Source organism: Rhodococcus sp. NPDC057135 (genome assembly GCF_042670865.1).
Taxonomy (GTDB): domain Bacteria; phylum Actinomycetota; class Actinomycetes; order Mycobacteriales; family Mycobacteriaceae; genus Rhodococcus_F.
Genome location: NZ_JBHUUU010000021.1, coordinates 1 through 93,295 on the forward strand (window position 1 = coordinate 1; position 93,295 = coordinate 93,295).

Annotated in this window: 74 protein-coding genes, 1 tRNA gene and 1 pseudogene; 24 read left to right on the plus strand and 52 right to left on the minus strand. The window is 62.5% G+C overall.

Annotated features, from left to right (window positions below):
• The first annotated feature begins 20 nt into the window (after positions 1–20).
• The 3 genes from ACFT1A_RS28575 to ACFT1A_RS28585 all read left to right on the plus strand — a co-directional run bounded on the left by ACFT1A_RS28575 (position 21) and on the right by ACFT1A_RS28585 (position 3,914).
• On the plus strand, positions 21–953 hold the full coding sequence (locus ACFT1A_RS28575) for a DoxX family membrane protein (RefSeq protein WP_378449754.1): 933 nt from the start codon (positions 21–23) through the stop codon (positions 951–953).
• 132 nt (positions 954–1,085) lie between these two features.
• Positions 1,086–3,368: a HelD family protein gene (locus ACFT1A_RS28580; protein ID WP_378449755.1), complete on the plus strand. Its 2,283-nt coding sequence runs from the start codon at positions 1,086–1,088 to the stop codon at positions 3,366–3,368.
• Between the two features lie 138 nt (positions 3,369–3,506).
• Positions 3,507–3,914 carry a hypothetical protein gene (locus ACFT1A_RS28585; RefSeq protein WP_378449804.1) on the plus strand — a complete coding sequence of 136 codons (408 nt, stop codon included), beginning with the start codon at positions 3,507–3,509 and terminating at the stop codon, positions 3,912–3,914.
• A 1-nt stretch (position 3,915) separates the two neighbouring features.
• Here ACFT1A_RS28585 and ACFT1A_RS28590 read toward each other — a convergent pair whose 3' ends face one another.
• The 3 genes from ACFT1A_RS28590 to uvrB form a co-directional block, all read right to left on the minus strand.
• Positions 3,916–4,368: a universal stress protein gene (locus ACFT1A_RS28590; RefSeq protein WP_019748627.1), complete on the minus strand. Its 453-nt coding sequence runs from the start codon at positions 4,366–4,368 to the stop codon at positions 3,916–3,918.
• 188 nt (positions 4,369–4,556) lie between these two features.
• Complete coding sequence (locus tag ACFT1A_RS28595) at positions 4,557–5,432, minus strand: hypothetical protein (RefSeq protein ID WP_378449756.1); 876 nt, start codon at positions 5,430–5,432, stop codon at positions 4,557–4,559.
• Positions 5,433–5,477: 45 nt separating this feature from the next.
• Positions 5,478–7,640, minus strand: coding sequence for an excinuclease ABC subunit UvrB (gene uvrB, locus ACFT1A_RS28600; protein ID WP_019748629.1), 2,163 nt, complete (start codon positions 7,638–7,640; stop codon positions 5,478–5,480).
• 86 nt (positions 7,641–7,726) lie between these two features.
• Here uvrB and ACFT1A_RS28605 point away from each other — a divergent pair, with 86 nt between their 5' ends.
• Positions 7,727–8,245: a DUF402 domain-containing protein gene (locus tag ACFT1A_RS28605; protein WP_378449757.1), complete on the plus strand. Its 519-nt coding sequence runs from the start codon at positions 7,727–7,729 to the stop codon at positions 8,243–8,245.
• Positions 8,246–8,249: 4 nt separating this feature from the next.
• Here ACFT1A_RS28605 and coaE read toward each other — a convergent pair whose 3' ends face one another.
• Positions 8,250–9,464 carry a dephospho-CoA kinase gene (gene coaE / locus ACFT1A_RS28610; protein WP_378449758.1) on the minus strand — a complete coding sequence of 405 codons (1,215 nt, stop codon included), beginning with the start codon at positions 9,462–9,464 and terminating at the stop codon, positions 8,250–8,252.
• A 159-nt stretch (positions 9,465–9,623) separates the two neighbouring features.
• On the opposite strand from coaE, the gene ACFT1A_RS28615 reads away from it, so the two are divergent.
• Positions 9,624–9,839, plus strand: a complete 216-nt coding sequence (locus ACFT1A_RS28615; protein WP_003944056.1) for a hypothetical protein — start codon at positions 9,624–9,626, stop codon at positions 9,837–9,839.
• A 174-nt stretch (positions 9,840–10,013) separates the two neighbouring features.
• Here the strand turns inward: ACFT1A_RS28615 and rpsA are convergent, their stop codons facing one another.
• Positions 10,014–11,501, minus strand: a complete 1,488-nt coding sequence (rpsA, locus tag ACFT1A_RS28620) for a 30S ribosomal protein S1 (RefSeq protein WP_230813265.1) — start codon at positions 11,499–11,501, stop codon at positions 10,014–10,016.
• Positions 11,502–11,855: 354 nt separating this feature from the next.
• Between rpsA and ACFT1A_RS28625 the strand changes: the two genes are divergently transcribed.
• Positions 11,856–12,701 (plus strand): class I SAM-dependent methyltransferase, encoded by an 846-nt coding sequence (locus ACFT1A_RS28625; protein WP_378449759.1) that lies wholly within the window; start codon positions 11,856–11,858, stop codon positions 12,699–12,701.
• A gap of 3 nt (positions 12,702–12,704) precedes the next feature.
• Here the strand turns inward: ACFT1A_RS28625 and ACFT1A_RS28630 are convergent, their stop codons facing one another.
• The 4 genes from ACFT1A_RS28630 to ACFT1A_RS28645 all read right to left on the minus strand — a co-directional run bounded on the left by ACFT1A_RS28630 (position 12,705) and on the right by ACFT1A_RS28645 (position 16,595).
• The gene (locus tag ACFT1A_RS28630; RefSeq protein ID WP_003944053.1) at positions 12,705–13,466 is read right to left on the minus strand and encodes an amino acid ABC transporter ATP-binding protein; all 762 of its coding nucleotides are present in this window, start codon (positions 13,464–13,466) and stop codon (positions 12,705–12,707) included.
• The gene (locus ACFT1A_RS28635; RefSeq protein ID WP_378449760.1) at positions 13,463–14,419 is read right to left on the minus strand and encodes an amino acid ABC transporter permease; all 957 of its coding nucleotides are present in this window, start codon (positions 14,417–14,419) and stop codon (positions 13,463–13,465) included. The genes ACFT1A_RS28630 and ACFT1A_RS28635 overlap by 4 nt, the downstream gene beginning before the upstream one ends.
• Positions 14,419–15,303: an ABC transporter substrate-binding protein gene (locus ACFT1A_RS28640; protein WP_378449761.1), complete on the minus strand. Its 885-nt coding sequence runs from the start codon at positions 15,301–15,303 to the stop codon at positions 14,419–14,421. The genes ACFT1A_RS28635 and ACFT1A_RS28640 overlap by 1 nt, the downstream gene beginning before the upstream one ends.
• 194 nt (positions 15,304–15,497) lie before the next feature.
• A complete protein-coding gene (locus ACFT1A_RS28645; RefSeq protein WP_378449762.1) occupies positions 15,498–16,595 on the minus strand; it encodes an isocitrate/isopropylmalate dehydrogenase family protein in 1,098 nt (365 codons plus the stop codon).
• Between ACFT1A_RS28645 and ACFT1A_RS28650 the strand changes: the two genes are divergently transcribed.
• Positions 16,561–17,136: a 2'-5' RNA ligase family protein gene (locus ACFT1A_RS28650; RefSeq protein WP_378449763.1), complete on the plus strand. Its 576-nt coding sequence runs from the start codon at positions 16,561–16,563 to the stop codon at positions 17,134–17,136. The two genes, ACFT1A_RS28645 and ACFT1A_RS28650, sit on opposite strands and share 35 nt — an antisense overlap.
• On the opposite strand, the gene ACFT1A_RS28655 is transcribed toward ACFT1A_RS28650, so the two are convergent.
• Positions 17,081–18,010, minus strand: coding sequence for a DMT family transporter (locus tag ACFT1A_RS28655; RefSeq protein ID WP_378449764.1), 930 nt, complete (start codon positions 18,008–18,010; stop codon positions 17,081–17,083). The genes ACFT1A_RS28650 and ACFT1A_RS28655 overlap by 56 nt on opposite strands.
• A 213-nt stretch (positions 18,011–18,223) precedes the next feature.
• Here ACFT1A_RS28655 and ACFT1A_RS28660 point away from each other — a divergent pair, with 213 nt between their 5' ends.
• Entirely contained in the window at positions 18,224–19,219 is a 996-nt protein-coding gene (locus ACFT1A_RS28660; protein ID WP_378449765.1) for a helix-turn-helix domain-containing protein, read from the plus strand.
• A 74-nt stretch (positions 19,220–19,293) separates the two neighbouring features.
• Entirely contained in the window at positions 19,294–19,665 is a 372-nt protein-coding gene (gene trxA, locus ACFT1A_RS28665; RefSeq protein ID WP_214890358.1) for a thioredoxin, read from the plus strand.
• 89 nt (positions 19,666–19,754) lie between these two features.
• On the opposite strand, the gene polA is transcribed toward trxA, so the two are convergent.
• The gene (polA, locus tag ACFT1A_RS28670; protein WP_378449766.1) at positions 19,755–22,502 is read right to left on the minus strand and encodes a DNA polymerase I; all 2,748 of its coding nucleotides are present in this window, start codon (positions 22,500–22,502) and stop codon (positions 19,755–19,757) included.
• A 303-nt stretch (positions 22,503–22,805) separates the two neighbouring features.
• On the opposite strand from polA, the gene ACFT1A_RS28675 reads away from it, so the two are divergent.
• From ACFT1A_RS28675 to ACFT1A_RS28690, 4 genes are read left to right on the plus strand one after another with little or no spacing between them, the layout of a single operon-like run.
• A complete protein-coding gene (locus ACFT1A_RS28675; RefSeq protein WP_378449805.1) occupies positions 22,806–24,107 on the plus strand; it encodes a branched-chain amino acid ABC transporter permease in 1,302 nt (433 codons plus the stop codon).
• A gap of 5 nt (positions 24,108–24,112) precedes the next feature.
• A complete protein-coding gene (locus ACFT1A_RS28680; RefSeq protein WP_003944088.1) occupies positions 24,113–25,102 on the plus strand; it encodes a branched-chain amino acid ABC transporter permease in 990 nt (329 codons plus the stop codon).
• Positions 25,095–26,123, plus strand: a complete 1,029-nt coding sequence (locus ACFT1A_RS28685; RefSeq protein ID WP_378449767.1) for an ABC transporter ATP-binding protein — start codon at positions 25,095–25,097, stop codon at positions 26,121–26,123. Before ACFT1A_RS28680 ends, ACFT1A_RS28685 begins: the two co-directional genes overlap by 8 nt.
• Positions 26,120–26,926 carry an ABC transporter ATP-binding protein gene (locus tag ACFT1A_RS28690; RefSeq protein WP_378449768.1) on the plus strand — a complete coding sequence of 269 codons (807 nt, stop codon included), beginning with the start codon at positions 26,120–26,122 and terminating at the stop codon, positions 26,924–26,926. The genes ACFT1A_RS28685 and ACFT1A_RS28690 overlap by 4 nt, the downstream gene beginning before the upstream one ends.
• Before the next feature lie 73 nt (positions 26,927–26,999).
• Here ACFT1A_RS28690 and ACFT1A_RS28695 read toward each other — a convergent pair whose 3' ends face one another.
• Positions 27,000–28,331, minus strand: a complete 1,332-nt coding sequence (locus ACFT1A_RS28695; protein WP_317828956.1) for an ABC transporter substrate-binding protein — start codon at positions 28,329–28,331, stop codon at positions 27,000–27,002.
• Between the two features lie 208 nt (positions 28,332–28,539).
• Positions 28,540–29,166 (minus strand): ANTAR domain-containing response regulator, encoded by a 627-nt coding sequence (locus ACFT1A_RS28700; RefSeq protein ID WP_095973349.1) that lies wholly within the window; start codon positions 29,164–29,166, stop codon positions 28,540–28,542.
• 98 nt (positions 29,167–29,264) lie between these two features.
• Here ACFT1A_RS28700 and ACFT1A_RS28705 point away from each other — a divergent pair.
• Both ACFT1A_RS28705 and ACFT1A_RS28710 read left to right on the plus strand, forming a co-directional pair.
• Positions 29,265–29,341: transfer RNA gene (locus tag ACFT1A_RS28705), tRNA-Leu, on the plus strand.
• Positions 29,342–29,415: 74 nt separating this feature from the next.
• Entirely contained in the window at positions 29,416–30,048 is a 633-nt protein-coding gene (locus ACFT1A_RS28710; protein WP_378449769.1) for a hypothetical protein, read from the plus strand.
• 22 nt (positions 30,049–30,070) lie between these two features.
• Here ACFT1A_RS28710 and ACFT1A_RS28715 read toward each other — a convergent pair whose 3' ends face one another.
• On the minus strand, positions 30,071–31,333 hold the full coding sequence (locus tag ACFT1A_RS28715) for an amidohydrolase (RefSeq protein ID WP_378449770.1): 1,263 nt from the start codon (positions 31,331–31,333) through the stop codon (positions 30,071–30,073).
• Positions 31,305–32,225 (minus strand): bifunctional 5,10-methylenetetrahydrofolate dehydrogenase/5,10-methenyltetrahydrofolate cyclohydrolase, encoded by a 921-nt coding sequence (locus tag ACFT1A_RS28720; RefSeq protein WP_378449771.1) that lies wholly within the window; start codon positions 32,223–32,225, stop codon positions 31,305–31,307. Before ACFT1A_RS28720 ends, ACFT1A_RS28715 begins: the two co-directional genes overlap by 29 nt.
• A gap of 279 nt (positions 32,226–32,504) precedes the next feature.
• Between ACFT1A_RS28720 and ACFT1A_RS28725 the strand changes: the two genes are divergently transcribed.
• Positions 32,505–33,008: an SRPBCC domain-containing protein gene (locus ACFT1A_RS28725; RefSeq protein ID WP_042923025.1), complete on the plus strand. Its 504-nt coding sequence runs from the start codon at positions 32,505–32,507 to the stop codon at positions 33,006–33,008.
• 33 nt (positions 33,009–33,041) lie between these two features.
• Here ACFT1A_RS28725 and ACFT1A_RS28730 read toward each other — a convergent pair whose 3' ends face one another.
• The 12 genes and pseudogenes from ACFT1A_RS28730 to ACFT1A_RS28785 form a co-directional block, all read right to left on the minus strand.
• Positions 33,042–33,923, minus strand: coding sequence for an acyl-CoA thioesterase II (locus ACFT1A_RS28730; protein WP_230813279.1), 882 nt, complete (start codon positions 33,921–33,923; stop codon positions 33,042–33,044).
• Positions 33,924–35,342 (minus strand): pyruvate kinase, encoded by a 1,419-nt coding sequence (gene pyk / locus ACFT1A_RS28735; protein WP_214890328.1) that lies wholly within the window; start codon positions 35,340–35,342, stop codon positions 33,924–33,926.
• A gap of 82 nt (positions 35,343–35,424) precedes the next feature.
• Positions 35,425–36,927 (minus strand): glutamate synthase subunit beta, encoded by a 1,503-nt coding sequence (locus ACFT1A_RS28740; protein ID WP_378449772.1) that lies wholly within the window; start codon positions 36,925–36,927, stop codon positions 35,425–35,427.
• Positions 36,920–41,404, minus strand: a complete 4,485-nt coding sequence (gltB, locus tag ACFT1A_RS28745; RefSeq protein ID WP_378449773.1) for a glutamate synthase large subunit — start codon at positions 41,402–41,404, stop codon at positions 36,920–36,922. Before gltB ends, ACFT1A_RS28740 begins: the two co-directional genes overlap by 8 nt.
• Before the next feature lie 132 nt (positions 41,405–41,536).
• Entirely contained in the window at positions 41,537–42,388 is an 852-nt protein-coding gene (locus tag ACFT1A_RS28750) for a hypothetical protein (protein ID WP_378449806.1), read from the minus strand.
• Between the two features lie 127 nt (positions 42,389–42,515).
• Positions 42,516–42,941 (minus strand): TM2 domain-containing protein, encoded by a 426-nt coding sequence (locus ACFT1A_RS28755; protein ID WP_378449774.1) that lies wholly within the window; start codon positions 42,939–42,941, stop codon positions 42,516–42,518.
• A 332-nt stretch (positions 42,942–43,273) separates the two neighbouring features.
• A pseudogene (gene lgt / locus ACFT1A_RS28760) lies at positions 43,274–44,032 on the minus strand (prolipoprotein diacylglyceryl transferase); the annotation flags it as partial.
• On the minus strand, positions 44,029–44,832 hold the full coding sequence (gene trpA, locus ACFT1A_RS28765; RefSeq protein WP_283306781.1) for a tryptophan synthase subunit alpha: 804 nt from the start codon (positions 44,830–44,832) through the stop codon (positions 44,029–44,031). The pseudogene lgt and the gene trpA, both read right to left, overlap by 4 nt.
• Positions 44,829–46,190, minus strand: a complete 1,362-nt coding sequence (gene trpB, locus ACFT1A_RS28770) for a tryptophan synthase subunit beta (protein WP_065454984.1) — start codon at positions 46,188–46,190, stop codon at positions 44,829–44,831. The genes trpA and trpB overlap by 4 nt, the downstream gene beginning before the upstream one ends.
• A gap of 74 nt (positions 46,191–46,264) precedes the next feature.
• Positions 46,265–47,074: an indole-3-glycerol phosphate synthase TrpC gene (gene trpC / locus ACFT1A_RS28775; protein ID WP_003944016.1), complete on the minus strand. Its 810-nt coding sequence runs from the start codon at positions 47,072–47,074 to the stop codon at positions 46,265–46,267.
• A 125-nt stretch (positions 47,075–47,199) separates the two neighbouring features.
• Entirely contained in the window at positions 47,200–47,907 is a 708-nt protein-coding gene (locus ACFT1A_RS28780; protein WP_378449775.1) for a TIGR02234 family membrane protein, read from the minus strand.
• Positions 47,904–49,490 carry an anthranilate synthase component I gene (locus ACFT1A_RS28785; RefSeq protein WP_378449776.1) on the minus strand — a complete coding sequence of 529 codons (1,587 nt, stop codon included), beginning with the start codon at positions 49,488–49,490 and terminating at the stop codon, positions 47,904–47,906. The genes ACFT1A_RS28780 and ACFT1A_RS28785 overlap by 4 nt, the downstream gene beginning before the upstream one ends.
• Positions 49,491–49,547: 57 nt before the next feature.
• On the opposite strand from ACFT1A_RS28785, the gene ACFT1A_RS28790 reads away from it, so the two are divergent.
• Complete coding sequence (locus ACFT1A_RS28790; protein ID WP_378449777.1) at positions 49,548–50,006, plus strand: peroxiredoxin; 459 nt, start codon at positions 49,548–49,550, stop codon at positions 50,004–50,006.
• A 39-nt stretch (positions 50,007–50,045) separates the two neighbouring features.
• Here the strand turns inward: ACFT1A_RS28790 and ACFT1A_RS28795 are convergent, their stop codons facing one another.
• Positions 50,046–50,828 (minus strand): dioxygenase, encoded by a 783-nt coding sequence (locus ACFT1A_RS28795; RefSeq protein WP_283306787.1) that lies wholly within the window; start codon positions 50,826–50,828, stop codon positions 50,046–50,048.
• 175 nt (positions 50,829–51,003) lie between these two features.
• On the opposite strand from ACFT1A_RS28795, the gene ACFT1A_RS28800 reads away from it, so the two are divergent.
• Positions 51,004–51,513 (plus strand): MarR family transcriptional regulator, encoded by a 510-nt coding sequence (locus tag ACFT1A_RS28800; RefSeq protein WP_347872870.1) that lies wholly within the window; start codon positions 51,004–51,006, stop codon positions 51,511–51,513.
• A 30-nt stretch (positions 51,514–51,543) separates the two neighbouring features.
• On the opposite strand, the gene ACFT1A_RS28805 is transcribed toward ACFT1A_RS28800, so the two are convergent.
• Positions 51,544–53,082 (minus strand): FAD-binding protein, encoded by a 1,539-nt coding sequence (locus ACFT1A_RS28805; protein WP_378449778.1) that lies wholly within the window; start codon positions 53,080–53,082, stop codon positions 51,544–51,546.
• 266 nt (positions 53,083–53,348) lie between these two features.
• Between ACFT1A_RS28805 and ACFT1A_RS28810 the strand changes: the two genes are divergently transcribed.
• On the plus strand, positions 53,349–53,939 hold the full coding sequence (locus ACFT1A_RS28810; protein WP_003943994.1) for a TetR/AcrR family transcriptional regulator: 591 nt from the start codon (positions 53,349–53,351) through the stop codon (positions 53,937–53,939).
• On the opposite strand, the gene ACFT1A_RS28815 is transcribed toward ACFT1A_RS28810, so the two are convergent.
• The 20 genes from ACFT1A_RS28815 to ACFT1A_RS28910 all read right to left on the minus strand — a co-directional run bounded on the left by ACFT1A_RS28815 (position 53,936) and on the right by ACFT1A_RS28910 (position 73,475).
• Positions 53,936–54,394, minus strand: coding sequence for a hypothetical protein (locus ACFT1A_RS28815; protein WP_378449807.1), 459 nt, complete (start codon positions 54,392–54,394; stop codon positions 53,936–53,938). The two genes, ACFT1A_RS28810 and ACFT1A_RS28815, sit on opposite strands and share 4 nt — an antisense overlap.
• Positions 54,395–54,399: 5 nt before the next feature.
• The gene (locus ACFT1A_RS28820; RefSeq protein ID WP_378449779.1) at positions 54,400–54,936 is read right to left on the minus strand and encodes a hypothetical protein; all 537 of its coding nucleotides are present in this window, start codon (positions 54,934–54,936) and stop codon (positions 54,400–54,402) included.
• Positions 54,903–56,222 (minus strand): MCE family protein, encoded by a 1,320-nt coding sequence (locus tag ACFT1A_RS28825; RefSeq protein WP_378449780.1) that lies wholly within the window; start codon positions 56,220–56,222, stop codon positions 54,903–54,905. Before ACFT1A_RS28825 ends, ACFT1A_RS28820 begins: the two co-directional genes overlap by 34 nt.
• Entirely contained in the window at positions 56,219–57,376 is a 1,158-nt protein-coding gene (locus ACFT1A_RS28830) for an MCE family protein (RefSeq protein ID WP_378449781.1), read from the minus strand. Before ACFT1A_RS28830 ends, ACFT1A_RS28825 begins: the two co-directional genes overlap by 4 nt.
• Complete coding sequence (locus tag ACFT1A_RS28835) at positions 57,373–58,635, minus strand: MCE family protein (protein WP_378449782.1); 1,263 nt, start codon at positions 58,633–58,635, stop codon at positions 57,373–57,375. The genes ACFT1A_RS28830 and ACFT1A_RS28835 overlap by 4 nt, the downstream gene beginning before the upstream one ends.
• Entirely contained in the window at positions 58,635–59,657 is a 1,023-nt protein-coding gene (locus ACFT1A_RS28840) for an MCE family protein (RefSeq protein ID WP_378449783.1), read from the minus strand. The genes ACFT1A_RS28835 and ACFT1A_RS28840 overlap by 1 nt, the downstream gene beginning before the upstream one ends.
• Positions 59,654–60,676: an MCE family protein gene (locus tag ACFT1A_RS28845; protein WP_378449784.1), complete on the minus strand. Its 1,023-nt coding sequence runs from the start codon at positions 60,674–60,676 to the stop codon at positions 59,654–59,656. The genes ACFT1A_RS28840 and ACFT1A_RS28845 overlap by 4 nt, the downstream gene beginning before the upstream one ends.
• A complete protein-coding gene (locus ACFT1A_RS28850) occupies positions 60,673–61,842 on the minus strand; it encodes an MCE family protein (RefSeq protein ID WP_378449785.1) in 1,170 nt (389 codons plus the stop codon). Before ACFT1A_RS28850 ends, ACFT1A_RS28845 begins: the two co-directional genes overlap by 4 nt.
• Positions 61,843–61,851: 9 nt before the next feature.
• Positions 61,852–62,724 (minus strand): MlaE family ABC transporter permease, encoded by an 873-nt coding sequence (locus ACFT1A_RS28855; RefSeq protein WP_378449786.1) that lies wholly within the window; start codon positions 62,722–62,724, stop codon positions 61,852–61,854.
• A complete protein-coding gene (locus tag ACFT1A_RS28860; RefSeq protein WP_283306798.1) occupies positions 62,721–63,494 on the minus strand; it encodes an ABC transporter permease in 774 nt (257 codons plus the stop codon). The genes ACFT1A_RS28855 and ACFT1A_RS28860 overlap by 4 nt, the downstream gene beginning before the upstream one ends.
• Before the next feature lies 1 nt (position 63,495).
• Positions 63,496–64,749 (minus strand): cytochrome P450, encoded by a 1,254-nt coding sequence (locus tag ACFT1A_RS28865; protein ID WP_378449787.1) that lies wholly within the window; start codon positions 64,747–64,749, stop codon positions 63,496–63,498.
• A gap of 45 nt (positions 64,750–64,794) precedes the next feature.
• The gene (locus tag ACFT1A_RS28870) at positions 64,795–66,432 is read right to left on the minus strand and encodes an acyl-CoA synthetase (protein ID WP_378449788.1); all 1,638 of its coding nucleotides are present in this window, start codon (positions 66,430–66,432) and stop codon (positions 64,795–64,797) included.
• A gap of 26 nt (positions 66,433–66,458) precedes the next feature.
• A complete protein-coding gene (locus tag ACFT1A_RS28875; protein ID WP_378449789.1) occupies positions 66,459–67,706 on the minus strand; it encodes a hypothetical protein in 1,248 nt (415 codons plus the stop codon).
• 5 nt (positions 67,707–67,711) lie between these two features.
• Positions 67,712–68,263: a nuclear transport factor 2 family protein gene (locus ACFT1A_RS28880; protein WP_378449790.1), complete on the minus strand. Its 552-nt coding sequence runs from the start codon at positions 68,261–68,263 to the stop codon at positions 67,712–67,714.
• A 58-nt stretch (positions 68,264–68,321) separates the two neighbouring features.
• Positions 68,322–68,513 (minus strand): ferredoxin, encoded by a 192-nt coding sequence (locus tag ACFT1A_RS28885; protein ID WP_378449791.1) that lies wholly within the window; start codon positions 68,511–68,513, stop codon positions 68,322–68,324.
• Between the two features lie 2 nt (positions 68,514–68,515).
• Positions 68,516–69,910, minus strand: a complete 1,395-nt coding sequence (locus ACFT1A_RS28890) for a cytochrome P450 (protein ID WP_378449792.1) — start codon at positions 69,908–69,910, stop codon at positions 68,516–68,518.
• Positions 69,907–70,713 (minus strand): SDR family oxidoreductase, encoded by an 807-nt coding sequence (locus tag ACFT1A_RS28895; protein ID WP_378449793.1) that lies wholly within the window; start codon positions 70,711–70,713, stop codon positions 69,907–69,909. The genes ACFT1A_RS28890 and ACFT1A_RS28895 overlap by 4 nt, the downstream gene beginning before the upstream one ends.
• Positions 70,713–71,918 (minus strand): cytochrome P450, encoded by a 1,206-nt coding sequence (locus ACFT1A_RS28900; protein ID WP_378449794.1) that lies wholly within the window; start codon positions 71,916–71,918, stop codon positions 70,713–70,715. The genes ACFT1A_RS28895 and ACFT1A_RS28900 overlap by 1 nt, the downstream gene beginning before the upstream one ends.
• A complete protein-coding gene (locus ACFT1A_RS28905) occupies positions 71,915–72,520 on the minus strand; it encodes a TetR/AcrR family transcriptional regulator (protein WP_283306808.1) in 606 nt (201 codons plus the stop codon). Before ACFT1A_RS28905 ends, ACFT1A_RS28900 begins: the two co-directional genes overlap by 4 nt.
• A 97-nt stretch (positions 72,521–72,617) precedes the next feature.
• Positions 72,618–73,475 (minus strand): mycofactocin-coupled SDR family oxidoreductase, encoded by an 858-nt coding sequence (locus ACFT1A_RS28910; RefSeq protein ID WP_378449795.1) that lies wholly within the window; start codon positions 73,473–73,475, stop codon positions 72,618–72,620.
• A 199-nt stretch (positions 73,476–73,674) separates the two neighbouring features.
• Here ACFT1A_RS28910 and ACFT1A_RS28915 point away from each other — a divergent pair, with 199 nt between their 5' ends.
• From ACFT1A_RS28915 to ACFT1A_RS28935, 5 genes are read left to right on the plus strand one after another with little or no spacing between them, the layout of a single operon-like run.
• Positions 73,675–75,141, plus strand: a complete 1,467-nt coding sequence (locus tag ACFT1A_RS28915; RefSeq protein WP_378449796.1) for an aldehyde dehydrogenase — start codon at positions 73,675–73,677, stop codon at positions 75,139–75,141.
• A gap of 50 nt (positions 75,142–75,191) precedes the next feature.
• Positions 75,192–75,941, plus strand: a complete 750-nt coding sequence (locus ACFT1A_RS28920) for an SDR family oxidoreductase (protein WP_378449797.1) — start codon at positions 75,192–75,194, stop codon at positions 75,939–75,941.
• Positions 75,938–76,888 carry an NAD(P)-dependent oxidoreductase gene (locus ACFT1A_RS28925; RefSeq protein WP_378449798.1) on the plus strand — a complete coding sequence of 317 codons (951 nt, stop codon included), beginning with the start codon at positions 75,938–75,940 and terminating at the stop codon, positions 76,886–76,888. The genes ACFT1A_RS28920 and ACFT1A_RS28925 overlap by 4 nt, the downstream gene beginning before the upstream one ends.
• On the plus strand, positions 76,885–77,346 hold the full coding sequence (locus ACFT1A_RS28930; protein ID WP_378449799.1) for a carboxymuconolactone decarboxylase family protein: 462 nt from the start codon (positions 76,885–76,887) through the stop codon (positions 77,344–77,346). The genes ACFT1A_RS28925 and ACFT1A_RS28930 overlap by 4 nt, the downstream gene beginning before the upstream one ends.
• Before the next feature lie 54 nt (positions 77,347–77,400).
• On the plus strand, positions 77,401–78,867 hold the full coding sequence (locus ACFT1A_RS28935) for an FAD-dependent oxidoreductase (RefSeq protein ID WP_378449800.1): 1,467 nt from the start codon (positions 77,401–77,403) through the stop codon (positions 78,865–78,867).
• A gap of 10 nt (positions 78,868–78,877) precedes the next feature.
• On the opposite strand, the gene ACFT1A_RS28940 is transcribed toward ACFT1A_RS28935, so the two are convergent.
• The 3 genes from ACFT1A_RS28940 to ACFT1A_RS28950 form a co-directional block, all read right to left on the minus strand.
• Positions 78,878–79,705 carry a helix-turn-helix domain-containing GNAT family N-acetyltransferase gene (locus ACFT1A_RS28940; protein ID WP_378449801.1) on the minus strand — a complete coding sequence of 276 codons (828 nt, stop codon included), beginning with the start codon at positions 79,703–79,705 and terminating at the stop codon, positions 78,878–78,880.
• A 101-nt stretch (positions 79,706–79,806) separates the two neighbouring features.
• On the minus strand, positions 79,807–80,829 hold the full coding sequence (locus ACFT1A_RS28945; protein WP_378449802.1) for an alpha/beta hydrolase: 1,023 nt from the start codon (positions 80,827–80,829) through the stop codon (positions 79,807–79,809).
• Positions 80,830–80,915: 86 nt separating this feature from the next.
• A complete protein-coding gene (locus ACFT1A_RS28950; RefSeq protein ID WP_378449803.1) occupies positions 80,916–93,248 on the minus strand; it encodes an amino acid adenylation domain-containing protein in 12,333 nt (4,110 codons plus the stop codon).
• Positions 93,249–93,295 lie beyond the last annotated feature (47 nt).

Sequence of the window (93,295 nt, forward strand, 5' to 3'; positions counted from 1 at the left end):
TACATCGGGAGGCTTGAAACATGCTGGTACGTCGAATTGCTCGTCCACTGCTTTCCACGATCTTCATCGCCGGGGGAATCGATGCTTTGCGCAACTCCGCTCAGCGAGCAGCCAAAGCGTCACCCCTGATCGACAAATCCGTCGAGACGCTGCCAGGAGCAGTGACGCAGAAGGTGCCTGCTGATCCGGAAACACTCGTCAAGATCAACGCCGCGGTCCAGATCGGTGGCGGTGCCCTGCTCGCCACGGGCAAGGCTCCGCGGCTCGCGTCGTTGGTCCTCGCCGGAAGCCTGGTGCCCACCACACTGGCCGGCCACGACTTCTGGAACGAAACCGATCCGTCACTGCGAGCGATGCAGCGCACCAACTTCATCAAGAACGTCAGCTTGCTCGGCGGACTGATGATCGCGTCCGTCGACACCGAGGGCAAGCCGTCGCTCGGTTGGCGTGGCCGCCGCGCCGCGAGGAAGGCACAGGCGTCTATCGCCGCGGCGCTTCCGTTGGTCGCATCGCAGACCGATCACACGAGCGATCGCGTCGAACATGCTTTGTCGGTGGCATCCGAGCGCGGTTCCGAACTGGCCGAAACCGCGAAGGCACACGGAACGGATTGGCTCGAACTCGCCAAGGGGCGTGGTTCCGAGTTCGCGGAGATCGCGAGCAAGCGTGCCGCTGAATTCAGCGAGGTCGCCAAGGAGCGCGGCCCAGACATCCTCGAAGTCGCGCAGAAGCGCGGCTCCGAACTGGCCGAGACCGCACGCGAGCGCAGCGCCGAACTGGCCGAGCTGGCGAGCAAGCGCAGCTCCGAGTTCGCCGAACTCGCGCTCGAGAAGAGCAACGAGTGGGCAGAAACGGCGTCGGAACAGACCGAGGTGCTGGGTAAGCGGGCCCGCAAGCGCGCCGAGAAGGCACTCGAAAAGGCTCGCGCCAAGAAGGACGAATTGACGCACTGAGTGCACCGAAAATCACGGTCAGGCCACCTTCGGGTGGCCTGACCTGTATCTATGCGGCAGTTCATCTGGGGGAACTAGACTGTCTTGGCGCTTTTGCAGCGCATGAATTTCTCATCAAGCCTAGGAGATCCTTTGCCCGACGCGGACCCGTCACTGAACGAGCAAGAGCTCGAGCAGCAGTACGTGACGATGCTGTACTCCCGTCTCGACGATCTTCGAAAGTATGCCCAAACACGCTTGAGCACGGTCCTCCTCGAGACCGGCGGCACCCCGCAGGCACGCAGTGAACGCGAATCCTTCAATGCCATGTACACCGAGGATCTCGCCAAGTACGACGCAGCCGAGAACGGAATGTGTTTCGGACGCATCGACTTCGACGACGAGCGACGCTACGTCGGCCGACTCGGAATTCTGGACACCGACAACGACTACGAAACGCTGCTCCTCGACTGGCGTGCCCCGATGGCACGGCCGTTCTATCTGGCGACGCCGGCGGCACCTGAAGGTGTGAAGCGGCGCCGCCATATTCGCAGCCGTAGCCGCACGGTCACGGGCATCAACGACGAATACCTGGACCTCGATGCAGCCCGCGCCGCCGGAGTAGTCACCGAAGCCGGCGGCGTCGCCGGTGAGAGCGCACTCCTGGATGCTCTGAACGCAGCACGTACGGGCCAGATGAACGACATCGTCGAGACCATCCAGAGCGAGCAGGATGCCATCATCCGCTCCGAACACAAGAGCGTTCTGGTGGTCCAGGGCGGTCCGGGTACCGGCAAAACAGCTGTCGCACTTCACCGTGCCGCCTTCTTGCTCTACACGTACCGTCAGCAATTGGCCAAGGCCGGCGTTCTCATCATCGGGCCGAACGCGACCTTCCTCGACTACATCAGCCAGGTCCTCCCTTCACTCGGTGAGACCGGCGTCCTGCTCTCGACGATTGGTGACCTGTACCCCGGAGTGCGCGCAACACGTACCGATTCCCTCGCCGCCGGTGAGATCAAGGGTTCGCTCGCAATTCTCGACGTGCTCAAGAACGCCGTCAGGGATCGACAGGAAGTTCCGTCCAAGCCGATCACCCTGCGATTCGACACGTACGACTTGAAGCTGGATCGCAAAACCGTCACGAAGGCGCGCGGTCGGGCTCGATCGTCGCGTCGCCCACACAACCTGGCGCGCCCGATCTTCGTAGCAGCGGTCATCGAGGCGTTGGCGCTGCAGATGGCCGAACTCATCGGCGGAAACCTCGTCGACGGCGGCTCACTCCTCAGCCGGGACGACATCGCCGACATTCGCGACGAGATGCGCGAGGACTCCGACATCATGTCCGCTATCGGAAAGCTCTGGCCAGAATTGTCGCCACAGCAAATCCTCGCGGAACTGTGGACGTCTCCGGCGAGGTTGGCCAAGGCAGCGCCGCAACTCGACGACGGACAACGCGACGAGCTTCTGCAGAGCGTCGGGCCAGGATTCAGTGCGGCCGACGCTCCCCTTCTCGACGAACTCGCCGAGATCCTCGGCGTCGACGATGCCGCCGAACGCGAACGCGCACAACGCGAATGGCGTGCACAGATCGCCGACGCCCAGGGTGCTCTCGACATCCTTACCGGCTCCGCACCACAGGACCTCGAGGACGAGATGGATCCGGAGATCCTGATGGCGTACGACTTGATCGACGCCAGCCAACTCGCCCAGCGCCACGATCAAGGCCAGCGCCAGACCACGGCGGAGCGCGCTGCCGGCGACCGAACCTGGACCTACGGTCACGTGATCGTCGACGAAGCCCAAGAGCTCTCCGAGATGGCGTGGCGAATGCTGATGCGGCGCATACCGAATCGGTGGATGACGTTGGTCGGCGATACGGCACAGACCGGTGATCCTGCGGGAACCTCGTCCTGGCAGACGATCCTCGAGCCTTACGTCGCCAAGCGCTGGAAGCTCACCGAACTGACCGTGAACTACCGAACTCCGTCGGAGATCATGGATGTCGCTCACCGCGTGCTCGAAGAGATCGACCCGGAGCAGTCGGTGCCCCGGTCGGTGCGCGACAGCGGATTCGCGCCGTGGGCACTCAAGACCACGGTCGAAGAATTGGAATCGACCGTGCGCCGCTGCATCGAGTCCGAGTCACATCCCGGGATCACCGCCGTGATCGCCGGCGCCGGGATTGTTGCCGATCTGGCAGGCCTTGCGAGCGAGACCGTGAGCGTCCTGTCGGTCAAGGACGTCAAGGGGCTCGAGTTCGACACCGTGTTGATAGTCGAACCCGCCGACATTCTCGACGAGTCACCCCGTGGAATGAACGACCTCTACGTCGCGTTGACCCGAGCCACCCAGAGGCTCGGCATCATTCACATCGAGTCGCTCCCCGCGGTTCTCGACGGCATCGAGGCCGCAGAGCTGACCTTCGATTCGTGAGCCCTACGGAGTAGGTTCGTGCGTGACACCTCGAATCGTGGATGTCACCCCAATTTGTGTCGACGACTGAAGGAATGACCTCTCGTGCTTGGCCTGCCCGCAAGTTCCGCCCCACCCATCCGCAAAATCTGTCGCGTGATGATCGGTGTCGGGATGCTGGCAGCGGTGACCGCAGGTTGTTCAGAAGATGATTCGAGTTCGACAGCAGCTGCGGGCAGCGACGACATCGCTGCTGTTGCTGCCGCACCCACAGAAACCCCGGTGGACGACGCCGAACGTCTGCGAGCGGCGATCGCGTCGTCCGGGGTGAACCCCGCGTTTTCCGACGACATGTTGCAGGCGCTCGGTGACGGCGTCTGCCAGCAGCTCGCGGCCGGCACGGATCGAGAGACGATCATCGCGAATCTGCGGCAGGTATCACTCAATGGAGCGAGCGAACAGGTGATCACGAGCGGAAACGGCTCGGCCGCATCGACGCCACTTCCCAGCGCCGATCAGCTGGCTGAAGTGTTCGTCGATGCGGCCGAGGCCGACTACTGCCGGTAAATCAGCGAACGGTGTGCACGATCAGAACGTCGGACGTCGCCTTGCGCGCGGCATCGGAAGGCACCGAACCGAGCAGACGCCCGGTCAGAGTGTTCAATCCGCGATTTCCGACGACAAGCAAATCGCCCTTGACCTCGTCGAGCAAAGCAAGAAGCGATTCGACGGGAGCGCCGACGATGGCGCGTTCGACAACGTCCTTGGCGCCCTGGGCGTGTGCACGCTCTCGCGCCGTACGAAGGATCTCGTAGGTCGGAGCGGAACCGGTGACCTGGTAGGCCTCGTTACCCAATGCGTCAGCGGCAGCGCTCACGTCCTTGGGATCAGCCGGGTAGTACGCACACGCGATGACAAGCTGAGCGTCCGAGCCACTGGCGATGGCGGCAGCTCTGTCGACTGCCTTCAGTGACGACTCGGAGCCATCGGTTCCTACGACAACGGTCCGGTAGGCACTCATTCATTCCTCCATGGTTACGGGACGGACGGTACGGCCGGCACCGGGCGCAACGCTGTTGCGCCCGCTCGACAACCGCTGCGCTGACATTAGCGGGATTGTGCCGCGGATAGTGTTATTTGCAGTACACGCCACAAGCTCACAGTGAATGTGCTCATCAGTCACAGACACAATTGTCCTACAGTGACCGATCAGCGAAGTTTGCCGAAGCGAGGCCCGAACAGCGCCGCCGGGAAAACTTCCTGCTCGACCAGGGCAGCACGCCATGGCGACGCCAATTCCAGCAATCGCTTGGCACCTTCTTCTCCGAGCGCATCCCACGGGGCCAGGGCAAGATCGTCCGTCAGGTCTTCGACGACGTCGCGCAGTTCCTGCCCGTCCTCGGTCAGCGCACCGGACGAACGGTCGAGCAGTTCACTATCCTTCAGGCTCTCCACTGCCTCGTCCCACTGTTCCTGCGACCACCCGCGGCGAGTCTGTGCGAACTTACGCTGAAAACCGATTCCCGTGGCTGTGTGCGTGATCAACGCGTCCAGTCCGTTCAATCCCGCGGTCTGAAGGGCCGCAATGTGGCCGTCGCCGCGATACTCACGGAGCAGTGTCAGCGCATGCCAGAAACGCAGGTGTGGTTCGGTCGGCCAGTCGAGCGACGCCCAACCCGCGTACAGCGGGCGGCCGTCCACTCCGGGAATGTTCTGAGCCGCGATCGAGACGAGTTCGGCGGCCTCGGCCATGTCCGCCGACCCCGTCACATCTGCACCGAACAGGCGGACGTACGCCGCGTCGATTGCTCGATACCGCGCCGCGACAACCTCTGTGGCCCTTGCCAATTCCCAGGCACGCGGAATGACACTGGCGATCAATTCAGGATTGAAGTTGAAGAAGGTGGCCGTGACGACAGTCGCGGGTGGAGCGCCGAGCGGCGCTGACCGCCCCGCGAAGTACACCATTCGGCCAGGCTCCAACCCGACGCCGACAAGTTCCTTCTCCGTCTCAGGCACGAAGTACGCCAGCGAGTGAAGAAGTTCGAGAGTCCGCGCGGTCTTGCCTGCAGTCTGTGCATCCATACCTGAAACCGTAGCGGGCGCGAGCACGAACGTGCGCGAGGCAACCTACTTGAGGCCTGCGGCGTCCATCCCTCGAAGTTCCTTCTTCAAATCCGAGATTTCGTCTCGCAATCGCCCAGCCAACTCGAACTGAAGGTCACGTGCAGCATTCATCATCTGATCGGTGAGTTCCTTGACCAGATCCGCCAATTCGGCGCGAGGCATCGACTTGGTGTCGCGCCCCTCGTACACACCGGCACTGACCGCGCGACCGGCCTCACCCTGCGCGCGCCGACCACGCGTCGCGTTGCGACCCGAACCACCGACGTCCACGGACGCCGCAGTGTCCTCTGCCTCCTCGTACACCTGATCGAGAATGTCCGCGATCTTCTTGCGTAGCGGTTGTGGGTCGACGCCCATCTTCTCGTTGTAGGCGACTTGCTTCTCGCGCCGTCGCTCGGTTTCCTCGATCGCCTGCGCCATGGATGCGGTGATCTTGTCCGCATACATGTGCACTTGGCCGGACACATTTCGAGCCGCTCGACCAATCGTCTGAATGAGGCTGGTGGAGCTACGGAGGAAGCCTTCCTTGTCGGCATCGAGGATCGCGACCAACGACACCTCGGGAAGGTCGAGTCCCTCACGCAGGAGGTTGATGCCGACCAGCACGTCGTACTCCCCCAGGCGGAGCTGCCGGAGCAGCTCGACTCGCCGGAGCGTATCGATATCCGAGTGCAGATACCGGACGCGAATACCGAGTTCGAGAAGGTAGTCGGTCAGGTCTTCCGACATCTTCTTGGTCAGAGTCGTCACCAGCACGCGCTCGTCGCGTTCGGCGCGCTCACGGATCTCGTGAACGAGATCGTCGATCTGCCCCTTGGTGGGTTTGACGATGACCTCGGGGTCGATCAATCCGGTCGGGCGAATCACCTGCTCGACGAACTCACCGCCGGACTGACCCAACTCGTACTTGCCGGGGGTTGCCGACAGGTAGACGGTCTGACCGATCCGCTTACTGAATTCTTCCCACGTCAGAGGGCGGTTGTCGGTGGCCGACGGTAGCCGGAATCCGAATTCGACCAGGTTGCGCTTGCGCGACATATCGCCTTCGTACATGGCGCCGATCTGCGGGACGGTCACGTGCGACTCGTCGATGACCAGAAGGAAATCTTCGGGGAAATAGTCGATCAGGGTTGCGGGGGCAGTTCCAGGACCACGGCCGTCGATGTGGCGCGAGTAGTTCTCGATGCCGGAGCAGAACCCGACCTGCTTGATCATCTCGAGGTCGTACTGCGTTCGCATGCGCAGACGCTGAGCTTCGAGAAGCTTGCCCTTGCCCTCCAGTTCGGCGAGCCGCTCTTCGAGTTCTGCCTCGATGTCCTTGGCCGCACGCTCCATGCGTTCAGGGCCGGCGACGTAGTGCGTCGCCGGAAAGATACGGACCGTGTCGACCTGACGAACGATGTCACCGGTCAGTGGATGCAGGTAGTACAGCGCTTCGATCTCGTCACCGAAGAATTCGATGCGTACCGCCAACTCTTCGTAGGACGGAATGATCTCGACCGTGTCGCCGCGCACGCGGAACGAACCTCGCGTGAACGCCATGTCGTTGCGGTTGTACTGGACATCGACGAGTAGACGCAGGAACGCATCGCGCGGTACCTCGACACCGACGTCGAGCTGAATCGAGCGATCGAGGTACGACTGCGGCGTACCGAGGCCGTAGATGCACGACACCGAGGCCACCACGACCACGTCCCGTCGTGAGAGAAGGCTGGACGTCGCCGAGTGGCGCAGCCGCTCCACGTCGTCGTTGACCGATGAATCCTTCTCGATGTAGGTGTCGGTCTGGGCGATGTACGCCTCGGGTTGGTAGTAGTCGTAGTACGAGACGAAGTACTCGACCGCATTGTTGGGAAGCATTTCCCGAAGCTCGTTCGCGAGCTGAGCAGCCAAAGTCTTGTTCGGAGCCATCACCAGAGCGGGGCGTTGCAACTTTTCGATCAACCACGCTGTGGTCGCGGACTTACCGGTACCGGTCGCACCGAGGAGGACAACGTCCTTCTCCCCCTCGTTGATCCGTTTTTCCAGCTCGGCGATAGCCGCCGGCTGATCGCCTGCCGGTTCGTACGGACTGACGACCTCGAAGCGCGCATCTGAGCGCTCGATGTCACCAACCGGACGAAACTCGGAATGCGCGACCACGGGATGTTCGGAAGCAAACGCCATGAAACCAGGGTAAGCGCACCCACCGACACAATGCCTGCTCGTCCGCATTCAGCTGAAAATGCACTTCGGCGGTAGGTTCTTCGACCATGAGCGAGGAACGTCCCCACATTCACCAGCCGAAGGTCGAAACCTTCGACATCGCAGCTCGTATCAACGTCGATCCCAAGGGTTTCGTTCGCCCGGTCGAGCACTACCGCGAGGAACCGTGGGGGCTGTACATGGCGCGCCACGCCGACCATCCCCAGTTTCACTATCTCGAGTCCTGGATCATTCCCGAACTCGGAATTCGGGCATCGATTTTCCACTTCACCCCCGAGCACGCCCGAGACTGGGATTTCTACGTCGACATCGGTGACTTCACTCGCAGCGACCAGGTCTGGACATCCGAGGACCACTACCTCGACCTGATCGTGCAGACCGGACACAGCATCGAATTGCTCGACGTCGACGAGTTACTCGAGGCAAACACCGCCGGCATCCTGGACCCGAAGACGTCCGAGCGCGCAATGCTGAACGCTGCCCGAGCCATCGACGGTATCGCCGCCCACGATCACAACCTCGACGCCTGGCTGGACTCGTTGGGCATGCCGGTCACGTGGCGCTGAGCCGTTAGAGGGACCAGCCCGATTTCTCGGCCCATTCCCACGCCCGGTGGAATGCGGCGTCGAACCACGGGGTCTTGACCCCCAAATAGGCGTCGATCGCCGAGGCGTAGTCGTCGATGCCGGCAGCGCTCGCAGCCGCCTTGACCTTGAGTTCGGCGTACTCGGCACGCGCCGATGCGTCGGCGCGAAGCCAGTCACGGAAGAGGATCGCGAACTGCTGACCCGGCCAACCGTCCACCCGAATGTGGATGTTCGCGCGGCGGCCTGGATCGGCGCTGCCGTGAATTCGCTTCGCCCACACCGCCGGATCGGTCTCGCCACCGAGGTACGACGGTTTCGGGTCGTCAGCGACGATGTGCTCGATCCGGGGGAACCCGGCAGCGGCCAGATCCTGCGCGAGGTCGTCGGCAACGCCGAGGTGCTCGACAGTGATCTGAATATCGATCACGTCCTTGGCATCGAGACCAGGCACTGCGGTCGATCCGATGTGATCGATACGGCGCGCGCGGTCACCGGCCGCCAGTGACAACCGGCCGATGATTCGTTCCGCCTGCGCCGGCCACGACGGGTCAGCTGGAGTCAGCTCGGGAAGCGCGCGCACCACCGTGCCCTCGCGGAGGTTCTTCTCGAAGGGAACAAGTCGATTCGCCCACAGGTCGCGGACCACGTCGTCAAGAGAACCCGGCTCGCCGCTGTTGTCGAGCCACACGTCGGCAACAGCACGACGCTGATCGTCACTTGCCTGCGCCGCGATGCGCGCACGCGCGTCGGATTCCGGCATACCGCGTGAGCCCACGAGGCGTCGAACTCGCTCCTCCTCGTCGACGTAGACGATGACGACCAGGTTGAATGCCGGCGCCATGGAACCCTCGACCAAGAGCGGAATGTCTTGAACGAGCACTGCATCCGACGGCGCGGACGAGATCTGCTCCATCGTCCGCGCACCGATCAGTGGGTGAAGGATGCCGTTCAGAGTTCCGCGTGACGTGTCGTCGGCAAACGCCAACGACGCCAACGCGGGGCGGTTGAGGCTGCCGTCCTCGGACAGAATCCCGTCGCCGAATGCATCGACCAGAGCGGCAAGTCCAGGAGTACCGGGCTCGACCACTTCTCGGGCGATCAAGTCGGCATCGACGATGACGGCTCCCAGTTCGCTGAGGATTTTCGACACTGTCGACTTACCGGCTCCGATGCCTCCAGTGAGGCCTACTCTCAACACACTCGACAGTCTCTCATCTCCGCGCCCGAGAGATTCAGACACGCCTACGGATCGAACACGCCGAGGCCTTCGAGGCTCAAATACCACAATTTCGGTGACCGTGCGGTTATGTTCTAGCGAACGCACCTGTACCTGCAACTTCTCGAGAAAGTGGACGCCATGCGAGCAGATCGCGACCATCACGGTCAGCACCGCCTCGGAATGCCGAACGGCGTGCACTGCATAGAGTTTCCCGAAGTTGCTTTTGCCCTGGCAGAGCACCGTCGTACGTGGTTCACGATGCTCGTGAGCCAAGGCCGACACAGCTTCGCATCGATGCGTAAGCGCACAGCCGAAGCCACCGCCACCTATTGGGTGCCTGCTCCCGCAAACTGAGTTCTCTTCACGATATACAAAATGACCGGCAACCATTCGGTGCCGGTCATTTTTGTGTTCACTCACGCAATCTTGCGCCGGCAAGTGATACCTGACAGAGAAAGAACCCCGCCCCTGCAAATGCAGGGGCGGGGTTCTTCACAGATCTCGCTTGATCAGATCAAGCGGTAATCCTTATGCGTTGCCCGACAGCTTCTCGCGAAGTGCGGCGAGCTGTGCATCGCTGGCAAGCGATCCGCCAGCAGACTCGGCCGGAGCGGAGCCGGCAGCAGCCGGAGCCTCGGTGTCGTCTGCAGCAGCCGTCTCCGAGGAGTAGCCGGCAGCAGCGGTGGCAGCCTCAGCGGCCTCGTCTGCAGCAGTCTTCTCCATCTGAGTGGTGTGCATCTTGTGGCGACGCTCAGCCTCGGCGTAGCGGTTCTCCCACTCTTCACGCTGCTTGTCGAAGCCCTCGAGCCATTCGTTGGTCTCGGGATCGAAGCCCTCGGGGAAGATGTAGTTGCCCTGATCGTCGTACGAGTCGGCCATGCCGTACTTGGACGGATCGAACTCGGCGTTGTAATCCTCGTTGGCCTGCTTCAGCGACAGCGAGATACGACGACGCTCGAGGTCGATGTCGATGACCTTGACGAGTGCATCGTCGCCGACGCCGACAACCTGGTCCGGAACCTCGACGTGGCGCTCAGCGAGCTCCGAGATGTGAACGAGGCCTTCGATTCCCTCTTCGACGCGCACGAATGCACCGAACGGAACCAGCTTCGTGACCTTGCCGGGCACGATCTGACCGATGGCGTGCGTGCGGGCGAACTGACGCCACGGATCTTCCTGCGTTGCCTTGAGCGACAGGGAGACGCGCTCGCGGTCCAGGTCGACGTCGAGAACCTCGACGGTGACCTCGGTGCCGACCTCGACAACCTCGGACGGGTGATCGATGTGCTTCCAAGACAGCTCGGAAACGTGAACCAGACCGTCTACGCCGCCCAGGTCCACGAATGCACCGAAGTTGACGATGGAGGACACGACGCCCTTGCGGACCTGGCCCTTCTGGAGCTGGTGCAGGAATTCGCTGCGAACCTCGGACTGAGTCTGCTCGAGCCATGCGCGGCGCGACAGGACCACGTTGTTGCGGTTCTTGTCGAGCTCGATGATCTTGGCCTCGATCTCCTTGCCGACGTACGGCTGGAGGTCGCGGACGCGACGCATTTCGACGAGCGAAGCGGGGAGGAAGCCACGAAGACCGATGTCAAGGATGAGGCCGCCCTTGACGACCTCGATGACGGTGCCCTTGACGGCCTCGTCCTTCTCCTTGAGCTCCTCGATGGTGCCCCAGGCACGCTCGTACTGAGCGCGCTTCTTCGACAGGATCAGTCGACCTTCTTTGTCCTCCTTGGTGAGGACGAGAGCCTCGACCGCATCTCCCACGGAGACGACCTCGTTGGGGTCGACGTCGTGCTTGATGGAGAGCTCACGAGAAGGGATGACGCCTTCGGTCTTGTAACCGATGTCGAGCAGAACCTCGTCGCGGTCGACCTTGACGATGGTTCCTTCGACGATGTCACCATCGTTGAAGTACTTGATCGTGGCATCGATGGCGGCGAGGAAGTCCTCGGCGGAGCCAATGTCGTTAATGGCAACCTGCGGCGAGGTGACGGTTGTGGAGGGCATATGTTGAATTGCTCCGGACGAGTTGTGGTCGGTTGATGGATTTTGTCGGACGAGATGCGCAACTGTGGCGTACAAATGTTGGAAGTACTTTTTTGGAAGTACTAGATCTATGTACCCAGCTGCATCAATAACGAACAACCGAATACCGGATCACATTCCACACCGCAGAACCGCACCGCGAGCTCTCTCGTTCCGACTGACTCCGAGATCCTGGCCAAGATGATCTTGGTAAAGACCTCGTATAGACAATCGGTCGGATGACAGACACTCGCGTGGGTAAGACTACGCGTCGGCTATCTTGCCGGGCAAACCCGGGTACCCTGCGGCCGAGTCACCCGTTCTACTGTGTTGTTCATGTCTGACGAGCGCCATGCCGCCGCCAATTCCATTCTCGGTACCAGCGGTGTCGGCCGGGTCCGTGTCGATTCGAGTGCAAGCGACCGCGCCAGCCGCGCGTGGTGGGACGCCGACGCCGACGATTACCACAGAACCCACGGCGAGTTTCTGGGCGTGAACAGCGCAGAAGGTGAATTCGTCTGGTGCCCCGAAGGACTGCACGAGGGCGATCATCACTTGCTGGGCGACATAGTCGACAAAGACATCTTGGAGGTCGGTTGCGGCTCGGCTCCCTGTGCCCGATGGCTCGCCGGACACGGCGCTCGGGCCGTCGGCCTCGACATCTCGATGGGGATGCTGGCGCGCGGACAGGACGCAATGAAGGCCGGCGGACCGGCAGTCCCGTTGATTCAGGCGAGTGCCGAACTCCTGCCGTTTGCCGACGAGAGTTTCGACATCGTCTGTTCGGCCTTCGGAGCCGTGCCGTTCGTGGCCGATTCACAACGGGTCATGAACGAGGTCGCCCGAGTTCTGCGTCCCGGCGGATCGTGGGTCTTCGCGGTCAACCATCCGATCCGATGGATCTTCCCCGACGATCCCGGGCCCAAGGGATTGACGGCAACGCTCCCCTACTTCGACCGCACCCCGTACGTCGAGGTCGACGACAACGGAGTCCCCACCTACGTCGAGCATCACCGAACCATCGGTGACCGGGTCCGTGAGATCGTCGCGGCCGGACTTCAGATCCGCGACATCATCGAGCCCGAATGGCCGGAGTGGTTGGACCGCGAATGGGGACAGTGGAGTCCCCTCCGCGGCCAACTCTTTCCGGGCACTGCAATTTTCAGCGCCGTCAAACCCTGACGGCTACAGCAGTTTCGACAGGAACGCCTTGGTCCGATCGTGCTGCGGATTGGCCAGGAGTTCGCGGGGCTCGCCTGCCTCGACCACAACTCCGCCGTCCATGAACACCAACTGATCTGCGACCTCGCGGGCGAAACCCATCTCGTGGGTGACGACCACCATCGTCATGCCCTCTTTGGCCAACTGCTTCATCACCGTGAGAACTTCACCGACCAGTTCGGGGTCGAGCGCGGACGTCGGCTCGTCGAACAGCATCAGCTTGGGGTCCATCGCGAGAGCGCGGGCGATGGCAACTCTCTGCTGCTGACCGCCCGACAACTGGGCCGGGTACGCGTTGGCTTTGGCGCTCAACCCGACCTGATCGAGGAGGTCCTTCGCTCGTTCGACGGCCTTCTTCTTGCTGACGCGCTTGACCTGCGTCGGCGCTTCGATGATGTTCTCGAGAGCGGTGCGGTGCGGGAACAGGTTGAAGTGCTGAAACACCATCCCGATGTCGCGGCGTTGTTTGGCCGCTGCTCGCGGGTGGAGTTCGTACAGCTTGCCGTTCTTCTCCGAGTAGCCCACCAGGTCGCCGTCGACGTACAGACGGCCGGCGTTGACCTGCTCGAGGTGATTGATACAGCGCAGGAACGTCGACTTGCCCGACCCTGATGGTCCGACAAGGCACAGAACTTGGCCAGGGTCGATTTCGAGTGAGACCCCTTTGAGAACCTCGAGCGCGCCGAAGTTCTTACAGACTCGGTCTGCCTTCACCATCGGTGTCATCTGCGTTCTCCTCCTGGAATATCCGGGAGTGTCTCCACTACCGTTTCTTTGCCCTGTGCGTCGGCGAGTGCCTGAAGTTGGCGAGTGGTGAGCGTCCTCGTCGACCCTTTCGAATAGTGGCGTTCGACGTAGTACTGGCCCACCATGAGGACACTGGTCATTGCGAGGTACCACGTAACCGCGACCATCAAGAGAGGGATCGGCTCGAAATTTGCACCGGATATGTCTCTCGCACGCCCGTAGAGTTCGGTACTCAGCGGCACGGCTGTCACCAGCGAAGTCGTCTTGAGCAAGCTGATCAATTCATTGCCGGTCGGTGGGATGATTACCCGCATCGCCTGCGGAAGGACCGTTCGCCGCATCGTCTGACCCCACGTCATTCCCAAAGCCACTGACGCTTCGGTTTGACCTTCGTTGACCGAGGCGATACCAGCACGGACGATCTCGGCCATGTACGCCGCCTCGTTCAATGCGAGTCCGATGACCGCGAAGAGGAACGCCGCCTGGAGATCTTGCATGTCGAAGTGCACGAACTGGTGGACGAACGGAACACCGAGATCGATGCTCTTGTATATGGACGGGAAGAGACCCCAGAAGACAAGCTGGACGTAGACGGGTGTACCGCGGAAGACCCACAAATACACCCAGGCAGCGGACTTCAACACCGGGTTCGGCGACAGCCGCATTACCGCGAGGACGATGCCCAGAAGGATCGCGGCCGCCATCGACAAGACAGTCAGTTGAATGGTGACCCAGGCCGCCTTCGAAATTCGAGCGTCGAAGAGGTACTGGCGGTAGGTCGCCCAGCCGAACTGTTCATTGGTCGCTGAACCATAGAGAAAGAGCCCCACCAGAACCAGCACCACGACTGCTGCGACCCACCGCCCCGGTCTACGCAGTGGAATCGCCTTGATCGGCGCAGGCTCGCCAGTCTCAGTTGTTGTCATGTTCATCAGCTCTCCGCGCCGTTGATCTTGGATACTTCGATGACGCCGGCCTCGACACTCCAGGTCTGCGCGATCTGTTGATAGACGCCGTTGTCGATCAGGTATTGCATTGCCTGTTGCAGGGCGGGTCCAAGGGCGGAACCCTTCACGATCGGCCAGCCGTACGGCGCCGAATCAAAGGGTTCTCCCGCAGCTTCCATCCGCCCCTTGCTCCGTTTGATCGCATAGCCGGTCACTGGCGAGTCAGCGGACAGCGCGTCGACTCGACCGAGAATGAGCGCGTTGGCCGCATCGTCCTGGCTGTCGTACTTGATCTTGTCGATCGGCGGCTTGCCCGCGGCAACGCACGCCTCGCTCTTGGCAGGTACTTCGTCGATGTCCTCGGTGGTTGTGGTCTGCACCGCAACCCGCAATCCGCACGCATTGTTGGGATCGACGGGATTGTCCGGACGTTGCGCCCACTGGATACCCGCGCTGTAGTACGTGACGAAGTCGACCGTCTTCTCCCGCTCCTTGGTGTCGGTGAACGAAGACATGCCGAGGTCGTAGCTTCCCGACTGGATGGCAGGGATGATCTTGTCGAAGTCGGCTTGGTTGAAGACAGCTTCGACCCCGAGCACGGTCGCCACTGCGTTCATGACGTCGACGTCGAAGCCGACGATATTGCCATTCTCATCTTTGAATTCGTTTGGGGCGTACGGAATGTTCACCCCGACCTGCAGCTTGCCCGACTCCGTCACCTTGGGCGGCAGGAGAGCAGCGATTTCCGGCACCTTCTGGATATCGAGTGGAGGTCCTTCGGGAACGAGACCCTCGTTGTTGGTGACGCACCCACCGCACAGAGCGACGATCAAGCCCACCAACAGGACTCGCACCAGGTTGGCACGCATTCCCCCGCCACTACCCACGCCACTACCCCAGCCACGTGGCCTTGGTACCCGTGCGTTTTCACCGACCACGACTCTGCTCTCCACTCGTCGATCGCCGCACTTGCAACGTCCATCCGAAATTCAGTCGAACGGTAGGTTACGGCAGGAGTTCCACCGTCGCCGACTTCGCAAGATTCCGGCCTGTCGTACAAGAATCAGCGACGCAGAGTGTGTGCGTACACGACTTCGGAAAATTCGCTGGTCGATTCCAAACCGCCGAGGTCGGCGGTGGCGATGCCCGACGCGATGGTCGTGCGAACGGCGTCCGAAATCCGGCCTGCCGCCGCAGACAACAACCGATCGCCACGCGCATCACCGAGCCAGTCGAGCATCATCGCGCTCGAGAGGAACAGTGCCGTTGGGTTCGCGCGATTCTTCCCGGCGATGTCGGGTGCTGCACCGTGCGCGGCCTGAGCCATGACCTGCGTCTCGGAAGCGTTGATCGACGGCGCGGTTCCGAGTGATCCGGACAGCTCGCCCGCCAGATCGGACAATATGTCGCCGAACATGTTTTCGGTCACTACGACGTCGAAGTCGCCGCCGCGTCGAACCAGGTGCGCCGCCATCGCGTCGACGTGCTCGTCGTCGACGACTACGTGTGGGAACTCTGCGGCGACGGTTCGGCAGGCGTCGCGGAAGAGGCCGGTGGTCAGCGTGAGGACGTTGGCCTTGTGGACGATCGTGACGTGATTGCGCCGACGCGACGCCAACGCGAAGGCAGTGCGTGCGATCCGTTCACATGCGGCGCGCGTGAACACACCGACTGCCAAGGCGATGTCGGGCGTCGGCATGAATTCGCCGCTGCCGACTGCCATGTTCCGGTCCGCGTACAACCCCTCGGTGTTCTCGCGGACGATCACCAGATCCATGTCGGGGACCATCGCCTTGACACCGGGAAACGCTGCTGCCGGTCGAATGTTCGCGAACAACTCGAACTTCTTCCGGATGACGCCGCCGGGTGTGAGTTGTCCGCGAAACCTCTCCGGATACGACGCACTGTCGTGGGGTCCGAGAATCCAACCCTGCAGCAGCTCCAACGCATCGACGGTCTCGTCGGGAATCGGTGTGCCGTGGCTGTCGATGGCCGTGCTCCCGAGCGGAAGCTCGACCCACTCGACGGGCGGCGCATGAACCGCTGACAACGCCGCGTCCACGATCTGCCGTGTCGCCGGGACGATTTCGTGGCCGATTCCGTCGCCGTGCATGAGTCCCAGCCGCATGGCCGGCGTACCGATTGCGCTCGCACCTGTCATCAGGCAATCATTGCTCACCATGGTCCAGTCGGTGGAATTGCTCCTCGATCCGGTGAGTGAGTCGGCAGTCCGCGCGCAATGGCAGCTTCTCGCCGACGCCGGATTCCCAAGTCAGGCCTCCCATCACAGCCCGTCCAACCGCCCGCACATCACGCTGTTCGTCGCCCGCGAGATCCCCGCGGAGATCGACGAACTGTTGAAGCGACGCTTCTCGGCCCCGGACTTCGAGATCCGGCTGGGTGGCTACGTCGTATTCGGCGGCAAGCAGATGGTCTTGGCCCGCTCGGTCATTCCTTCGCGCGCGCTCCTTCACCTGCACCGAGAGTTAGCCGAAGCAACAGTCGGCTCGACTGCGCTTCCCGCCCACGTCGAGCCCGGCGGGTGGACGCCGCATGTGACGCTCGCCCGGCGCGTCGAACCTGCACGTCTGGGTGAGGCCATCGCGCTGGTCGGCACCGACGTGATTCACGGGCGCAGTGGAGCGATCAGGCGCTGGGACGGCGAACAGAAGACGGAATGGTTACTGACGCCGCCACTGTGACAGATCGGGTTGCTCGTCGGGTCACCAGGATTCCCGCGATCACCGCGAGTGCACCAACCGGCTGATTCCAGCCGATCCTCTCGTTCAACACTATTGCCCCGAGCGCCACGCCCACTACTGGGCTGAGGTAGGTGACAGTCGACGCTGCAGTCGGCCCCCACCCTTGAACCACATTGGTGTTCCAGATGAACGCGAGCCCAGTCCCCAGCGCGCCCAGCGCGATCATCGACAGGACAACTGCCGGCGTCAGATGCATCGGTGTATTCGCGATGACCGGAGAGGCAAGGACCATCACGAGTGCACCGATACAGATCTGCAATAGCGCGATAGTACGGGTGTCGATCCCGAGCGGAAGCACGAAGCGTCTGAGGTAGACAAACGAAATCCCGTACGACGCAGTCGCTCCCAGGCAGGCGATCTGAGCACTGAGGCTTCCGCCGACGCCGAGATTCCACGGCGCCAACACGATCAGCACTCCGGCGAATCCGAGCAGCAACCCCAGCGATTTGTATCGCGTCAGCGTCTCACCCGGCAGAAAGGCAAGCGAGACAGCCATAGTCATCAATGGTGTGGTGGCGTTGTAGATACTCGCGAGTCCGGAAGACATGCTCTGCTCGGCCCAACTGAACAGCAGCCACGGCACGATGCATTGCGTCGCTGCGAGAAACGCCATGTGTTTCCAGACGCGAAAGTCCCTCGGTATGCCGATTCGACTCACCGCTGACACGAGAACAAGCGCGAGAGCGCCGAAGACCAAGCGCCACAGAACTACCTGCGTGAAGGACAAACCCTCGAGCCCGATCTTCATGAAGAGGAAACTGGCTCCCCACACCACCGCAGCTGCGGTGTATTGAAAAACCAGACTCACCCTCACAGAGTGAAGTCTCCATGAGGACTGACGTCGTGACGGGTGTCGGGCGTCCGGCCGGCAAGAGCTAGTACGTTCAGGACCAGGAGGACCAGGAGAGTGATGACGATGATTGCCATGTGTCCAGCCTGACGCAATGCCGCACCCTTCAATAGTGGCAGAAAAGCCAGACTTGGTCGATTTTCTGCCACTTTGCCGTTTTTCTGTCACACTCGAAAGATGCTCGCGAAAGTGGTGGTCCCACTGATGCCGATGACCGAGGCGTTCGAACTCGGCGTGGCATGTGAAGTATTCGGCTTCGACCGATCCGACGACGGCCTCCCGACGTACGACTTCTCTCTGATCGCCGCAGTTCCGGGCCCGATCCGAACACGCTTCGGCTACAACATCGATGTTCCGTACAACCTCGACTCTCTCGATGACGCCGATCTCATCGTCGTTTCCGCCGGTGGCACCTACGACGCAGGCGACGCGTACATGTGCTCACCGAGTCCCGACTCGAGTGTCGATCCCCTGCTGATCAAGCTCCGTGAGGCCGTGGCCCGGGGCGCCAAGGTGGCCAGCCTGTGCACCGGCGCGTTTGTCCTCGGGGCGGCGGGACTGCTGGACGGGAAGCGATGCACGACGCATTGGCGTCACGCCGAAAGGCTGGCCCAGACGTATCCGGAAGCCAAGGTCGATCCGGACGTGCTGTACGTGGACGAAGATCCGGTGTTCACCAGCGCCGGCACCGCAGCAGGAATCGATCTGTGCCTGCACATCGTCCGCAAGGAACAGGGCTCTCGCGTGGCCAACGGCATCGCGAGAAGGATGGTGGTACCGCCCCATCGTGACGGCGGACAGGCTCAGTACGTCGCCACTCCCCTCACCTCGACGCCTAGCGCAACTCTTGCCCCGCTCCTCGACTGGATGACGGAGAACCTCGCCGTCGACCTCACTGTCGGCATGGTTGCAGCGCGAGCGAACATGTCCGCTCGCACCTTTGCGCGTCGTTTCCAGGCGGAAACAGGGACTACCCCCGCGCGTTGGCTCAGCGATCAGCGAGTACTGGCCGCCCAGCAACTACTCGAGAATTCGGACCTCTCCGTCGACGTCATCGCAGAACGCGTCGGATTCGGCGGCGGCGCCGTACTTCGCCAGCACTTCATCCGCCTGCGTTGCACCACGCCCCAGGCGTACCGCCGGACGTTTCGGGCGACCGAGAACGCAAGCTGAAATCCACTCAGGGAAGAATCAGCGGTTCCGGGGCGTTGCACACACCAACAGCCCGCACAATGGAAAGGACCCCTGTGGCCACCCAGACACTCACCCAGCAGAACTTCGACGAAACGATCAACGGCAGCGACGTCGTCCTCGTGGACTTTTGGGCTTCCTGGTGCGGCCCGTGCCGCCAGTTCGCGCCGACGTTCGAAGCCTCCTCCGAGAAGCACAGCGACGTCGTTCACGCCAAGGTGGACACCGAGGCCGAGCAGGGAATCGCGGCGGCAGCCAACATCCGCTCCATCCCCACGATCATGGCCTTCCGTGAAGGCGTTCTCGTGTTCAACCAGGCCGGCGCACTTCCCGCCGCTCAGCTCGAAGAGCTGGTGACTCAGGTCAAGGCACTCGACATGGACGAGGTCCGCAAGCAGATCGCAGAGCAGACCGCCTCTGCCGAGTAGCGAAAGAAGGCTGGGCCGGAATCGAATGAGATTCGGGCCCAGCCTTTTTCGTAACCAGCTTATTTCGTAGCCAGCCCTTTGTTGCCGACTCAGTGAGCCGCGCTGTCCCAGCTTCGACCAGTTCCCACCGAAACATCCAGCGGTACCGACAACTCGATGGCTGTGGCCATCTTGTCCCTGACCAATGCAGTGACCTCCTCCAACTCGGAGGCAACCACTTCGAGCACCAATTCGTCGTGAACCTGCAACAGCATGCGCGACTTCAATCCGGTGTCTGCGAGAGCCTTCTGCACGTTGATCATCGCGACCTTGATGATGTCGGCCGCGGTGCCCTGGATCGGCGCGTTCAAGGCAGCACGTTCGGCCACCTCACGACGCTGACGGTTGTCACTGTTGAGGTCGGGCAGATACCGACGACGGCCGTAGAGCGTCGAGGTGTAACCGTCCTTACGCGCTTGCTCGACTACGGCGTGGAGGTAATCCCGCACACCGCCGAAACGAGCGAAGTACGCATCCATCTGCTGCTTCGCTTCTTCGGTCGAAATCTTCAGCTGCGAAGCCAATCCGTAAGCGCTCAGTCCGTAGGCCAGACCGTAGGACATCGCCTTGACCCGGCGACGCAGTTCGGGAGTGACCTCTTCGATCGGAACTCCGAATGCGCGTGAGCCGACGAAGCTGTGCAGATCCTCACCGGTGTTGAATGCCTCGATCAGTCCCTCGTCACCTGACACGTGCGCCATGATGCGCATTTCGATCTGGCTGTAATCGGCAGTGAGCAGAACGTCGAACCCCTGCCCGACCACAAATCCGTCGCGGATCTCGCGCCCCGCATCGTTGCGGACGGGGATGTTCTGCAGGTTGGGATCGGTCGACGACAGACGTCCGGTCGCGGCAACCGTCTGGTTGAACGTCGTGTGGATGCGGCCGTCTTCGGCCACGGCCTTGAGAAGACCGTCGACGGTCACCTTCATACGCGTCGCATCACGGTGCGCGAGAAGGTGTTCGAGGAATGGGTGTCCCGTCTTGTCGAACAGACCCTGCAGCGCCTCGGCGTCGGTGGTGTAGCCCGTTTTCGTCTTCTTGGTCTTGGGCATGTCGAGTTCTTCGAACAAGACCACCTGCAGCTGCTTCGGCGAACCCAGGTTGATCTGCTTGTCGATCACCTCGTACGCGGAGTTTGCGGCGTCGGCGACCTGGGACGCGAAACGGCTCTGAAGATCGTGCAGATGCGCGCTGTCGACGGCGATGCCGGTGGCCTCGATCTGCGCGAGCTCGATCGTCAACGGCAGTTCCATGTCGGAGAGGAGCGCCTTGGACTCGATCGACTCCAACTCGGTGTCCAACGCAGCCGCCAAGTCGAGAACGGCCTGAGCGCTGAGCATCGCGGTCTCGGCCGCTTCGGCGTCAAGCTGTTCGGTGTCGTCGAGAAGTGAAAGCTGTTCCTGGCCGGATGTTTCGGCACGCAGTTCACGCTTGAGGTAGCGGAGCGACAGATCATCGAGATTGAAGGTGCGCTGACCTGGCCGGACGAGATAGGCGGCCAGAGCGGTGTCGCTGGTCAGTCCGCCGAGCGTCCAACCGCGCCCACGCAGAGCGTGGATCGCCCACTTGGCTTCGTGCAGTGCCTTCGGCTGGGATGCGTCGGCAAGCCAATCACCGAGAGCCGCTTCATCTTCCGGCGTTGCCGTCGATGCCGCGATGTATGCGCATTCGCCGTCGGAGGCCGCGATCGCGAGTGCAGTGACGTCACCGGCAAACGGAGTTCTGGTTCCGAGCACTGTCACGCCGTGACGCTCACCGGTTCGCGCGTGACCGTCGAGCCATGCGGCAACCGCACCCGGGGCGAGTGCGTCGCCGCTGACCTCGAAGCCCTCTTCGGCTTCGGGTTCGGACGAGGACAAGGTCGCGAACAGTCGATCGCGGAGAACCTTGAACTCGAGATCGTCGAACAACGCATGAATCTTCTCGCGGTCCCACGGAGCCAACACCAACTGCTCGGGCGTGTACGGCAAAGGAACGTCGCGAACCATTTCGGTCAGCTGGCGATTGAGCAGGACGTTTGCAAGGTTCTCGCGTAGTGAGTCGCCGACCTTGCCACGGACCTTGTCGACGTTGTCGACCAGACCCTGCAGGTCGCCGTACTCACGGATCCACTTGGTGGCGGTCTTCTCGCCGACGCCGGGAATACCGGGGAGGTTGTCACTCGGGTCGCCGCGCAGGGCAGCAAAATCCGGATACTGCGACGGGGTGAGGCTGTACTTCTCCTCGACGGCCGTCGGCGTGAATCGGGTGAGCTCCGAGACGCCCTTCTTCGGGTACAGCACAGTGACGTTGTCGGTCACCAGCTGCAGCGAGTCGCGGTCGCCGGTCACGACGAGAACTCGGTATCCGAGGGCCTCCGCCTGCGTGGTCAACGTGGCAATCACGTCGTCGGCTTCGAAACCTTCCTCGGCCATGACCGGAATGCCCAGCGCGCCGAGAACATCTTTGGTGATGTCGATCTGGCCCTTGAATTCGTCCGGAGCCTTCGCACGCTGCGCCTTGTACTCAGGGAACAGGTCGGCGCGAAACGTCTGACGCGACACGTCGAAGGCCGCAGCCAAGTGGGTCGGCTGTTCGTCGCGAAGAAGATTGATCAACATCGACGTGAAGCCGTACACCGCATTGGTGGCCTGCCCACTGTGTGTCTTGAAGTTCTCTGCAGGCAGCGCGTAGAAGGCGCGAAACGCCAACGAATGCCCGTCGAGAAGCATCAGAAGAGGGCGATCGTCCGCCTTGCCGGTGGTGCCGGCTGAAGCGGTGGACGTGCTGGACCGAGTTGTGGTTGCGGGGCTCACGGTTCATCAGTCTAGGGATCGCGACCGACATCGACGCCTTCGCCGTTGTTTACGCAGGAACAGGCACAAGAATCGGACAATTGATGCAGCCATCGGCCTTCGATACGGAACCGAAACATCCCGGAAATCTCAGAACCCCATCTGAAGCGAACAGAGCCGTTAGAGTCCGGAAATCGCAGCAACGGATCAAGCCCTCCGCTGCGTGGCACCTTTGTCCAGACGCGCTAGTCCCGACCCGCTCGGAGGACGTACGTGGCTCCACCCGTAGTGAAACGGCATACCCTCGCAACACTCAGCCGACTACTGGCCTTTGCGTTACTCACGTTCTTCGCATTACTCAGCCTGGCCGGAACGGCCGGGGCCCAGGAACCGACCAACTCCCCTGCACCGCCAACCTCGTCAGGACCGACAAAACCGGTTCCCGACAACGCCGTGCCCGTCAGCGGCAATCTCAACAACGGTGGCACTCGGCTCGAGGGCGTCACGGTGCGCGCGCTCGATTCCTCCGGCACCGAGGTCGCCACCGGCGAGTCGGCATCGAACGGCCGTTGGGAGTTGGCCGTGGCCCCGGGCACCTACACATTCGAGATCGTTGCGGACACCCTCCCCGACGGAGTGAGTGTGCAAGCCACTGTCGAACGCGAGGTGGTGGCCGGCCGCGCGAACACCGTGATCTTCTCGTTCGGCGAGGTTCGTACCGCCTCGAATGTCAGCTTCGGCGAGAAGCTCATCCGCACGACGGTCGACGGTCTGCGGTTCGGTCTCGTGATCGCGATCGCCGGTGTCGGTCTGAGTTTGATCTACGGCACGACCGGCCTGACGAACTTCGCGCACGGCGAGATGGTCACCCTCGGTGCCGTCGCAGCCTGGGTGATCAACACCTCGTTCGGCATTCCGCTGATTCCCGCCACCGTTCTCGCGATCTTCGTCGGTATCGGGATCGGACTGTTGACCAACGGAATCGTCTGGAAGCCCCTACGTAAACGCAAGACCGGGTTGATCGCACAACTGGTGGTCTCCATCGGTCTCGCGATTTCCCTGCGTTACCTGATCCTCATCTTCTTCTCCGATCGAGCAGAACCCTTCGACGACTACCAGGGGCAGGTCGAGAAGAACTGGGGCCCCATCGCTTTGACCGACGCCAACGCCGTAGTCATGATCGTCAGTCTGGTAGTCCTGGTCGGCGTCGCACTACTTCTGCAGAGGACTCGCATCGGAAAAGCCATGCGCGCCGTCTCCGACAACCGCGACCTCGCCGCTTCGTCCGGTATCAACGTCGAGCGCGTGATCATGTTCGTCTGGGGCCTCGGCGGCGGATTGGCTGCACTCGGCGGTGTGCTGTTCGGTATCTCCGAGCTCGGCGGACGCGTCCAGTGGGAGATGGGCTTCAAACTGTTGCTGCTGATGTTCGCCGGAATCACCCTCGGTGGTCTGGGAACGGCGTACGGGGCGCTACTCGGCTGCGTCATCGTCGGACTTCTGGTCCAACTCTCGACGCTCATCATCAACCCCGACCTCAAATACATCGGCGGACTTCTCGTCTTGATCGTGATCCTCGTGGTTCGCCCCCAGGGCATCCTCGGATCCAGACAAAGGATCGGGTGACGAACATGGACATCATGGGAGCTTTCCAGGTTTCCTTCGCCCAGTTGATCGGGCCGTCGGCAATCTTCTACGCACTGCTGGCAATCGGGCTGAACCTGCACTTCGGCTACGCCGGACTGCTCAACTTCGGTCAGATCGGTTTTGCCCTTCTCGGCGGCTACGGCGTCGGCATCATGACTGTGACCTACGACCAGCCGCTCTGGCTCGGCATCCTCGTCGGACTTACCGCAGCCGGCCTCCTCGCGCTCGTGCTCGGTATTCCGACGCTGCGTCTGCGCGCCGACTATCTCGCCATCGTCACCATTGCGGCTTCGGAGATCCTGCGTCTGATCTTCCGCTCGACCGCGTCGGATTCGGTCACCGGTTCCACCAACGGCCTGTTCGGTTTCGCAGATCCGTTCACCGCGCTGAGCCCATTCGACTCGGCCAAGCAGTACTCGTTTCTCGGCGTGAAGTTCTACGGAGACGATCTCTGGTCCATGGTCGTCGGCTGGACCCTGGTCCTGATCTTGTGCGGATTTGTCTACCTGTTGACGCACAGCCCGTGGGGGCGTGTCCTCAAGGCGGTTCGTGAAGACGAGGATGCGGCGCGATCGTTGGGCAAGAACGTCTTCGTGTACAAGATGCAGGCTCTGGTTCTCGGCGGCGTGATCGGTGGTCTGGCCGGTGTTTTCAACGCCCTCCAGACCAAGTCCATCAACCCGGACTTCTACTCGACCGCGCAGACGTTCTTTGCATTCGGCGCGCTGATTCTGGGCGGGGCGGCAACGGTTTTCGGCCCGGTAGTGGGCGCAATGTTGTTCTGGTTCCTCCTCGCGATTCCCGACGCTTTGTTGCGTCAGGCGATCTCCGGCGAAAATCCGCTGCTCTCGCTGACCGAACAACAGGTCGGAGCCACCCGGTACGTCTTGCTCGGATTGATGATCGCTCTTCTGATGGTCTTCAGACCGCAGGGAATACTGGGTAACAAGCGGGAGGTGCAACTCAATGCTTGACGCCGATACCAGAGCACAGATCTTTGCCGACGTTCCTCATCTTCCGGGATCGGCAAAACCCGACCCGGTACTGATCGCGGACAACGTCTCGCGCACGTTCGGTGGCCTCAAAGCCGTCGATGTCGACCACCTCGAAATTCAACGGGGGTGCATCACGGGTCTGATCGGCCCCAACGGCGCCGGGAAAACCACCCTCTTCAACCTCCTCACCGGTTTCGACCGGCCGGACACCGGTACGTGGTCGATGGACGGTCAATCGCTGGGCCGCATGTATCCCCACCAGGTAGCCAGGAAAGGAGTGGTACGGACGTTCCAGTTGACCAAGGCGCTGTCCAAACTCACGGTGCTGGACAACGTACGCCTGGGCGCCACCGGTCAACGAGGTGAACGCATCTTCGCCTCGCTCGTCCCGTGGATCTGGAAGAGCCAGGAACGCGAGATCACCGAGCGCGCCAACGAACTCCTCGCGCGTTTCAAACTCGACACGAAAGCTGACGACCTCGCCGGTTCCCTCTCCGGCGGACAGCGCAAACTGCTCGAAATGGCACGCGCACTCATGACCTCGCCCTCGGTGGTGATGCTCGACGAACCCATGGCAGGCGTCAATCCCGCACTGACGCAAAGCCTGCTCGGTCACATCAAGTCATTGCGCGACGACGGAATGACGGTCGTCTTCGTCGAGCACGACATGGACGTGATCCGAGACATCAGCGACTGGGTGGTGGTCATGGCACAGGGCAGCGTCATCGCCGAGTCCACTCCGGACGAACTCTCGTCCAACACAGCTGTCGTCGACGCGTATCTGGGCAGCCACCACGACCAAGCTCTCGAGTTCGACGACAACGGAAATCCGGTGGGCGAGACGGCCGTTCTGGCCGCCGCCCTGGCAGAAGCCGAGGTCGAAACCCTCGAGGCGGGCGGTGACCTCTCGGAACCAGACATCGACAACCTTCCGGCCGATCTCGCCGCGACACTGGAATCGAGTCCCGAGGAACCGCGCGGAAGGCACGAGAAGCCATGAGCGAGAACCAAGCACGTTCACTCACGCCCGCAGAGTTCGCCGCGACAGCGCAAGAGCATCAGCGACTGTCGGCAGGTGCCCTGCTCCGCGCCGACAGCCTCGTCGCCGGCTACATTCCCGGCGTCAACATCCTGCGTGAGTGCAACTTCTTCCTGAAGGAAGGCGAGATCGTCGGAATCATCGGACCGAACGGCGCAGGCAAGTCGACACTCCTGAAGTCACTGTTCGGTTTGATACCGGTTCGCGAAGGGTCGGTCACTCTTCGCGAGGACGACATCACGTCCGCGCCCGCTCACGTCCTCGTGCAGAAGGGAGTCGGGTACGTCCCCCAGACACAGAACGTCTTTCAGACTCTGACTATCGAAGAAAACCTCGAGATGGGAATTTATCTGCGACCCAAGGCATTCGCGGAGCGATTTGCCTTCGTGAGTGAATTGTTCCCACTCCTGAGTGAACGACGAAAGGTGAAGGCCGGCGCACTCTCGGGCGGCGAACGTCAGATGGTCGCGATGGGCCGGGCTTTGATGATGGATCCGTCGGTCCTGCTCCTCGACGAACCGTCCGCGGGCCTGTCCCCGATGTTCCAGGACGAGGTGTTCATCCGTTGCAAGAAGATCAATGCTGCGGGTGTCTCGGTCATCATGGTCGAGCAGAACGCGCGCCGCTGCCTTCAGATCTGCGATCGCGGCTACGTACTCGATCAGGGCAAGAACGCGTACACCGATACCGGCGCCAATCTGATGAACGACCCCAAGGTGATCGAGCTGTATCTGGGAACGCTCGCCGGGAGCAAAGAGAAGTAGGCACGACATGAGAGTGGGCCAGGGTCTCGCGACCCTGGCCCACTCTCATGTCGACTGCTTACTTGCCCACGACTTACTTGCCCACCACCACGAATCCTTCTGTGGTCAGCGTGTTCTCAGGGCCGAACTTGAGCTTTCCGTACGAACCGATGGACGGCTCGCCCGAATCGTTGAAGTCCAACTCACCGGTGATGCCGTCGTAGTCGATGTCGGTTCCCGCCTTCACCAACGGCAAGCACTCCACGTAGGACGTGCACTTGGTGCCACCTTCGGTGACGCTGTTGATGTTCGCCGCGATGTCCGTGCCCGCCGTCGACTTCGCCTGCTCGGCAGCAAGTGCCGAGATCACCACCGCGTCGTACGACTCTCCGGCGTAGTTGAAGTCGATCAGTGAGGGGTTGACCGCCTTCAGACGATCTTGGAAGGCAGCTCCGACATCCGTCAGCGGCGTCGTTCCCTGCATCGTGTCGAGCAACGGCTTCGCCACGGATTCTCCGAGCGCATTTCCCATGTTGCCGTCGACGCCGTACATCGCCATTCCGTCCGACGGTCCGATGCCCACCTCGTGCATTCGCGTGATGATCTTCGCCGACTCCTCGAAGCCCACCAATGCAACAGCATCCGGATTGAAGTTCTTGACCTGATCGACTTCGGAGTTGAACGACTGCGCGTTCGGGTCGTAGATGATCTTCTCGATCTGATCTGAGGGGACACCCGAATCGATCAGATTCTTTTCGATGTTGTCGGCCAGGCCCGTCCCGTACGGGTCGTTGAGAGCCATGATGGCTACGCGCTGACCACCGTCGTCCGAAATGAGCTGTGCGACGGCCTGAGCCTGCAGTACGTCCGTCGGAGCGGTGCGGAAGTACATGCCCTTGTCGGGATAGCAGACGAACTGGTCCGACGTGTTGGCAGGAGAGAACATCACGACGCCCGCGCTGGCGATCTTGTCGATCACCTTGAGCGAGACCGACGACGACGCGGCGCCGACGATCACCTGAGTGCCTGCCGCCAATTCGCGGTCGACGGTGGAGTTGGCGGTGTCCGTCGTGGTGTCACCCGAATCGCCAGGGATCAGTTGGACGGGTTGGCCGAGAACGCCTCCAGCGGCATTGACATCGTTGACGCCGAGCTGGGTGCCTGCAACCATCGGCGGCCCGAGGAACGACAAGCTGCCGGTGTCGGGAAGAAGCGTGCCGATGCGCAGCGCTTCCGTGGACGGGGTGGCGCCGGCCTTGGCCTGCTCTGGGGTGCAATCGGTCGTGACGGATGTCGTCGCGGCGGAAGCACCGGACGTAGAGCCACTCGAAGACGAGTCATCCGACTTGTCCGAGCTACAGCCTGCAAGTGCCAGTGATGCCGCGCCGAGAACTGCAGCAGTACGCACAAGTGTTCGTCTAGCCATCCCACGCTCCTAAGATCAGCCGGTGCTCGCGCCACCCGAACTGGCGCTCGCTGTGGGATCAGACGCTAGACCTTGGAACCGTTTCGCGATCCTTCAAGAAAGCCCTGTGACCTGACTGTTATCTGAAGGCGCACAGTGTTTACACGGCTGTAGCGCTGCGCGACGTTTCGACGGTCGACGCAGCAGCCGGACAACCCGGACACTTTGCTCAAGCGTCCGGTTCGCCGCCCAGAGTTTCGAGTACGACCTGTGCGACGGCCTTCATCGTGGAGCGCCGGTCCATCGCGGCGCGCTGAATCCACTTGAACGCCTCGGGTTCGGTGAGCGCTTGGCGAACCATCAGAACACTCTTGGCGCGCTCGATGAGCTTGCGCGCTTCCAGTCGGTCGGACAGATCGGCGACCTCACGCTCGAGCGCGGTCACCTCTCGGAAGCGACTGACCGCCAATTCGACCGCAGGCACCAAGTCACTGATGGAGAACGGCTTGACCAAGTAGGCCATTGCGCCGGCATCGCGTGCGCGCTCGACCAACTCGCGCTGACTGAACGCTGTGAGAATGACAACAGGAGCGATGCGCTTGGCGGCAATCTCCGACGCCGCGTCGATGCCGTCCCTCCTGGGCATCTTCACGTCCATGATGACCAGATCGGGCCTGAGTGACTCGGCCAACTCGACCGCCACCTGTCCGTCACCGGCCTCGCCGACGACGTCGTAGCCCTCTTCGCGGAGCATCTCGACCAGATCCATGCGGATCAACGCCTCGTCTTCAGCGACGACAACACGACGGGGTGCGAGCTGATTGCCTTGCGGCTGCGGCGAATTCATGGCCACCATCCTCCTCCATCGAACCGCCCCGACACGAGACGCGAACGATTAGAGGGTACCGGTGTTTGACATTGAAATCGCATCTTCTAATGTAGTCATCGCAACAAGCCCTCGTATCCCAATTGGCAGAGGAAACGGATTCAAAACCCGTCCAGTGTGAGTTCGAGTCTCACCGAGGGCACCACTGCAGCAGCCGGCCGTACCGCAAGGTTTCGGCATTCGGCTGTACCCCGGATCAACCGCCGCTAGGTTCGATCCATGAACGGTCGCCGGTTGATTGCTCTGCTCGGAACCATGTCTTGTCTCTGCCTGCTCACCGGATGTCAGACAGACGACGAATCCGACACTGCCGGCGGATCTTCCACCCAGGTCGTCTCTTCCACCCAGGTCGTCCTCGACGCTGCAACACGGACCGGCACCCTTCAGGTCGGCTCTCGCCCGATCGAGGCCGCGTCCACCGAGATCTCCACGCTTCCCTCATTGCCCAACGACACAGAGATCCCTTCACCGAATCCACCCGTCGACGTGACCGAGATCGACATGACCGATCACGAGGGTTTCACCCGCATCACCTATCGCTTCGACGGCAACGGACCGGTGTTCTGGAAAACCGAATACGTCAGTGAAGCAATCCGAGCGGGAGACAGCACAGTCGTAGATGTCGGTAGTCGATCGATACTTCAGGTCGATCTGATGGGAGTCCGGTCGGATCCGAGTCTTGTCTCGGCTCCCCTCGACGGCACAAACATCACCCGCATGGAGAGTGCCGGTACGAACGATACGATCCTGCAGTCGTTCGTCGGCACATTCCAGACCCGGCCGGCGTACACGGTGTCGACATCCGATTCCCCGTCCCTGCTGACTATCGACATCCCCGCAGCCGGCAACTGACCCTCGATACCCAATTACGCGCTCAGCTCAGCCATTCCAGCGCAGCTGTGGTCAACGCGGCGATTCCGTTGTCGAGGGTCGGCTGGATCACCGGGGCATACCGCGGTGAGTGGTTCGAAGCAATGTCCTCCCCGACGGTTCCCGCTGTTGCGGCCTTCAGATAAGCCTCGGGATCCGCACCGCCGAGGAGCCAGTACACCAGCGGCGCTCCGGCCGCGTCGGCGAGGATCCCGACGTCTTCACTCCCGGTGACCGGTCCAGGATCGATGACGCCGTGTTCCCCGAACACGCCCCTGAACGCAGCGCTCACACGATCGCAGGCCGCGCCGTCGTTGATCAGCACCGGAAACGACTCCTGTGCAATCAGTTCGGGCTCACGGACGGCGCCGGACGCCTGCGCCTCTGCGCGGACGATTCGGTGCACCGCGTCCAATACCCGGGTTCGGACGTCCGGTTCGACGGTCCGAATGCTCAAACCGAACTCCGCATGATCGGCGATGATGTTGTTCTTCGTACCTGCGTGAAACTGGCCCACTGTCAGTACACCTGTGTCACTGCCGGCAATCTCGCGGGAAACCACCGTCTGCAACCGCATCACTGCCGATGCCGCCATGACGATCGGATCGATCGTGGTCTCGGGCCGCGATCCGTGCCCGCCCCTCCCGAACATCCGCACCAGCATGCTGTCAGCCGCAGCGAATGCTGCCCCGGAATGCAACCCGACGATTCCCGCCGGTGCCGGTGCAACGTGTTGGCCGAGAACCACATCGGGTTTGGGAATGCGGTCGTACAACCCGTCGTCGACCATCGCCTGCGCGCCGGCGCCGAGTTCCTCTGCGGGCTGGAACACGACCTCGAGCGTGCCCGACCACGAGTCGACGGTTTCACTGAGGATCCGAGCGGCGCCGAGCAACGCAACAACGTGCATGTCGTGCCCGCACGCGTGCATGATCGGAACGTCGTTGCCCTCCTTGTCGGTTCCTCGTTCCGTGCTTGCATAATCGAGACCGGTGACTTCCTCGACCGGCAATGCGTCCATGTCCGCCCGAAGCAGAACGGTTGCGCTACTGCTCTTTCGGAGGCTACTGCTGTTTCGGAGAACGCCTACTACTCCGGTTCCGCCGACTCCGGAATGAACCTCGAAGCCGAGGTCTCGCAATCGATCCGCGACGATTCCGGCGGTCCGATGCTCCGCGAACGACAACTCGGGGTGCGCGTGCAGATCTTTGTACAGGTCTACGAGTGAAGTGCTGACATCACCGATTCGGTCCACCACGTTTGTCATGATTCTCACTGTATGCCCGAACCTCAGTCGCCCGAACTGCCGCGGCGAGAGTTTGTTCCAGCAGTACTGCAACCGTCATGGGGCCGACACCACCCGGCACCGGTGTGATTGCACCGGCGCGAGTGAGCGCGGCGCCGTACTCCACATCTCCGACGTTACCCGCGTTGTACCCCGCATCGATCACTACTGCCCCGGGCTTGATCCACGAACCTTTGACGAGTTCCGGCACGCCGACGGCAGCAATGACGACGTCCGCCGTACCGACGTGAGCGGCCAGGTCGACGGTTCGCGAATGGCAGTACGTCACGGTTGCGTCCCGACGCAGGAGGAGCATTCCCATCGGCAATCCGAGTATCGGGCTTCGGCCGACCACGACAGCATGCTTTCCGGAGAGTTCGACGCCTGTGGCGTCGAGCAGGCGCAGGATGCCACTCGGTGTACATGATTCGAATCCCCCACCGGTAAACGCCATTGCCGCGAACGCTGCCGAGGTAACGCCGTCAACGTCTTTGTCGGCCGAGATGGCATCGAACGCAGCCCGTTCGTCGAGGTGGCCTGGCACCGGGTGTTGCAGCAGTATGCCGTCGATCGAAGAGTCCGCCGACAACGCTCTCAGCACGTCGACTAGTTCTTCAGTCGTTGTACTCACCGGGAGTTCGACCGTCCGCGACGTCATTCCGACGACGACAGACCGTTTGGCCTTCATCTGTACATACGCCTTCGAGGCCGGGTCCGCTCCCACGATGACGGCGGCCAGGCAAGGAACGTGCCCGGTCTCATCACGAAACTTCCTCGTGCGCACTGACAGGTCCGCGAGCGCAGCATCGGCAATTGCGCGTCCGTCGATTATTCGAGCCACCACGTTCCGGTTGGGCAGATTTTCGGTAGACATGAATCCCCCTTCACACAAGATGTGTGAAGCACCCAGGCGGTCGATGCCTCGCGATGTGCACTCCCCGGTGGTAATTCCCACCCGCGCCAGTCGTGCGTGGGTCAGCGTACCGCGCGGTTGTTTCACCGCCACGAAACGCATCGAGAACGCCGCTCTCAAAACGAGACAAATCGACATAACCTATCAATAGGTAACGATCTGACCTGCAGTTATTCCATCCTTGGCAATTAGATGGCACGATGGGGGCAACCGCACGGGCACCAAGCATTGGAGGCACCGATGGACAACGGCAAGATAAACCTGACCTATGACGGTCGGGTGTCACTGAGCTTCCAACTGGCGATTCCGCACGCACCGGACAAAGTCTGGAAAGTGATAACGGAACGCGAGTACCTCGACGCCTGGTTCCCGGCGGACGTCGATTTCGATCTCACTCCCGGCGCAGATCTGCTGTTCAAGGTGACGCCGGAACAAGTCGAGCGTTTCGGACTACCCGCAGATCACGTGACACGTGGCACGGTCATCAGCGTCCACCCACACCGAATTCTCGAATTCCTCTGGGACGCAGACACTCTGCATTGGGAGCTGGCTCCGGACGGCACCGGCGGCTGTTGGCTGACCCTCACCCACACGATGGAAGACGAAGAGTCCGCGTACGCCCATGCCGCGGGCTGGCACGCGGGCTTGGAAGTTGTTGCGGCCCAACTCGATGGACGCGAAGTCGACTGGTCTCCGTGGGACCGCGCCGACGAACTCTCACCGCAGTATCGCAAGTCGGCCTGAACCTGGGCCCGAGCACATTCTCGGGCCCGCTTCTCACTCCCCCTTCCGCGGGAAGTGCCTGATCATTCCTTCTTGAACCACTGTTGCCAACAGCAGGCCTTCCACCGAGAAATACCGTCCGGTCGCCAAACCACGCGAACCTGCAGCGACGGGCGATTCGGTCGCGTACAGGACCCAATCGCTGAATCGGAACGGACGGTGGAACCAGATCGAGTGGTTGACCGTCGCCGCGACGATACGATCATGACCCCAGGACAATCCATGAGTGGTCAGAATCGAATCGAGCACAGTGGTGTCCGACGAATATGCAAGCGTAGCAGCGTGTACGAGTGAATCATCCGGAAGATCACCGTCGGGGCGCATCCACACCCGATTGTGGTTGAGTTTCTCACCGGTGCCTTTGAGTATCCACGCCGGATCGTTGGCGTACCTCATGTCGATCGGCTTGAGCGCCGCACTGAAATGCGGCAGTTTCTCCTCGTACCCGACCAGATGATCACCGATCGGCGGCAGTGACTCCGGAAGTGGAACATCCGGAATCTCGACGGCATGGTCGAGCCCCTTGCCGGAGTCCTGGAACGCCGCAAGCATCACGAACAATTCGTTCTCACCCTGATAGGCCGTCACCTGACGGTTGGCGAAAGCACGCCCGTCACGATGACGCTCCACCCGATACTCGATGGGCGCCTTGACATCTCCACCCCGAATGAAATGCGCGTTGACGGCATGGATGGGGCGCTCACCGTCGACGGTCCGTCCGGCGGCCATCAGTGCCTGAGACACCAACTGACCGCCGAACGTCCGCGAACCTACTTGCTCGGGGTGGTGTCCACGGAACGCGTCGTCACCGATCTGCTCCAGATCCAACAGACCGAGGAGAGTACCGAGGTCGGTGGACGCATTCGCGTGGGTCACTCAGTGGTCCTCTTCGCCGATGCGGTGGACGTGAATGAGGTTGGTGGAGCCGACGGTTCCCGGAGGGGACCCGGCAACGATGACCACGAGGTCGCCCTTGACGTACCGCCCGAGGGAGAGCAAAGCATTGTCTACCTGACGCACCATCTCGTCGGTGGTGGCCACCGCATCGACCAGGAACGTCTCGGTTCCCCACGTCAGCGTCAGCTGACTGCGTACTGCGGGCAACGGTGTGAAGGCGAGCAGCGGCAGCGGAGTGTGCAGGCGAGCCAGTCGTCGCACCGTGTCACCGGACTGTGTGAATGCAACCAATGCCTTGGCGTCCAGACGTTCGCCGATGTCACGTGCTGCGTAGGAGATGACACCGCGCTTGGTGCGCGGGACGTGAGTCAGGGGTGGGACGCGGGTCGATTCGTTCTCGACGGCTTCGACGATGCGGGCCATGGTGCGAACGGTTTCCATGACGTACTTGCCCACTGATGTCTCGCCCGAGAGCATGACTGCATCCGCGCCGTCGAGGACGGCGTTGGCAACGTCGGATGCCTCTGCTCGGGTGGGACGCGAGTTCTCGATCATCGACTCGAGCATCTGCGTGGCGACGATGACCGGCTTCGCGTTCTCACGAGCAATCTGGATTGCGCGCTTCTGGACGAGCGGGACCTGCTCGAGCGGCAACTCGACGCCGAGGTCACCGCGGGCGACCATGACGGCGTCGAATGCAAGCACGATGGCTTCGAGATTGTCGATGGCCTCGGGCTTCTCGAGCTTCGCTATGACGGGAACGCGGCGCCCGACTCGATCCATGATGGCGTGAACCAATTCGACGTCCGCGGGTGAGCGAACGAAGGAGAGTGCAATGAAGTCGACGCCCAGCTTGAGGGCGAACTCGAGGTCGGCGATGTCCTTGCCCGACAGGGCAGGAACGGAGACGTTCATGCCGGGCAGCGAAAGGCCTTTGTTGTTGCTGACCGGACCGCCTTCGGTGACCCGACAGACGACGTCGTTACCGTCGATGGAAGTGACGACCAGGCCGACCTTTCCGTCGTCGACCAGCAGTCGGTCGCCGGCCTTGGCGTCGCGCGCCAATTCCTTGTACGTGGTCCCGACGCGATCGTGTGTTCCCTCGACGTCATCGACGGTGATTCGAACCTCTTCACCGTTGGCCCAGGTGGTCCGCTCGTCCTTGAATCGGCCGAGGCGAATCTTGGGCCCCTGGAGGTCGGCGAGAACACCGACGGCCTTTCCGGTGGCGTCCGACGCGGCGCGGACGCGAATGTAGTTTTCTTCGTGATCGGCATGCTCGCCGTGGCTGAAGTTGAGGCGAGCCACGTCCATGCCGCTCTCCACGAGCTCACGGATGCGGTCGCCAGAAGCTGTCGCAGGTCCAAGTGTGCATACAATTTTTGTCCGTCGGTTCACGGCTCGAGCCTAGTCGCTACCCCACCGCACTTCTATCCGGCATTTGTGACGTGCACTTTCTGTTCTTACTCGATTCAGTTGTTCACCTCACGAACAGCGGAAATGCCTTCGGATGTACCGGCGACGGAAGGTCGGACCCACCGGTGAGATACACGTCGACGGCACGTGCGGCCGACCGCCCCTCGGCAATCGCCCACACGACGAGCGACGCCCCGCGATGCGCGTCGCCGCAGACGAACACGCCGGGTGTCCGGGTCTGCCACCCGACATCACACTCGATTCTGCCGAGCGGATCGGTGCCGACATCGAGGTCGGTAAGCAGCGGCGCGGATTCGACGCCGTCGAATCCGAGAGCGAGCAGCACCATCTCGCACTCGAGATCCGTCGTGTCCCCGGTCTGCACCAGGGTCCGCTGTCCGTTCTCTCCCCGCGACACGGCGACCGGAACCATCCGGATTGCACGAACTGCACCGTCACCGTCGTCGAGAAATTCCTGCGCCGCCCATCGGAACCGTTTGTCACTGCCCTCCTCGTCTGCCGGGGAGCTGCGTACGATCCGCGGCCACAACGGCCACGGGTCGCGGTCTCGATCGCGATGCCCCGGGGGTGGGACGTGGTAATCCAGTTCCGTCACCGAGCGCGCACCCTGGCGATGCACCGTGCCGAGGCAGTCGGCCGCCGTGTCACCGCCACCGATGATCACGACGTTCTCACCTCGCGCCGAGATACTCGACGCGCCGTCACCCTCGCATTCACGGTTGGCGGCACGCAGGTACTTCATCGCACAATGGATTCCGCGAAGGCCACGCCCCGGCACGTCGGTGTCTCGGGCACGATCGGCCCCGACCGCCAGGACTGTCGCTTCGAATTTCGTCATGAGGTCTTGTGCGCTCACGTCGACTCCGACGGCGCAGCCGGTGACGAATCGGGTCCCCTCGGCGGTCAACTGGGCCAGTCGCCGGTTGATCAAGGCTTTGGGCAACTTGAATTCCGGGATTCCGTAGCGAAGCAGTCCCCCGATTCGATCACTCCGCTCGAACACCGTGACACGATGTCCGGCGCGTGTCAGTTGTTGAGCCGCAGCCAGTCCTGCCGGTCCCGAACCGACTACCGCAACACGGTTGGCGCTGTGAACTACGGGCGCCCGTGGCCCCAACGAACCCGACTCCCAGGCGTTGTCGACGATCGCCTGTTCGATGCGTTTGATGGTGACACCTCCCGACGTGCGCTCGTCGTCGAGTGCGAGAACGCACGCCGTTTCGCACGGAGCGGGGCACAGATGTCCGGTGAACTCGGGGAAATTGTTGGTGGAATGCAGATTCTCCGAGGCTTCGGACCACCGTCCACGCCGAACCAGGTCGTTCCATTCCGGGATGAGATTGCCGAGCGGACAGCCCACCCCGGCTGAATGGCAGTACGGCACAGCACAGTCCATGCATCGCGAGGCCTGTGCAGAAACGTCTCGATTGCGCACCACGGGATCCATCGACTCGTACACCGATTCCCAGTCCCCGACTCGCACATCGGTCGGCCTGGTCGGTGCGCCGGATCGTTTCACGCTGAGGAACCCACGTGGGTCAGGCATGAGCCGGCTCCACCAGTTGGTTCTCTTCCACGACCTTCCGATAGTCGACAGGCAGAACCTTGGTGAATCTAGGACTCTGACCGACCCAGTCGTCGAGAAGTTGTGCAGCGACCGACGAGCCGGTCGCGGCCAGATGATCACCGAGAATCTCGACCAGCCGACGACAGTCTTCCGCCGAAGGCCGCTCGAGAACCACCATGTCGCAGTTGACCTTCTCGGCGTTCAAGTCGAGTACGAAGGCAATCCCGCCGGACATGCCTGCAGCAAGGTTCCTACCAGTTGGGCCGAGTATCACGACGCGACCCCCGGTCATGTACTCACACGCGTGATCTCCGACGCCTTCCACCACAGCGACCGCGCCCGAGTTACGCACGGCGAAGCGCTCCCCCACACGCCCCCGTGCATAGAGTGCACCGCTCGTGGCGCCGTACAGCACGGTATTGCCCGCAATCACCTGCTCCTCGGCCTTGAAGGGCACGCCTTCGCTCGGGCGAAGCACGATCCGTCCACCCGAGAGACCCTTCCCCACATAATCGTTTGCATCGCCGGCGACGACGAGCGAGATGCCGGGTGGCAAGAACGCACCGAGTGACTGGCCTGCCGTTCCGCTGAGCACGATGTCGATGGTGCCTTCGGGTAGCCCGACGGCGCCGTAGCGTCTGGTCACCTCAGCGCCCAGCCTCGTTCCCACAGCTCGATCCGTATTGTGTATCGGCAGTTCGATATTCACGGGTCGAGCGTTCTCGAGTGAGGCCGCGGCACACTCGATCAGGGTGCGTTCGAGTTCGCTCGAAACAGGTACACACGGCTGGTAGGCCGCGCCGGCCGGCGCGGCCGGCACGTCGAAGAGTGGTGAGAGTTCCAACGTCCGACTCTTCCAGTGCGCCACCTCCGGAGTCATTTCCAATACGTCCGCGTGTCCCAGAGCGTCATCGACACTTCGAAACCCCAACTCTGCCAACAACCGTCGTACGTCGTCGGCAATGAAGCGGAAGAAGTTCTCGACGTACTCGGGCCGGCCGGTGAATCGCTCCCGCAATTCGGGATTCTGAGTTGCTACTCCGACGGGGCAGGTGTCGAGGTGACATACCCGCATCATGACGCAACCGGCCGCGATGAGTGGCGCCGTGGAAAACCCGTACTCCTGCGCCCCCAGCAACGCGGCAATGACGACGTCCCGTGCCGTACGCAAACCCCCGTCACACTGGACAACGATCCGATCGCGCAACCCGTTGAGCACCAACGTCTGCTGAGTTTCGGCCAGCCCGATCTCCCACGGCGTGCCCGCGTGATGGATGGACGAGAGTGCCGCCGCGCCCGTCCCACCGTCGTGACCGGAGATCAGCACAACGTCGGCGTGCGCTTTAGCCACACCTGCCGCAACTGTCCCGACTCCGACCGCGCTGACCAGTTTCACGTGTATCCGCGCACGATCGTTTGCGCATCTGAGGTCGTAGATCAGTTGGGCGAGATCCTCGATCGAATAGATGTCATGGTGAGGGGGCGGAGATATGAGGCCGACCCCTGGCGTCGAGTACCGGGTTTCCGCGATCCACGGGTACACCTTGGACCCCGGAAGCTGCCCTCCTTCACCTGGTTTGGCACCTTGGGCCATCTTGATCTGAATGTCGGTGGCGTTGACGAGGTAATCGCTGGTCACCCCGAAGCGACCACTCGCGACCTGCTTGACGGCGCTTCGACGCTTGTTGTCACGTAACCGCTCCGATGACTCTCCGCCCTCACCGGTGTTGGAACGTCCGCCGAGAGCGTTCATCGCAACCGCCATCGTTTCGTGCGCCTCGGCAGAGAGGGAGCCGTAGCTCATCGCACCGGTGTTGAATCGAGCGAGAATCATCTCGACGGGTTCGACATGACGGAGCGGAATCGGCGGACGAATCCCGTGTCGGAATCGAAACAATCCCCGCAGTGTTCCGCCCTGCGCACTCAGTCGATCGACTTCGTCGCTGTAGCAACGAAACATGTCACTACGTCCTGACCGTGTCGCATGTTGAAGAAAAAACACGGACTCTGGCGTGAACAGATGCAATTCACCACCGCGGCGATACCGGAACTCTCCACTGCTGCTCAACTGACGATGCCGCACCGCGGACCCCGAGCACGCTGCCGCGTGACGCATCAGGACTTCGCGGGCGACTTCGGTGATACCGATGCCGCCGATCCGGCTTCGTGTGTCGCAGAAATACTCGTCGACCAACTCTCTGCCCAAGCCCACGGCCTCGAAAACCTGAGCGCCCGTGTAGGAGTGAACCGTAGCGATTCCCATCTTCGACATCACCTTGAGCACGCCGGAATTTGTAGCTCTCAGATAGTTGTCCGTTGCCGTCTTCGGATCTATCCCGGGAAGTTCGTCTCGCTCACTGAGTGCTTCTACCGATTCGAGAGCAAGATACGGGTGGACAGCCGCCGCACCGTAGCCGATCAGCAAGGCGATGTGATGAACTTCGCGGGCGTCACCCGACTCGACAACGAGTGAGACCTTGGTTCGCAGGCCATGACGAACAAGATCGTGGTGCACGCTCGACACTGCGAGTAACGACGGAATGGGAGCCTGCTCGCAGTCCGATCCACGGTCGGAGATCACAAGGATTTCGATGCCGGCGGTGGCGGCAGTTCGGGCGGCCTCACGAAGCCTCTCGACACCCTCGGCGAGACCGCCCCGCGCATCGAAGATTCCCTGCAGGACAGTGCTTGTCGGAGTTCGAGGGCCGCGGAGTTTTGCGATCTTCTGCAATTCCACCGGACCGATTACCGGTTTCTGCAGAACGATCCTCCGGCACGATCGGGCAGATGCTTCGAACAGGTTCTGCTCGGCACCGAGCGTGGTTGCGAGTGTCGTGACTACTTCCTCGCGAATCGCGTCCAACGGCGGGTTGGTCACCTGGGCAAAGAGCTGAACGAAGTAGTCGTACAAGAGCTTCGGTCGATCCGAGAGAACAGCGAGCGGCGTGTCGACGCCCATCGATCCCAACGGCTCTGATCCTGAGCTTGCCATCGGGACAAGAATGTCCTGCAGGTCCTCGGCCTGGTATCCGTAGAGCAGCTGACGTTGCAACAGCGGAGCCTGATCGCCTCGGGCGGGCGCAGACTCGGGGATGTCCTCGAGATCGACCAACCCCCCGGCGAGCCAGTCCCGGTAGGGAGCTGTGCTCGCAAGTTCCGACTTGATCTCCGCATCGGGAACGATGCGACGACGAGCAGTGTCGACGAGGAACATGCGCCCCGGCTCGAGGCGCCCCTTTTCCAGCACCTCGGATGTGGGGGCGTCGAACACACCGCTCTCACTGGCCAACACGATACGGCCGTTCTTCATCCGCCACCATCGCCCTGGTCGAAGTCCGTTGCGATCCAACACCGCCCCCACAACAGTGCCGTCGCTGAATGTCACCGACGCCGGACCGTCCCACGGTTCCATCAGGCAACCGTGAAATTGATAGAAAGCCCTTATCGCGTCAGGCATCGAAGAATCGTTCTCCCAGGCGCCGGGAACCATCATCGCGATGGCGTGTTGCACACTGCGGCCCCCGAGCGTCAAAAGCTCGAGAACTTCGTCGAACGACGACGAGTCGGATCCTCCCGGGGTGCAGATCGGAAACAAGCGATCGATGTCCCCGCCGAAAAATGCGCTCCGCATCATCGGCTCGCGAGCACGCATCCAATTCCTGTTTCCCACAATCGTATTGATCTCGCCGTTGTGAGCGATGCAGCGATACGGCTGAGCGAGTGGCCACGACGGAAAAGTGTTCGTGGAGTATCGGCTGTGCACGACTGCCAAGGCGGTTCGCATTCTGCCATCGCGCAGGTCGGTGAAGTAACCGGGTAACTGCGCCGGGGTGAGCATGCCCTTGTACACGATGGTTCGCGCGGACAACGAGGGGAAATACACTGCAGTGCTGTCCGAGTGAATCCGCTCGACTTGCCTCCTGAGCGCAAACACTCGTCGGTCCAAGGCAATTCCGCCCACACTGTGATCTCTGGACTGGGAGCACATCACAAAACACTGGCCGATGTACGGAGCGCACTGCGCGGCAACGACTCCGACGCAGTCGCTCTCGACCGGTACCTCTCGCCACCCGATAACCCGCAGTCCTTCTGCCGCTGCGCATTGATCGATCCGAACGACCGCTTGACGACGTGCTTCCTCGTCCACCGGAAGAAAGCAGTTTCCGGCCGCGTAGGTGTTCTCACCCATCGAATTGGGTGGTGGAAGCTCGAACTCGGTCACCGCGTCGAAGAACCCCGTCGGCAGCTGAATCAGAATGCCCGCGCCGTCTCCGCTGTTGGATTCGCGCCCGACTGCGCCGCGATGGGAGAGATTGCCCAAGACCGCCAGCGCCTCGTCGACAATGGAATGCATGTGCCGTCCAGAGGTGTCTGCTACCACGGCTACACCACATGAATCGGTTTCCTGATCGGGGTCGTACAGGCCTCGAGGGTCAGGTATTCGAGAAAACGGCACTCGGCGACCTCCACACGGACATGCAGCCGACGAGCGCTAGTTTATCAGCCGATAACCGCAGGTCGCGAGAGTAAAACTGTGACCCCCTGATACCGATGCATCAGGGGGTCACAGTTCCGAACGTCGTCTCGATCAGCTACGCAGTGGCCGACCTTGGCCGTCGCGCACGCTACCCGTCAACATCATGATTCCGTCGATGAAGGCCCAGATCCAGATTGCCGGGACTACGACAATTCCCACGACCAGGAACAGAAGAATGTAGCCGAGGAAAATACCGAGTAGCTGGAGCACTCCAATGGTCGTGCTTCCGATGTACAACCGACCGATGCCGCAGATACCGATGAATCCCAGAAGAATCTGCAACAGGCCGGCGGTGGTCTTCGACTTGTCCGAGAACGGTTCACCCGTCAGCGGATCACGGCCGTAAGGCGCGGATGCATCAACCAAACCGTAACCGGGTTGGACATAACCCTGCGCTTGTGGGTATCCCTGCGGCTGACCGTAACCCGTCTGTGAATATCCGGGCTGGGGGTAGCCCTGCGGCGGAGCCGCGTAGGGATTCGGAGTCTGATCTGCCGGCGCACCGTAGACCGGACCGTCCGTCGGCGATTGGGTCGGGCTCGAGTAGTCAGGCGCCGGATAGTTTTGAGCGGCGTAGCTTTCCTGCGACGTGTACGGCGCTGTGGGCTGATTCGGTGTGGAATCAGCAGTGGGAAACGCTGTGGTCGATTCGGTTCCGGTCGGCGGCGGGTAGATGGGGTGGTTTCCCCAACCCGGACCGTTTCCGACTCCCGAATACGTGTCCCAGCCTGGACCGGTGCCGGTGGTCTCCGTCGACGGCGTCTTTTCCGTGGGCGCCGATGTCTCCGTCAACGACGCATCCGCCGTCGCGTCGTAGTCGAAGGGCGACCCGAACTGCGGTGGAACTGGCGGCTGCGATCCAGACGAGTCCCCCGACTCGGAAGGTTCCGGATTCTTGTTCAAGTTAGGCAACGTACTTTCCTTCGATTCGACGACGGTACGTAATAGCTTTTGTTAGCGGACCGCGAGAAGGGTTCGACCTTCTCGAGGCCAGTCCCCCACACATCTGTCCTCAGTTCGTGCTCGCGACTCATCCTCGCAATGGCCGGCGAGCACCGTCCCGCGCATTGCCCGAAAGTATCACGATGCCGTCGATGAACGCCCAGATCCAAATTCCGATGGCAAATGGAATTCCGATGAGGAACGCAGACATGAACAGCGCGAAGAACATGCCGAGCAGTTGGCACAGTCCGATGCCGACACTTCCGATGTAGAGGCGCCCGACTCCACAGATTCCGAAGAAGCCCAGCAAAATCTGCAACAGGCCGGCAGTGGCCTTCGACTTGTCGGAATACGGTTCCCCGGTTATCGGGTGCCGACCGTACGGCGCGTAGGGATCACCGAACCCGTACATCGACGGAGCCGGCAGTGGCTGCTGATAGCCGTACGGATTGGGCGCGCCGTACACCGGCCCCTGATCCTCGGGGAATCCCCCCTGCGAATAGGGACCTGTCACGGCTTGTCTTTCTTCGACAGCTTCACCGCGTCCGACGACTCGTCCGTCGCTGCCGTTGAGGCGCTTGCCTCACCGGAATCGGATTGAGGGGAATCAGATTCAGTGGCCTTTGCATCCGCCTTTGCATCCGCCTTTGCATCGGCCTTTGCATCGGTCTTTGCTGAATCACTCTCGGTAACGGGCGTCGCGGCTCCTCCTTCACCGGCAGATACCGCAGCAACGTAGTTCTTCGACTTCAAATCAGCCGGATCCTCACGCCCCTTCTTCGCCAGGAAGAAGTAGGCAAGTGCGGCGAAGAACACGATCCCCGAAGTGAAGGTGTTGACTCGAATGCCGGCGATCTCGTAGGCAAAATCGTCGCGCATCAGCTCGACGACGAATCGGCCCAGGCAGTAGCCCGCGACGTACAGAGCAAAGAGGCGTCCGTGGCCGATCTTGAATCGGCGGTCGACGAGGACAAGCAGGATCACGATCAGGACGTTCCACACAGCCTCGTAGAGGAACGTCGGGTGAACGACCCGGATGACTTCTCCGTTGGAGACACCTGCGAGTTGATCGAGTTGGCCGGACGAGTTCACTCGCTCGAAGATCTCGAGGCCCCACGGCACGGTGGTCTCGCGACCGTACAACTCCTGGTTGAAGTAGTTGCCGATACGGCCGATGGCCTGCGCGAGCAGGATGCCGGGCGCAATCGCGTCACCGAGGGCAGATACGGGAATGCCGCGTCGCCGGCAGCCGATCCACGCACCGATACCGCCGAGGAAGACAGCTCCCCAGATTCCGAGGCCGCCCTGCCACACCTTGAGTGCGTCGAGAGGCGTACCGTTCTCGCCGAAATAGGCGGGCCAGTCGGTCAATACGTGGTAGAGCCTGCCACCGATCAGACCGAAGGGAACAGCCCAGATCGCGATGTCGAGAACGGTCCCCTTCTCGCCACCGCGGGCGACCCAACGACGATCTCCCCACACGATCGCGACGATGATGCCGAGGATGATGAAGAGCGCGTAGGCGCGCAGCGCCACCGGTCCGACGTACCAGACGCCTTGGGGCGGGCTGGGGATATAGGCCAGCAGGTCCACAGTTGAGGTCACGACGCCACGGTAGCCGAGCGGACGCCCTCGGCGAGTTCTTCGGTGAGCGAGCGAACCGCACCCAACCCGTTCTCGACCGCGGAGACCAGGGCCGAACCCACGATGACGGCATCGGCGTACGCCGCGATTTCGGCAGCTTGTGCGCCGGAGCGGACTCCCAGTCCGACGCCGACGGGGATGTCGGAGTGCGCGCGGATTCGTGCGGTCAGTTCCGGAGCCATGGACGAGACGGCGTCTCGCGCGCCGGTGACACCCATTGTCGAGGCCGCGTAGATGAATCCGCTGCTCGCGTCGAGCGTCATGGCGAGCCGTTCCTCGGTCGAGGATGGAGCGACAAGGAAGATCCGGTCGAGGTGGTGCTCTTCGGATGCTTCCATCCAGGCGCCTGCTTCTTCCGGAATGAGGTTGGGGGTGATCAGTCCGAGTCCACCGGCGGAGGCGAGGTCCCGTGCGAACTTGTCGACACCGTACTGCAGCACCGGGTTCCAGTACGTCATCACGACGGCCTTGCCGCCGACCGAGCTGATCTGCTCGATCACGGTGAAGATGTCGCGCAGACGGACACCGTTCGAGAGTGCAGTTTCGGCTGCGCGCTGGATGGTCGGACCGTCCATGACCGGATCGGAATACGCGACACCGACTTCGATGATGTCGCAGCCACCGTCGACCATCGCCTTGAACACGTCGATCGACTCGGGAACCGTCGGGTAACCGGCAGGAAGGTATCCGACGAGGGCGGCACGCTTGTCAGCCTTGCACGCGGCAAAGGTGGGTGCGAGGCGTGATGGTCGTTCGCTCACTTGTCCGAGCCTTCCGTGTTGTCGTTCTCGTCTGCTGCATCATCCGAAGCGGCTGCCTGACCTGAGGCGCCGTCGAAAAGACCGAACCAGCTTGCGGCGGTATCCATGTCCTTGTCACCGCGACCGGAGAGATTGACGACGATGATCGCGCCCTCGCCCAGTTCCTTGCCCAGTCGGAGCGCGCCGGCAACGGCATGGGCGGATTCGATGGCCGGGATGATGCCTTCGCGGCGCGAGAGCAGCAGAAGCGCATCCATGGCTTCGCTGTCCGTGACGGGTTCGTAGGTGGCGCGCCCGATGTCGCTGAGATAGGCGTGCTCGGGCCCGACACCCGGGTAGTCCAAACCGGCAGAAATCGAGTGCGATTCGATGGTCTGACCGTCTTCGTCCTGAAGCAGGTAGGAGTAGGCGCCTTGGAATGCACCCGGTGTACCACCGGCGAATGTTGCTGCATGCCTACCAGTTTCGACACCGTCACCGGCTGCTTCGTAGCCCACCAGCCGTACCGACAGATCGTCGATGAACGGGTGGAAGATTCCGATCGCATTCGAACCACCTCCGACGCAGGCTGTGACTGCGTCGGGCAGGCGACCGGTCAGTGCCTGAACCTGGACACGTGTTTCGAGGCCGACCACTCGCTGGAAGTCGCGAACGATGGTGGGGAACGGGTGCGGACCTGCCGCGGTACCGAAGCAGTAATAGGTGTTGTCCGCGTGGGAAACCCAGTCGCGCAAGGCTTCGTTGATCGCGTCCTTGAGCGTGCGCGAACCGGTCTCGACCGAGACGACCTCCGCGCCGAGCAGGCGCATGCGGGCGACGTTCAGTGCTTGACGTTCGGTGTCGACAGCACCCATGTAGATGACGCACTCGAGACCGAGCAGTGCACAGGCGGTGGCCGATGCCACACCGTGCTGGCCTGCTCCGGTCTCGGCGATGATGCGGGTCTTACCCATGCGCTTTGCCAGTAGAACCTGACCGAGAACGTTGTTGATCTTGTGAGAACCGGTGTGGTTCAGATCTTCACGCTTGAGAATGATGCGCGCACCACCGGCGAACTCGCTCATTCGCGTTGCCTCGAAAATCGGCGACGGGCGTCCGGTGTAATCGCGCTGCAGGCGATCGAGTTCGTTCAAGAACGTGTCGTCCGCGCGAGCCTTTTCGTACTCCGCGGTGACCTCTTCGATGACCGCCATGAGAGCTTCCGGCACATGCCGTCCGCCGTAGACGCCGAAATGGCCGCCGGCATCGGGATCATGTGAGCGCTCGGTGAGTCCCGCGCTGGCGGGCGGCAGATTGCCGCCCTTGAATGCTGCACCTGATACTGCACCGGAGCCTGGTTCCTGAGTACGTGAAGTCACCCCACCAGTCTGCCCCAAGGGTGCCGCTGGTCACCGCCCGGGTGCGTCAAAGCACGCCGGGCCGGTGATGCGCTTTATCGAGACGGTTTCGGGCAGGACGGGTGTGCGCCGGCGTTGACCAGATCGGCGACGGCCTTGCGAGGGTCACCGCTGGTCACGAGGCCTTCACCGACGAGCACCGCGTCGGCACCCGCACCGGCGTACGCCAAGAGATCGGCAGTTCCGCGAACACCCGACTCGGCGATCTTGATCGTCTCGGTCGGTAGACCGGGAGCAATGCGACCGAAGGTGTTCTTGTCCACCTCGAGAGTCTTGAGATTGCGGGCGTTCACACCGATCACCTTGGCGCCGGCTTCGAGCGCGCGGTTGGCTTCTTCTTCCGTGTGCACCTCGACGAGGGCAGTCATTCCGAGGGATTCGGTGCGATCGATCAGCGAGGCGAGCGCCTGCTGTTCGAGCGCTGCAACGATCAGCAAGATGACGTCGGCGCCATGGGCGCGAGCCTCGTGAATCTGGTACGGCCCCACGATGAAGTCCTTGCGCAGCACCGGAATGGTGACAGCTTTGCGGACCGCGTCGAGATCGGCGAGCGAGCCGTGAAAACGGCGCTCTTCGGTGAGAACACTGATGATGCGTGCGCCACCGGCTTGGTAGGCCGCGGCAAGCTCTGCGGGATCGGCGATGTCGGCCAACGCACCCTTTGACGGGCTCGCTCGCTTGACCTCGGCGATGACGCCGATGCTCGATTCCAGAAGTGCTGCTGCAGCATCGAGTGCAGGCGGTGCAGCGGCCGCGGCAGCCTTGACTGCAGCGAAGTCGAGTACGGCTTCGCGGGCGGCGACATCAGCGCGCACCCCGTCGAGAATCGAGTCGAGTACGGTCATCGTGGCCCGAATCCTTTCTGGGCAAGAGCCCGATGTGAGATACGTCATCAGGGTGGTCTCAGCCTAGTGGGACGAAATTTTGCTACTCCGTCGGGGTACCCACGCAGGTGAGGGTTCAGTCTTACTCAGTGCGACGAACCCGGTTTCGCACCGTTGTCTCCCCCAGCTCCGTCGTCCCCGTCGGCGACTGTCGGGTCCTCTCCGGCGTCGAGCGCGTCCCACAACATCCGTTGCGTCACAGGCTCGTCCGATGCGGCGGTGTCAGCTTTGCCCAGTTTTGCGGCCGCCTCCCGACGCGCAGCAGGGTTGTCGTACTTCGACGACAACCCGCCTCGCACTGGAGGTTTGCGCATCAGGAGCACTGCCGCGACGAGCGCCGCCACCGCTCCGACCAAGGCCAGCAGCGCAGGCAGTACCGAAACAGTCGTCGAGAGGTCTTCCGGGTGACCGGACAACTCGGCCAACTCCACCGCTCGATCCGCAGAAGCACCGGAAACCAACAACTGCACCGCCGGAACCGCAACCGCTATTGCGACGAGTGCCACCAACAGTCCGACTACCCGCAGGGCCCAACCTCGCACCGCAAACGAAGCCGCGATAGCCGCCAGCAGCGCAAGCGCGAGTGGAGTCATCGCCGCCGCCCACGTGCTGCCGTCGAGGTCCGTCGTCCGCTCCAGCGTCTTGCCGTCACTCGAGGTCAGATGAACCCACGTCATTCGTGAGCTGCCCCACAAAGCTGCCGCCGACAACGCCAGCAGAAGCGTTCTCGGCACAGCGGTGCCACGAGAAGCGCTTGTAGGCTGCTCCGCTGCAATCGACTCGTTCTCACTCACAGGTCGTCACCTCCGATGGTGCGCAGGGTGTGCGCCGACGCGATGGCGCTCAGTACTGCCATCGCCTTGTTGCGTGCCTCGGTGTCCTCGTACACGGGATCCGAGTCGGCCACGACGCCGGCGCCCGCTTGGACGTATCCGACCCCGTCCTTGATCAATGCCGTTCGGATAGCGATCGCGGTGTCGGCGTCGCCGGCGAAGTCGAGGTAGCCGACGATGCCGCCGTAGATACCCCGCCTGGTGGGCTCGAGTTCTTCGATCAACTGCATTGCCCGCACTTTGGGCGCGCCCGAGAGGGTTCCAGCGGGGAAGCATGCGGTGACCGCGTCGAGAGCGTGCTTTCCCTCGGCCAGATGACCGGTGACGGTCGAGACGAGATGCATGACATGGCTGTAACGCTCGATGTGCCGATAGTCGTGCACCTTCACAGTGCCCGGTCGGCAGACACGACCCAGATCGTTTCGCCCGAGATCGACGAGCATGAGGTGCTCGGAGTTCTCCTTCTCGTCGGCGAGGAGATCCTTCTCCAGCAGGATGTCGTCCTCCTCGGTGGCACCGCGCCATCTGGTTCCCGCGATCGGGTGCGTGGTCGCGACGCCCTCGGCGACCGTGACCAGTGCCTCGGGACTCGAACCGACGATCGAAAACGCGGTCTCACCATCACCGTTCGGCACGTTGAGCAGATACATGTACGGGCTGGGGTTCGACGCGCGCAGCATCCGGTACACATCGATCGGCGCTGCAGTGCAATCGATCTCGAATCGCTGCGAGAGCACTACCTGGAATGCCTCGCCCGCTTCGATGTCGCCGATCAGCTTCTTGACGTCGACACCGAAACTTTCGGTGGTGCGCTGACGGCGGTAGTTCGGAGTCGCTTTCGAGAAGGTCGAGACGGTCGATTTCGCCGGCGCCGCGAGAGCGCGAGTCATCGCGTCCAACCTCGCGACCGCGTCGTCGTAGGCCGTGTCGACACGCTCGTCGGTACCGTCCCAGTTGACGGCATTGGCGATGAGGGTGATCGCCCCTTCGTGGTGATCGACCGCGGCGATGTCGGCAGCGAGCAGCATGACCATCTCGGGGATCTGCAGGTCGTCGACCGCCGAGTCACCCAATTTCTCGAGTCGCCGAACCGCGTCGTAGCCGAGGAATCCGACCATCCCACCCGTCAGAGGCGGCAGGTCGGGCAGCCGCTCCGAACGAAGTAGTTCAAGGGTGGCACCGAGCGCATCGATCGGGTCGCCGCCGGCCGGAGCGCCGGCGGGAACATTGCCGTACCAGGCCGCTTCTCCGTCCACGACGGTCAGTGCGGCCGGGCTTCCGACGCCGATGAACGACCACCGCGACCACGAACGACCGTTCTCGGCCGACTCGAGCAGGAAGGTGCCGGGACGATTGCCGGCCAACTTCTCGTATGCCGAGAGCGGAGTTTCGGAGTCCGCCAACACTTTCCGAGTGACCGGTACGACCCGGTGCTCGGCTGCGAGAGCACGGAACTGCTCCCGAGTGGTGGTGGAATCGGACGCGTCACCGACGATCGCGGTGTCGGACGACCGTGCGGACATGGAGGTGGGCTCGCCGTGCATGGCTCCATCATCCCAGGCTCCCCCACGCGGTCGTCGTGCGCGGGTAACCTCGGCCGAATGAAACCAGGCCAACTCGCTCCCGAATTCTCGCTGCCCGACCAGGACGGAACTCCGCGCTCGCTGACGAGCCTGCTCGAGAACGGACCCCTGGTCCTCTTCTTCTACCCGGCAGCCTCGACGCCGGTGTGCACCGCCGAGGCGTGCCACTTCCGTGACCTCGGCGGCGAATTCGCGGCGGTGGGCGCTTCGCGGGCCGGCATCAGCACCGACACGGTCGAAGCGCAGTCCACCTTTGCAATCGCACAGTCGTTCGACTACCCCTTGCTTGCCGACACCGACGGCGCGGTAGCCGAACAGTTCGGCGTCAAGCGCGGGCTTCTGGGCAAGCTGGCTCCGGTCAAACGCTCGACCTTCGTGATCGACACCGACCGCACCGTTCTCAAAGTCATCTCGAGCGAGCTGCGCGCCAACACACACGGCGACCAGGCACTCGAGTTCCTTCGCAGTCGGGGCTGACTTCCCTGGGCAACCTGATTCTCCGGGCTACCCGAATCTCTAGGCGACCTGAATCGAGCGCTTCGCAAGTCCCATCCAGAATCCGTCGATCACCTGGGTGGGTACCTGTTCCGGATCGGACGACGCACCGAGCGTGACGAACAACGGGGCGAAGTGCTCGATGGTCGGATGCGCGTACGGCATCCCGGGAGCTTGGGCGCGGAAGTCGATCAACGAATCGACGTCACCGGCAGCGAACCTCTCCCCTGCCCACGCATCGAATTCCGCCGACCATCCCGGGGCCTGCGCTTCCGGCGACGGATCGCGCAGGAACGGTAGCCCGTGCGTGGTGAATCCGGATCCCACGATCAGCACACCTTGCTCGCGGAGGGGCCGTAGGCGCTCACCGAGATGGAGCAAACGCTCGGGGTCGAGAGTGGGCAGCGAAATCTGCAGGACCGGGATGTCCGCATCCGGGTACATCACCGTGAGCGGCACGTAGGCACCGTGATCGAGGCCTCGATTCGGCTGCTGAACCACCCGTTCGTTGTCCGGCATCAATGCGGCGACCTGTGCGGCGAGGTCCGGAGCGCCGGGAGAGTTGTACTTCGCGCGGTAGAACCTCTCGGGAAAACCGCCGAAGTCGTAGATGAGCGGGGTCCCCGTTGTCGTCGATCCGATCGTCAGCGGTGCTGATTCCCAGTGCGCCGAGACGACGAGAATTGCCGTCGGTCTCGGAAGATCACCGGCCCACGCCCCCAACTGCTCGACCCACAACGCACTGTCCACCAGGGGTGGAGCACCGTGGCTGAGATACAGCGCAGGCATTGTCGTGGTGGACATACGGACTCCTCGGGATAGACATTCGTCGTTAAGTTGAAGGTTCAACCTAATATAGAACTGAACACTTGCGTCCCGCAACTATTCCCCGCAAGATTCTTCTGGACATGCGTCTGAGACGCTGTACACCAGCACGCTCTGTGCAAGAAGAATGCTCGACCCGAAGGAGAAGTCACCGATGAGTGAACCGACCGCGCAGACCGACGCGCAGTCTCAGACGAAGTGGCTCACAGCCGAGCAGCAGGAAGCCTGGCTGACACTGATCGCTCTGGTAACTCGGTTGCCGGCCGCACTCGACACTCAACTGCAACGAGATTCGGCACTCACTCACTTCGAGTACTTCGTGCTGGCCGCACTCTCGGACGCCCCCGACCACAAACTCCAGTTGTCGGTACTGGCGCAGCGCGCGAACGCGTCCCTGTCCCGTCTCTCTCACGTCATCACGAAGATGGAGAAGGCCGGCTGGGTGAAACGGGAAGTCATCCGCGGGAGCCGTGGGTCCAACGCGGTACTCACCGACGAAGGCATGGCAAAGGTTGTCGCGGCCGCGCCACCGCACGTCGCGTCTGTCCAAGGCCTGCTCTTCGAGGGCCTCGACGATCGCCAGGTTGCCCAGCTTTCGTCCCTGGGTACGGCAATGCTCACCCAACTGGACAAGGGAATCGCCGCCGGACTCGGCAAGGCCTGACCAGCCAGTCCCGAAACAGGCGACTGCTGCCTACGACGGCGGCTTCGTCAGGTCCAGCGCAGCCAGGTGGCTGAACAGCATGCTCGCACCGATCGGGTTTCCACCGCCCGGATACACCGTCCCACTGGCCGCTGCCATCGTGTTTCCGGCCGCATACAACCCCGCGATGGCCGTCCCGTCAGTCTTCAGCACGCGCCCGGTCGCGTCGGTACGTAGACCACCTTTCGTTCCGAGATCGGAGATACCGAAAGCAGCGGCGTGGAACGGTCCCTGATCTATCGGGACGAGCGGCGACGCGCCCTCCGAGAAGGCTCGGTCGTACGCGGTACCTCCCCGACCGAAGTCCGTGTCGACGCCGGTTGCCGCCAATGCGTTGAACCGCTTCACGGCTTCCACCAGATTCTCCGCGGGAACATTGATCTGGGAGGCAAGGTCTTCGAGTGTCTCGGCACTCTTCCACAATCCGGCATCCACGTACTGCTCCGACGGAGCCAACGGGACGTTGGGTGCCTTCACCGGCGGCACTGAGCCTTCCCGGCTGTCGTAGATCATCCAATACGGCGTGGTTACTTTCCCAGCCCGCATGTGTTCGATGACGGCGCGGCCCAAGCGGTCGTACGGCGCAGATTCGTTGACGAACCGACAACCGTTGTCATCCACGAAAATTCCGCCCGTGAACCACAGCGCAAACGCGGAGCGCCCATCTGGATGGGTGAGTCCCGGCGACCACCATGCCTCGCCCATCAGGTCGGTGTCGGCACCCGCGGCGACCGCCGCCTGGTGCGCCTTCCCGAGGTTGCCGGGGCAGCCCATCGTGTCGAGAGCGGATCCGGGGACACCGAATTCGGCACGCATGGTCTCGTTCTGCTCGAATCCACCGGCGGCGAGGATCACTCCTCTGCGTGCCTGAATGGTTCGACGCCGACCATCTCGGTCGACGACGGCTCCGACCACCACTCCGTCCTCGACAACCAGTTCCTCGAGAGTGGTCTTCAGGTGCATGGTGACGTTCGGGAGTTCCGCAAGCGCCAACAGAAATCGACCGATCAACGACTGGCCGCCGACGAGGTACTTCGGCAACTCCTCCCCCAGCCGTTCCGTCGCCAACGGCGGACGAAGCGAATCACGAAGCGCACCCAGCTTGTTCGCGTTCATAGGCTTGGGAACAATGTGCCGTCCGCTCGCTCGAGCCTTGGGCTCTTCACCGAAGTAGTCGGGCCACGGCAGTATCTGAAATTCGAAGTTCGAGTCCTCCTCGAGGTAGTCGATCAACCCGGCGCCACCTCGAACGTAGGCTTCCTGAACGTCGGTGGGCGTACGATCACCCACCACTGATCGGTAGTACTCCAGCGCATCCTCGATGGTGTCGTCGTCGCCACCGCGGCGGAGAACGGCGTTGCACGGGAACCACATTCCGCCGCCGCCCGAGTACGCCGTTGTTCCGCCGTACTTGTCGGTTGCTTCAATCGCAATGACGTCGAGGCCTTCGCGGGCCGCCGTGTACGCGCCGGTGAGTCCACCGCCTGATCCCACAGCGAGTACGTCGCACGTCTCGTCCCACTTCGTCATCGTCAGCCTCTCTGATTCTGGGCACAAGTTCCGAACATGTTCTAGAAATCGTTGTAACACATGGACTTAGCGATCGCGGGGGTTCGACATTCTCTCCCACCGAGCGGGAGCGAGACATGACACCGAGCGGGAGCGAGACATGACACCGAGCGGGAGCGAGACATGACACCGAGCGGGAGCGAGACGTGGCACCGAGAGAGAGCGAGAACAGGCGGAGATAGCGCACACTTTGCTCGCATGGGCCTGATCCCGTAGTGTCTGGACACATGTCTGGTAAGACCAAGTTCGAGTCCACTCGCCGCCGACTGACCCAGCAGCAAGCCGAAACCGTCGATCGATTGACCGCGGCAGCGATCACGGTCCTGCGCGACAAAGGGTTTGCCGATCTGACCGTGCGGATGGTGGCAGCAGAGGCCGGTGTCGCCGCGGCTACGGCATACACCTATTTCTCGTCCAAGAGTCACCTTGTGGCAGAACTGTTCTGGCGTCGCCTCGACGCGGTACCCCACGAGCCCTCCCCCGAGGCGGAACGGGAAGCGCAGGTCTGTTCGGTCCTACGCAGCGTCGCACTGCTCGTTTCCGACGAACCGGAGCTGGCGGCGGCAGTGACCACGGCGATGATGGGCAATGATCCCGACGTCGAACACCTCCGCGGACGTATCGGCAAGAACATCCGCGAGCGGCTCATCGAGGCCCTGGGTCCGTCGTACGATCCCGACGTGCTCGAAGCACTCGAAATCTCCTGGTCCGGAGCGCTTGTCCGAGCAGGCATGGGGTACGAGTCGTATTCGCAGATCGCAGATCGTCTCGAAGTCACCGCCAGGCTGATCATGGCGGGTCGCGACAACCTCCACTAGACCGGAGTCATGGCACTCACCAACCATGTTCCCTCGACTCGATCGAGCGTCACCTCGACTCGGCTCGACGTCGACGCAGGTGCCGGTTGCGCGGTACTCGTCGTGATCTGATCGACGAACACGAGCACTTCCGCGCGGTCCGCGGCAACGGAGAGCACACCGACATCGACGACTCGGGCTTTCGTGCTGATTCCCTGCTCCTTCGACTGGGGTGCAACGGTTTTCGATCCGAATTCGGTGAAACTGTCCTGAAACGATCCGCCGGCGCCTTCGGCCGCTCGTGCGAGATCGTCGTCGACGGTATCGCTGTTGTAGCTCAGGAGCTTCTCGACGAGCGTGGGCGCCACACCGATCACCTCGGCACGTGCGGTTTCAGCGTCCCCCGAACGGTGATGACTCCAGATCGCAGTGCCGCCGATTCCCATCAAGACCAGCGCTGCAAGCGCCATGACCATGCGCTTCACGGCACGAACTCCACACTCGACATCAGTACCCGCCCGTCGACGTCCTCGACACCGACGCGAAGACGGTAGGTGCGCGCCGAAGACTCTCCCGCTGAATTGCCGACCTGGGCAGATGCCGCGATCAGCACCACTCCCGAGTTACCGGATTCCGATGCCAAGGCTGCGGTGTCGACACGCCCGTCGGATTCGACGGCAAAATCACGGATGGACGCGACGAACGCAGATTCGCCGGACTTCAGTTCGTCGGCAAAGGTTCCCGTACTCAGCGACTTCAGCGTCTCGAGATCCTCGTCGACTGTGGCGGAGTGAACGTCGATCAGAGCGAGGGCTCCTGCGACCGCACCGTCGACGTACTCTTGACGCTGGGTCTCTCGCGCCCGGTCGGATCGAACTGCCAGAGCACCGAAGACGACAACGACGCTCAGAGCCGCGAGTGCGATCCATGCCAGGGCAGTGAGAACACCGCGTTTCCCTCTGACCGGCTTCAGCACCGCGCCCCTCAGCGATTCGTCGGCGTCAGCAACTGTTGCCACGGCTCACCCTCCCCCGAATCGGAAGCAGCAGGAGCCACTTCCGTGTGTTGATAGTCGACTCCGTCTGGCCCCGTGTACAACTCGCCGGGAGCATTGGTTCCCGAGGGGACGTACGGATCTGGGCTCCGACAGATCTCCGGGCTCGGTGCTCGTTTGCCCGGCACCTCCATACAGGGAATGTTCCGGGATCCACGGACTGCGAAGACCGAGTTCTGCGGAACTTTGCAGTACAAGTCGGCCGGGGTGTCCGGGACACTCATCTGGGTCGGGTCTCGTCGCTGATCGGCCGGAAGGTAGCCGGTCGAGCAGGCCGCAGGGTCCTGCGCCTGGAGGTGGAAGTTGACGTTCGCGGCGCCGTCCACCTGCCCGCGTTGGACAACGGTTTCCTGAGCGGCGACCAGTGGCGGCAGGATGACCAGTACCTGCTCCAACCCCGAGTTGTAGGTCAGGGCCACCTGAGCGGTGCTGGTGAAATTGGCAAGCAACACAGGCAAAGTGGGTTTCAGGCCTTGAAAGAGCAAGTCGGCCTCGGTCGCAAGGCCCGGTCCGGTTTCGAGGATGTTGCGCACGGAGCCGTCCGCGACCGCCAACTGCCCACTGAGCTGAGCGACACTGGACGCCCACTGGCGGATCTGGTCGCCCGTCACCACCTGGGTCTGAAGGAGCGGATCCAACTGCTGTACGAGCGTCGTGGCCGGGGTTGTGGCAGCAGACATCTGATCGACGAACGAGGTGGTCGAATCCAGCAGCCGAGCCAGGTCCTCTCCCCTGCCACCGAACGCTGCCGCGGACTCGTCGATCACCGATCGCAACTTGTCCTGCGGTACCGATGCGAGCATCGCCTGCGCCTGATCGAGGACCGGTCCGATCTCGGTCGGGATCGTGACAGCGTCGGGGCCGATCACATCTCCGTCGGCCAGAAAGGGTCCGTCAGCGGTACTCGGTTGCATGTCGACGTATTGCTCGCCGATGGCCGACACACTTCGCACCGCTACCGTCAGCTCGCGGGCGGGAACGGGAATCGCACTCTCCAAGGATAATTCGGCGCGCACAACTCCCGGAAAGAGACGCACCGACCTGACCTGACCTATGGTGTCGCCGCGGTACGTCACGTTCGCGTTGCGATAGAGTCCGCCGGCGTCGGGCAGTTCGACTGTCACCGTGTAGCGCCCGATTCCGAGCATCGTCGGAACTCTCAGATACGAGATCGCGGCCGCGCTCATGCCTATCACGGCGAGGATCGCGAAGATCGTCAATTGCCTTCGCACCAACTTCGTGAGAATCATCGTCCACCGCCCTGGGCGGGCTGCCCTGTGCCAAGTGGGGCGGGCTGCCCTGTGCCAAGTGGGCCGGGCTGCCCTGTGCCGAGTGGGGCGGTCAAGGGATCTACCAGGATTCCGTTCTCCACGGGGGTTTGCGGCGCCCCGAACGGAGTGCCGAAGCCGAGCCCCGACTGGAGACGATTACTCGTGAGGTCGATCAGCGCCCACAGATTGGTGTAATCGCCGCGCATTCCGTCGTCGATGGTCGTCTGAGGAAAGGGAAAGGTACTCAGGTTGCCCAAATTGTTGATCAGGTCCGGCCCCGTTTCGACCACCTTCTGCAGCGTCGATTCCAAGGAGCTCAAATTGGCTTTCAGATCGTCGCGGGTCCGATCGACCAGATCGGTCCCGACGTCCCCGAACCTACCGACCGCATCGAGCGCGGTGGTCAGGCTCACGCGCTGGGCGCTCAGTTCCGCCAAGGCAGGATCGAGCGTCTCCAAGGCCTGACCGAGAACATCTCTCTGGGCCGTGATTTCACCGGCGAAGACGTCGAGATTCTCCATGGTCGTGACCATCGCATCACGTTGGCGGTCGAGTGTTTCGGTCACGGTATCCATCTGACTCAGCAGGTCGCGAGCCGCGTCGGTCCGTCCGCCGAGCGCCGTGTTCAGCTCCGTGGTGATGCTGTGAATCTGAGCGAGCCCGCCGCCGTTGAGGACCAATGACAGTGCCGTCAACGCTTCCTCGGTGGTGGGATAGACGCCGGCCGACGCGAGGGGGATCACCGATCCCTCCGACAACCGCCCTTCCGGCGCAACATCGGTAGGCGGCGCAAGCGCAACGTGTTTGGACCCGAGCAGGCTGGTTTGGCCGATCTTGGCCGTCGCATTGGCGGGCAGGGACACCGAACCGTCGAGTGCGACCGTCACCCGTGCGTGCCAGTTGTCGGTTTCGATCGCACTGATACTTCCGACCGTCACGTCGTTGACCATGACCGGAGAGTTGGGACTTATCGACGTGACGTCCGGCATCTCGATCACGACTGCGAAACTCCCCTCACCGCGCCCAGCCGCGCCTGGCAGCGAAACCGAATTCAGCCCGCTCCATTGGCAACCCGCCAGAACCAGCACGGTGCTCGCCCCCAGACACACTGTCACCCACCTCCGGGTAGTCATCGGGGTTCCGTCGACGGCATGAGCAGTCCGGCCAGGTCAGGCGCCGGGGGCATGGTCGGAAAGCCCAACGCAGCAGTCGGTTTCAGATCAGGCTCGCTGTACATCAACTGATCCGGTAACGCGCCGAGTGCCCTGGTCGGATTGAGGCTCAGATCCGGGTAGTTCGCCTTGATCGTGTTGAGCAACGGGCCGAGGTATTCGATGCACAAATCCGCACCCTTCTTCGAGGTGTCGTTGGCCAGACCGGCGATTCCGCCGCAGATCAAGTCGATCGGATTACCCACGTTCTGAAATGCGGGCACACCCACCATTGCTCCCTGCGCCGGCCGGTACACGTTGTAATAGTTGGACAACGCCGTCGGAGCCAGATGCAGCACCTTTTCCAAGCCCGCGCGCTTGTCGACCAGCACCTGCGACACGTCCGCCAACTTCGCGACCTGCTCCGTCAGTCCAACCCGGTTCTGTTCGACAAATCGCCGCACGTCGCCGACGGCGGCGTCCAGATCGGCAAGAGCAGGCGCCAATTGCGTCCGGCTCTCGGCGAGCACGCTCGTGACATTCGCCAGCCGACCTTGGAACTGGACGATCTGTTCATCGCTTGCCGCGAGTGCGGTGGTGAAAGTCTGCAGGCCGCGGATCGTGCCGAACAGGTCGGCGCCGCCTTCGTCGAGCGTGCTCATCGCCTCCGAGAGTTCGGTCACCGAGCGTCCCAGAGCCTCACCATTGCCCGCGAGTGCAGATCCGGCACCGTCCAGGAAGTTGGCGGCAGGCCCCCGATCGTCTCCGTTCGGGCCCAATGCATCCGCGGCCCGGCCCAACTGTTCCTTGATCTGGTCCCATTCCACCGGGACGGCCGTGCGGTCGAGCCCGATCTCCGCCCCGTCGGCCAGCGCGTCGCCGCCGTCCGTCACCGCCGGCGTCAACTGCACGAAGCGAGCCGAGACCAGAGACTGCGCGACGATCACCGCCTTTGCGTCTCTGGCCACCGGAACCTCGCGTGCCAGTGTCAGTTCGACGCGCATCCGGTCTCCTTGCGGGGTGATGCCGGTGACGTGACCGACGTCGACTCCCACGACACGAACGTCGTCGCCGACGTACAGTCCGGTCGTCGAGGTGAAGTATGCCGTCACGTTGTAGTAGCGCACGTGTTGCAGCACAACGTATCCCGATACGACGATGATCGCGGCGCCGATGATCCCTGCGCCGACGGCGGCGATTCGGCGCCACTTCGACGACAGACGAACGTGTGCTGCACCCATCACTTGACCTCCGGAATCGGTAGCGGCGCAGGCGGAAGCCCGAACATTGCGTTGATCAAGGGTTGGGTGTATTGAGCCGGCACCAGGTTCTGGACGTACGCGTAGTAGAAGGGCCCACTGGCCACGGTGTCACCGAGCGTGCCCACGTACGTGCCGAGACCGTCGATTCCTTGGGAGAGGTTGTCCTTGTTGTTCTGCAGAATGCCGACAACCGTGTCGAGTTTGACGAGGACCGGTTGCAATTGCGCCTCGTTGTCGTGAACGAGTCCGCTCAGCTCGGTCGACAATGCCGAGATGTTCGTGATCACTTCCCCCAGCGCCGCCTGTCGCCGATCCAGTTCACCCAACAGGGCGTTGCCGTCGACGAGTAGTGCATTGACCTGTGGTCCACGTTCGGCCAGCGTCCCGGCGACGTCGTTTGCATCGGACAACAAGCCGCGCAACATCTCGTCCCGTCGATTGACGCTGTCGGAGATCCGCGCGACACCGTCGAGTGCCGGCCGCAGATTCGGCGCACTGGCCCCCATCACCTGCCCCACCGCGTCGAGCGATTCGGAGAGCTGGTCGAGATCGATGTCCTCCACTGTCGTGGTGAGATCGCCGAGTACGTCGGGCAGCGAATACGCCGATCTCGTTCGCTCGACCGGGATCTCGCCGCCGACCGCGATCCTTCCCGCACCGTCCACATCGAGTGAGACAGCCCGCTTGCCCAGGAGGGACATCGTGGTGATCGCCGCAGACGTGCTTTCCCCCAGAGCGATCGACCCGTCCAGTGTGAAGTCCACGCGCGCGAGTCCGTTCTCGACCTCGATCCGGTCCACCGTCCCGATCTTCACGCCTGCGGCATTGACCTCGTCTCCCTGAGCCAGGCCGCCGGCGTCGGCGAACACCGCGCTGTATCCGACGCCTGATTTCAAGAACTGGAGGTTCTGATACTGCAACGACGCCAGTACGACGGCTGCCGTGACGACCAATCCCACGACGCCCACTCGTACTGCCTGGTTCTGTGCCATCTCTCTCATCGGGGCGCACACCTTCCGGTCGTCTGGTCCACCAAATCGACAGTGAGCGGTGTGCCGTCTGCCCCGTCGACTTTCAGCGCGATACCGCAGAGATAGAAATTGAAGAACGATCCGTACGAACCCACTCGGATCAACTGCCTGTAGTTCGACGGCATCGATGCGAGAATCCGATCGAGCTCACTCTGCTGGTCGATCAGCGGAGTCAGGCTTGCATCCAGTTTCGACAGGTTCCCGGCGATGTCCGGGCGAACTCCGGCAAGGAGATCGGCGAAGGCACCCGATGCGGTGTTCACGCTGTCGACGGCGCTCCCGATCATCTCCCGATCCGCCGCGAGCCCACTGACCAGCTGCTGTAGGTGATCGAGAGTGTCACTGAACTGACCACCCCGGCTACGCAATTCACTGAGCACGCCGTCGAGGTTGTCGATGACACGGCCGATCAGTTGGTCACGATCGGCAAGTGTGTTGGTGATCGAGCCGGTGTGCGCCAGCACCGAAGCCACAGTTCCGGACTGTCCTTGGAACACGTCGAGCAAGGACATCGACAACGCGTTGACCTGCTCCGGGTCCAGCGCTTGAAACAGCGGCCTGAAGCCGCCGAGTAGCGCATCGAGGTCCAGTGCCGGCGCGGTGCGATCGACGGGGATGCTCTGGCCCTCGGGTTGCGGTTCCGCGATTCCCGGGTCGTCGAGCAGTTCGAGGTACCGATTGCCCACCAGATCCTGATATCGAACAGCGGCCCTGGTCGACGTGGTCACGGTCTCACCCGCATCCACGCTGAAGCTCACGTGGGCACGATGATTCCCACCGAATTCGACCGAGCTGACGGAGCCGACCGGTACACCGGCGATGCGCACCTTGTCACCCGCTCTGAGCCCGGAGGCGTTGACGAACTCCGCCGAGTACGACTTGGCGTCGCCGCCCCGCATCTGGCCGAACACGAGGATCAGCCCGGCGTTGACGAGGATCATCACCAGGACGAAGAGCCCGAACTTGACGGTGTACCCACGAACTTTCATCGGATCTCCGTCCCGAACAGATAGCTCATCAGGTCCGGGACCGTGTTCATCGGCTGCCCACCATTCGGTTGACGCTCGGGCGCAAACGGATTCACCCCGGTGTCGGTCACCAGGTACGGCGCGTTGACGTTCGGATCACGCAAAGGGAGACCCATACACTGCGGACCGCCGGTAGCCGCCACCTTGGGCAGGTCGTCGGGATAGCGGTACGGTTCCGTTCCGGCAATCAGACCTATCGACATCTTGATGCCCGGTTGACCGTTGTAGGCGCCGTCGCCGATCCGCTTGCTCTCCTGCAGACCGTGGAACATACAGGGAATCACCGGGGAGTATTCCTCGAGCAGAGCGGTCGTCGGACGTAGCAGGGAAAGAACGGTGTCGACGCCGTCGGCGTTGGCTCCCAGTACGTCCTCGCCGGTGCGGGCCAGCCCGATCACATTGAGCAGGAGTAGGTCGAGATTCTCCTGCTCGTCGAGAACAGTGGTCCCCGTGGTCGTGAGCGAGTCGACTGTGTCCAAGAGGTCGAGAACAGCGTCGCGGTAGGTCTGCGTGACGGGCGGCAGGTCGGTCAGCACGTGATCGAGCGCCTCACGTGCAGTGTTGAATTCGGCCAATGACGTATCAGCTTGTTCGAGTGCGACACCGAGGCGCTCGCCGCGTCCTTGGAGGGCGGTCGAAAGTGCTCCCAATGTCGAATCGAGCTTGCCCGGATCCACCGTCCTGAGCACGGTGGTCAGTTTCTCGAACACAGTGTTCAACTCGACGGTCACCCGGGAAGCGTCGATCGTCGCCCCGGAGGCAAGGCGCGTGCTCGCGGGCCGCTCCGGCGAGGACAGACTGACGAACTTCGCGCCGAAGGCGGTATTCGACGTGATCGCCACCTCTACGTTGGCCGGAATCGACTCGAGCGCTGCGGGATCGATCGACAACGACAGTCGTGCAGTGGCGTCGTCGCTCGGCGTGATGGACTCCACCGAGCCGACCGTCACCCCGGCCATCTTCACCCGTGCGCCGGGATCCATCACGAGTCCCGCGCGCTCCGCAATCACCGTGATCGGCACGCGGGGGACAAACGTCTGGTTGAAAGACGCGACCGCCAGGGCGATGACCCCGATGATCGCCGCGGCCAGGCCGAGCGCAGCCAACTTGTAGCCGTATCTGTGCACGCAGTCCCCCTAACCGGACAGATTGAAGTTGCCGGAACCGCCGTAGAGTGCGAGTGAGACGAGCAGGGTCACCGCAACGACGCAGATAAGCGAGAGCCGAACCCCGCGGCCCACTGCGGTTCCCACACCCGACGGCCCGCCGGACGCGTTGTATCCGTAGTACGTGTGGATCAACATCACCAGTAGTGCCATCACGAGCACCTGAACGAACGACCACGCGACGTCCACAGGATCGAGGAACGTCGTGAAGTAGTGGTCGTAGAGGCCGGACGACTGACCGAACAGGACGACCGTGGTGAACCTTCCGGCCAGAAAAGATCCTACGAGCGCCAGGGAGTACAACGGCAGAATCGCGAGCATCCCCGCAGTGACGCGTGTGCTGACGACGTATGGCACCGAACTGATCGCCATCGATTCGAGGGCGTCGATCTCCTCGCTGATGCGCATGGCACCGATCTGTGCGGTCGAACCTGCGCCGATCGTGGCGGACAAACCGATTCCCGCGATGACCGGCGCGGCGATACGCACGTTGATGAATGCCGAGAAGAAACCGGTCAGCGCTTCGACTCCGATGTTGCCCAACGAGCTGAAACCCTGAATCGCTATAGTGCCGCCCGAGGCGAGAGTCAAGAATCCCACGACTGCGACGGTGCCGCCGATCACCGCCAAAGCGCCTGTGCCCATGCTGATCTCGGCGACTAGTCGCAGTACTTCTTTCGGGTGCTTGCGAACGGCCCACGGGATGTGAGCGATGGCGCGCGCGAAGAAGACAGCTTGTCGCCCGACGTCGTCGATCGAGCGCGACGTCCGGGCCACCCGCGCACGCGTGCGTCCGAACTTGCCGATCTGTGCGAGCGAGTCCGACAAGGTCACCGGGGTCACCCCGCCGTCAATCGGATGCCGACCGCGGTGACGATGGTGTTGACCACGAACAACGCCATGAACGCATACACCACCGTTTCGTTCACGGCCTCCCCCACACCTTTCGGCCCACCACGCACCGACAGTCCGCGATAACAGGCCACCAATCCCGCGAGCATCCCGAACAATGCGGCTTTGACCATCGACAACGCCACCTCGGGCAGACCTGTCAGCAACGTGATTCCCTCGACGAACGCGCCGGGGTTGACGCCCTGGAGAAACACCGAGAAGGCGTAGCCCCCGGCAATACCGATGACGCAGACCAGTCCGTTGAGCAGCAAAGCCACCACGGTCGACGCGACCACCCGCGGAATCACCAGCCGATTGATCGGATCGATCCCGAGCACCTCCATGGCGTCGATCTCTTCGCGAATTGTTCTCGATCCCAGATCGGCGGCGATAGCTGTCGCGCCGGCACCTGCCACGATCAGCACCGTCACCACCGGACCGACCTGGGTCACGGCGCCTAGCGCGGCCCCGGCGCCGCTGAGGTCGGCGGCGCCGATCTCACGGAGCAGGATGTTGAGCGTGAAACTCACCAGAACCGTGAACGGCACGGCCACCAACACCGTCGGCACGATCGACACCCTGGCGATCATCCAGCTCTGCTCGAGAAACTCCTGCACCTGAAAGCGGGTGCGGAACAAGCCCACTGCAACATCGGCGCCCATCCGGTAGAACTGGCCGAGTTCGCGCATCGGGCCGGCAAGTGAAACTTTTCCGCTGTACATGTCAATGCCCCGAAGGACACGACGTGGAGTTGCCGTAATCGACCTTGAATTCCTTGATTCCGTTGAGCCATCCGGACGACAACCGGCTCGGATCGCCGAGTTTGCTGATGTCGGGCATGTGATCGGCGATCTTGCCGAAGATCAGGTCGACCTCCATTCTGGCCAGGTTGGCGCCCACGCAGTAGTGGGGTCCGGTTCCCCCGAATGCGAGGTGCGGGTTCGGATCTCGGGTGATGTCGAAGACGTCGGGGTTCTCGAACACGGTCTCGTCGAAGTTGGCCGAGCCGTAGAGCAGTACGACGCGCTGCCCCTTCGCGATCGCGGTGCCGGAGATCTGTGTGTCCACCACTGCTGTCCGCTGCATCGACGTGAGCGGCGAAGCCCAGCGGATGATCTCGTCCGCAGCGGTGCGCGGACGTTCACGCTTGTACAGCTCCCACTGATCCGGATGTTCGAGAAACGCCATCATGCCGAGCGTCGTGGCGTTGCGCGTAGTCTCGTTGCCGGCGACAGCCAACATGATGACGAAGAAACCGAACTGTTCCGGGGTGAGTTTCTGTCCGTCGATGTCGGCATGCACCAAACGGGAGATGATGTCGTCGAGCGGTTCCTCCCGTCTCGCCTCGGCCAGTTGATAGGCGTAGCCCAAGATCTGCGCCGACGCCATCCGGGACTCGCCGGCGAGTGACTCGTCGTCGTAGCCCGTCATCTGATTCGACCATTCGTAGAGCTGACGACGCCCGTCCTGCGGTACACCGATCAACTCCGAGATCGCCTGCATGGGTAGCTCACTGGCGACCTGGCTGACAAAATCACCGCTGCCTTCCGTTACGGCGGCCGACGTGATGGCCTCGGCGCGCGCTTCGAGGCCGGCTCGCATCGCTTCCACCGACCGCGGAGTGAACAAGCGCGCCACCAACTTGCGCAACTGCGTGTGCTCGGGGGCGTCCTTGTTGATCAGGACGTGTTTGGTTGCCTCCAACTCCTCAGCGGAGATGTTGTCCTCGTGGCGCGGAATACAACCGTTGACGTTGCTGGAGAACTCCTCGCTGCGCAACGAGACGTCACGAACGTCTGCGTGTCGAGAGACCACCCAACAACCACCGTCGTGGAATCCGCCGGTGCCCGGTTCCTGCGCGTTCCACCAGACCGGAGCGCACCGTCGTAGTTCGGCGAATTCGGCAAGCGGGACGCGCTCGCCGTACAGCTGGGGGTCGGTCACGTCGAACCCGTCGGGAAGGTCGATCTCAGGCATTGCAGATGCTCCTTTACGGATTGGGCCGGGTGCGGCGTGCGAGCGCTAGTCGATCCGGTGGGCAGGGTCTCGGCTGTGCGAGTACTCCTTCGCCCACCGGTAGTCCGGTTTACCGCTCGGCGCTCGAACAACGTCGTCGGCGATCCAGAAGGAACGCGGAATCTTGTAGCCGGCGAGATGACTGCGGGCGTGCTTCTCGATGGATTCGAAATCCGGTTCCACACCGTCGCGGATGCGAAGCACAGCCGCCACCCGATTGCCCCACCGCTCGTCGGCAACACCGATCACTGTCGCGTCGTAGATGTCGGGATGGGCCTTCACCACTGCTTCGACTTCTTCCACGAAGACCTTCTCGCCGCCGGTGTTGACCACCATGTTTCCCCGTCCGAGGAGGGTGACCGAGCCGTCGTCCTCGATCCGTGCCCGGTCTCCGGTCACCACTGCCCGTGCGCCGTTCACCTCGCGGAATATCTCGGCCGACTTCACCGGATCCTTGTAGTAGCCGAGTGGAACGTTACCGAGTTTCGCCAGCCATCCTTCGGCGCCCGAGCCCGGATCCAACACTCGGTTGTCGTCGTCGACGACGACAGTGAATCTGTTGGCTCCCACCTTGGGGCCACCGCGCTGCTCGAGGCCCTTGGTTGCGAATCCGATTCCGCCGAAGCCTGTTTCGGAGGAACCGACCGAATCGGAGATCATCAGATTCGGAAATACGTCGAAGAACGCGTCTTTGACCGAACCGGAGAAGAGTGCAGCGCCGGACGCGAGTACAGCCAGGCTCGACGCATCAGGTTGCAATTCGCGATGGGCTTCGACCAGTGGACGACCCATGGCGTCACCGGTGATGACCATGACCTGCGGCCGATATTCGGCGACGACCCGCCAGACGTGTGCGGCATCGAATTTGGGTTCGAAGATGACGATGTTGCCCGAGAACAGCGCATTGAACGTCGGCATCAACGCGGACGTGTGGATAAGCGGTGGAAGCATGCACCACCGCATGGGTTCGGCTGCCGCGGCGCCACCACGCGACTGTTGGTACTCGTCGGCGATCGGCTCTCCCGAATAGAAGTCGTAGCCGCCGGCCAAAACCCGCCAGATGTCTTCCTGACGCCAGACGACGCCTTTCGGTCGTCCGGTGGTTCCGCCCGTGTAGAGAACGTAGACGTCGTCGCCGGAACGCTCCGGAAATGCGTGTTCACCTGTACGAAGCGGGGATTGGTCACCGAGGGCATCGCCGTACGCCACTGCCCTCGGAACCGACGGTTCATTCCCGAGAGCGAGTTCGTCGGGCACCTCGACGATGTGCTTCACCCGCGCTGTGGACAGCAAGGCTTCGGCGACTCGTTCGGCGAAACCACGATGGAAAACCAACGCCTCGAGATCCGCGTTCTCGTACAGATAGACCAATTCGTCGCTCGTGTAGCGGTAGTTCACCGTAATGGGAACCCCGCGGATCTTGAAGGCCGCGAGGACTGCGACCATCGCCTCGATCGAGTTGTGCAGGTGAATGCCGATGTGCGAACCGACACCCAACCCGACGGACTGGAAGTAGTGCGCAAATTGGTTCGCCCGCTCGTCGAGCTCACGGTAAGTCACCTCCTCACCGGACACGATCAGCGCGAGGCGATCGGGCATCGCGTCGACAGAATGCTCGAACAGGTCTGCGAACGTGTAAGCCATTGGATGAGTCCTTCGGGTTCGGTCACTCAGACGACGAAGAGAGGCAAGGGAATTCCGCGATCTTCGAATACGAAGGCCGCGCCGGTACTGACCTTCGTAATGGCTACTTCGACGCATTCCGGAGCCGGCGCTTCGGTGATGTCCACGGTTAGAAGGAGTCCCGCGGCATCTTCGGCCACCACTCTCACGGTGAAGTGCGGATTCACTCCGCGAACCAACGCCTGGAGGGCATCGAGATGCCCGCTGTCCAACAAGGTCGGCCAACCGCCGTCGCGGTCGACACGACCTTCTCGCGAGATCCACAGCTCCAGAGCATCGCCGTCGGGTCGAATCTCGCTCTCCACGTACTGCTTCGGACTGAGCAAGGGGTGCACGGACAGGACCAACGCCAGCGATTCCAGAGTCGAAGGAAGGCCGAGCGCATCTCGGATGCGCTGTGCAGCCACTCCTGCGATTCCCGTGAGTTGCTTGCGAGTGATCTCGCGCGCCTTGTCCTCACTGGCACGACGGCGAACCGCGGCCAGAAAACCCAACGCCAACAAGTGATGCTGCACGCAGATCTCCTCTGCGATACGAACCAAGGCCGAACGTGAGAAGTCGGAAAACCTCAGGTCCGACAACAACGGCCCCGAATAGTCCGAACTACCGTCCCCGCCGTGATCGATCGGGCTCAGCACGACCGTCACCGCTTCAGTGCGTCCGATCTGCTCGGTGTGTGCAGTCATCACGGGAGGAGTGTGTGATGGGTCGATGACAACGGTCCAGGCGCAGTGCGGATGTCGGTCCGCGGGTCTGCGCGGTGGTCGGTGAATCGGGCGGATCCGGGCGTGAGGGTTGGTCGCGATGGCAGTCGCATCAAAGGTCGGGTCCTCGATGTCGTGGCACATCGAAGTGACGAACTCGTCTCCCAACGGTTCGACGTCCATGAGCGCTCCGCAATGATCGAGCCAGAATTCACCGTGCAGCGGATCGTCGACCCGGTATCGAAAGTCCATGAACTGTGGCGGCGCGCCGATGTCGAGTTGCAGCCCTTTGAAAATGGTCACGACGTCGTCGCCCTCGTATCCGAGGGCCTTCTGCATGCGGCGGGTGTACCAGGGACTGGCCGATTCCCATTCCTCGACGGCCACCTGCGCCATTCCTTCGCGGCCGAACTCGACGATCAGATGTGCCATGCCCGAGCGGTCGATGAGTTGCCCGCACAAGAGCAACTCGGGCACCAGCACGGCAAGGTCGCGCTGCGAGAGTGCCTCGAAGGAATCGCGCACCGACATCGGACTCACCACAGCGGAACCGGCGCGGTTCCCACGCGATACCAACCCGGTAGGGGGTCGCCCGAGATCGATCGCTGGATCCGCCCCTGCATCCCCTTCGAGAGTGCGTTGTTGCCGATCATCTCCATGAACAGTGCCGACACGTTCCCGAAGTCGAAGAAGTCACGCTGCCAGGACCATTGGAAATCTCCGCCGTAGCGGAACCAACTTCCGCCGATACCGTAGACGGAGTAATTGCTCCCGTCCTCACGCTTGGCGTCGGAAATCTGCTTCCACAAACCGATGACGTTGCCGCTTCGATCGTCGATGACGAAGTCTTGATACGGGTACTCCCAGCCTTCGAGGCCTTTCATCTCGAGACCGAGCGCGACTTCGCGAATTTCCTCGCGCCCCACCGCCATGAAATCCTGCTTGGGGCCATAGTTCCACCCGTACGTGGCGTCCTCGGTGTACATGTCCGCCAACGGCTTCCAATCGCCGGCGGCTTCGGCCTTCTTGTTCGCCTCGATCCAGCGTTGGACCATCTCGTCGAGCTCTGCGCGGTCGAAACCGGTCATCTGAACTTCCTCCCTCGAGTACGTGAATTCGCTGCAATCAGTCGACGATCCGCTGCAATCAGTCGACAATTCTCAGTGCGCCGGTCGGGCAATACCTGACGGCCATCTCGGCTTCACCGCGGAGCGACTCAGGTGGGTCGGAGTCCAGAAGACTGACCTTCCCTCGCTTCGGAACGACGAAGATCTCCGGTGCTTCCAGTTCGCATGCCGCATGGCCTTGACACAGGTCGAGGTCGACTTCGACGCGCATGATCACCCCTCGCTCCCGGGACTCGTTCGGCGCCGGTACCTCACCGCGCACGGCTGCTGCAGCTGGACGACCATCTTGCTGTGATCGTTTCGGTAGGACTGCGACGGTTGCGCCATCTCGAACTCGTAGTCCCGCAGCAAGATCGAGAAGATCGCCTTGAGCTGCATCTGAGCGAACGCGGCGCCGACGCAGCGATGCCGGCCGGCTCCGAACGGAATCCACGTCCAGCGGTTGACGATGTCCTCTTGATTCGGGTCGATGTACCTACCGGGATCGAAGGTGTCCGGACGCGGGAAGTCCTCGGCAATTCGATTGGAGATCGCGGGTGTCGCGGCGACAAGGTGGCCTTCCCTGATCTCGAAGCCGCCCACTTCGAAATCTCCACGCGCCACTCGTAACAGGATGATCAACGGCGGATGCAGTCGAAGGGTTTCCTTGACCACTGCCTCGAGAACCGGAATCTGTCGCAAAGCATGGAAACTGATGTCAGCGCCGTCGGAGTACAGATTGTCGAGTTCCTCGACCACGTCCGTCATGGTGTCCGGATGCCGCAACATCTCGATCAGCGACCACGCTGCCGTGCCGGAAGTCGTGTGGTGGCCTGCAAACATCATCGAGATGAAGATTCCGGTGATCTCGTCGGCACTGAACCGGAGGTCGCCGTTCTCGTCCTTGACCGAAACCAACACGTCCAACATGTCACGGTCCTCCTTGCCCTGTGGAGGATTCGCGATCCGGCCGTTCATGATCTCCTGCACCAGAGCGACCAACGCCAACCGGGCCTCATCGCGTCGGCGGAAGCTCTCGATCGGCGCGTACGGATCCACGAAAGCCAAAGCATCCGTGCCTTGTTCGAGCTCGTGATACAGCTTGGCGAAGCTATCGTCGAGTTCGTCGCGGAACTTCTTGCCGATCAGGCACGCCGACGAGGTGTAGATGGTCAGCTCGGCGAAGAAGTCCAGCAGATCGATCTCACCTTCGTCTCCCCACTGCGCGACCATCGCCTCGACCTCGCGGCCGATCGTGGCGGCGTGCCCACGCATCTGTTCACCGCGCAGTGCCGAGTTGTGCAGCATCTCCTTACGCCGCTCCGGGCTGGCATCGAAGACCACGCCCTCACCGAAGATCGGCTTCATGAACGGGTACGCAGCTTGCTGGTCGAGATCTTCGTCAGTGGAACGGAAGAAGAACTCGTTCGCCTCCGCTCCCGACAACAAGATCACGGTGCGGTCGGCAAGTTGAAAGGCACCGACGTCACCGCACTCTTCGCGCACCCTGCGCATCAGCGCAATCGGGTCGGTTCTCAGTTCCTCGAGATGCCCGTGCGGGAGGTCCCCACCGGACACCCGCGGTGGCTCGGGCAGTGTTCGCGACGTCTCCTGCACTCCGTGCGTCATGTCGTCTCCTGTGAGTTCGCAGTGGGAAGTTTGTCCAGTGGTGCCTCGGGCTGAACTTCGAGGAGCACGATGTGAGCCCCGCGCGGCGCCGACACGACGGCGACGATGGCATTGGCGATGTCCGAGGCACGCAGAAAGTAGCCGTGGCGGGCAAACCCCCACTTACTCCACGACTCCCCGACCGGCCCGATGATCTCCGGCGTCGTGTCCATCCCCATGCCGGTCAGTGTCGGCCCTGGCCGCACGATCGACGCGCGAATACCTGTTCCCTCGAGTTCCATTCGCATCTGACGTCCCATGGCTTCGAGTCCGGCTTTGGCTGCGTCGTACGCACCCATGAGCGGCCGCTGGCGTTCAGCGCAGTCGGAGCCGATCAGGACGAAGTCACCACGCTGACGTTGACGCATACCGGGGAGAACGCGGTGCGCCAATCGCTGCGCACCAACGAGGTGGACTTGAATCTGCCGGAGAAACGCCTCCGGATCCATCTCGTCCGCGGCGCCGAATTCGAGGTCACCGGCACCGGAGACGACGATCTCGGTGGAACCGTGCACCGCCTCCGCTGCCGCGACGAATCCGTCGACCGAATCACCGTCGGTGACGTCGAGGAAGTGTGCGTAGGCCTCGCCGCCGTTACTGCGGATCTTCTCGACAATGGCCTCGCACTCTGCAAGTCGACGCGCACCGAGGGCAACGGGGTGGCCGAGTTCGGCCAGGGCATACGCGGTAGCGGTACCGATTCCCGACGACGCACCACTGATCAGTGCGGGCCGGCGAGCCGGGTTGGGTTCGAAACGAGGCATCAGCGCACCTGCACTTTCACGGGTAGGGCCGCAAAGCCCCGGACATTGGTCGAATGAACACGTTCGATTCCGGACTCGTCGACCTCGTAGCTGCTGACCCGACGGCCGAATTCTGCGAGGGCGATCTTGGCTTCGAGCTTTGCGAGGTGGGCGCCGAGGCAAAAGTGAACGCCGCCACCGAAACTGGCAAGCTTGCCGGATGAGCTTCGACCGATCTGGAAGCTGTCCGCGTCTTCGAACACGTCCGCATCACGATTGGCCGAACCGATCAGGAGCAATACCTTCTCTCCCGCGGGAATGGTGCGCCCGTGATATTCGAGGTCGACAACACTCGTTCTCGCCACGATCTGGCTCGACGTGTCGTAGCGGAGGGTCTCTTCCACCCACTCCGAGGCTCGTTCGGGATCGTCGAGCACGGGTGTGATCTGTGCGCGGTGGTGCGAGCCCCAGTACAGCGCGTTTCCGAGAAGCTTGGTCGTGGTTTCGTTTCCCGCCACCACCATCAAGAACATGAACCCGAGGATCTCCTGCTCCGAGAGCTTGTCTCCGTCGATCTCGGCGTCGAGCAACGCCGAGGTCAGATCGTCCGTCCGCGCGCGCCGACGCTGCGCGATCATGTCCTTGTAGTAGCCCATCAGGCTGATCGAGGCTTCCACCGCTGGTTGCGGGACGTCGAGGACACCCGCCTCCCGATGTACCACCAGGTCCGCCTTACGCCGCAGTTCGGCTCGATCGGGTTCGGGGACTCCCATGAGTTCGGAGATGACGTCCATCGGCAGCTTTCCCGCCACCTCCGTGATCCAGTCGAACTCCCCTGCGCCCAGCGCAGGTATCAGGTGTTGCTTCGTCAGTTCGAGTATCCGTCCGTCGAGTTCCGCGACCCGTCGCGGTGTGAATCCGCGAGAGACCAACTGGCGCAACCGCATATGGCGAGGGTCGTCCATCGCGAGGAACGACATCACATAGTGTGCGTGTGGCCCGTATGCCGCGGGATCGAGAGACACACCGTTTGCGCTCGACAGGCGTTTGTTGTCCTTGAACCCCTCGACCACGTCCGTGTACCGCGACAACGCCCAGAAGCCCACGTCCGGATTGTGATAGAGCGGGGATTCCTCGCGCAGACGCTTGTACGTCGGATACGGGTCGTCGTGGAAGTGGTAGTCGTACGGATTGAAGACCACCGGATCGATCAAAGCTTCTGTCATGATTTCTCCAGGATCAGTAGTGCGGATGCCTCGAGGCGTCCGGCAATTTGCGCGTAGGTTCCGTACCCGATACCTGCGCGCAGAAGCGCTCCCGCATAGAGCATTTCGAGCGCTTCCAGCACTTCGGGCTCGCCATTCGGATCCAGTGCCGACGCGAGTCTGCGGTGGATCTCGAACCCGATCCGGCCGCGGAGATGCTCCACTTCCGGATCGGTGCCGAGCAGGGCGTTGGTCACGGCTGCAGACACCTCCGGTTCGTCCGCGAGAAGCAGTGCGATGTTGCGAAGCACAGACAGCACGTGCGCGGTGCGATCCAGTCCGGCACCGTCGGGCGCCGACGACCCCTGAAGTCTTCTCCAGAAGACCTCGGCGACCAGATGCTCCTTGGACGCGAAGTACGTGTAGGCGGTGGCAGTTCCCACGCCGGCCTCGGCCGCAACCGAACGGATACTCAGACCGGAAAACTCTTGTTCGCGTAACACTTTCACGGTCGCCTCGGCCAGTCTGGCTACCGTCTCCGCCTGTTTGCCCGTGAGGCGCCGACGGGTGGATTCGTAGACAACCGATCCCCCGCCACTTCGCTCGCCCCGTTTGCTGGACACGTGTCTGGACGTTACTACGGCGTCGTGTCCAGGGCAACGAAACGGCGAAACTCCGAAAATTCACCGCCGACAGGCAGCAGCAAGGCGAAAAGTTTTACTACAGACCGATCTTCATCCCGGCACCGGCGTCGACGCGCAGTTGCTGACCAGTCACGAAACGCGACTCGTCGGAGGACAGGTACACGACTGCATGCGAGATGTCCGCGGGCTCGACCCACGGAGTCGGCATCGCCTGCATGAACGGGAACGTCACTGCTGCATCCTCGGCGGTCGGATTCTCGAGATCAGGACGGAACGTCCGGTACATCGGCATGCTCTGCAACATGTCGGTGTTCACGTTGGTCGGGTGAATCGCGTTGACTCGAATGGAGCTCGGCCCGAGGGTCAGCGCCAACGAACTGGTGTAGGCCTGAATCAGCTTCTTGGCCAGGCCGTATCCGTCTCCTCCCGGACCCTGGAGCGCCTGCTGACCGTTGAATCCGGTCTGCGGCACCAGGCCGGCGACAGATCCGATCGCGATGATCGAACCCCCTTCGCCTAGATACTCCATCGACGCGTGCACTGTGTTGACGACACCGAGAAAGTTCACGTCGAACGCGTCGACAAAACCTGCGGTGGACACATGCTTGCCGAGCGGACAGATACCGGCATTCGCCACGACGACATGCAGTCCGCCCAATTGGCACACCGCCTCCGCCAGGGCCGTTTCGAGTCCGGCGCGATCGCGGACGTCGACCCGGGCCGCCACCACCTGCTGCCCGGTCTCTTTCACCAGTCGAGCCGTCTCCTCGAGATCGGCAGGACTGGCGAGTGGATACTCATTGCTGGCGATGTCGGCACACAGGTCGAAGGCGATGACATGCGCGCCCTCGCGTGCCAGGTGAACGGCATGACTGCGCCCCTGACCTCGCGCAGCGCCGGTCACCAGCACCACTTTTCCGTCAACTCTGTTCATTCGACTACTCCTCTGCGGGTATGGACGGTGTGGTGAACCGTAGCGGCGCCTCACCAGACGTGAGGCGCTTTTCGTCGAGGCCGATCCACCGACTTTCGAACAACTTGGCTCGAAATCTCTTATGCCCCAAAAACCATTGCCTCAATCCGAAGTGTGAACTAGAGTCCAGACACATGTCCAGAAAGAGAGGGCTCGCGCTATGACGCTTCGACCCGCAGACAGTTCTGCACTTCTCGTCGACGGAAAGCTGATTCCCGGATCCGGCGGAACCTTCGAAGTTTTCAATCCGGCAACAGAGGAACTGATCGGCCGCGCTGCCGAAGGCACCGCCGCGGACATGGATGCGGCCATCGCCGCCGCACGCCGTGCCTTCGACGGCACCGAGTGGGCACGCGATCACGCTTTTCGCGCTCGCTGCCTGCGCCAACTGTGTGAGGCACTCCAGTCCCACATCGAAGAACTACGTGAAATCACCGTTGCCGAGGTGGGCGCGCCCGTCATGCTGACGAGCGGCCCACAACTCGAGGGCCCGATCGAAGATCTTCGCTACTGGGCCGACCTGATCGAATCCTATGCGTGGGAACAAGATCTCGGCCACGCGTCACCCATGGGCATACCCACCCATCGCCGATTACTCAAGGAAGCAGTTGGCGTCGTAGGTGCGATCACACCGTGGAACTTCCCGCACCAGATCAATTTCGCCAAGCTCGGTCCCGCCCTCGCAGCCGGCAACACCATTGTTCTCAAACCCGCACCGGATACACCCTGGTGCGCTGCGTTGGTCGCCAAGGTGATCGCCGAAGAAACCGAGATCCCCGCGGGAGTCGTCAACGTAGTGACGTCCACGGATCATTCACTCGGCGCACAATTGTGCAGCGACCCGCGGGTCGATCTGGTGTCCTTCACCGGTTCCACCGCCACCGGACGCGCGGTCATGGCCTCTGCCGCCCAGACACTCAAGAAAGTCTTCCTCGAACTCGGGGGCAAGTCGGCATTCATCGTCCTCGACGATGCGGACATCAAGGGTGCATGCTCGGTTGCAGCGTTCTCCGTCTGTGTTCACGCCGGTCAGGGCTGCGCGCTCAGTACCAGGCTTCTCGTGCCGCGCAGTCGGTACGACGACGCTCTGGCTGCGGCGTCCACAGCGATGGCCGGCATTCGGGCAGATGACCCCAGCGCCCGCGGAACGGTATGCGGTCCGGTCATCTCGGCGCGCCAGCGCGAGAGGGTGGAGAGCTACCTCGCGCTCGCGGTCGACGAGGGCGGCACGATCGTGACGGGTGGAGGCCGTCCCGACGATCCCAAGAGGGGCTTCTTCGTCGAGCCCACTCTCATTGCGGGGCTGGACAACTCGTCTCGCGTAGCGCAGGAGGAGATTTTCGGGCCTGTTCTCGTGATCCTTCCGTACGACAGCGACGACGACGCCATCCGGATCGCCAACGATTCGCCCTACGGACTGTCCGGGTCGGTGTGGGGCACCGATCCCGATCGCATCGCGCACGTCGTGGCGGGTGTCAGAACCGGAACGCTGAGCGTCAACGGCGGCGTCTGGTACTCGGCCGATGCGCCGTTCGGGGGCTACAAACAATCCGGGATCGGCCGGGAAATGGGGCTCGCAGGTTTCGAGGAATACCTCGAAACCAAGCTCGTCGCCTCACCTTCCTGACATTCACACCCCACCATCACGGCACATCATCACCACGAAAGTAGGTCGACATGGGACGTTTCGACGGTCGCACTGCGATAGTCACCGGCGCGGCGCAGGGCATCGGGGAGGCGTACGCACGTGCGTTGGCCACCGAGGGCGCTAACGTGGTGATCGCGGACCTCAATCGCGAACTCGGCGAAGCTGTCGCGAAACAGATCACCGCGGACGGAGGGCGCGCGGTGTTCAAGGACGTCGACGTCGCCGACGGGGAATCGACTGCAGCACTTGCCGAGTTCACTATCGAGCAGTTCGGAAGCATCGAGCATCTGGTGAACAACGCTGCCATCTACGGCGGAATGAAGATCGATTCCCTCTTGACCGTCGACTGGGACTACTACCGAAAGTTCATGAGCGTCAACATGGACGGCGCATTGCAGGTGTGCCGCGCCGTCGTACCTCACATGCGGGAGAAGGGTGGCTCGATCGTCAACCAGTCCTCCACGGCAGCCTGGCTGTACTCGAACTACTACGGACTCGCGAAAGCCGGGGTCAACAGCCTGACGCAACAACTCGCGACCGAACTCGGCTGGTCGAACATCCGCATCAACGCCATAGCTCCCGGTCCCATCGACACCGAGGCGACTCGAACCGTCACCCCCGGAAACATCGTCAAGGACATGGTCAAGCGAATACCGTTGCAGCGCATGGGAACACCGGATGATCTCGTCGGCATGTGCCTGTTCCTCCTCTCGGACGACGCAGGCTGGGTGACCGGGCAGATCTTCAACGTCGACGGCGGGCAGGTGTACCGGTCGTGACGGAATCCGCTTCTGAGCCCAGCTCGCCGAAACCCAACTCTTCGAAACCCCGTCTGGGGTACATCGGTCTGGGCAACATGGGTGCGCCCATGGCGACGCGCCTCCTGGACTGGCCGGGAGGGCTCGTGGTGTGTGATGCCCGCCCCGAAGCGCTCGAGCCGTTCACCACCGCGGGTGCAGGCGCAGCATCGACGCCCGCCGAGGTGGCTGCGCGCGCGAGCATCATCTCCGTCACGGTCCTCGACGACGCGCAGGTCCGCGACGTCGTCGACGGGCCGCACGGGATCCTGACGACTGCACGGCCGGGAACCGTCGTCGCGATTCACTCGACCATCTCGGACACCACGGCGGTGGAACTCGCTCGTATCTGCGAGGTGCGTGGTGTTCTGCTGATCGACGCGCCGATCAGCGGCGGTGCGGGCGGTGCCGCCCAGGGCAGGTTGGCGGTGATGATCGGTGGATCGGAGGAGGCGTTCGAGGCCGTCCGTGAGCCATTCGGATCCTGGGCCGAACTGGTGGTTCGTGCCGGTGATGTCGGCGCAGGAACTCGAATGAAGCTCGCACGTAACCTTCTTCATTTCGTCTCGTTCACCGCCACGACCGAAGCTGCGCGACTCGCCGAGGCTGCAGGACTGAATCTCCGCACGCTCGGAAAGGTCGTCAGGCATACCGATGCCATCACCGGTGGCGCCGGCGCGATCATGCTTCGCGACACCACCGCACCGGTCTCGGAGGATGATCCGTGGTTCTCGATACTGCAGCACGTTCGCAATCTCGGGGAGAAGGACTTGGCCTTGGCCATCGACCTCGGTGACCGGCTGGAACTCGAACTGCCGCTCGCGCACCTTGCACTCTCCGGACTCGGCGTCGGACTCGGCGTCGATCACGGGGATGGAAACGGGGACGGCGAACCTTCACCGGCATCTACGACACGGGAGCACGCATGACCGACACCACCCACATGACCGACACCAGCGGAGCCGACGGAAACCGCATCTCCGAGACCCGCGCTCGCGGCGTCGCGAAGATGAACGAGGTGTACGGCTGGGAACTCCCCGCTGATGTTCCCGGCGATTTCTTCGCGGTGACCGCCGACCATCTCTTCGCCGACATCTGGACACGACCGGGGCTGTCGGTGCGTGATCGCCGACTGCTGCTGATCGGCGCCATCACCGCCCAGGGGCAGAGCGACGTCGCAAAGATCCAGATCAACGCTGCTCTCCACAACGAAGAGTTGACCGAGCAGCAGTTCGAAGAGGCCGCGATCTTTTTGTGCCACTACGTCGGCTGGCCGCTGGCCACCGGCCTCAACAACGCGCTGATCGCCGTGAAGGCCGACCGACGCAAAGCCGCACGCGCCAAGGAGAAGGCTGCCGCGGATTCCGCGAAAACGGACACCGACTGAACCGTCGATCGAGATACTGCAATCAACTTACCGAAGAACGAAGGACCCGAATCCATGGCCGAGGCCAGCTCAATCCGTCCGCAGTCCGCAGCAAGCATCGAACAGTGGCACTTCGAGGCTGACGTTGTCGTCGCCGGCTACGGCATCGCCGGAGTAAGCGCGTCGATCGAGGCAGCCCGTGCGGGTGCCGAAGTGCTGGTGCTCGAACGCACGAGTGGATGGGGCGGCGCCGCCGCGTTGGCCGGCGGATTCATCTACCTGGGCGGCGGAACCCCGTTGCAGCAGGCGCTCGGGTTCGAGGACTCCCCCGCGAACATGAAGTCGTTCATGATGGCCGCGCTCGGTCCCGGCGCGGACGAGGAGAAGATCACCGACTACTGCGAAGGCAGCGTCGAACACTACAACTGGCTCGTCGACAACGGTGTGCCGTTCAAGGAAAGTTTCTACGGCCAACCGGGTTGGGAAACGCCTTTCGACGACGGGCTCATGTATTCCGGCGGCGAGAACTCGGCACCGTTCAACACGATCGCGACACCAGCCCCTCGCGGTCACGTTCCGCAGATGAGCGGCAAACGCACCGGAGAGAAAGGCGGCGGCTTCATGTTGATGAAGCCGTTGATCGAGACAGCCGAAAGCCTGGGCGTACGAGCTGAATACGACATGCGGGTACAACGCTTGGTCGTCGACGGCGATCGAGTCGTCGGCATCATCGCCAAGCAGTACGGCAAAGAAGTGGCGGTCCGAGCACGCACAGGCGTCGTACTGGCTACGGGAAGCTTCGCCTACAACGAATCGATGATCCAGTCGTACGCTCCGAGACTGATCGGTCGGCCCGGCGCAGCGATCGAGGAGCATGACGGCAAGGCGATCCAGATGGCGCAGGCTCTGGGCGCCGACCTCGCGCACATGGACGCAACCGAGGTCGCGTTCTTCGGTGACCCCCAGTTGATGATCCGCGGCATACTTGTCAACGGACGCGGCCAGCGCTACGTCAACGAGGACACGTACCCAGGAAGGATCGGGCAGGAAACGTTGCTACGCAACGAGAATCAGGCCTACTTGATCATCGACGAGGTTTCCTACGAAGAAGGTTGCGCCGCAGACAGTTCCACACCGTTCTTCAGGTTCCAGCCCAAGTGGGTGGCCGAAACCGTCGAGGAACTCGAATCCGACATGGGTCTGCCGGCGGGCACGCTGCAGTCGACCGTGGAGGTCTACAACCGCCACGCAGCCCGCGGTGAAGACCCGGTTCTCGGCAAGAAGAAGGAGTGGGTCAAGCCGATCGGCTCGCCCGTCGCGGCGCTCGATCTTCGCAACTTCACCGCCGGATTCACACTCGGCGGTCTGCGCACATCGATCAACTCGGAGGTCCTGCACGTCTCGGGCGAGCCGATACCCGGGCTTTTTGCCGCCGGCCGCTGCACTGCCGGAGTCTGCGCCGGCGGTTATGCGTCAGGCACGTCCCTCGGTGACGGCAGCTTCTACGGTCGACGCGCCGGAATCAGCGCCGCCAAGGGCTGAGCGCCTGTTCTCAAATGTCAGCGACAGCATCCTCGCTGCGACGTTCGAGGAACAACGTGTCACGCCACCGCCCACCCAGTTGAGCGATACGCGACCGAGTCCCGACTATTCGGAACCCGACGGCCTGGTGCAGCGCGACACTCGCACGGTTTTCCGGGAAGATCGACGACTGTACGGTCCAGATCTCGCTGGCGTCGGCAGCCTGCACCTGTTGGCGAAGCAGCAGCTTGCCGACCCCGCGACCGCGAGCACCACTGCCGACGTAAATGGAGTTCTCAGCGACCCCGCGGTAGCAGTCACGCGAGGACACCGGGCTCAGGCTCGCCCAGCCTTCGACGCGTCCGTCGATCTCTGCGACCCATCGATGATCAGGCAACCATTGAGCGTCGAGCTTCTCGGCGGATGGCACCGACGTGGTGAAAGTCGCGGTTCCGGTGTCGATTCCCTCGAGGTAGATCGACCGCACGGCGTCCCAGTCACCCGAGTCCATGCGGCGCAGAACTACATCGGAGGGAAGCAGCCCCAAGGTGTCTCTGACCGGACCGCGCGCGGCTACGACGGCGGCCGCTGCCATCAGATCTGAGTACGCGGTTCCGGCGACACTGACAACCGAGTTGCCTTCGTGCATCGTCACCTCGACGAAGCCGACCTCGCTCAACGCCTCGAGGTGAGCACCCAGGGCGGACGCTTCGAGTGATGCAGCGCGTGCAATCTCGTCGACCTCTACCGGGCCGGCAGCTGCAAGTCGAAGCACTCGCAACCGCGTCGGATCACCCAGGCACGCAAACCTGCGCGCAAGTACATCGGTGTCGAGGGGCGCGAGTGTATCTGAACTCATCTGGCGACTATAACGCCGCTGACCTGCAGTTCGGGCGGCCAGGTTCGGAGACTGGCACCGAAGTGAGAAACAACTCAGCCACCGACCCTCGGGTACGCCGGCTAACGTGCACCGATCGACTCGGCAATCACCGGCCACGAGTTGTGAAGATCGTCCTGCCAATAACCCCAGGAGTGCGTGCCCGTTGCCCGGAAATCATAAGTGGCGGGGATGCCCAGGGAGTCGAGCCGCTCGGCCAGACGATGGGTGCACTGGTTAGTCCCGGCCTCGATGACTCCACCCACGATCACCTGGTTGGCCAGAACGCCCGGATCACCGTTGACCATCGGGCCGCCCAGATTCTCGTGTGGACCCGGCAGCCCCGTTCCGTTGCTGATGTAGAGATCGATGCCTCGCAATCTCTCGGCGTTGACCACCGGATCGTTGGCCACCCACCCCGGACCACCAATGGGACCCCACATGTTGTCGACGTTGCCGCCGCGGAATCCGACCACGAATCTCACGTAGTCCTGACCTGGCTGAGTACTCGTCTCGGCGCAACCGCTGAAGGCACCGACCGCACGGTAAACCGTCGGCGCGGCCTCGGCCAGACTCAGAACCGACGTACCGGCCATCGACAATCCGGCGACGGCGTTCGCACCCGTCGTACCGAGTGTGGCGTCGACGATCGGCGGCAACTCCTGGGTGAGGAACGTGGTCCACTTGTTCAGTCCCAGAACAGGATCAGGCTTCTCCCAGTCCGTGTAATAGCTGTATGCACCGCCGATGGGATTCACGACGTTGACGTTCTTGTCGCCGAAGAAGTCGACGACGTCTGTCCGTGTCTGCCACGTAGCCGTGTCCTCCCCGCCACCGGCGCCGTTGAGCAGATAGAGAGTCGGTCTCGGCGCACTGGTGTCTGCCGGCCGAATCACCTCGAGTGGGATCACCTTGTCCATTGCAGCCGAGTAGACGTACATCGTCAGTTGACGTGCGTTGATCTGCTCGACGTGATCGAGAGCTGATCCGTCTGAAGGCAATGTCCGCGCCTGATCTGCCGAAGCCAGCGCTGCTTCACCGAACAATCCTGTCCAGGCGACGAGGGCGACGACAAGTACCGCCCGAGTGCGTCCGATCCTTCTCATTGCCGCTCCTCGTGCTCGATTGCGGTGCCCGGCAACAGCTTGGTGGCGCTCGCGTCGCGGGCTTGCGGCTTGGTGGCTTGAAGTTGTCATGCCCGTTCGGAGTAACCCGAAAACATCGTGAGGAGCCGAGCCATCTCCGGTCCGATGACCGCCATGGCCGCAGGCTCGATCATCTCGTTGTGTCCGCATCCCACCGGTATGTCCAGGATCCGGCCGGTCACGAGCGGACCCCATTCCTGGGTCGACCTTTCGCGCGGAATCGTGTCGTCTCCTCCGGTTGCCGGGAAAATCACCAGGTCTCCTTCGTAGACCTGTGGAACGAACTGGTGCGTGATTCGCTGCGAGGTTTCGTACGCACGGGCAATCCGCTCGAGGTCCCGACCGTCGACCCCGGTCTCGGTCCCGACCGACTGGGTCAACACGGCCGCCGCCTCGTCGAAGGTCAGATCTTCGTCGGTCTCGACCTCGAGGCCGAGTCCTCTCAGCAGGTCCCGCACATCGAGGACGGCTGACGGCGCCGCATCGCCGTTGTCGGGGTAACTGTCCATCATCGTCAGTGTTGCGACTTCGCTGCCGGACGATTGCAATTCGACGGCCATGGCGTGCGCGATGACGCCACCGAGCGACCACCCGAGCAAGTCGTAGGGCCCTTCCGGCGACACGGCCTCCATCTCTTCGACGTAGCGATGCGCCAACTGTTCGATCGACTGATAGTCACCGTCGTCGCTGAGTGCGGGGAGCTGAAGGCCGTACACCGGTCGGTCCTCGGGCAGGTACCGCACCAGACCGGCATACCCCCAGGACAGGCCCATACCAGGATGCACACAGAACAGTGGTCGCCCACGTCCTTCTGCGCGCAGCGGAACAACCACGGAGAGAAACTCTTCCATGCCGGCGCTCACAGCCGGCAGGTCGAGGCGTCGAGCAATTCCGGCGGGTGTCGGGTCCAGGAACAGCCATTGAAGTGGAATCCTGCGTTGGAATCGGGAGTGCAGTGCGCTGACGATTCGGGTGGCAACCAGAGACGACCCGCCCAGATCGAAGAAGCTGTCCGCGGTGCTCACCCGGTCGACGCCAAGAATCTCGGCGAATGCGTCGACCACTGCGTGTTCGGTCTCGGTGACCGGTTCGCGGAACTCGGCTGCGTCCGAACTGAATTCGGGTGCCGGCAGAGCCTTCCGGTCGAGCTTACCCACCGGTGTCATCGGTATTCGTTCGAGAAGTACCACCGCCGACGGAACCATGTGCGCGGGTAGTCGGTCGGCCGCGTACACCCGTATCTCGTCGCCGTCCGGGGCTTCGCTGTCTCTGGCTACGCTGTCCGAAGATTCGGCATCCGACGCACGCACATACGACACCAGGACCGTTTCACCCGACGGCCCGACCTGGCCGATGGTGGCAGCGAAGTCCACGGACGGGTGTCGCGTGAGAACTGCATCGATTTCGCCGAGTTCGATCCGGAAACCGCGGATTTTCACCTGGAAGTCGCTGCGCCCGATGTACTCCAGCGTGTGATGTGACCCAATACTTGCACTGTTGTCATCATTGGTGCTGCTGTCATCACGTGCACTCTCGCCGCCGGACTCACGCCAGCGCACGACATCTCCGGTGCGGTACATCCGACGCCCCGGGGCCCCGTACAAGCAGGCCACAAATCGCTCCGACGTCAGTGACGCCCGATTGTGGTACCCACGTGCCATACCCGGGCCGATGATGTACAACTCCCCCGGCACACCGACCGGGACGGGTTGCAAACGCTCGTCCAGCACCAGGAAACCGAATCCCACTGCGGGCGAGCCGATGTTCACTCCTACCCCGGGTTTCATCGAATCACTGACGCTTGCCTGCACCATGGTTTCCGTCGGGCCGTACCCGTTGTGCAGCCTCCGACCCGGCGCCCACTGCGTGACCACCTCCGGCGGACAGTCCTCGCCCACCAGATCGAGGACACGAAGCGCCTCGAATCCGTTGTCACCGAGCGCCGCCAACGCAGTCGGCGTGATGGTGGCATGAGTGACCTGCTCGCGCCGGAAAACGTCTGCCAATTCGGCGCCACCGTACACCGACGGTGGAACGATCACGACCCGTGCGGACGCACTGAACGCCATGGTCAACTCGAAGATGGACGCGTCGAAACTCGGCGACGCCAACTGCGAGACATGCGCATCGTGCGTGACCTCGAACCTCTCTCGAGTCTCTGCCGTGAAGTTGGCCAGACCGCGATGAGTGATGTTCACTCCCTTGGGCTTTCCGGTAGACCCCGAGGTGTAGATCAGATAGGCAGGATGGTCGAGGCGCAATTCACCGGTTCGGTCGTCGTCGGTGATCGGTTCCGGCGACAACGCCGCCACCCGCTGCTCGAAGTCAGGATCGTCGAGTTCGAGCCAAGGAACCACGTCGGGTAGATGGGTTCGGCTTCCGCGAACCGTCAATCCGAGTGAGGCTCGGCAATCCGCGAGCATGTATTCGACGCGCCCACGCGGGTAGTCGGGATCGACGGGCACAAAAGCAGCTCCGGCTTTGGCCACCGACCAAATAGCCACCACCGACTCGATCGATCGTGGCATCCCCAACGCCACGAAGGTCTCCGGGCCCACACCCCGACCGCACAGTTCCCGGGCCACACGGTTCGACCACTCGTCCAGTTCGCGGTAGCTGATCTGCCGGTTCTCGAGTGACAGAGCCACCGAGTCCGGGTCGACCGCAGCAGCGGTCGTCAACAAGTCGGGCCATAGTTTCGGTGGTACTCCCGTCTGTCCACGCGCCGGCACCAACTCGCGAGTTTCGAGATCACCGAACAGCGCAATGTCACCGATGGCCGCTTCGGGATGCACAGTCACGGATTCGAGAACACGTACGAACATGTCGGCAAAGCTGCTGACCGTCCCTGGATCGAAGAGATCAGTGGCGAAGTCGACCGCGCCGCTCATCCCTCGGGGCGCTCCACTTTCGTCGAATTCCTCGGCCAGGAGGAATTCCAGGTCCACCTTCACGACGTCGAGTTGGGGGTCGATGCCGCGGACTTCCAACTCCGGCAGTTGCAGATTCGGCCGTTCGTTGTTCTGGAATTCCAGCGACACCGAGGTGATGGGAGCGTAGGCCGTCGACCGTTCAGGCCCGACCGCATCGACAACCCTCTCGAACGGAACCTCGGAATGCGCGAACGCCGCGAGGTCGACCTCGCGACAATGGCCCGCGAAGTCCCGGAACGACTGAGCCGAGTCCACTTGTGTACGCAGGGCAAGTGTTCCGACGAACATGCCGATCAGGTCATCGAGGACGCGGTCCCCTCGACCGGCGATCGGTGTCCCGATCACGACGTCGTCGGTGCTGCCGAGACGTGCCAGCAGTACTGCGAGCGCCGCGTGCACTGTCATGAATGCAGTGGACTGATGCTGCCTCGACAGCTCCTGGATACGGCGATGGAGGTCACGGCCGATCGAGAAGTGGATGCGCGAGCCGTGAAAAGTCTGCTGTGCGGGCCGGTCCCGATCGAGAGGAAGTTCCAGGAGGTCGGGTGCGCCCGAGAGTGTGCGTCGCCAGTAATCCAGCTGTTCGGAGATCACCGATACCGGGTTTTCGCCGGAACCCAGAAGCTCTCGCTGCCAGAGGGTGAAATCGGCGTACTGGATCACCAGAGGCGCCCATTGCGGTTCTTCGCCGCGTACGCGGGCCTCGTATGCCGTCATCACATCCCGCACCAACGGGGACATCGAGAAACCGTCGGCGGAGATGTGGTGCACCACAACCGCAAGTACGTGTTCGCGCTCGCCCATGGTGAACAACGCTGCGCGCATTGGGATTCGCGCTGCGACGTCAAACCCTGCCGAGACCATTCTGGCAAGCTCGCCGTGGAGGTGATGTTCGTCGGCAACAGGTGGTTCGGCCAACTGCGGCAGCGCCGTGCTGTCGGTGGGCACTATGTGCTGGAGCGGCCCGTCGCCGCGAACCGGGAACATCGTTCGTAGCGATTCGTGGCGGGCGATGACATCGGACACCGCTGCTCTCAACGCCGGCTTGTCGAGTTCCCCGGTCAGTCGCACCACGAGCGGGATGTTGTACGCGGGCGAACTGGTGTCCAGTTGATTGACGAACCACATTCGCTGCTGAGCAAACGACAACGGGATGTTTTCGGGTCGAGGGCGCGGCTCCGACACCGGGCGCCCCGACGGTCCAGCAACCGACTGTTCGATCACCGCAGCCAAGGCTGCTACCGTCGGCGCCTCGAACAGATCCCGCACGCCGACGGAGGCTTCCAGCACTGCCCGCAGCCTGGCCGCGACCGATGTAGCGCTGAGAGAATTTCCCCCGAGGTCGAAGAAGTTACCGTCGGCACCGACGCAGTCGAGGCCGAGCACCTCTGCAAACACGTTCGACACCGCCTGCTCGATCGGGCCGACCGGTGAACGAAAATCCTTTGCGGTCGTGTGGATCTCGGGACTGGGCAACGCCGAGCGGTCGAGTTTGCCGACGGCTGTCAGCGGAATGCTCTCCAGCACGACAACTGCGGCGGGCACCATGTGCGAAGGCAATCGCTCGGCCAGGGCATTAATCAAGACCCTGGTGTCCAATCGGCCCTCTGCCGGCACGACGTACGACACGAGCCGGGAGTCTCCCGCGGGGCCGCGGTGAGCAATGGTGACGGCAAACCCGACGTTCGTCTCCGCCATGAGCGCGCTGTCGATCTCACCCAGTTCGACACGGAAGCCCCGAATCTTGACTTGGAAGTCGGTGCGGCCGATGTATTCGATACGCGATTCGGCCGTCCATCGCACGATGTCTCCGGTGCGGTACATCCGCGTTCCCGGGTCACTCGGGTTGGCGACAAAGCGTTCTGCCGTCAATCCCGGCCTACAGTGGTATCCCCGCGCCACTCCAGGCCCGGCAAGGTACAGCTCGCCAGGCGCCCCGACGGGAACGGCTTGCAGCCGCGAATCGAGCACCAGTTCGCTTACACCCCTGATTGGTCCACCGATCGTGATGCGTTCACCAGCCGCCATCGGCGGGCTGACGTTGGACATGATCGTCGCCTCGGTCGGTCCGTAGGCGTTGTACAGCCTGCGGCCGGGCGCCCAGCGAGCGACAAGGTCGGGCGGGCAGGCTTCACCACCGAACACGACATCCGAAAGTTGCTCGAGCCCAGCTGGATCCACCGAAGCCAGTGCGGCGGTGGTGATGAACGCGTGGGTGACGGCGTGCTCGGCCAGAAGCTCCGCAAGCTCCTCGCCCCCGTACACCCCGGGCGAAGCGATCACCATGGCCGCGCCGGCGCCGAAAGCCTGCAGATACTCGAAGAGCGACCCGTCGAAACTCGGAGTGGAGAAGTGCAGTGTGCGCGATTGTGGTGTTGCACCGTAGCGTTCGACTTGGTCCCGCGCGAAATTGTCGAGGCCGCGATGAGTGACCACCACTCCCTTGGGCACGCCGGTCGACCCCGAGGTGTAAACGACGTAGGCCGCGGAATCCAACCCGATCGGACGGAGTCGGTCGCTGTCGGTCAGAGGGCGGCCCGAGAATCCTTCGCACTTCTCGGTGAAGTCCGGATCGTCGAGAATCAGCCACTCTGCGATATCGGGCAGCCGATCACGACATGCGGTAGTGGTCAATCCGACGCCGACGTTGGAATCGCTCAACATGTGGGTGATCCGCTCGTCAGGGTAGTTCGGATCGATCGGCACGAATGCAGCGCCTGTTTTGGCCACGGCGAGTATCGACAATACCGAGGTGAGAGAACGCGGAACACCGACTGCGACGTAGTCCTCGGCCCCCAGTCCTCGCGAGACGAGTACGCGAGCAATACGATTCGACAGGAAATCCAGCTCGCCATAGGTCATACTGCCGCTCGCCGACACAACAGCGAGTGCATCCGGATCCTGCTGAACTGCCGCGCCGAAGATCTCTGGAAAAATGCGGGTCGACCCACCAACCGCACCACGGACGGGCACCAGTTGGTCGCGTTCGATCTCCGTCAGTACCGACACCGCGGCCGACGATTGATCCGGATGGACACACGCTTCGAGCACGCGCCGCAGTCGGCCGGCGATGGACTCGATATCGCCTGAGTCGAAAACCTCGGGTAGATACTCGAACTTCAGCCGAAGCCTGGTATCGACCGACGCCACCAAACTGAGCGGATAGTGGGCAGCGTCCTTCGCCTCGACGCCGGCGATGCGGATCCCCGCGTTGTCCGTATCGGTCGACAGTCCTTGACGGTCGACGGGGTACGACTCGAAGACTGTCAACGTGTCGAAGCCGATCTCCGGCCCGGAGGCGTCTTGGATCTCGGAAAGTCCGAGATAGTGGTGATCCGACAACTCCGCCTGCTCAGACTGAATCCGCTGCAGGAGAGCGCCGACACTCTCACCCGGTCGCACCGTGATTCGGACCGGAATTGTGTTGATGAACAGCCCGATCATGGTTTCGATCCCGGTCAGCTCGGGAGGCCGACCCGACACAGTCGCTCCGAACACCACGTCGTCTCGCCCGGTCAGCGCCGAGAGGACGATCCCCCACGACGCCTGGACAATCGAATTGAACGTCAGCCCTCGGCTCCTCGCTACGCCGCGAAGTGTCGTCGTGAAATCCTCGTCCAGATCGAACACCCACTCGGCCGCCATGGTGGAGAGTCGACGCGACCGATCCTGCGGGGCTAGCAGCGTCGGTCCGTCAATTCCCTGCAGTGCCCTCGCCCACACCCCGCAGGAGGCTTCCCCGTCGCGACGGTTCATCCAGGTCAGGTAGTCGAGGTAGGGGCGTGCACGCGGCAACTCCGACGCCTCGCCGTCCGCAACGTACAGGGTCGCCAACTCCCTGATCAGAAGTGGCATCGACCAGCCGTCCAGAAGGATGTGGTGGTTGGTCAGCACAAGCTTGAACGTTTCCGGGGCAATCGCGATGAGCGTGAACCTGATCAGCGGCGCACGCGAGATGTCGAACGGGAGCGCTCGGTCCTGCGCCAGTACTTGCTCGAGATCCCGAGTTGACTTGGCAGCGAGGTCGACTGCCTGCCATGGCGCAGCCACTTTGCTTCGGACCACCTGGACGGCGCGGCCGTCCGCGTCGTGAAGGAAGGCGCTGCGCAAGTTTTCATGCCTGTCGAGCAGCGTATCGGCCGCGCGGCGAAGGCGTTCCGCATCGAGGTCGCCGACGAGGTCGAGGGTCACCTGCACGAGGTAGGCGTCGACGGACTCTTCGGCCAGTTCGGCATGGAACAGCAGGCCTGCTTGCAGTGGTGAGAGTGGCCAGACGTCGCGAAGGTCGTCGCACCGAATCTCGAGGTCGTCGATCGCATCCTGTCGAAGCTCGACCAGATCGAAATCCGAGGGTGTGAATCCGCCACCGTCCGCTGCGTACTCGCCGAGCCCGACGAGTGCGTCGACCCACAACTGCGCGAGGTGGCGGACGTCGTCCTCGCGCAGAATGTCCGGCGAATAGGTCCAGGCGGCAACGAGCTCCGGGCGGTCTGCAGTGTCGCTGCCCTCGATGATCATGATGTTGACCTCGAGGACAGCCGCCAGCGGCAGCTCGGTGACTGCGACTGCCCGCAGACCCTCGTCACGGATCGGTATCCATTCCGTAGAAGCATCGGCCTCGGATCCACCGACCCGTCCGAGGTAGTTGAAACTGATCTGTGGGGCAGAAAACTGCGAAAGCGACTGTGCTGTATCATCGTTCAGGTATCGAAGTAGGCCGTATCCGATGCCGCGTTCCGGTACTTCCCGGAGTTGTTCCTTGACAGTCTTGACAGCCAAGCCTGCAGCCGGACCGCCGGCGTAGGCATCACTCGGATCCACTCCGCTCAAATCGAGGCGCACCGGGAAAATCGACGTGAACCATCCGACGGTACGAGCAAGGTCAGCCCCCGGGACCACCGGTTCCTCGCGTCCGTGACCCTCGAGACTGATCAACGCCTCCGGAGCGTCGATCCCCCGCTCGCTCCGCCAGCGAACCAAAGCCATAGCCAACGCCGTCAACAATCCGTCCTCGACGCTCCCGTGAATCGCCTGCGGCACATCGGTCAACGCGGTTTCGGTCAAGGCCGGGGGTACCCGCATTTCGACGTCTGCTGCACTCACGCCGGTATCCGTCGTCGCCAAGGAGCGCGCGCCGAGCATCGGGTCCGGACCTCGCAGTGTGTCCCGCCAGTAGTCGAGTTCGGCAACCCGATCCGGCTCGTGCGCGGCGTCGACGAGGCCGCGCGCCCATCGACGCATCGACGTCCCGACCGGAGCCAGTGAAGGGTCGATGCCCGACTGCACCTGCGCACACGCGAGCGCAAGATCGGGGATCAGAATTCGCCAGGAGACCCCGTCCGTCACGAGGTGGTGGGCCACGAGAAGCAACCGCTTGCGCCCAGATCCGTCAGGTTCGAACAACACTGCTTGCACCATCACGCCGGCCCCCGGATCGAGCCGATCCAGAGCGGCGACAAGTGCCGTCGAGACCGTCTCGGCCACAGCGCCGTCGAGGTGCACGCGGTGCACGACTGTCGGCGACCTCACCGCGCCCGCAGGCTCGACGTCCATCCGCCCAACTGATTCGGGGTGGAGTGCGACCCGAAGGCCTGCTCGGAGGATGTCGTGATGGTCCAACACGGCCTGCATGGCCTGTGTCAACGTGTCCTCGTCGAGCGTGGCAGGAACCGAGAGCAAAACGGATTGGGAGTACCGGCGAAAATCTCCACCACGGGCAAGCATCCATTTGACGATCGGCGTCAATTCGATCTCACCGACGCCGCCGCCAGGTAATTCGTCGAGGACGACACGGTTGCCAGCCGTTCCGGCCGTCTCGGCCAGCGCTGCCACGGTTTTGCGCTCGAACACCTCGCGCGGTGTGATGAGAACTCCGGCAGACTTGGCGCGGCTCACCAACTGGATGGACATGATCGAATCGCCACCGAGGGTGAAGAACGAGTCGTCCACCCCTACCTCGTCGAGACCCAGAACCTCGGCGAAAAGGCTCGCAAGGATACTTTCCGTGTCCGAGACGGGAGAACGGCTCTCGGTTATCTGTTGCCCGAAGTCAGGTTCAGGCAACGCTTTCCGGTCGAGTTTCCCGTTCACCGTCAGTGGCAGGGCATCGAGAACCGTCACGACAGCGGGGACCATGTGTGCTGCCAACGTCGCCGAGAGGTCCTCGAGTAACGCCTTCGGAAAGATGGTCGCACCGGACTCCGGCACCACGTAGCCCACCAACCGGTCTCCGCGAACCTCCACCGCCGACTGCGCCACTCCCACTCCGCCGAGCAGAGCAGACTCCACCTCGCCGAGTTCGATCCGATAGCCCTTCACCTGCACCTGCATGTCATTGCGACCGAGGTACTCCAGTTGCCCGTCGTCATTCACGCGCCCCACGTCACCGGACCGGTACATGCGCGCACCGATGACTGTGAGGTCGGGAACGAAACGTGTGGCGGTGAGGACGAACCGGCCGAGGTATCCGCGTGAGACCTGGTCGCCGGAGACATACAGTTCACCCACGACGCCGGGCGGCACGGGGTGCAACCGCTGATCCAGCACGTACACACGCAACCCCGGCAGTGCCCGCCCGATCACCGAAGCAGATCCTTCACGCGCCAGTTCACGATCCAGCGGTAGGTGGCTGACGTGCACGGTTGTCTCCGTGATGCCGTACATGTTGACCAGATCCGGTGGCGAGGTCCCGCGTCGGGCGTACCAGCGCGTCAGCTGCCCGAAGTCGAGCGCCTCACCGCCGAAGATCACGTAACGCAATGACAGGTCCGCGCCCCCGGCACGCCGGTCGGCTTCCGCCAATTGATAGAAAGCGGTAGGCGTTTGATTGAGCACCGTGACACGTTCGTCCCGCAGCAATTCGAGGAATGCCTCGGGTGACCGTGCCGTGAAATAGTCGACCAGTACCAGTCGGCCTCCGCGTGCGAGTGCACCCCACATTTCCCACACCGAGAAGTCGAATGCCGCCGAATGAAACATCGTCCACACATCGCCGCGGTCGAATCCGAAGAGCGCTCGGGTGTTTGCCAGCAACGTCACGACGCTGCGATGAGGTACCTGCACCCCCTTCGGTCTCCCGGTGGATCCCGAGGTGTAAATCACGTAGGCCACCGAATCGGGCCGCAACGGTAGCGGCCTGTCTTCTTCGGTCACCGGCAGCGGTGAAAAACTCTGCAGCGCATCACGAATGTCGGTACTGTCCACGACGATCGTGGGCACCCCGTTGCGGCCGACTTCATCACTGCCGGCGGTGGTCGTCAGTACGCACACCGGCGCAGCGTCACGCAGCACGAAGCTCACCCGTTCGGGCGGAGACGTCAGGTCCACCGGTAGGTATCCACCGCCCGATTTCACCACCGCCAGCAGAGCCACAAGAAGTTCGAACGACGGGGTCATCGCCACTGCCACGAGTGTCTCTGGCACGACCCCCTGCGTCACCAGCAGTCGCGCGAGGCGGTTGGCTCGCTCGTCCAGTTCGCGGTAGGTCACCGACTGGCCGTCACAACGCACCGCCACGGCATCGCCCGAAGTGAGCACCGCTCGATCGAAGAGATCCGAGAGCGAATCATCATTCCTGTCGATAACCGAGGGAGGCGGCGCAACCAGCACCTCGCTACGTTCGCCGGTCAGAAGAATGTCGATGTCACCGACGATCGCAGACGGATCGTCGATCACGGCGTCGATCACCCTCCCGAAGCGCTGTGCAATTCGCTCCACTGATCCTTGATCGAAAACATCCGTGGCATAGCGGAAGCCGGCGCTGATCCCATCCGGAACGCCGCGCTCGTCGACCTGCTCCATCACACTCAGTTGCAGATCGAATTTTGCCACCTCGAGATCGAAGTCGAGCGAACGGATCGTCAACTCCGGTAGTTCGAGGCGCAGGCTCGTGGCGGTCTGGAATTCGAGCAATACCTGAAATAGGGGTGAATGCGCAGTGGAACGATCGGGCGCAAGAAAGTCCACCAGCTTTTCGAAGGGAATGTCCGCATGGTCCAGTGCGCCGAGATCTGTCGACCGCACTGCCGCAAGGGTGTCGGCAAAGGTTGCTCCGGATTCGACCGGCGTACGAAGAACCAGAGTATTGACAAACATCCCTACTACGTCGTCCAACACCGCTTCGCCGCGTCCCGCGACCGGCGTCCCGATCACAACGTCGCCTGACCCCGAGAGCCGTGCCAGCAGCACCGCAAGCACCGCGTGCACAACCATGAAAAGTGTCGAATCATGCTGGTGTGCAAGGCCGGTCAAAGCTCGATGTACTTCAGGTGAGATGCTCACCGAGACGACGGCACCTTCGGAAGAGCGCTTCGGCCTTCGAGGTCGATCAAGAGCGAGCGGTGAGACTTCAGGAATTCCCGACAGCGCCTCGGTCCAGTAGGTGAATTGTTCCGCGATCGACGTACCTGGACCACCTTCTGCGTCGATGATCCCCCTCTGCCACACGCTGTAATCAGCGTAGTGGATGGGCAGTGGCGCCCACCTCGGACTCTGATCCTGCGCACGGGATGTATAGGCGCGCATCAGGTCACGTGCCAGTGGCGTCATCGAGAAGCCGTCGGCCGCGATGTGGTGGACAACGATCGCAAGAACATGCTGCTCAGGTCCGATTCGGAGCAACCTCACGTGCAGCGGGAACTCCTCGGCCACATCGAATCCCACGTCGAAGAACCCATGCAGCGCCGCAAATATCTGCTCGCCGGCAATCGGTACGGGGTGGATCCGAGGGGCAGCGCGCGCTGGTTCGACAATCACCTGGTGCGGCCCGTCCGCGGAAGTCGGGAAGATCGTCCGAAGGGATTCATGCCGTTCCACCACATCGCCGAGCGCAACTTCGAGCGCTTCGAGATCGAGGAATCCGTCCAGTTGCAGGGCAACGGGAATGTTGTAGAGCGGAGATGAGGTGTCGAACTGGTTGAGGAACCACATACGCGACTGCGACAGAGACAGTGGAATGTGTTCTGGCCGTGCCATACCCGAGAGTCCAACCAGACCCGAACCTACAGGCCCCGATTCACCAAGTTTAGATTCGACCGGATCGATCGAGGCCGCCAGATCAGCTACCACCGGAGTGTCGAACAGCGCTTTGACCCCGAGTTTTATGTTCGACACGGTGTTGATGCGCGCTATGACGCGGGTAGCGCTGAGAGAGTCCCCGCCGAGCCCGAAGAAATTGTCATCGGCCCCCACCTGGTCGAGATCGAGTACGTCCGAGATCGCACGAGCGACCACATCTTCGTTTCGCGTGATCGGCGCGCGATATTCTGCTGCGTTGAAAGTTGTGTCCGGTAGGGCTTTTCGATCCAACTTCCCATGCACCGTCACCGGCAACCCATCCAACACCACCACCACCGACGGCACCATGAACCCCGGAAGAGACCTCCGCACCCCCTCCAACACCACCACCTCATCCACCACCACCCCCACCTCACCCACCACAAACCCCACCAAAAAATCCCCACCCACACCCGACCGCAACACCACCACCGCCCGAG

What these genes read in the sequence shown, in the direction of transcription:
- ACFT1A_RS28575 (WP_378449754.1), top strand. Translation starts at nt 21, where the DNA reads ATGCTGGTACGTCGAATTGCTCGTCCACTGCTTTCCACGATCTTCATC.
- ACFT1A_RS28585 (WP_378449804.1), top strand. Translation starts at nt 3,507, where the DNA reads ATGATCGGTGTCGGGATGCTGGCAGCGGTGACCGCAGGTTGTTCAGAA.
- ACFT1A_RS28590 (WP_019748627.1), bottom strand. Translation starts at nt 4,368, where the DNA reads ATGAGTGCCTACCGGACCGTTGTCGTAGGAACCGATGGCTCCGAGTCG.
- ACFT1A_RS28595 (WP_378449756.1), bottom strand. Translation starts at nt 5,432, where the DNA reads ATGGATGCACAGACTGCAGGCAAGACCGCGCGGACTCTCGAACTTCTT.
- uvrB (WP_019748629.1), bottom strand. Translation starts at nt 7,640, where the DNA reads ATGGCGTTTGCTTCCGAACATCCCGTGGTCGCGCATTCCGAGTTTCGT.
- ACFT1A_RS28605 (WP_378449757.1), top strand. Translation starts at nt 7,727, where the DNA reads ATGAGCGAGGAACGTCCCCACATTCACCAGCCGAAGGTCGAAACCTTC.
- ACFT1A_RS28615 (WP_003944056.1), top strand. Translation starts at nt 9,624, where the DNA reads ATGCGAGCAGATCGCGACCATCACGGTCAGCACCGCCTCGGAATGCCG.
- rpsA (WP_230813265.1), bottom strand. Translation starts at nt 11,501, where the DNA reads ATGCCCTCCACAACCGTCACCTCGCCGCAGGTTGCCATTAACGACATT.
- ACFT1A_RS28625 (WP_378449759.1), top strand. Translation starts at nt 11,856, where the DNA reads ATGTCTGACGAGCGCCATGCCGCCGCCAATTCCATTCTCGGTACCAGC.
- ACFT1A_RS28630 (WP_003944053.1), bottom strand. Translation starts at nt 13,466, where the DNA reads ATGACACCGATGGTGAAGGCAGACCGAGTCTGTAAGAACTTCGGCGCG.
- ACFT1A_RS28635 (WP_378449760.1), bottom strand. Translation starts at nt 14,419, where the DNA reads ATGAACATGACAACAACTGAGACTGGCGAGCCTGCGCCGATCAAGGCG.
- ACFT1A_RS28640 (WP_378449761.1), bottom strand. Translation starts at nt 15,303, where the DNA reads ATGCGTGCCAACCTGGTGCGAGTCCTGTTGGTGGGCTTGATCGTCGCT.
- ACFT1A_RS28650 (WP_378449763.1), top strand. Translation starts at nt 16,561, where the DNA reads ATGGCCGGCGTACCGATTGCGCTCGCACCTGTCATCAGGCAATCATTG.
- ACFT1A_RS28645 (WP_378449762.1), bottom strand. Translation starts at nt 16,595, where the DNA reads ATGACAGGTGCGAGCGCAATCGGTACGCCGGCCATGCGGCTGGGACTC.
- ACFT1A_RS28660 (WP_378449765.1), top strand. Translation starts at nt 18,224, where the DNA reads ATGCTCGCGAAAGTGGTGGTCCCACTGATGCCGATGACCGAGGCGTTC.
- ACFT1A_RS28680 (WP_003944088.1), top strand. Translation starts at nt 24,113, where the DNA reads ATGGACATCATGGGAGCTTTCCAGGTTTCCTTCGCCCAGTTGATCGGG.
- ACFT1A_RS28685 (WP_378449767.1), top strand. Translation starts at nt 25,095, where the DNA reads ATGCTTGACGCCGATACCAGAGCACAGATCTTTGCCGACGTTCCTCAT.
- ACFT1A_RS28690 (WP_378449768.1), top strand. Translation starts at nt 26,120, where the DNA reads ATGAGCGAGAACCAAGCACGTTCACTCACGCCCGCAGAGTTCGCCGCG.
- ACFT1A_RS28695 (WP_317828956.1), bottom strand. Translation starts at nt 28,331, where the DNA reads ATGGCTAGACGAACACTTGTGCGTACTGCTGCAGTTCTCGGCGCGGCA.
- ACFT1A_RS28700 (WP_095973349.1), bottom strand. Translation starts at nt 29,166, where the DNA reads ATGGTGGCCATGAATTCGCCGCAGCCGCAAGGCAATCAGCTCGCACCC.
- ACFT1A_RS28710 (WP_378449769.1), top strand. Translation starts at nt 29,416, where the DNA reads ATGAACGGTCGCCGGTTGATTGCTCTGCTCGGAACCATGTCTTGTCTC.
- ACFT1A_RS28715 (WP_378449770.1), bottom strand. Translation starts at nt 31,333, where the DNA reads ATGACAAACGTGGTGGACCGAATCGGTGATGTCAGCACTTCACTCGTA.
- ACFT1A_RS28720 (WP_378449771.1), bottom strand. Translation starts at nt 32,225, where the DNA reads ATGTCTACCGAAAATCTGCCCAACCGGAACGTGGTGGCTCGAATAATC.
- ACFT1A_RS28725 (WP_042923025.1), top strand. Translation starts at nt 32,505, where the DNA reads ATGGACAACGGCAAGATAAACCTGACCTATGACGGTCGGGTGTCACTG.
- ACFT1A_RS28740 (WP_378449772.1), bottom strand. Translation starts at nt 36,927, where the DNA reads ATGCCTGACCCACGTGGGTTCCTCAGCGTGAAACGATCCGGCGCACCG.
- trpC (WP_003944016.1), bottom strand. Translation starts at nt 47,074, where the DNA reads ATGACCGTACTCGACTCGATTCTCGACGGGGTGCGCGCTGATGTCGCC.
- ACFT1A_RS28785 (WP_378449776.1), bottom strand. Translation starts at nt 49,490, where the DNA reads ATGCACGGCGAGCCCACCTCCATGTCCGCACGGTCGTCCGACACCGCG.
- ACFT1A_RS28790 (WP_378449777.1), top strand. Translation starts at nt 49,548, where the DNA reads ATGAAACCAGGCCAACTCGCTCCCGAATTCTCGCTGCCCGACCAGGAC.
- ACFT1A_RS28795 (WP_283306787.1), bottom strand. Translation starts at nt 50,828, where the DNA reads ATGTCCACCACGACAATGCCTGCGCTGTATCTCAGCCACGGTGCTCCA.
- ACFT1A_RS28800 (WP_347872870.1), top strand. Translation starts at nt 51,004, where the DNA reads ATGAGTGAACCGACCGCGCAGACCGACGCGCAGTCTCAGACGAAGTGG.
- ACFT1A_RS28805 (WP_378449778.1), bottom strand. Translation starts at nt 53,082, where the DNA reads ATGACGAAGTGGGACGAGACGTGCGACGTACTCGCTGTGGGATCAGGC.
- ACFT1A_RS28810 (WP_003943994.1), top strand. Translation starts at nt 53,349, where the DNA reads ATGTCTGGTAAGACCAAGTTCGAGTCCACTCGCCGCCGACTGACCCAG.
- ACFT1A_RS28815 (WP_378449807.1), bottom strand. Translation starts at nt 54,394, where the DNA reads ATGGTCATGGCGCTTGCAGCGCTGGTCTTGATGGGAATCGGCGGCACT.
- ACFT1A_RS28825 (WP_378449780.1), bottom strand. Translation starts at nt 56,222, where the DNA reads ATGATTCTCACGAAGTTGGTGCGAAGGCAATTGACGATCTTCGCGATC.
- ACFT1A_RS28830 (WP_378449781.1), bottom strand. Translation starts at nt 57,376, where the DNA reads ATGACTACCCGGAGGTGGGTGACAGTGTGTCTGGGGGCGAGCACCGTG.
- ACFT1A_RS28835 (WP_378449782.1), bottom strand. Translation starts at nt 58,635, where the DNA reads ATGGGTGCAGCACACGTTCGTCTGTCGTCGAAGTGGCGCCGAATCGCC.
- ACFT1A_RS28840 (WP_378449783.1), bottom strand. Translation starts at nt 59,657, where the DNA reads ATGAGAGAGATGGCACAGAACCAGGCAGTACGAGTGGGCGTCGTGGGA.
- ACFT1A_RS28845 (WP_378449784.1), bottom strand. Translation starts at nt 60,676, where the DNA reads ATGAAAGTTCGTGGGTACACCGTCAAGTTCGGGCTCTTCGTCCTGGTG.
- ACFT1A_RS28860 (WP_283306798.1), bottom strand. Translation starts at nt 63,494, where the DNA reads ATGTACAGCGGAAAAGTTTCACTTGCCGGCCCGATGCGCGAACTCGGC.
- ACFT1A_RS28865 (WP_378449787.1), bottom strand. Translation starts at nt 64,749, where the DNA reads ATGCCTGAGATCGACCTTCCCGACGGGTTCGACGTGACCGACCCCCAG.
- ACFT1A_RS28870 (WP_378449788.1), bottom strand. Translation starts at nt 66,432, where the DNA reads ATGGCTTACACGTTCGCAGACCTGTTCGAGCATTCTGTCGACGCGATG.
- ACFT1A_RS28875 (WP_378449789.1), bottom strand. Translation starts at nt 67,706, where the DNA reads ATGTCGGTGCGCGATTCCTTCGAGGCACTCTCGCAGCGCGACCTTGCC.
- ACFT1A_RS28880 (WP_378449790.1), bottom strand. Translation starts at nt 68,263, where the DNA reads ATGACCGGTTTCGACCGCGCAGAGCTCGACGAGATGGTCCAACGCTGG.
- ACFT1A_RS28885 (WP_378449791.1), bottom strand. Translation starts at nt 68,513, where the DNA reads ATGCGCGTCGAAGTCGACCTCGACCTGTGTCAAGGCCATGCGGCATGC.
- ACFT1A_RS28890 (WP_378449792.1), bottom strand. Translation starts at nt 69,910, where the DNA reads ATGACGCACGGAGTGCAGGAGACGTCGCGAACACTGCCCGAGCCACCG.
- ACFT1A_RS28895 (WP_378449793.1), bottom strand. Translation starts at nt 70,713, where the DNA reads ATGCCTCGTTTCGAACCCAACCCGGCTCGCCGGCCCGCACTGATCAGT.
- ACFT1A_RS28900 (WP_378449794.1), bottom strand. Translation starts at nt 71,918, where the DNA reads ATGACAGAAGCTTTGATCGATCCGGTGGTCTTCAATCCGTACGACTAC.
- ACFT1A_RS28910 (WP_378449795.1), bottom strand. Translation starts at nt 73,475, where the DNA reads ATGAACAGAGTTGACGGAAAAGTGGTGCTGGTGACCGGCGCTGCGCGA.
- ACFT1A_RS28915 (WP_378449796.1), top strand. Translation starts at nt 73,675, where the DNA reads ATGACGCTTCGACCCGCAGACAGTTCTGCACTTCTCGTCGACGGAAAG.
- ACFT1A_RS28920 (WP_378449797.1), top strand. Translation starts at nt 75,192, where the DNA reads ATGGGACGTTTCGACGGTCGCACTGCGATAGTCACCGGCGCGGCGCAG.
- ACFT1A_RS28930 (WP_378449799.1), top strand. Translation starts at nt 76,885, where the DNA reads ATGACCGACACCACCCACATGACCGACACCAGCGGAGCCGACGGAAAC.
- ACFT1A_RS28935 (WP_378449800.1), top strand. Translation starts at nt 77,401, where the DNA reads ATGGCCGAGGCCAGCTCAATCCGTCCGCAGTCCGCAGCAAGCATCGAA.
- ACFT1A_RS28940 (WP_378449801.1), bottom strand. Translation starts at nt 79,705, where the DNA reads ATGAGTTCAGATACACTCGCGCCCCTCGACACCGATGTACTTGCGCGC.
- ACFT1A_RS28945 (WP_378449802.1), bottom strand. Translation starts at nt 80,829, where the DNA reads ATGAGAAGGATCGGACGCACTCGGGCGGTACTTGTCGTCGCCCTCGTC.